The following is a 115,343-nucleotide window of genomic DNA, read 5'->3' on the forward strand; positions in this document are numbered from 1 at the left end:
TACTACAAAATGCCTTTTGGGATAGTCTCTTAGAATCTACTGAGCATAAAGATAATGATTTGTTTTAGTAATATTTTTATTTTGAATAAATTCAATATAACTATGTTTTATATTTAGACAAATAAAGTAACCTGCTTAATTATCTATTGGATGATTGCTTTTTTTGGAGGATATTGAACTTGATATTTCAATACTAATTGTTAATTCATAATGGGAAAAATCTTATAATTAACACGTTTAAATTCTCTTAATCGACTCTCTGAAGATAAAGCTGCATGAAGTTTTAATAATATATGAAATTCATTTTCATAATTTTCTCATATTAATTCAGTCTCAGTTTTCTGCGCTAAATCACTATAAAAACAAGTGGTTATCTCTTTTTTTTGTTTTGGGATCTAAAATCAATAAAACGGACTGGCTAGTTGTGAGTGAATGAAATCAATGAGCATGACATTTAGCTAAAAAAAATATTAGAATTGATTATTAATGAAATGGCGATAGTATATTGCCCACGTTCTTTGGGGCGTGATGTTTACTTGAAATAACGATTAATTTTTATTATGTTTTTCTATTTAAAAAATGCGAGATGATTATGATTGTCCCTTTTAAATATACAACGGGAATGTTTGAGTATTCTTTTAGCTAACGCTATAGATAGTGGTTATAAATTTGTTGTTTATATTTTCAAAGTGAATGATGAATATTATCTCAGCTATTGATTGAATTGAAAAATGTTTTGAAGGTTTTTTTGAAAAAGTTATTTAATCTCTTTGGAGATAAACCTTCATTGGGAATTAATAGTAAACAAAATATCTTGAAATTTATTTTTACGAAAAAAAGGTAAAATAATGAAACCAACAAAATTGGCTAAAATTGCTGTTATTGCATTAGGTATGGGAGTTTTTGGGGCGCAGGCTCAATCACCTGAAGGTGGTGCTAAATTAATAGATACCCGTAGTGACGGAAAAATAAATTTTACTGGTACTGTTGTTGAGGCACCTTGTAGTATTTCTCCTGAATCCATAGACCAGACAATTAATTTTGGTGTTTTAAGTAATGCCTTATTGAATAAAGGAGGGGAAACTTCTCGTCCTTTTAAAATTGTATTGACTGAGTGCGATACAGATACCGCTAAAAAAGCAACGATAACATTTTCCGGGGTTAACTATGGCGATACAGAGATAGCAATGAGTGGTGATGCTGAAAATATTGCAGTAAGGTTAGCGGGTTTGGATGGTAAAATCACCCTGGGTAAACCGAGTAAGGTATTTAATTTAAGCCAAAGCACAAATGAATTAAATTTCATGGCATTTGCGAAAAAATCAGAACTGGCAGGAAAGGAAGGAAAAAATGTTGTTCCGGGTAGATTTGAAGGGCTAACAACTTTTACTATGCAATATCAGTAAAAATTAAGCGTAATAGAAGTTTATTTTAAATAAAGTGATTATAGCGCATTGCCCTATGATTATATTGGGTAATGCGTTATTTTCAATAAAAAAAACAACTAGTTATATTGCTTTGTGAAATTTGCGAATGAAGTTTTTATTAAACAATAGCTTATGTATTTTCTTATGCTTTTTCTGTGCAATAGTGCACAGGCATGAGAACATTCTTTAAATCCTTTTATGGGAAGGATCAGTATTAGTGGAACCATCGTTTCTACGAGTTTCTCTATTGCATTAAGAGATATGTGGCAGTCTGTTAATATGGCATGGTTCCAGTGAAAAAGTTATATCAGCATGGGATCAAAAAACAAAAAGAAGTCATTATCCATTTGGAAAACTGTGATTGGGAAAAAGGAAAAACGCAGAGAAACGGGTGGCAATATATGTGGATTTTTATGGGGAGCGTGATAAAGAAACACATTTATTCCAATTGACAGGTGGTGTTAAGGGAGCCGCGTTATCTATTAATGATACGCAAGGGAATTTAATACAAGCTGGAAAACTCTATCCTGTTATTTCAGGTAGAAATAATCATTCAAGCATGAAATATATTTTAAATTTAGTACCAAATGGAGAACCTTTGGTGCAAGGAAGTTATTATGCTGTTTTGAGTTTTAAACAGGATTATGAATAAAATTAATGTCTTGCGCACAAAATATAACTAATGGTGATGGGTTTTATCACTCTTTTTAAATTGGTCTTTTTATTATTAGAAATAATATTAAGTTATTATAAATGGCCGCAGGGTATGATTCTTTTTAAGTGATTGATCAGTGAATTGTGGCGGTTTGCCATATTTTATCTGACAAGGTAATACCTGCCTGACGCGGGAGTCGTTATAAATGAATATAAAGCAGGAACTTTTATTTCCTTTGCACTTATTGAAGGGATTGATTTTGTTTTGTTCGGGTATTCATTTAGCAAACGCAATTGAATTTAATATTGATATGCTAGATGCCGAAGATAAAAAAAATATTGATTTATCACGTTTCTCGCAAGCGGGCTATGTCATGCCTGGGAAATACCAATTAACTTTACGTGTTAATGAGCAACTCGTTAACCGTGAAACAATGATTCCTGTTTATTCTCGGTATCAAGGGAAAGAAGCCCGCTCGGAAGCCTGCATTTCACCCGAATTGCGAAATAAAATAGGCTTGAAAGAGGAGTACCACGCACAGACAACATTATGGAATGACGGGCAATGTGTGGATTTTTCTGCTGTAAAGGGGGTGGTATTATCCGTCGATTTGGCTGAATCACAGCTTAATATGACGATTCCCCTGCTATATCTGGAATATTCCGATTTATCTTGGTTACCGCCTGCTCGTTGGGATGAGGGAATACCTGGCGTGTTGATCGATTATAACGTGAATACTTTTTTGTCTAAATCACGTGGGAATTCAAGCAACCAAAATATCTGGCTTAATGGCACAGTCGGCGCAAATTATGGAGCTTGGCGCTTGCGAGGTAATTATCAGGGAAACTACAGTTATACCGCAGGCCAGCAGAATAATAGTGATCCTTTGCTCAAATGGGATCAGTTTCATGCATATCGAGCCCTAACATCATGGCAGGCCAATTTAACATTAGGGGAATATTCTTTTGCATCAGATTTACTTGATGGCTGGAATTATACCGGCGTGTCATTGGCAAGTGATGAGCGGCAATTACCGCCCAAATTACGGGGATATGCCCCACAAATCAGAGGGTTTGCCGATACTAACGCTAGAGTCACTGTAACACAACAAAATAATATTCTGTATGACACAACGGTTCCCGCTGGGGAATTTGTTATCAAGGATATCAGTAGTTCTGTGCGTGGAACATTAGATGTAAAAATCACGGAGCAAGATGGTCGAGTGAAAACCTTTCAGGTCAGTACGGCCTCTGTTTCCTATCTGACTCGACCGGGCCAACTTCGTTATAAATTAGCCTCCGGACGTGCTCGATATGATTCCCATCGGACTGAAGGGCCTATTTTTGCTACCGGAGAGTGGTACTACGGTTTAACAAACAGTTGGACATTGTACGGCGGTGGGGTTGTTGCCGGTAATTATAATGCCCTTGCATTGGGAGCAGGTGTTGATCTGGGGGCTTTTGGCTCGTTGACAGCAGATGTCACGCAATCGATGGCCAGGTTACCAAAACGGGGGGAAGAAGATAGCAAAAAAACGCAACAGGGAAAATCTTGGCATCTGACTTATTCCAAACGTTTTGATGATATTAACACGGACCTGACATTGGCTGGTTACCGTTTTAGTGAACGTGATTACATGTCAATGCAACAATATTTGGATGCGCGTTATCGTGAGCGTTCAGGGGGGAGTAGCAAAGACAAATATACAATAATTCTGAATAAAAGCTTCCCTGAGCAGAAAGTATCGCTGGGTGTTTCCTACAATCACGAAACGTTCTGGAACGCCGGTGAGAACATTTATTACAACATCCGGATGAATAAATATTTTTCTGCTTTTGGTATCGACAATATGACTGTTGGTTTATTGGCCACCCGTTCTCGTTATCTTCATACAGGTAAAATGAATAATTCTTTGTCATTGAATTTTTCACTGCCTGTTGGCGAGCAAAGAATCAATTACAATCATTATTACAGTGAGAAGCAATTCAACCAGAATATGAACCTCAGCGGGCAAGTTGGGGAAAGAGACAACTATAACGTGACAGCAAGTATGAGCCATGGTCACAGGCAACAACGGAAAAGCCAATTTAGCGGCTATTACAGCCACAGAGGTAATATCGCTCATACGTCGTTCAATGTTTCAATGGCACAAGACGGGAATGTGGCGGCTGGTATGGCAGTCAATGGCGGGGCAACGCTCACTTTAAAAGGTGCAGCATTGCATCCCAGTGGTGTTAGTGGTGGCACCCGCTTAATTGTGGATACGAATGGCGTGGAGAACGTGCCGTTCGATAGCGGACATGTGAGAACGAATCATTGGGGAGTTGGCGTGGTAACGAGTGTCAGCAGTTACTACCGCAACACAACGATGGTGGATATCAATAAATTGGACAGTGATGTTGAAGCCCGCGATGCAGTGGCGGAATTGGTATTGACAGAAGGCGCGATTGGTTATCACAAATTTGATGTTTTAAAAGGCAACCGCTTGTTTGTTGTTTTGAAATTGGAAAATGGAAGTATTCTTCCCTTTGGCACCAGTATACGCAATAAAAAAAGTCGTGAGCTGGGAATTGTCAATGACGGAGGAGTGGCATGGATCAGTGGGGCTGAATTGGGGGAATCCCTGCAAGCTAATTGGGGTGAGCAACATTGTTCGTTCATATTGCCGCCTCAAATTGATTCTCTGTCACTGGTCACTTTGCCTTGCCAGAGAGGAAAGTAAAGAGGGATAGCGTAATAAAACGTGAATGACGTACCCTAAAAATGAATTGAAGAGAGTAAATGTAAGCATGAAGAAACAGATTTTGCAAAAATGGGTTGGTAACCTATTAGCGGTTAGTGTATTGATTTTTAGTACATTTTCATCTCTGGCCGCAGTTTCTCTGGATCGAACCAGAGCGGTGTTTGACGGAGAGAATAAATCAATTACATTGCATATCTCTAATGATAATAAGCAGTTGCCTTATTTAGCCCAAGCGTGGTTGGAAGATGAAAATCATCAGAAAATGACGACGGGGCCATTAGTATTAACTCCTCCTGTGCAGCGTCTGGAGCCGGGGAAACGTAGCTTGGTTCGGGTGGAAAAAACACAGACTGCAAATTTGTTGGCACTGGATAGGGAATCTTTGTTCTATTTCAATTTGCGCGAGATTCCACCCAAGAGCGAACAGTCAAACACGCTGCAAATTGCCCTGCAAACTAAAATAAAACTGTTTTATCGCCCTGCAACCCTTAAAGTCAAGACGGACCTAGTCTGGCAGGAACAGCTTGTTTTGCACAAGGTTGCAGGAGGTTATCGCATAGAAAACCCAACGCCGTATTATGTCACGATTATTGGTATGGGTAATAGTCAGTCACAATCAGAAGAAAGTGATTTTGATGGGATCATGATCGCGCCGTTTGGCAATGAAACTGTCAAGAATGGGCAATACAGCACACCCTATTTTACCTATATCAATGACTATGGTGGTCGGCCAACACTGGCATTTCGTTGTCATGGCGAACAATGCACCGTTATCAAAGACCAGAAGAAATAATAGCCGGAGCGGGATAAAATAAATAGATATGGTAGGTTATGGAGGCATTCAAACCCGAGTATGGAGAGGCTTGTTGGCAGTGCTTCTGATATTAGTGAGTCGCTGTGCTAATGCTAGTGAAGCGATGCAAAATGTTCTTGAGAACATGACTCAGCAGGAAAACTATATAGAAGTTTATGGCTCATTGATCAGCTCACCATGCTTTTTGCCTCCATCCTTACATGATGTACAAATACAAGACAGCTGGCTGCGACTTGATTTAATTGATTGCGCTGAAGGCATGGAAGCTATTGGCGTGCCCCCTTTCCGGTTAATATCATACTAAGTGCGCCTGGCTTTTTTTTTCATCGAGTGCAAAAATAAGGCTTCCGTTACCCCGTTAATTAATTCGCCAAGGCCGGCATCAGCTTAAAATGTCACTTGAGGACGAGTTCGTAGAAAAAACAAATTTGAGATTGGAAATAAATTATGAATAAGTGATTAACTATCTTATTTTTAGCATTAATAAATTAGCCCAATAATAACTTTATTATTGGGCTTTTATTTTTTATTCTGCACTAATTTTTTAATCATAAAATAATTTAAAAGTTACATTAGCATGGACACTACCGGGTGTTATTGTTGATCCTGTTTGAATATAGTTTGCCTGAAATGGAACACTATAATGGCCATTACCAAACGCGCCGAGCTGAAGTTTGCTGTTCGGCTGATATTTCACGGGATTTTGATTATGGTAAATTCGGATACCAACCCCTTCAGCGGTAGAATTTTTACTGAGTGTCAGAATATCACTGTGATTTGAGGGGAAGGTGACGTCTTCCAATGTCATTTTCGGGTGAGAAATTTTTTCTGGTGACCCGCTAGAACACTCTAAATCGATATTAAATTGTTTAGGTTGGGCTTCGGTTCCGATACCTTTAAAATCAGATTTAGATACGTCCCCCAACGGGACATCTATAGAGGGTGTCTTGAGAGTGCAGCTGGGATAAACTAATTTAACGTTGACACTACCAGCAATTTTTAGACTTAAATATTGGAAATTACTCTTTTCAAGTGCAATGCCTCTGGCTATTTCCCCTCCCATCTGGCCGCCAGACAGGATATCACCTATTTTGACCAATTCCATATGAAACATAGTTTGGTGATTAAAGAGAATTCCTTTGTATTCAGTGAGAGTTTCATAAGTAATATTGTCGTATACCTGATTACTAGTATATGGAAACCAAGAGCCAAAGGTATCGTGACCAAGTTGATCGCCAGTTTTGGTTAATCTATACCCTAGTCCAGGGATACTAGGGATAGGATAAATGGAATTTGTTGGTGTGCCAATTCCTTCATATCGATATAACCCTAGATGAGAGTCACACATTAATTGGCCTGTGGGGGATATTGCAGGTAGGATTTTTCTTAGCAGAACGCTTCCTACAGGTAAATTGGGATTAATTTCAAAATCCTCCCCAACAGATATTGTGTATTCTATAGGTGAAAAACTTGCATTGTTTGAATTAAGAGGGATCTCAACCCAACAATCATGCATAATACTCGAATGTCCTTTGCTTGATAATATTAATAAAGATGTGCCTAATAATACTTTTATTATTTTGCTATTTTTTACTTCATTATTTTTCATTGCATTATTCATTAAATCAATATCCACAAGAAAAACATCACCATTCTTAATGATATGGATTTCAATAATAAAGGGTGGTTATATGGATGGGGTTTTATTTGCACCCATTATCTCGTTGTTGTGGGCCTAAAATAAATAGGCATGTTCTGAAAAAATTCATGTTAACGAAACGGCGATTATTATTTAATATTGGAGTACATTTCGGTTTTAAATAAATGTGTTGATACCTGATATTCTATTTCAGTACTTTGTTATAATCAGGAACTCATTTTTGGAATTTATTCAAAATCACGTTCAATATTCCAGTAATACCCTGCGACCTGAACTTTTTTAATACCCTCTTTAGGGAGGGAGAAGATGTCAACTAGACGTCGAAATGTCAGTCAGTTAATCTGGTGGATATATTCGAATTTCCTGACTGAGAAAAATATGGGCAAAGAACGAGCGCTTACATTGGAATCCTTGCGGGTCATGGATGCGATAGACAGGCGAGGCAGTTTTGCGGCGGCTGCGGATGAATTGGGAAGGGTGCCTTCTGCATTGAGTTATACCATGCAAAAGCTGGAAGAAGAGCTGGACGTCGTGCTGTTTGATCGCTCAGGCCATCGTACGAAATTTACTAACGTTGGCCGCATGTTGCTGGAGCGGGGGCGTTTATTGCTTGAAGCTGCGGATAAGCTGACGGCTGATGCAGAAGCCCTTGCCCGTGGCTGGGAGACGAATTTGACGATTGTGTGTGAAGCATTATTTCCGGTCAAATCACTTTTCCCCCTTGTTGATAAATTGGCGAAAAAATCGAATACACAGCTTTCATTAGTGACAGAAGTATTGGCAGGTGCTTGGGAGCGGCTGGAAACAGGCGGTGCAGATATCGTCATTGCGCCAGATATGCATTTCAGGGCTTCTCCGGAGGTGAATTCACGTAAGCTGTATTCGATCAACAATGTCTATGTTGCAAGCGTTAACCACCCTATTCATGATGAACCGGAACCATTATCTGAGACTACCCGAATGAAATATCGAGGCATCGCTGTTGCTGATACGGCAAAGGAGCGCCCGACTCTGACGGTTAAATTATTGGATAAACAACCACGGCTGACGGTCAGCACATTGGAAGACAAACGCAGTGCGCTTTTGGCGGGGCTGGGGGTGGCAACCATGCCTTATTCGTTGGTTGAAAAGGATATTGCTGAAGGCAGGTTGCGTGTAGTGAGTCCTGAATATGGTCATGAAACCCACATTATCATGGCATGGCGTCGTGACAGCATGGGGGAAGCCAAGGCATGGTGTTTACGTGAAATTCCTAAATTGTTTATCAATTCATAAAATGAACCGAAAAATAGGCCACGCAGGGTAAAAAAGAACATTAAAAAAGCCCCAGACTATCGACGAACAGTTTGGGGCTTTTCAAATTCTTAATATAAAGAAGGACTACCAGTTTTTATTCAGCACCTTATCAATACTGAATTTTCCAGGCCCCATTATCGCCAGCAACAAATAGCCTGCGCCGATGGAGAAATTTTTCAGGAACATGGTCTGATTCATGTCATCAGTAAAATCGCCGTGGAACAAAATTGCTGTCAGGATACAAAAAATAAATGTAAATACAGCGGTAGTCCGGGTCAACAAACCGAACATAACGGCAAGGCCACCGCCCAGCTCCAGTAAAATAGTCAGAGGCAGCAGAATTCCGGGAACTTTCATGGCTTCCATAAATTCTTGTGTTCCGGCATAAGCACTGCCTAATTTCCCATATCCTGCGATGATAAAAAGAATAGAGATTAAAACGCGGGCGACCAATAAGCCACTATCTTCAAATTTTTTCATTATTTTTCCAAAAGCACTGCGGATAACGATAAAAGCTATCCGCATGGATGTGATTGATTAAAAGTGTAATTTGCTTGTTATTAGCTAGTGGACGGTATTCTAGGGAAAGTTGTTACTTTTTGATAGTAAGGAATATTAACCATTTAATGCAGTTTTTTTGAAAGAATATTGAGCGATGCAAAAAGATATTTGAATGAGAGACCGGTGACAGTCTGTTTTCGCCAATTGCTTTCGAATGGCATTCACCATTGGTCAATGGAAGCTAATCATGGTTCATTGGCTTTTACATGGTATATGTCGTCATTTAAGCGCATTTCGCACTATTTTCAGGATCTCTAGGACACTGAGCATACGACGAGACCAGTGATAAAGTTTTTTAGGGCGTCGCAGGCCATAAATCAAGGCGATGCCAGAGCCGATCGCAATGTACGGTTTAAAAGCAAGCAGGGTTTGCCAGCTTTTATCATAAGGTTGGGTGAGTTCCAACCATTGCTGGCTGCATTGGGAGAGTGATTTCCGCTGTTGCTGGATTTCTTGCAGCAGCCGCTGCTTTCTTGACGTGAGTTGATGATGCTGAAACTTACTCATGCGGATCACCCTCCAGCATGTTGCGATCAATATTCAATTGCTCACGGGTTGCATTGAGAAAAGTGAGTCTTTTGGCCTTCCGAATTGTCCATATGGCACCAAGCACGGCGAGGAACAACAATGTTCCGGCAGTGATAGCCATCGCCATGATCCGGTAAGCAGGATCGATAGCCCAAAATATCAGTACCAGAAAACACATCAAGCCAAATCCGGCAAACAGCAGAGTGAACCCAATCATCAGCAGCAATTGCACCAGTGTTGCTGCACCTTCTTCCAATTCAACTGCAATGAGCTGGATACGGGTTTCAGCCATGCCGATAACAATTGCCGCTACTCTCCGCAAAGTATCAAGGAAGCCTTTTCCTGGGCCTTTTTTTCCTGAGCCATTAATATGAGGGGATTGAGTCATTTCAGCGCCTTGACAGCAGAACACCCAATACGATGCCGACGGCTGCTCCGATGCCAACACCTGTCCACGGATTATCACGGACATAGCTATCTGCCTGACCTGCGATTTCTTTGGTTTGGCCTATGAGTTTATCGCCAGCTTCGTCGAGCGTGGCACGCGCACCTTTCAGGGTTTTTTCTGCCTTGTCGCGTAATTTTTCCAGTTCGGCTTTTGACTTATCCGCAGAACCATTAAGAACTTCTTCCAGAGTATCAGCCAGGGCCTGCAATTCATCACGCAATTCCTCAGAGTTTTTTTTCTGTGGCATGATTTATCTCCTTAAATATACGATGAATGAATTTCTACCATAGACGCTTTTAAGGGGAGTTTAAAGTATGGATAGATGAATAATTATCAAGATTTGTTAGGAATTAACCTGAAATACTGTTTGAAGTCATGGCCAAGAGCCACTTATGAGGGGGTTGGGAAAGTCTGGAAACAAGCTCCTGTGGCAAGTTTTTCGCTATACCACAGGAGAAAAAATTCAGGGCAAATTGGCGAATTACGAAAGCGTATTCTTGGTGCGCTTTTTGCGCCAAATAACGGTCAGAGTGCCAATTAAACCGATGAGTAACAGAGCTACGGGCAGCAATAATAAAAAATTCATCAAATATGCTTCATATTGGCGGAACAGCGGGCTTTTACCCAACATATAACCCAATGTTGTCAGGATAATGACCCACAGAAATCCGCTGAGCCAATTGAATATTTGAAAACGCCCATTTTTCAACCCGGCAAGGCCTGCCAGTGTTGGCAGCAATGTTCGGACAAATGCGAGGAATCGGCCTATTAGCAAGGCAGACAAGCCGTGGCGATGGAATAGGTTATGCGCGCGTTGGTGATAATGTTCAGGAAGGTGTGACAGCCAGCCTTGGATTAATTTTGTATTGCCAAGCCATCGGCCTTGAAGATATCCAATCCAGCAGCCAAGACTTGCCCCAGCGGTGAGAATGACCAATGTCGCGGAAAAATTCAGCGTATCTTTGGCAATTAATACGCCCACTAATATCAATAGACTGTCGCCGGGTAAAAATGCGGCAGGCAAGACCCCATTTTCAAGAAAAAGGACGATGAAGAGAAGAATGTAAATAGCCCATACCAATGATGGGTTCGTTAGTGTTTCGTAATCTTGGTGCCAAAGTGCATAAATAAGGTCTGTTACAATTTCCATCAAATGTTCCTAAAACGCGGGTTAAGGATTGCATCTTACTTTTATGGTGCATTTATGGTGAATTTCTATTGAATGCTTTACAAACTCAAAGCATTGCATTCCGATTGTCATAAAATGCTCTCGAAATCCATTCAAGACGGCATAAAGATTGACAAGGGTCACTTTAACAAAATCGGCGGTAGCGAGATAGAAAATTTTGGTGATCGTTTGAACATTTGTTCATACAGAAAAATAAACTCATCCATATATATCAACTGATTAATACTCAGATGAAGTTTGCCAAAATAACAGTGATATCCCATTTCTCCTGAGAATTGACTGAATTCATATTTTTTCCCAGTTGACCCTACCTCTTTTTCTGACTTAATGACGAAAAGTTATCTAGCTGCAAATTGCCATTGAATAAATGCCCTGTTGCCATTTCTAGACAAAACATTTTATTTAACATTCTGAATACAAAGGGAATAACCTATTTTTTCCATATCAATCATTGCGTTATGAAGCTATCGAAAAACAGAAAACTGATGTTTCGATCACACAAATGTAAGGTATTTGTTATCAAAAGTTGTGTTCTCTGTATATTGCAATTAATTATTCTTTGTAAGTTTCACAACTTCCTTATACTGGGAAAGCAAACACTAACATCAGGCTCATTGAGCTAAAAAATATCAAATGGATAGACTATGGAAAAACAACAAAAAGGCTTTGTGCAATTCATTGTACAGGGAAGCCTTGTAAAACAAATCTTAATCGGTTTAATTCTTGGAGTATTATTGGCATGGCTAGCGCCTGATTGGGCTAAATCAGTGGAGTTGCTGGGGGCACTTTTTGTCGGTGCATTGAAAGCTGTTGCTCCTGTTCTGGTATGGGTTTTAGTCATGTCTTCGATTGCAAATCACAAGACTGGCCAGAAAAGTAATATTCGCCCGATTATCTTCCTGTATATCATAGGAACATTCCTTGCGGCAGTCGTGGCTGTGATTGGAAGCATTCTGTTCCCATCAACACTGACACTGGTGACAAACAATGCACAAATGTCACCACCGGAAAATATTATTGAAGTACTGAAAGGGATATTGCTCAATGTGGTAGCCAACCCGATTGATGCCCTATTGAAAGGGAATTATGTTGGAATTTTGGCGTGGTCAATCGGTTTGGGCGTTGCTTTGCGTCATGCAAAAGAATCCACAAAATCAGTGCTTCGTGATCTTTCAGATTCCGTGACCAATATCGTGCGTGTTGTTATCCGCTTTGCTCCCATTGGTATTTTCGGGTTGGTTTCTTCCACGATTGCGACAACCGGCTTTTCAGTGTTGCTTGATTATGCCCACCTGCTCATCGTCCTGATCAGCTGCATGATCATTGTTGCATTGGTGGTTAATCCACTGATTGTTTACTGGAAAATTCGTCGCAACCCTTATCCGTTAGTTTTTGCATGCCTGCGTGAAAGTGGTGTAACGGCGTTCTTTACCCGCAGCTCGGCCGCGAATATTCCGGTGAATATGGAAATGTGCCGCCGCATGGAACTGGATGAAGATACCTATTCTGTCTCCATTCCGTTAGGCGCAACAATCAATATGGCGGGTGCTGCAATCACCATCACGGTATTGACTCTGGCGGCCGTAAATACGCTGGGTATCACAGTCGACATCATGACTGCGATATTACTGAGTGTGATTTCTGCCATTGCCGCATGTGGTTCATCTGGCGTTGCGGGTGGCTCTCTGCTGTTGATCCCACTGGCATGTACCCTGTTTGGTATTCCTAACGAAATTGCCATGCAGGTGATCGCAGTTGGGTTCATTATCGGTGTATTGCAGGATTCGGCTGAAACGGGTCTGAACTCTTCTACTGATGTATTGTTTACCGCAGCCGCATGTCAGGCGGAAGAAGCGCGCATTGCGTCGGAGCAACTGGCACAGCGTTAAATATTCATGTGAATGAATACGGTGATAATCAGCTTCCTGCTCATTATCACCGTTTTTTTATCTGCTTTTATCTTCTTATATCCATAAAATTTGTGTATCAGATCTTGAATGCCAAGCGGGTTCCTTGATCGATCGCCCGGCGTGCATCCAGCTCGGCTGCGACATCTGCACCGCCAATCACATACACATTTTTCCCCATTTCCTGTAACGGCTGGAACAGTGCTTTCAGTGGCTCTTGCCCTGCGCAAATAATAACGTTATCCACCTCAAGGCATTGTTGTTCATCACCCCGACGTATATGCAGCCCTTTATCATCAATTTTCAGATATTGGACACTGTTTAGCATGGTGACTCCGCGCATTGACAGGCTGGCTCTGTGTATCCAGCCGGTGGTTTTCCCCAGACCCTCACCAACTTTGGAATCTTTGCGTTGCAGCAGGTAAATTTTCCTCGGAGATCGTTCAACTTGTATCCCTTCCGGATGTAATCCACCACGGTGGGTGATAGTTTGATCAATCCCCCATTCATGGCTAAATGCATGGCTGCTCAAGCTGGTGCTTTGCCCGCTTTGGCTCAGGTATTCTGCAGTATCGAAGCCAATACCCCCGGCGCCAATAATGGCTATCCGTTGCCCAACCGGTCGCTTGTGTTTCAGGACATCAAGGTAGGTCAGTACTTTTTCATGATCAATGCCGTCAATATTGGGAGTACGTGGTGTAATGCCGGTTGCGATGATGATTTCATCGAATGAAGAAAGCTGTTCGGCCGTTGCAACATGATTAAGGCGCAGTTTGACACCATTTAACGCCAATTGGCGCTCAAAATAGCGCAAGGTTTCATGAAATTCCTCTTTGCCGGGAATTTGTTTGGCGATATTAAATTGCCCGCCAATCTTGTCATCTTTCTCGAATAGCGTGACGTGATGACCCCGGCTGGCGGCAGTCACAGCAAAAGACAGCCCCGCAGGCCCGGCACCAATGACGGCGATCGTTTTAGGCTCTTTTACGGGGTCAGCAATAAATTCAGTTTCATGACAGGCTCGTGGATTAACCAGACATGAAGTCAGTTTGCCGACGAATATTCTATCCAGACAAGCCTGATTGCAGCCGATACAAGTATTGATTTCGTCAGGCCGATTCTGTTCGGCTTTCAGGACAAACTCGGCGTCAGCCAAGAAAGGGCGCGCCATAGAGACCATATCGGCACAGCCTTCACTGAGGATTTGTTCGGCAACTTTCGGATCGTTGATACGGTTGGTGGTAATTAACGGAATGCTGACTTTTCCCATCAATTTTTGTGTTACCCAACTGAATCCGGCTCTGGGCACCATTGTGGCAATTGTCGGAATACGGGCTTCATGCCAGCCAATTCCGGTGTTGATGATAGATGCGCCTGCTTTTTCAATCTCCAGAGCCAGTTGCTCTATCTCTTGCCAGTCAGATCCGTCTTCCACCAAATCCAACATGGAAAGGCGATAAATAATGATAAAGCGTTCTCCGGCAATTGCCCTGACTGCTTTAACGATTTCCAGGGCAAAGCGCATGCGATTTTCGAAAGAACCACCCCATTGATCCTGACGATGATTAGTGCGGGAAACCAAAAACTGATTGATCAGATAACCTTCTGATCCCATGATTTCAACCCCATCATAGCCTGCTTGCTGTGCCAGTTGGGCACATCTGGCGAAGTCTTTGATCGTCTGCTGGATATCTTCTTCAGACATCTCACGGGGCATAAAAGGATTGATAGGCGCTTGGATAGCAGAAGGGGCAACAAGGGATTTTTGGTAGCTATAGCGCCCGGTATGCAGAATTTGCAGGGCAATTTTCCCACCGGCCTGATGTACAGCATCTGTAATAAATTTATGGTGTGGCAGGGCTTCTTCACTGTTCAGAACGCTTGCACCTGCGGCAACAACCCCCTGCGGGTTTGGGGCGATGCCGCCTGTCACAATCAATGCAACGCCACCCGCAGCCCGTTCTGCATAGAACTGGGCCAACCGTCGAGTACCGTCGGGATGTTCTTCAAGCCCGGTGTGCATTGAACCCATCAATACACGATTTTTTAGTGTGGTAAAACCCAAATCCAGCGGTGCAAGAAGGTGGGGGTAGTTGCTCATTGCATTCTCCATCAAATATTTGGTCGCGCAAAAATTTTATTTTTTCTGTGTGGCTTAAATTTTTCACTTGGCTATGGCTAAGTGGTCGGATGAGATAGTTATCAAATTTAGACAGTTCCGGCCTGATTGGAATCACTTTGTTAAGTGATTGTGACAAGTATCATGAAATCTATTCGTACAGAAAATCTTCTTATTCATATTGATCAATGCATATGATCATATAACTCATCAAGCTCGCTTAGGTTTGCCGTGAATATGTGGCTCGTCATGAACATATAGTTCTGAACTTTGCATATTGCCATTGGCTTCTTCAACGAGGGCAAAAATGGGTAAAAAAGGTGCCGATTGGATAACGTCAGTGGTTAGGTTATAAACTTGGCTGGAAGGTGAAATGGCAATGAGTGTAGGTGAATCCGTTGAATTGAAAATGCGGTTAGCCGTATTGGCAGGGGCAGGTCATTTGCGCCTATGGCACCCTTTCCAATAAGTGGCTCGCCATTAAGCGCATCTCGGATGGCTAATGGCGAAGCCGCATAAACTACTGTTGATGCCTTTCTTCTTGCACCAGTGATTGGGTCGTCAAGGATGCCTTGACGCCGTTTTCCAGCTCATCCAGCAATTGATAGCGGCGGCGATACTCGGCGCGTTTCTTGCTGGGGATATCATCCAATGTTTTTCTTTCTATGGTTGATGGCAAATGGAAATCTTTATTGTCCTTTCTGATCCCGCTCAACGATTCCCAGAAGGAGTTGTAATCGGCCACCATCTGGTTTTTCTTCTTGTGCCAATAACGAATACTGCGATAGATATGCGTCTCGTTACTTACTGCCAAAATTTGCTCACAGCCCACATGATCGGCAAAGCGGCAGATAGCTTCAATCAGTAAACGTTTAGGGAATAGCCCATAACATTCTTTGGTTGCATGGCGGATAACGTCCAGAGAGTTATCTCCTTTGGTTGGCCCTTGCAATACACCAATAAATAAAGTTTGTTTAGCATCCACCGTTAATAAAGTGAAGGCACACTTTGCGAGAATGACATTTTCAGCGGTGGTGATATATAAAGAGAGTTCACCTTCTTTATTCAGATTATCCAATGAATCAATGTAAATCATAAATGATTCATTTTTTCCCTGAATGGTTGCTAATAAATAAGCATTCTCATCAAAGATCCTATTGATAATAGCAGGCTCTAATTGATTGAATAATAATTGATAATGCTCATTCAATGCGTTGACAATCTGCTTGCGATTGAAGTTAATGCTTAAATAGGGACGATGCAATTTGCACGGCAAACTGGGTTGTTTTTTCAAGATATCTAAATATTGGGGTGTCTTGGCAAGACTGCCCAATAGCTTCAGGGTTGACACAGGTGTCAACATACTGCGCAATGCAAATTTAGTACGATTACTGGAAGAATGCCAGTGTTCTCCGGGGGTAATGCGCTTTCCGATAAGATCGGTAAAGAGCTTCATGCCAGAAGAAGCGGGTTGTTGTTGGTAATTCATTTATATTCTAACTCAATGACAGAAACGTTTATATCTGCGCGATTATATCATTGATTTATTAAATGCTCCCTAGATGTTTACAATCTATTCCGTTACTTTAATTTTATTTATTTAATTTTTTTGTAAATAAATAAATCTAGGCAATTCTATTTATGGGACTCATTCATAATTATGATCTATTTCGTGGGGTATCATTTTCAGAATGATTTTTAACTTTCTTTCGGTTTTATTTACTGAAAAATGGCTAACTCTCTCTGATATCACGGATATATTTGTTAATATTTTGTGATGTAAAAAAGGGGGTTACGATTCCCCCTTGGAAAAGATAATGAAGCTTTGCCAATTGTTTTTATGCCAGTTTCATGTGCAGCAATGGGAAGGGGTTTCCTTCTCCATCCAGTTCTGAACGGGAAAAAACCTGAAACCCCATATGCAGATAGAAGCCAACACCTTGTGTGTTTTGTTCATTCACATCGACTTCATTGGCCTGCAATTCATTAATGGCAAATTTCAACAATTTCTTGCCAACCCCAGTTCCCCGAGCCTGCGGTGATATAAACAGCATTTCCACGCGGTTCTGGGCTGTGCTGATAAAACCGATGATATTGTTTTGATCATCCATCGCCTTGTAGACAGTCAGGTTGGGCAGATAATTATTCAGGATCTGTGGGCGAAGAACATCAATCATTTCTTTAGGCAGAAAATCATGAGTCGCAAGTACAGAAGCTTCCCAGATCTGAATCAGTGTCGGAAAGTCAGTTTTAGCAGCGGGTTGTATTGTTAATGGCTGCATTGTAGATGATTGTATTGGCATTGAATCATTCCATATTTGGTGTCATTTTATTCGATTTTTGATTATAACCTAATAAGATGCAATATGCGGACTTGATAACCAAGCCGGTGGAGCAACCGCGAGAAAATGTTTCAGTTCGTCCAAAATAGTCTCGATCGGTAGACTGGTTGGCTGTGAACTGCCACGTCCAAAACGGGGCATGATGTATTGCACTCCGTCATAATACCAAGGGCAGCCGCTCGTTTCGGCTGACTCCAATGCCCGCATAAAAATCGATAGATCACGTCGTGGCCGTGGTGCCCCGGACTGCAATTCAACCCATCCTTCATAGCGCTGGTGGACAACAATGTCTTCTTGTGTGACAAGTGCAATTGTCGACAATGGCGTGCGATTATGGAAAGAAATGGGGGACAGACCGAAATAACGCCGTGGCTCAGACACGTATGGCACATCAGATTCAGGCAGACGGAATACCGCAAGATCTATCTCAGGGTATTGCTCAAGCATGACATTCGGATTATCGAGTAAAGCCTCTGTTGCCATATAATTTCGTTCAGAATCACGCCAAAGCTCCTCTTGGATCACCGGTGCATCCAGTAAATCACGCATTGCGGGCAACAATTTGGTGAAAACGGCCGCAATGTGCGCAGTGCTGTGTGGTGTTGATCCTTCAGGAGGTGGCGTTTGTGCTGCGATTGTATTCAGCGTGAATGCGAGCCGGCGTGCCTGCGGGTTATGGCCACGAGAAAAATCGTCGAACTGCCCGATGTCGATGAGCAGTTGCTTATGTTTCAGCGCATGCTCAGGTGCGAGCAATGAATAAACAGATGCTAGTCCGTCTAAGTCAAAATGGTCGCTTGTCACATGCCGCACATCTGCCGGATAGTCTGGTTTATCAGACATGAGAAATGCCATGACGCTCTCTGTCGACAGGTTAGCTTTATAGCGTTCGGGTGTCCGGTTAGCTGGCCAGTGCGATAGTGAAAGTTGTGTGCCTTTATTATGGATCGCATCGGCAGCGATATTCGGTAAATTGCGCGTTTCTTCGAATGGCAAAAACGCGAGGCGATCGCCGGGTGATAATCGTACTTCATGAATCAGTGAGGTTGCTGCGTTAGCTTTCGGTGCGAGTGCGGCAAAGCGGGCGTTGTCAGTTTTAGGCTCGCGTAATTCCAGTTCACTATGACGACCTAAATCATAATGTTGCACGGCCAGATTCTGGCGTCGTAGATCGTAGGGATTGCCATTTCGGGTAATAGCTCCTCTTCCCGCAATGATGTTTTGTAGGTCAAAGAATTGGTTGTTATAAAACGCAATAACGCGATTTGCCAGAAGTCGTAATTCAAGCCCATCGAGCTTGGCGGCAACATCACTGTCAACGAGTACTAAGTGATCACCATCATGAAGAGGAAGGGAATGTGTCATTGAATGTCTCCTATCAACTTGAATACCATTTGGGATAGAGCAACAAAAAATGCAATAACATAAATGAGTAAGCACAGGCATACTCGGTAAAATATCAATTTATAATCAGTTCATTTCCTCAACTTATCATTCCGGAAATAAGCAAAACAAGGACAATAAGTGCTAAGTAGAATAATGAAAACCATTATGTTAACTATGTCATAACTAATTGTATTTAAAGTTGTTTATTATATGTCGGCAATTAATCACACCAATAATGTTCTTATCAGGGCGAATATTTTTTTATAAGAAATCATTCTTCGAACGGGAAAGTGAATAGTGTTATTTGTTGAATGGGAGCAAAGGAATAAAGGAATAAAGAAAAGGAAAAAGAGGGAAGGCGTGAATAAAATAAAATGAGCTTTGATTGTCTAAAGTGATACGCCACACGTGGTGGCGTATCAGATTAATTTTTTCTAGTTTGCCAATACCTGGTCTTTACGGCGCAAACTCGCCAGCAACATATAAATGGCTGTCGCCAACAAGACAATAAAGAAGAAACTGATTAACCCATTATGTTGAACACTGAAATAGTGTTGCAGCATAAAATGCCCCGCAGCCAGCGGGCCAACCGCCGAACCAATGCTGTAACTCAGCAACATCACTTGGCTTGCCGCCACGATATAGGATGAATCCAGATTGTCACAGGCGAGGGTAATGGCGATTGGATATAGGGCAAAAGAAGACATGCCCAGCAGCGCCAGTGAAACGATCAGCACAAGATAATGATCAAAAAGATACGCCATACCTACCGCAAACACGCCCAGCAATGAAACCATTGCCAATAAAAACGTTTTACTCATGACAACAGACAGTTTGCTGATAATCGGCTGTATGATCATCCCGCCCAAAATAATGGCCGCCATTAATACACCCACCTGATCGGTACTGAAATGGCTCTGGTTTAATGATAAAGGCATCAGGCCATAAATCGTGCCCATGACAATCCCAGACACCATGCAACCTACGATAGCGGGCTTACTGAACTGAGTGATTTTTTTCAGTGACAGGCTCTGGTGATTAAGCGCCGGAGGCTGCCCGTGACGCACAAATAATGGCGGTAAAATTGCCAGCAGGAGCAAGGCTGAAATGATGATAAAAGGGATCATGCCTTGAGTGCCGATGGGGCCAATCAACAATTGCCCCAGCGTGGTTCCGCCATACAGTGATGTCATGTAAAAACCCAATCGCTTGGCCCGCTCTTTGGGATTGTCACCAATCAATAACCACGATTCGACGACGACAAAAACCCCGGCAACGGCGATACCTGCAATACAACGAATAAATAACCAGATTTCTTTATTTGGAAAAAAAGGCAATACAATTACGGTTGCAGTTAAAAGCAACAAAAAAACAATAAATGAAATACGGTGGCCGACTTTTGCAATAACAGGCTCAATCATCATGGAGCCTATTAATAAACCAAAGTAATAAGCACTGGCTAACCAACTGGCATAAACCGTATCGATGTTGAAACTTGCCATCGACAAAGGAATTAAACTCATCAGGTAACCAGAAGCAATTGCAAAAACAGTCAAGCCCGCGACAGGTACAAATGCACTGTCATTGTTCCGCAGCAGTTTCACTACTGTCGTCTCCACATAAAAAAATCAGCTAGAAATGCGCTGCTTCTCATCAAGATTTTGGCCGAATGGCGCCACGATATATGCCAAGGACTGGAATATATCTTGGTGATTAAAGCAGTAGGTAAGTCACTCAAATAGCTCGAGTGATGCGGACTATAGCTGTTTCTTATCAAGAGATACAACGAGAAAAACTGATACTCATGAATGAAAAGATTTATGAAGAATCCCCCACTTAATTTCCGTGTCACGGAGGGGAAAACTGAGAGGGGAAAACTGAGAGGGGAAAACTGAGAGGGGAAAAAACAGGCACCATTATAGTTCACCGACCATTCATAGCATGAACCAATGTTGTGCAACCCGCCTTCCAGCCACACTTTCCCTTACATAAATCTATTTTAAATCATCCAATTAACATGTTGGCATATGTCTTGCTGTATGAAGACATCTTGTATGTCAATTGGGAGTTTAACAGCATGACATCAATAATAGGCTATACATTAAAATTCTGGCAAAACAGGGGCCGGAAAGACACCACAGCAATTTTGACTTTACTGCAACAGCAACTGAATGATTTTTTACCTGACGATAATGCGTGGATTTATCTTGCCACACCGGAACAATTACAAGCTCAGATTGATAAAGTTTTAGCGGGTTATCAGCACAATCCCGACGCATATCCCCTGCTGGGTGTGCCCTTTGCCGTCAAGGATAATATCGATGTTGCCGGCTGGCCGACGACTGCCGCTTGCCCCGCCTTTGAATATATTGCGGATGAAGATGCTACAGCAGTAGCAAGGTTGAAAGCCGCTGGTGCAATCGTGGTAGGGAAAACCAACATGGATCAGTTTGCCACAGGATTGGTCGGAACACGCTCCCCTTTTGGTGCAGTCAAAAATAGCTTCAATGCCGACTATATCAGTGGAGGCTCCAGTTCCGGTTCCGCTTCTGTTGTCGCCAGAGGGCTGGTGCCGTTCGCCCTTGGGACGGATACCGCAGGATCTGGGCGCATTCCTGCGGGGTTCAATAATATTGTCGGCTTAAAGCCCACCAAAGGCTGGCTTTCACGCAAGGGGGTTGTTCCAGCTTGCCTGCTCAACGATACCGTGTCAGTCTTCGCCCTGACAGTGGAAGATGCATTAAAGATTGCCGAAATTGCCGGTGGTTTTGACGAAAATGATGCATATTCCCGCATCAATCCCGCAACGGCTCCCATCACTTTGCCAGAACATCCCTCATTCGCGATACCTGAGAACCCTGAATTTTACAATGACTCGCTTGCTGAAGCCGCGTGGCTCAATGCGTTGGATGAATTGCGTGAGCTTGGGGTTACTCTGAAGCCCATTGATTTTTCTATCTTTAACCAACTGGCAGAACAGCTTTATCAAGGGGCGTGGGTTGCGGAGCGTACGGCGATAGTCGGAAAGTTGTTGGACTATCCGGAAAAAATGGATCCGACAGTACACAAGATCATCGCTAATGGTAAAAATTACAGTGCCGTTGACGCCTTCAAGGCTGAATACCTACGCGCAGAGTTGGCGCGGAAAATCCAGCAGACACTGGCTAAATTTGATGCACTTGTCGTGCCAACGGCCCCGACCATTAGAACCATTGAAGAAATTAAACAAGAGCCTATCCGCTATAACACGGAGTTGGGCATCTATACCAACTTCACGAATCTTGCAGATCTTTCTGCCCTTGCTTTGCCAGCACCTTTCCGCACCGATGGATTGCCGGCAGGGATCACATTACTTGCACCTGCCTGGCATGATCGAGCATTGGCATCATTCGGCTTGCGTTGGAAGCAACACCTTGCACTGCCACTCGGGGCAACCGGAAAAATAGTTTATGGCCGAGAAGCAGCGTTTCCGGACTCTAAACAACACATCCGTTTAGCTGTGGTTGGCGCCCATCTCAAGGGCATGCCATTGAATTACCAACTAATTGATCGCAAGGCTGTATTTGTTGAGATAACACAAACAGCCCATTGCTATCGCCTTTATGCCCTTGCCGGCACTCATCCCCTCAAGCCCGGCTTGGTGAGAGACAATACAGGGGCGAGCATTTGCGTTGAACTTTGGGATATTCCCCTGTCTCGTTTTGGTGAATTTGTTGCTGAAATCCCCCCTCCCCTTGGTATTGGCTCCATGGAATTGGAGGACGGTCGTTGGGTAAAAGGTTTCATTTGTGAGCCTGCTGCACTGAAAAATGCCATCGATATTACTGAATTCGGCGGCTGGCGTAATTGGCTTATCAGTCAGGGGGCGGCTTATGTTTAAGAGCGTATTAATTGCTAACCGTGGCGAAATCGCCTGCCGGGCGATCCGTACGCTGAAGCGCCTCGGCATTGTCAGCGTTGCGGTATATTCAGATGCAGATAAAAATTCCCAGCATGTTAAAGAAGCCGATATTGCCTTGCCGCTGCATGGAGAAAAAGCCCATGATGGCTACTTATGTATCGACAAACTCATTGAATTGGCACAACAGAGTGGTGCTGAAGCTATCTGGCCGGGTTATGGTTTCTTGTCTGAAAGCCTGCCGTTTGCGGAAGCTTGTGAGAAAGCCGGAGTTGTATTTGTCGGCCCAACACCGCAGCAAATTGGTGAGTTTGGTTTAAAGCATCGTGCCCGTGAACTGGCTGCTGAAGCAGGGGTTCCCATGACACCGGGAACAGGTTTACTCAATTCATTGGATGAGGCACTGAGTGCCGCAGAGAACATTGGCTATCCCGTTATGTTGAAAAGTACCGCAGGCGGTGGTGGGATAGGCTTGAGTTGCTGTAATAACGCAGAAACACTTCGCCAGACATGGGAAAATGTGCGCCATCTTGGTGAGCAATTTTTCAGTGATGCCGGCGTGTTTCTGGAACGATGCATCGAACGGGCGCGTCATATTGAAGTGCAAATTTTCGGTGATGGCAAAGGCAATGTCGTGGCCTTGGGGGAGCGTGATTGCTCATTGCAGCGCCGCAATCAAAAGGTCGTGGAAGAAGCTCCGGCTCCCAACCTGTCCGCCAGCAACCGGGCAGCATTGCTGGAATCAGCAGTACAATTGGGGCAACTTGTAAATTACCGCAGTGTGGGAACGGTAGAATATATCTATGACGTTGATCGCGATGCCTTTTATTTTCTTGAGGTCAACACGCGGTTGCAAGTTGAACATCCTGTCACTGAATGTGTAACCGGTCTTGATTTAGTGGAATGTATGTTGCGAGTTGCGGCCGGGTTACCCATTGATTGGTCGCAACTGGTGCGTGAACCGGTGGGGGCTGCGATTGAGGTTCGCCTGTATGCAGAAAACCCCATCAAACATTTCCAGCCTAGCCCCGGCGTGCTGACGGAAGTTAAATTTCCTGATGGCGTTCGCATTGACAGTGGTGTCGTTACCGGCAGTGAAGTTTCTCCATTTTATGATCCGATGATTGCCAAAATGATCGTTTATGGAAAGAACCGTGATGAGGCACTCAGCAAACTGCGTGCAGCATTAGAGAGCTGCCAACTGCATGGCATTGCCACCAATCTGGCGTATTTGCGCCAAATTACCGCCTGTGAATCCTTCCAGAAAGGAGAAGCCTGGACTCGTATGCTCGATGGCTTTGTTCCCCATGCAAACGCAATTGAAGTTTTGCAAGCGGGAACGTGGAGCTCTATCCAGGATTATCCGGGACGATTGGGATATTGGGATATCGGCGTACCGCCATCCGGCCCGATGGATGATTTAGCTTTTCGGCTGGCTAACCGCATTGTCGGCAATCATGATTCTGCTGCCGGATTGGAATTCACACTGGAAGGCCCGACCTTACAATTCCACTGTGATGCCGTGATTGCCCTGACGGGAGCTGATTGCCCCGCATTGTTGGATGGCGAAGCTGTCGCTTATTGGCAGCCAGTGAGCATCAGGGCGGGTCAAGTACTGACGCTGGGCAGGGCACAATCAGGTTGCCGGACATACCTTGCGGTCAGAAATGGTATTGATGCCCCTTGTTATCTGGGCAGTCGCTCCACTTTTGCCCTCGGCCAATTCGGGGGGCTTGCTGGCCGTGTTTTAAAAATTGCCGACATGATACCGATAACGCAACTCGCATCGGACGTTGACACAGCACCAGTGACTATCCGTGATCCACAAGCTCTCGCGCCATCATTGATCCCTCTCTACGGAGAAATATGGCATATCGGCGTACTGCATGGGCCACATGGATCACCTGATTTCTTTACACCAGATTATCTTGAGGAGTTTTTCGCCAGCGAATGGCAAGTACATTTCAACTCAAATCGTTTAGGAGTGCGCTTGATCGGCCCTAAGCCCCGCTGGGCCCGCCCGGATGGCGGGGAAGCCGGCCTGCATCCTTCCAATATTCATGACTGCGAATATGCCATAGGCTCCATTAATTTCACGGGCGATTTTCCGGTGATCTTAACCCGTGACGGGCCTAGCCTTGGTGGTTTTGTTTGTCCGGTTACCATTGCCAAAGCCGAGTTATGGAAAGTGGGTCAAGTCAAGCCCGGTGATCGTATTCGTTTCTATCCAATCAGTATTGAAGAAGCTTTCGTTTTAGAAGAGCAGCAGGAGCATTTTGTCGCTACACTGGAAAATCATCCGCTTTTAAGTTCAGCATCAACGTTCAATGTGCCACCATCGGTATCTGTAAATGGTGTATTTGGGGATGGGGTTTCTGCTGCGGTGCTGGCAGCAGTAGCCGCCACAGACAGCACTCCAGCGGTCATTTATCGTCAGGCAGGTGATAACTATATTCTGATTGAATATGGCGATAATGTTTTAGATTTGACACTGCGCCTGCGGATCCATCTACTGATGGATAAATTGCATGAACTGTCCCTTCCGGGCATCAAAGAAATAGCGCCGGGCGTACGTTCCTTGCAAATTCGTTATGATAACCATCAACTTCCCCAGCGGGAACTCGTGGTGTTGTTGCTGTCTCTGGAAAGGCAGCTTGGAAATTTGGACACCATGAAAGTGCCATCACGTGTGATACACCTGCCAATGGCATTTGAAGACAGTGCAACGCTGGGCGCAGTCAGCCGTTATCAGGATACGGTTCGTGCCAACGCTCCTTGGTTGCCGAATAACGTTGATTTTATTCAACGCATCAATGGGCTGGCGCATCGTGATGACGTTCGCCGCATTATCTATGATGCGAGTTATCTGGTTCTTGGTTTGGGGGATGTATATCTTGGGGCTCCGTGCGCCGTTCCCATAGATCCTCGCCATCGCCTTCTCAGTTCCAAATATAACCCCGCGAGAACCTTTACCGCAGAAGGCACTGTCGGCATTGGCGGCATGTATATGTGCATATATGGCATGGATTCACCGGGTGGTTATCAATTGGTGGGGAGAACATTACCGATTTGGAACAAGTTCCTGAAAAACCCACAATTTGCTGCCGGGAAGCCTTGGCTATTGCGGTTTTTTGACCAAATACGCTTTTATCCTGTCAGTGAGCAGGAACTGGAGCAACAACGGGAAGAATTCCGGGAAGGGCGTGCTGCGATTCGCATTGAGGAAACTCAGTTTGATTTTGCACAGCACCTGCAATTTTTGCGTGAGCATGCGGAAGAAATCACCTCTTTTCAGCAACGGCAGGCGATGGCATTTGAAAACGAGGTGGCGCACTGGCAGCAGGAGGAGTCAAGCCCCATTCCGGAGATTGAAGAACCCCTCACAGAGCTTGATGTGGGGGAAAACGTTATTCAAGTCAGCTCTGATATGAACGGCAATATCTGGAAAGTATTGGTTGAATTGGGCGAAGAGGTCACAGAGGGGCAGCCTTTAATCATCGTCGAAGCGATGAAAATGGAACTGGCAATTTATGCACCGCAATCCGGGCGGATTACACGCATTAACTGCCAGCCGGGTCGCTTTGTCAGTCCCGGAGATTCACTACTTTGGATGGAGTAATTAAGGAGTTGTATCCATAATATTACATGGATAAATGACGTAAGATTGCGCCACATTAAGGGTAAAATACGCCAAAAGCTTAAACCTTTTGCAATAAAACCATGGGAACATAAGTAACATACGCGTATTGAAAGTTATTTGCTCTGTATGTGGCGCTAAATCGGATAGGTTGAGATAAAAGTATTCATCTGTGATTGGATGAAGTGGTAGAGTTATTAATAAAAATTCTAATTAAATCTTTATTTTTATTTTTTTCATTAACTATATGAATAACACTGAAATAACCTCCTAAATTTAGGCATAAAAATAAAATTCTAACAAAAAATTGATTTTCTTAACTTAAGGGCGTATTCTGATAAGGTTAATTTTAAGATGTCGCGCTTTGACCGAGTGGCTTATTAGCTGTTTAAGAGTAAAAAAACAAAAAAACCAACCCCACCAGTTGGTTTTTTTGTTTTCCTTCATGTTATGAACATTAATTCATTGAATCATGCCAAAATAAATCTATAATCACTTTTGTTAATTTAGACTCGTGTTCTGGCTTATATATTTTATACAAGTTTACTTAAGTCCTGGCTGAATACAGGTGGTGCTGATTCAGTGCCTCGGCCGGAGCGCGACATCTTAAAATTAACAAATACGATAAGAACTAGTCAAACAGGCAGTGTAAAGGCAATGGCTGGTTAAGTCGCGCTCCCTAACTAGGGAAAACGGGTGAAAGCAATCAAGGAGTTTATTGATACGGCTATCATCGTTCTTAAAGCGTTAATTGCGTTTTTAGAACTGATCCGTCGATTTCTGAAATAAGAAATAACGGAAACGTAATTAAGGCCATCGAGTTAACCATTCGATGGCCTTTAATAATTAGAGATTCTCTTTTTTATAGTTAATTGAATATGTAAAATAATTTTGAAATAGGCAATTACTCTATGCGATGGTGTTGGTTGAGCATTCCTTATTTAATAGATAAACTAATAATGTTAGTTGAAAGGGGTCGCGCTATAATCAAGGTAGCAGGCTTGTAAATAGCAAAAATAGACGATTTCCATCACAATAAAAACAAAAAAACCAACCTCACCAGTTGGTTTTTTTAGACGACTATCATCGTTCTTAAGGCGTTAATTGCGCTTTTAGAATTGATCCGTCGATTTCTAAAATAAGAAATAACGGAAACGTAAATAAGGCCATTTGGGTTAACCACCCAATGGCCTTTAATTCTTTATGAGCAGGAAGTGTTATTAGCAAAAATCGCCGTAAACCCTCTTTATCGTTGCGGGGTACTGCCTCCCTGTTGGATAGAAGCTCTGCGCGCGACAAATGTAGCAAGTACCGGAGCAATCGCAAAAATTGCGAACAGCCACATAGCCGAATTTTGTGCACCGGCTAAGCCTCCGGGATCAGAGAATCCTGCCAGATTAGCGACAATGCCAGCAAGCGCAGAACCAATGGCTGTAGCGTAGAGCTGTACGGTGGTGATCGATGTCGATGCAAGATCTTCCTGACCAGCAGGCGCATTTTTAAGTACCTGAGTAAGTAGATGAGGCCAGGTCGCACCAATGCCGATACCGACAGCAGTCAGCACTATGCATATCAGTGTAAGGCTAGCTACTGAGCCAAACAGGTGCTGTGGTGGAATGATGATCGCCAGCACGAGGAGCGCAAGCACAACAAGAACGGGGCCAAGTCGAACAAATTTTTGTGCTGTATGTGGACTGCGCCCTGAACTGAATAATGAGCCCACTGTCCAGCCAGCAGCCATTAATGCCGTAGCATACCCAGCGATTAATGGGCTATGGCCGTGGATGGTTTGTAGAAAATAGGGGACAAATATCTCGGTCGTTATGCCAATGACAAGTAAGCTCATGCAGGCATAAATCGCACCAAGGGGCATGCGTATATTGTAAGCACCCGTTGGCATAAGCTTAATTTTCGATTTATGGTCAAAGCGTGCAATCAACGTGGCTATAGCGAACCCAGCTACAACACCTACAATGTTTACAATAAGTTCCTTCGATAGGCTGGCAACGGAAATGATGAGTACCGATACGCCAAGTAGCAGGATCTTACCAAGCGCGACCTGCCCCGACTGAATACTGGATTTCTCATGAGATGGCAGTTGGGTCAGCACGATTATCGCAAGTACAGCGGCAACAGGAAAAAGCGCTATAAATGCGAACCGCCAAGAGTCTGAGTGTGCAAAGATGCCTCCGACGGCAGGGCCACAGAGTGTTGCAATACCCCACATTCCGGAAACTATTGCCATTGCGCGGGGCCATAAACGTTCATTAAATACAATACGGATGAGTGCATAGCTGAGTGCAAATAGAATTCCACCACCGAAGCCTTGGGCAAATCGCCCTGTCAGCATCCATAACATGTCTTTTGCACTAGAACATATGAGTGTGCCTATACAAAATATGATGAGAGCGATGATATAGGCTGTACGTGGCCCGAAACGGCTCAGTACGCTTTTGGATAATGGCGCACCGATAATAGATGCAACCATGAACAAAGTCGTATTCCATGCATAGTACTCAAGCCCACCAATATCTCGAACGACAGACGGCAGGATTGTTGTTGTGACATAGATATTGATTGCATGTAATGCAACACCTCCCGCGAGCGCGATTGAAAGCAAGCCGTTGCGTCCAGAAAGTAGTTCTCCCCAAGAAGGGGTATTATTAGAATTCATAGACTACCTTGATTATCAATAGATTTAGGAATGGCCTTTTGGCCGGCGAAAAGTGCTGAAAAATGAAATATGAATAACTCTCAATCATTTCTATTTCCGAAGAATAAGTCTTGATTGCTTGAGTAGCAGGATCTTGAAGTGGAACGTTATATGCTTTATTTGATCCTGAGGATAACCAAGAATTGGCGGATTGTCCGTTATGATAAAATAAGTTTTTATTTTTCATGGTATTGATGCAACCGCTTATCCTTGTTTGCCCTTTGTCTTGGTTACTATAGCTGTTATGAACAGCCCTCTGGTCGGCAAAAAATGCGGTAACATTTAGGAATAAATGCCATATCGACAGGTTCCTAAAATAAGAAATAACGGAAACGTAACTAAAGCTATCGAGTTAACCATTCGATGGCCTTTAATAATTAGATATTCTATTTTTTGTTGTTAATTGCATATGTGAAATAAAATAATTTTGAAATAGAAAATTACACTACCCGATGGTGTTGGTTGATAATTCCTGATTTAATGGATAGACTTGCTATGTTAGTTAGGAGACATCGTGCTCTGACCGAGGTACCAACCTTGTGAATAGTACAAATAGACGATTCTCATCAAGATAAAAATAAAAAAGCCAACCTCACCAGTTGGTTTTTTTGTTTTTATCGATTCTTATTACAGGGTTAACCAATTGAATTATTTGGTAATAAATTTATAATTCATAGTTGTTAGTTGGATATATGCGATGACTGCCACTAAAGATCATTTGATATGAAAAGGAGTTCAGTATTTCGCAAATGTTGCGGGACGCCACAAAGTCCTGACTGAGTAACAGATGGTGCTGACTTAGTGCCTCAGTCAGAGCACGATGTGTCCTAACTAACACTGACGGAAGCCAACCAGACAGGCAGTGTAAAGGCAATGGTTGGTTAAGTCGTGCTCCCTAACTAGGGAAAACGGGTGAAAGCAATCAAGGAGTTTATTGATACGGCTATCATTGTTCTTAAAGCGTTAATTGCGTTTTTAGAATTGATTCGTCGATTTCTAAAATAAGAAATAACGGAAACGTAATTAAGGCCATCGAGTTAACCATTCGATGGCCTTTAATTTTTTATGAGCAGGAATTGTTATTATTAATCATGTTAACACGCTATATCCAATGGATTTCAAGTTGCATCGCGGCGGCAAGAGAATTCATCCCCGGGAGCATAGATAACCGTAATTTTACAAAAACGGTGACCGGGGTGAATGAGCACAGCCAACAAAGAGGCAACTTGAAAGACGAAGGGTATAAATTAATTCCAGCGACGAATTACGATTGAAGTATTAATTCCACCAAAAGCAAAATTATTGCTTTGAATAAATTCGGTCTGAATTTTACGAGGCTGGTGCATAATATAATCCAATTCGCCACAAGCAGGATCAACTTCGTTGAGATTAATGGTCGGGGCGAACCAACCTTCGCGCATCATTTCAATGGACAGCCATGCTTCAAGTGCGCCACAAGCTCCCAGTGTGTGACCAAAATAGCTTTTCAGTGAAGAGATCGGCGTTTGGTTGCCGAAAATATTGGCAGTAGCCTGGCTTTCTGCGACATCCCCACGCTCAGTGGCTGTGCCGTGGGCACTGATATAACCAATATCTGCCGGCTGTAATCCCGCAGATTTTAGTGCCGTTTCAATGCATATCTGCATAGTTTCAGATTTTGGTTGGGTGATATGGGATGCGTCACAGTTAGTGGCAAATCCGATAATTTCACCATAAATCTTGGCACCGCGAGCTTTGGCATGTTCCAGTTCTTCAAGGATTAATGTTCCGGCACCTTCGCCAATCACCAAACCATCACGATTAATATCAAAGGGGGATGGGGTGGTTTTGGGGTGATCATTTTTCTGGCTGGTGGCAAACAGAGTATCAAATACTGCGGCTTCAGATGGACACAGTTCTTCGGCACCACCCGCCACCATCACAGTTTGATATCCATGACGGATAGCTTCCCACGCATAACCAATCGCTTGGCTGCCCGATGTACAAGCGCTTGAAGTTGGAATGACCCGACCACGCAACTCAAAGAACAGCCCAGTATTGACCGCTGTGGTGTGTGGCATCATTTGCACATAGGTTGTGCCCGTGATGTTATTGGTGTGCTTTTCTGTCAGCATGGTGGCAAATTCGCTGACGGGCTTTGTGCTGCCGGTTGAAGAACCATAGGCGATGCCCGTTTCTCCATTGGTGAGTATCGTATCACCAAGCAACCCCGCCATCTCTAAGGCCAGTTCTGTTGCGCGTGTCGACATCAGGGAAACACGCCCCATAGAGCGAATGCGTTTACGGGTATAATGTTCAGGCAACACAAAGTCAGTGACAGGTGCACCAAGATGGGTATTTAACCCGTCATATTCTGCCCATGCCGGCATCTGTTGAATAGTATTGGTGCCTGCTTTCAATCCGGCAGAAACAGTTTGCCAGTCATGCCCCAATGCTGTGATGCCACCCATTCCGGTGATAACGACCCTGCGGCTCATAGCATCCCTCCGTTGATTGAGATGACCTGACGGGTGACATAACCCGCAATATCCGACATCAGATAGCCGGCAAGCCCGGCGACTTCATCGGCTTGCCCCATGCGTTTCATTGGGATCATGTTCATGGCTTCTTTCAAGGCAGACTCTTCCATTTGGATCATTTCGGTGCCAATCAACCCCGGCGCAATGCAATTCACGGTGATTTTTCTTTTTGCCAATTCAATCGCCAATGCTTTTGTTGCCCCGATAATGCCCGCTTTAGCGGCACTGTAATTGACTTGCCCACGATTGCCCATCAGGCCGGAAACGGATGACAGGGTGATGATTCGCCCGCCTTGGCGCAGCCCTATCATCGGCATAATGCATGGGTGGATAACATTGTAAAAACCATCCAGATTAGTATGGATAACATCGTCCCAGTCATTGCCTTCCAGTGCGGGGAATGCGCCATCTTTGGCGATCCCTGCATTGCAGACGATGCCATAGTAAGCGCCGTGAGCGTCGATATCATTTTCCAGCACTTCACGGCAGGCAGTGCGATCCGAAACATCAAAACTCAGTACGCGGCCATTACCTCCGCTTGCCCGGATGTGTTCCAGTGTTTCTTCTGCGCCTTTAGCATCGCGGTGATAATGTACGATGACAGTAAAACCATCCGCTGCCAACCGATGAGCAATTGCCCTGCCGATCCCTTTGCTGGCACCGGTCACTAGAACTGAACGCATTATGCTACTCCATCCTGTTTATTAGTTGTGTAAGTTCTGTTTTGTTAGGTTGGTAGGTATTCAGGCGGCCTGTTACGAGCACAATACCGTTACAACTTATTTCACCTTCAAAACTGCCAAATTTTTCATCTTGCAATAGTAAATTCATTCGGATATCCAACACGCTGCCTTGTGTGAAAGCGGGAACTTGGCATCGAATCGCCCGGCCTCCCAATAACATCCCCAACGCAGAATCCTCTTCTTCATTTTTTTTGCGATGCCAGCCAGACCAGACACCAATGGTCTGAGCCATGATTTCAATGGAAAACCAACCCGGCAAATCGCCTTTTTCATTCAGAAAAGGGGACAGCACGCCATTGTTGCTGACGGTAACCTGACAATAGACGTGGCTGTCAGAAACATTGACAACGTTATCCAGTAACACCATCGGCGACTCATGCGGAAGATAGCGATCCACAGGTAAATAATCAGCCATCATGCAACTCCTAATATCAAGCTGGTATTGTTGCCGCCAAAAGCAAAAGAATTTGACATGATAATCGGTTTTTCCAAGCGTTTGGGGTGAGTTAACAGGCCACAATTCGGCAATGAACTATCTCTTTGTGAGCGTGAGAAATCCTGGGCAGGAAGAGGAAGATTGCGCGTGAGCATCAACCAGCATAGCCCGGCTTCGCATGCACCGGCTGCGCCCAGCGTATGGCCTGTCAGATGCTTGGTCGAACTGCTCGGTATGTTTTCACCAAAAATCTGATTAACGATAAGGGACTCCATTTGGTCATTCAATTTTGTGCCCGTTCCATGCAGGTTGATGTAACCGATTTCTGCCGGGGATAAGGCGGCATTGTTCAACGCCATATTGATAGCTTCAATGGCTCCTTTGCCTTCCGGATGAGGCGCGGACATATGCCAGGCATCACTGGATTCACCTGCACCCAGCAACGCAACAGGATGCGCTTCCCGCGTAAGCAGCAGTAACGTTGATGCTTCTCCGATAGTAATTCCCTGACGGTTTTCACAAAAAGGTTCGCACAGGGCAGGAGAAAGCGATTCCAAGCTATTGAATCCATTGATTGGCATACGGCTCAGTGTGTCTGCGCCGCCAACAATCGCGACATCCACTAACCCCATTTCAATAAGTCGCTGACCGCTGATAATCGCACGCGAGCTGGATGAACAAGCTGTGGAGATGGTAAATGCAGGCCCATCAATATCGAGGTAATTGGCCAAAAAACGGGAAGGGTCACCCAATTCTTGTTGATAATAGTGGTAATGATCATCGGGTTGTTGCCGGGAAGTTCGGCTGACATGCTGATCTCCCTCTTCGAGACCAGATGTGCTGGTTCCCATGATAACGGCAACGCGTTCCCTGCCATGACGGGCAATCGCTGCATCTACCTGTGGTTTTATTTGCAGCAGGGCAGCCAGCAGCAAGCGATTGTTACGGCTGTTATGCTTGGACAGATTATCAGGAATGATTGGCAATTCGCCGTCAACACCGCCAAGGCAGCAGATTTTATCGGGTTGCAACCAGCCAGAACGCTCATACATGCCGGGGGCGTGGCCGAGTACGAGATTTTGGGCGATATCATCCAGATTGTTACCCAAAGCATTGAGCATACCGACCGCAGAAATATAAATCATGTTTTATTCTTCCAAATGCTGAATGGCGATGTCATAACCAAAAATGAATTGCTGGACGCGGATCGGGTGCCGTTTGCCGTTTGGGGTTTCATAATGAATTTCGGTAATTAATTTCCCGCTCTTGTCATACAGTTGACGGAGAATCCCGCTGTCCTTGATTTCCCAGCCAGCAGGAAGCTGGGTTTGCCAGGCTGAAATCGGCCAATAACTGAGCATGATATCGGCCAATACTTGGTTGGCGGGGGGAAGTTCCGGCAGGACAATGGATTGCTCGGTATGGATACCGTTTTTGTCGTAATCCAATTTGAATAACCTGATCCCCAATGAAGATAAACCTACCAGTGATAGGTGCTGTTCGTTGGCGCTGAGGAGCACAATCAATGATTGCTGTTTGCCTTTCACTGTGGCTGTCAGCAATTGTTGTTCATTAATGGCAGGCGAAATGGTCGGCTCAGGCAAGGAAACACGCACTCCCGGCTTAAGCCAAGCGCTGGGCGTATTATCTTGCGGGAAGTTTGTGCATGCAGCCAACAGGCATGCCAAAGATAAGATCAGTAGCCGTATCATAATTTCTTTTTCCTTTTTTGGCGTTCCGGTATTGCCAGCGGCGACAGAAGAAATGCGGTAAAGATCCCGCTGCATAATACGATGCCAAAGCTGCTGATTGCCTGAGTGGTACTGAATATCAACATGCCCAGAGTGAGCAATGAAGTGCACATTGCAACGCTGATTGCCAATAAAGAGGTCAATGTTGTGCCACGGGGATTACTGAAAAACAGGGTGTAGTTGATGCCAATGCCGAGCACCAAGACCAAGGCCAAGATTGAAAACAGGTTAAGACTATGACCGCTGAATCCAAGAACTGCCAGCCCGCAGCCAATGGAGAGCAATGATGGCAATATGCTGATGGCACCACGGCGCAGCCCCAAACGTACAAGGTAGCTGATGGCAATGAGAATGATTGAACCCGCCAGCAACCAGCCAAGCATGGTTCGGTAAAATTGAAACATCTCATCAAAAGCCAGTTTGCGATCAACCCAACTGACCCCAGTCTGGTCTTCTGCCAACTGACGTAACAACACACTATTTTTCACCCCGTTGACCGGCAGCAGGACACCACTTTGCCCATTTGGCAATGTTATCCACATCAGGCGCCATCCTTCACTGACAACACTGTGTAGCCAATCACCCGGTGTGACCGTCATGGGATGCATGTCGGGCTGCTTGGTGATTAATCCCGCCTCAGTCAGCTTTTCCATGATATTGGGAGCGGCTGATTTTATCAGTTCAAAATCGCGTTGTTGCTGTGCCTGAGAAGAAAGGGGAAAGCGCTGGTAATGGCTGATATTGCCCTGCTGTTTTTCTGCATCCAGCTTGGGAATGAAAGATTCCAACCGTTGTAGTGTTTGCTCGGCTGTATCACCGTAAATAACGAACCATTTTTGGTCACTGCGTTGTCCGGTCAGCGCTGCGATGGTTTTTTCTTGTTGATGGATCTCCTGCGGCAGCGTTTGCAGTTGGGAAATGTCATCATTAATCTGTAAGCGGAAGATACCCAATATGGCAAAAATCGCTAATGCGCTGGGAAAACCGATATAAAACATCCGATTGCGCCGCCATAAGGCCAGCCAACGCATTAGCGTGATCATGGCAGGGATAGGGCGAACGGGCAGATTTCTAGCCAGCCGTGGATACCAGCAGACAACAGTCAGGCAGGATGCAGTCAATCCCGCCGCGGCAAATACCGCCAGTTGGCGCAGGCCCGGAAACGGAGCAAACATCATGACCAGATAGGCGATAACGGTTGTCGCCAATGCCATCAGTAATGCAGGCAAAACTTTCCGCATGCTTTGCCACGGCGTGGCTTCCTGACCGTGAACCATGCGTTCTGTCAGGTAATAAATGGCATAGTCAGCAGAAATGCCGATGATACTGATGCTCATCACCAGCGTCATAAAATGCAGTTCACCAAAGAGGCTTAAGGTAGCCACTGTACCTGCCAATGCGCCAATACTGATGGACAGCACGCACAAAAACAGTGGTTTCAGTGAACGAAACACACCATAAATCAACAAAAGTACGCCGAAAACAGTCGCGCTGCCCAAGGTCGAAATATCATGCTTCGCTTGTTGTGTGGCGTAATCGCTGTAGAAAAGCGTTCCCCGTGAAATGACATTGGCGTCAGGAAATTGTTTTTTTAGCGATTGCTGCAACTTGTTCAGTTCAGTAACGGCATAATGCCCTTGTTGCATGTCGAAGGAAGAACTCTTCAATTCTCCATGCAGCAGATACCAGTTCCTGCCAGCATTATCTTTGGCAATTAACCAGCCATTGTGAAGCCGCAACTGGCTGGATGTTTGCTGGAGGGCAAGTTGTGAACCCCTGACCAGCATTAAGGGATCGTTATTCAGCTCTTGCCCACTGACACCGGAAAAGGCGGAATAAACTTGGGACAAAATCCAGTTAGCTTGCTGATTGCCCCCATCTTTCAACCTGTCACGGGTAGCCGGATCAAGCATTGCATTGCGATGTCTGTAGTAAAAACGCCCCCATGCTTGTTGCTGATCTGCCGTCATGGGGCCTTTGATATTAGTCAGGAATGCCATTTTTTGCAGATGTTCCTGCCAATATTGGGCAGGTGCGCTATCTTCTGTTTTTCCGGGGCTGACCATCCAAACGACTTGGCTATCAAGACGGTGCATAAATTCATTTTGCAATGCCGGAGGCATGTCCCCGGCACTTTGCGCGGGCAGTAACGCCAGCACGCTGGTGGACAAACGGGATTGAGGCAGTAGGGCTAACAAGGCTATCAGTAAAACCGTACAGGTTAGCAGCCAGATTATTGCAAGCCAGTGTGGCTCAGAACTTGAAGTGTTCTTCTTCTTCATGGCTCAGCGTCTCTGGCTTCAATTGATGTTGAGTAAACGATAATTCAGTACGGTCACCTTGGCGATCGATCAGCAAGATCGCATCAAGGTTGGTTTGACCATTTAGTGTGATCGTCGTAAAGAGTTTATCCAAAGGCGAGGTTTTGGGTGTCAGTACCAAACGCCACTTTTCTTGCCCGAGAGCGCTGAATTCGAGTTTGAAATTCTCTTCCAAGACCGCACGATCGGCCTGAAACAAAGCTCTCATCAGATGATTGAACTGAAAAAGTTGTGGATTAGAATCCGCAGTAATGATTTGCGGCGCTTGCCCTGACATGACCTGTACCATCCTGCGGTCATCCAGGACTAATGTCAGCGGGAAGGGTTTTTGCTGGTGCCACCATAATCCCTTCTGCTGAGAAACCAGCATTTCTCCATTGGAGTGCAGGGGCTTGGGCATACCCTGAATTTGGCGCACTTGCGTAAAATGCGCCCTCACGACCGGTTGGTGCGCGAAACGTTGCTGCAATTTCTCGAGGGTAATTGCATTAAGGGTATTGGCATCAAGGGAAACAGCATGCGCCCCATTATTGATGACCAGAAAATTTGCGATCAGAGAGAGCAGCATCCACCGCCATTTTTTCATGGTTTTACTCCCATGCGTTCGAACAGAATATCCGGGCTGACAAAACTCATTTCTTGTGTTTCTTCAGAAACGGCAACCTGAATGGTGTAACCCATCGTTGTTTTTTTACCGCTTGCAGCATCAAAAACCTGATAAGCAATTTTCAGCCGATTTTCGAATTCTTCGATGGTGGCTCTGATCCGTATTTTTTGTTCAACGCGCACAGAAGCCCGGTATTTGATCCGTGCATCAACCACAGGCCAAACATAGCCAGATTCGCGCATTTCACTGTAGCCATAATTGAGTTGGCTCATCAGCGCTTCACGGGCGATTTCAAAATAGCGAAAGTAATTCCCATGCCAGACAACGCCCATAGGATCGGCATCATGGAAAGGCACAGTTAATTCAACTTCGGCAGTAAAACGGGGATGGGTTAACATGTCTTACTCCTCATTCTTTATTCGCTTTATTGGCAGGAAGTTGCCAAAAATCGAAAAAATTAAACCAATCAAGCGGTGATTGGAGGGCATAGTGCTCCAAGCGGGAAGCATAGTGATCGACAGTTTGCTGCAAGACCTGTTCCCTTTGCTGGCGCGGCAGTTTCAGAGGGTTGGCGAAGTGCTCACAATAGACTTTGAATTGATTATTTTGTCTGAGTGCGAACATCAACAGCACCGGGCAGCGCAATACCGATGCGAGGATAAAAGGGCCTTGCGGGAATGGAGCCGGATGACCAAGAAATGGGCTCCATACAACGTGCGGAGTGCCGGTGCGCGAGGGATTGACCGCGATCCGATCACCGACAATGGCAACCCATTCACCGGCATCAATTTTTTCTTTCAGCATAATGGCGGTATCCGCTCCGACATCTGTGACCGGCAGTAAATTGATCCCGGCTTGCGGGGAAACTTCTTCAATGATCTGTTTGAAGCGCTGCGCATGTTCAGTGAACACCAACGCATTGATTGTTTTTTGCCCGGCACGTTGGGCCAAAGCCCGGCAAACTTCGATATCGCCCAAATGTGAAACCAGCAGTAATTTACCGCCGGTATCTCCATCCGAGAGGATTTTTTCTGCATCAGCAGCAAACTGGATATCTTTGCCCCACTGTAGATCCCCACGCCAGCTGGCTATTTTATCCAGCATGGCTCCGCCGAAACGCAGATAATGGCGGTAGCTATTGAGTCCATTTGGAATCGAAATATTTTTGCGTTGCATTGTCTGTTGCAGGCGTTCAAGGTACTGACGGGATGCCTGACGCTGCTCCCCACCGGTTGCCCAGAAATAGCCCACGACAGGATAAAGTATCCATTCAAAAGGCTTGCGCCCGAACCAGCGGTAAACGGCGAGCATAAACTTCATGCCAAACAGCCCCTTACGCTCCTTGATGTCTGACCAATGGTGATGCTTGCGTAGCCATGCTTTTCGAAACAATTCCTTGCGTAACAATAGCGATGGGATGCGCGGTAACATGCCGAAAAACAGGCGGGTATGCATCCATGAGATACTGAGGTTATCCCTCAGCGCATCAAAATGGGACAGGCCATTTTCAGGATAAGTGACTTTTGTCGGTACAAATTCACTCTCTGTACCTTGCCAATAAAGCCGTACCATAATTTCGATATCGAAATCCATTCGGCGGCCAATGTCCTGTTTCGCCAACAATTGCAGCGTGGGAGCCAGTGGGTAGACCCGAAAACCACACATGCTGTCTTTGATGGAAAAAGAGAGCGTTTCGACCCAAACCCAAAAATGAGTGATATAGCGACCATAAAGGCGGGATTTTGGCACCGAAACATCGTACATCGGGTTGCCAGAAATCAATTTGTGGGGATATTGGCGGGATTTAGTCAGAAACAGGGGAATATCTTCCAGACAATGTTGCCCATCCGCATCAACCTGTAATGCGTGGCTATATCCTGAATCCGCGGCTGCCCGCATTCCAGCCATCACAGCCCCGCCTTTGCCCTGATTAGATTCAAGGCGGATAAGCGTTACATCGGGAACGGTTTTTGCCAGTTCTTCAAGGCGGTATTGAGTTTCGGCTTCGCTGCCATCATCCACAATAAAGCAGTGGAGCTGGTAGGACGATAACCGCTCCAACACCGCAGGCATGGTTGCGCCGTGGTTATAGCAAGGTATTACGATGCAGGGCATGACCGGACAAGGCGCAATGCTGTCTGAACTCAACGACATAGCTTTATCTTTCCTTGGCTTGCAGTTTGGTATTCGCCTCCGTTCGGAACCGCTACGCTGTAGTTAAAAATCAGGAGATGTTTTTCTTCTTCCCACTGGATTTTCAACAGCAATTTGTCATCCGGTTGCAGAGGAAGCTGGAATTTCACCATTTCAATGGAAGAAAAAGACCAGCCCGGTGCCAGCAGCGTTTGGGCATAGTGCATAACCCAGTCGATTTGGGCCACACCCGGCAAAAGAGGTTGAATGGGAAAATGCCCACGAAACCAATCTAAAGCGGGATCTAAATACAATTGTATGATGGCTTCATTTTGAGCGGGTTGCTCGCGCTGAATTTCAATGGGTTTCATTAAATAGTTCCTGTAACTCAGGCCATGAACGCTTGCTTTGGGCGTTCAACGGAATAGCTTTGACGACTCGCCAATAACGGGGCAAGGCGACGGATTCCAGCCAAGGCTTCAATTGATTGCGCCAATCTTGTGACAATTTACGCAGCCCTTGTTGTTGGTAACGTTGGTAGGCGCTGCTGTCTACAACCACTACTGCGCCAATATGATGACGTTTTCCCCGGCTAATGAGCAGGGTTGCCGCGTCAATGATTTCAGGGGTGTCACACAGACGTCGCTCAATCTCTGTCAGGGAAATGCGTTTTTCTTCAATTTTTACCAAGCGATCCCGGCGTCCCAACAAAATGAAGTTGCCTTGATCATCAAATTCAAACTGATCATCCAGAACCAAGCCCGCAGGCTCGGTAAGCAACGGGGAATAGACGCGCAGGTTTTTTTCTTTATCTTCCAGAAATGAGACGCCCTTAAATTTCATCCAGACAGCGTTCTCAGTTTTACGGCTGCGCCAAGCCATGACACCCGTTTCGGTACAGCCATAAATTTCGTTGGGGATGGTTCTGAGCCACTGCATGGCTTGTTCAGCATGGGTAAAATGCAAAGGCCCACCCGCTGACACAACAAACGAACAATCAGGGGCTGGGAGGCTGCAATCCAGCCGCTGCAAAAATGCAGGGCTGCTGATCAGCGCACAACGGGGGCTATTGTTCAGTTGTTCCGGAAATTCCACCCGCTTGCGGTCGAAAGGCAGCCCAAGTGACATTGGCAACCAGATGCGGAATGTCAAACCATACAAATGCTGATGGCTGACAGATGCCCGGATAACACAGGATTGGAGTTGTTCTCCCCAGAGAGAGGCCAGCCATTGGGACTCAAGATCCATGACAGCCACTGGTTTGATGACCTGCTGGGGAACTCCTGTTGAACCAGAGGTGAATATCACCAAAAAAGCATCGGGTGAGATGGCTGGCAGTTCGCTGTGAAGCGGATCTTGGGATGCCACTTCCGTTGCAAGGCTAGCTGGGGTTAACTGCCAGCAAGGGCAGGATAGTGCCAGAGGTAAATCGGTCAGAACGCCATCAAACAGGGATTGCTGTTCCTGCAATTGAGCTTCACGGCAATGCCCCGGGATTACCGGGATTTGGCCTGCATGCAGCGTTGCCAGCAATGCAACACAAAAGGAGTAACTATCGTCAAAGCACAGTGCCCAGCGGGAAGTGGTTTGCCCTTCATCTTGTCTGGGCTGGTTTTTCAAACGCAGATACAGCGCAATGACATCCTGCCGGAATGTTTTCAGGTTAATTAACTGACTTCCCCAGCAAATGATTCGATTGGGGCAATTATCCTCTGATAACCATTGGGATATCGGTTGTACTTTCATTTTTTCCTTACCCGCTGACGCACCAGCCATTCAATGGAGATAAGTAACCCAATTAGCAAGTAACTCACCATTCCGTTCCATACTGTCCACAGGTTCATATCGTTATACAGACAAGTGCCCAGCGCCACCGAACCATTAAAGATAAAGAACAGGCACCAGATGTAAGTGACCTTGCGTGTATAAGCAATTCCCTCCGGAGGCAAATCAGGTTCTTTGAGGCGTGCCATCCTTTCAATGATGGGAGGGCCATAACGCAATGATCCCGCAAAGAGCACCAGCAAAACGGCATTGACAACGACCGGGTAGTACATCAACAAGTGATGATTGCGCAGGAATAAACTGGCTAATCCCAGCGTGATTCCCGCGATGGATAATATCCAGCCGCTATTCCAGCCTGTGCTCTGCTGATTGCGGGCGTGATGCTTGTTTATCAGTAATCGCACAACGAAAAACACAATAATGACAGTTAATACGGCATGAAAGTGACCATAGGTAACCATCGCCCACACTAAGAAAGGCCAGGCGATTAACATGACGGTATTGATAATGCGGAGTAATAAAATCAATTAACTATCCAAGTATTTACGGCTTGTGTCTATTTTTGCTTTGCGGATTATTCGCCTGTTATTGTTTTTCGTTCGATAATTATTCTTCGTTCAATAATTGCTCGACAGCATCAACAACATCTTGAACGGTACGAACAGATTTGAACGCTTCTGGTTTGATCTTGCGGCCCGTTTTTTTCTGTAAATGAACGACCATATCAACAGCGTCAATACTGTCCAGTTCCAGATCTTCATAGAGTCGGGCTTCAGGCGTAATGTCTTCAGGAGCCAGCTCAAATAACTGAACTAATAATTGTGATACTTCCTGAAAAATGGCTTGTTTTTCCATGATGTCACCTTGTTCTTATGCTTGTTGCGACTGGATGTAATGTGCCAATGTGGCGATAGAAGAAAAATGCTGGCGCATTTCTTCGCTTTCGGAGGACAACACAATGCCATAGCGGTTTTTGACGGCCAAACCCAGCTCCAGAGCATCAATAGAATCCAGCCCTAAGCCGTCGCCAAACAGGGGAGCGTCAGTGTCAATATCAGCAGGTGTAAGCTCTTCCAGATTCAGGGTATCTATAATGAGTTGTTTTATTTCAGTATGTAATTCTTGCATCATCGTATCCGATAGTGATTATGATTAATTTGTTGGTGTTAGTAATTGAGTGAGCTGACGATTGAGTTGGCGGGCTGCAATGGCATGCCCATTTTCAGTGCTGACAGCAAAATTTTCGTTGGTGATCTGGTCACCAATTGTGATGGTATAAATCGGTTTTTTCGGCGGAATTTGATACCACTTGCTTTTCTTATCCAGCATTTTTTGGCTGCAAGTAATATGAATGATCCGTAGATCACACTCGCATCGCACGGCAATATTGGCCGCCCCGCGCTGAAGCGAAATAGGGTGACCGGGGGTTGTGCGCGTTCCTTCCGGGAAAATTAAGATATTGTGGCCGGAAGACAGGCGTTCTCGGCAGGCCGGAAGCAACGTTTCTGCTTCACTGTTGATGAGATAGCGGGCAGAACGGATCACGCCATTCACAAAAGGATTGCGCAGTAACGAGGATTTCACGATGCAATCGACGTCGGGCATCGTTGATGCCAGGATAACGTAATCCAGCAGCGTCGGGTGATTAGCAACGATCAGGCACCCTTTATCCACCCGAGTTTTCTCCAATCCTTTGAAATGGTAATCCAGCACACCTAATTTCCGGGTCAGAAAAAGGAACAAACGAAAACTGAAAGAAATACTGTGGCGTGCAATGCGGCAGCGTTTTTCTTCATCGCGTTGAAAAACCAGCAGTAAATTAAACCAGGTCAGGGAAAGCAGTAAACCGCCAATACCAAACAGGGCAAAACAGAGCCCTGTCATGAGTAAGCGCCAAAGCCAGTTAATTCGCTCAGCGATATTGATTGCAATGCTCTTCATTATCTTATCCTGCCCAGCACCACCGGCAATGCTCTCCGGAAACAACAAAATTTTGCTTACCTTGCAGCCAGCCATGAAGAAATTGGAGGCTTTGCGGAAGGTTGGGCTCGGTTTCCTGTGAAGCCTGCTTGGTGCAATTAAGGGATGTTCCTTGCGTCAATAGCAGAGCGACTGCGAAGGGATAGCTTGGCGTATTGGCATCAATGACATCATTGTAAAAATGAGGGATTTCCCCATCAAAATCGACAATCAGCACTTTTTTATGACCGGCATGGAACAGCGCCAATACTTCAAACAACCCTTGTTGAAAGCTGTCGACACCAGCTGAAACTGAAGAGGAAACAAGAGGGGCTTTAGCCACTATCGTAAGATTGCCGACAGAAGAGTTATGAACTGACATGGCAAAATTGGTTGGCGAAACACTCTCAGCCTGCGCCAGATTTTGCAATATTTGATAATTACGTTCCAACTCACCATGACGGCTGGTATAGACGATAGCGTCAACTTGCTGACGGCGCAGGATGCTTAACCCACAATCCACAGCAAGACGGCTGCCTGAGCTGAGGCGGCGGGCAGTCATCATGGGCAATTGGGTGCATTTTGCTAATGGGCGTGACTTATCAATTGTTGCAGGAGAAGTTGCAGACCACTCTGCCCATTCTTCAGGCGTGGAAATTCCCGGTGCAATTGCTTGCCAATCTATAATATCCAATGTCAATTTCATGAAATACCGTGTGTTACTGCTTTTTGCAGATCAGTAAAGTATGACCAAGACCTAACTGATCAATCTGGTTTTCTATTATCAACCCTGCTTTATTAAGGAATTGGGTAAAATCATTAATGCTATAAAAACGACTGTTACCATTTGCCATGCATGTAAAATAAAGCGAAGTCGCATTGAGGCTATAAGCCGCTGCTTCAAAAGGCTGGCAGTCCCAGAATAGCTCCATGATGCAGATCCGTGAATCTGGTTTCATCGCTGCTGAGATTTTGCGTAGAATGCCTACAATTTGTGTTTCGGAAAAACAATCCAGGAATTGGCTCATCCACCAAATATCAGCATTGGTGGGTAAATTTTTATCCGATAACATGTCAACGGGATAGCCGGAAATACGATCAGCCATGCCTTGGCTGCGTATATTTTCTTCAGCCAATTTTATTTGCTGGGGTAAATCCAAAATAGTGACGCTGACTTTACTGTCATATTGGCAACAGCGCAATGCCCATTTTCCTGTATTGCCACCAACATCATAAATCACTTTGGGATTCAGGGAGAAAATGGTTTTTAAGGCTGCACTGAAAGCTGAATCGGAATAAAAATGGTCAAATGAAAACCAGCTTGTTTTTGCAGGCTCGGGTAATTGGCTGAGGGCTGGATAAATTGTCGACCACTCGCCGAATACTTGCAACCCGGCGGGCTTATTTTTCATCAGGGATTCTTTTAGATGGAATAACCCTTGATAACAGACATCTTGGGTAAAATCCATATTGACGCGCGTCATTTTATCATGCAGCAAATAGTGGCCAATTTTGCTGAGGAAATAGCGTTCATCTTTTTTAATGATAATTCTGCCGCTCAATCCCATATCGAGCAGAATACCTACACCGTAATTATCTAATTCAGAATGACCACAAATTTCATCTCTCGTTGCTCCATTTTTATGGTTTTTATCCAGAAAGGATAAAATGCCACAATCACGCAGGCCAATGGCTGTTTGGAATAGCATGGGAGCAAAAGCAATGCGCTGAGCTTCAGTAATTGCCTCAAGTGCACTGATATCGTCCTTGTCATAATCGTAGGGTGTGGTCATATATTTAAATATCCGATATATCTATGGCCAGAAAAATAGCCTGAAAAAATATTAAGCATCAAAACCTATTCATCAGGCATTTTTTCCATTGGAATAGGTTTTGAATTTGATGATTACTGATTAGCCAGTAGGGCTAGATTTAACTGAATATCTTTATCCAAATTATTAACCCAGCGATTATAGCTGCGGTGAATTGTGCCGTTACGTTCTCTTAAGTTATGGCTGCCAGCATAACTAATAACGTAGTTTTTATTGGTATAGGTGATGCGGATCCGAGCCTCATGATCACGGCTTTTCTGTAATCCATCAATCACACCGGGAGCAACTTCCGTCATGATCCATTTGCGTTTTTTACCTGCTTCTAAAATCGCTTTTTTCACACTTGGCAGGGAGTTATGGCTCATGATCGTGGTTTGAGGAAACAGTATCGGCTTATTACGTGCACAGCCAGCGAGCGTGACAATACAAACCAGGCTGACTAATAGCTTATGGGAAGTTTTCATTATTGTTCTCTTGTTAGATAAGGAGGCATAGCTTGTGTAATAGTTTATTTACATTGATTAGTGTAAATAAATTCTGATTGTCCTGCTACATTTATTCTTCATCAAAAACAGCAAAGAAAGAAAATGATTGAGAGTCTTAAATGAAAATAAGAAACTTTATCTCTATATTTCTTTTGTTTTACAGTTCGATAAACTATATATGAATGGTGTTTATATTTATTTAATCTGCTGGGTTTAAACTGAATGAAGTGGGTTGATTTTCGGATTTTTCTGTTTATATATTCTTGGGCGTTTAATTATTAATATGTTTATTGATCTTATTTATACTAGATGATTTTCGAATAGTTTCTATAGTTATTTATTAGTCGATTGATTTGTTAAATTGCTTATTTTGATAATCCTTGCTCTTCAAAAACTGAAAGATTATCGCAACAACTCGCTGGTTAATACATGACCAGATTTTTAGGGGGATTCTGGCAAGTAAGTGAAATCAGATAAACTGGGGGAAAGTCAAAGCGGGAAGCGGAAAAAGCAGGCCGTTTTTATCCGGATTTTCGAATGTTAAACCACTGGTTAATGAATAATCGGTGAAGGGCTCACGTCACCGTGCGCGCTATCGTTGTACGGATGGCGAAGGGAGTCTTTTAATTTGAGCGTAAATATCGGGTTTGCCTGCCTGATGGTTAGATAAAAACAGGGATGACAGATAAGCAGGTTTTACCCAGTGACATCTCACGGATGAGAAAAAAGAACCTGAGTTTTCATATCCTAAAGGATTAATACTATGCCGACCTATGCCGTTCAGACAAAAATAGAATCCAACGTTCTGGTTGAAAAATTGTTTTATGATTTAACCAGTTATCGTCAGGATGCAAAAGACAGTTTCCATATATTGCTTGATGTTTTTCAGGAAAAATTACAGGGAAACAATAAAACCAAGCCGCTAAAAAGTGTGAAATTTCATCTTTATTTCACTAAGTTTTATCAATCATCAGACATATTTTATTAATTCCCCTCTTTTCATTTTATGTCATCCTGTCCTCAAAATATGCTACCTATCAAATATTAGCCAACTCGTACTCTCCAGTATTGATGAACCGATTTTATTGATGTTCATAGGCGGAGAAGTAACCCACCGCCTCATATTGCCAAAGATATGTTTAATTAAATCTCTTTGGCTTAATTAGCAATCTACGTTGTTAATAAATGAGGAAATAATATGAGCACTCACAATAATAAACACAAAATAAAAACATTAACCGAAGAAGAATTAGAATTAGAGCAAAAGGAACTTGCGATCGTTAATCTTGTATATCCAGTTGGTGTTGTAATGTTTTTTGCTGATAATGTGGACCCAAACGAGTTATTCCATGGTAAAACAGTGTGGCAATATATTGGTGAAAATAAAACTATCAGGTTGGCAGATGCAGATGGTTCAAACGTTTTAGCAACAGGAGGGCATGATGCTATTATTCTGAAAGGCACACAGCTTCCTCACCATAATCACTCATTTTCAGCTACAACAAGCTCATTTGATTATGGAGTAAAATCAACCAACACTGCGGGTGAGCATAAGCATGCTACGGCGTTATCATATGATCAAAGTCAGGAGCCTATCTGGGGAGGTTATATTCCGCACGGCGTGGTAATCCGTGGAGCTACTTATAAGTATAATGAAAAAGTTGCATATACAGATACTCAGGGTAGTCACACTCATTCTGTAAATATTGGTGCACATAACCACTCTGTTTCAGGAATAACATCAAATACTGGCAATGGAGAAATAATAGATATTATCAATGGTTATGTCATGTTGATGGGATGGTATAGATTAAAATAAGAATACTGATATAAATTGCACATCTAGCTTACGTAAGCAACTCTATTGGGGCGTTTTCTACGCCCTTTCTATTATTTCTATACCCAAATAACTCATCAGCCCTTTATTGGTATTAAGGACAAATCTATTTGTTCTTATTTCGAATGTAGTACTAATATTAATAAGCGAAGCTGAAAGATTGACAGAAAAGAAAAAAGCACTTTGCAGCAATATATAAAACAAGGGAAATTGCCAACGACTACAGTTTTAAATAAGGATGGTAAAATTATTGATGTATTTGAATTGATTAGGGCATTCGGAGCACTAAAAGTTACACATGATGACACCGTCACAAATGAAGTAAAAATACAGCTTTTAGAACAAGAGAATTCATACCTAAAAACAGAAAAATAGCTGTTATCGAAAAACCTTGACGAAATTGGACAGAATCCAGATTCGAAATAAGTCGATAACAGTGCCTACAGCTTGCTTAACGATGTCGACAGAATTCAAGAACTACCATGAGCATCGCCAGGTACCGTTATCGTGACTTAGGAGGGTTCACCGCACCCTGATATTGAGTTATAGCTTTACCCACGGTTCAGCAATCACCAACGTGATTAAATATCGCTCTTCGCGTGGGTGTCGGTCATCTCTGAAACGCCTCATAATCAACATGGCCTAGTACTGTTCTCCCGCTTGCCAATAGGTTGTCCCAGCTGAACCTTTCCTATTGCGAAGCTCGTTACGCAATTCGGGTGTGTTGGCCAAGGCCGGACGCTCTTTAGCTTTGGTAAGTACCCAGTTGGCTTTACGCCACTGATCTTGTAAATCCAATACAATCTTGATCGCATCGTCATAGAGTAACGGTTCAATTTGTGGAGACATACGCACGCTCTCGATCATTCCTTTATTATAGGAAACAGTAAAAAATCGTGCAGAAGGGATAATAAACCCATATTTCGGATCGGTAAAACGTAATCGTGCATCCGTTTTTGGGATTCTGAATCCGATGCCATTATCATATGGTGGGCTAATTTTAGCGCTGGAGCGTTGCCGCATATCTTAGTAAGATTCACCAATTACCAGTGCTATCTCTGGTTGAGCGGAATAAAAGGAATGGTAAAGATAGATGCCAGCCAGACAGAGAACGATTAATAACGCAAAAATTAAACCGCTACTCCGCCGACCTATTTGTTGCAACCGACTCATTCTACACCTCGCCCTGAAGCATTATCCTGATTAATGGGTGCGAGAAGAGAAGATAACATCCTCACACCCATCTGAGCTTGCGTTATGGCTTTACCCACGGTTTAGCAATCGCCAGTGTAATCAAATATCGCTCTTCATCAGGATGCCTGTCGTCTTTAAAACGCCCCAAATTTAGTTTGATCTGATACTGATTATCAGCTTGCCAATAGGTCGCTCCAGCGCCACCTTTCATACGGAGAAGGTTCTCATGCAATTCGGGTGTATTAGCTAAGGGGTGATACCCTTTAGTAAGTACCCAACCCGTTTTGCGCCACTGATCTTGTAAATCTAGCACAATCTTAATCGCATCTTCATAGAGTAGCGGTTCGATTTGTGGAGACATGCGTATGTTATTGATTATTCCATTTTTATAGGAAACAGTAAAAAAACGAGCTGGAGGGGTAATAAATCCATATTTCGAGTCGATAAAGTGTAAGCGCGCATTGGTTTTTGGAGTTCTGAACTCGATATTACTCGTACCTTGTGGGGCAATTTCCGCACTGGAGCGTTGTCGCATATTCTCATAAAGCTCACCAATCACCAACGCTATCTCAGGTTCTTTGGAATAAAAGGAATGGTAGAAGTAGACCGCAGCCAGGCTGAGAACGATTAATAATGAGAGGATTAAACCAGCACGTCGTTGACTTATTTGTTGCAATAAACTCATTCTACACCTCGCCCTGAAGCAATATTCTGAAAAGTGGTTGTGAAAGATAATATTTTCATAACCACTTTGGTTTGTGCTACTCCCTGTTTACCACGGCTTAGAAATCACCAACGTGATTAAATACCGTTCTTCATTAGGATGTCGGTCATCTTTGAAACGAGCCAAACTTAGCATGATCTGATACTGATCAGCGGCTCGTAGATAGGTCGTTCCAGCGCCACCTTTCATATTGCGAAGATTTTCATGCAATTCTGGTGTATTCACCAGAGGTAGGGATTCCTTAGTGTACTTAGGCATCCAACCCGCTTTACGCCACTGCTCTTGTAAATCTAGTACAACCCTGATTGCATCGTCATAGAGTAATGGTTCGATTTGTGGAGACATACGCACACTAGTAATAATGTCATCAGCGTAAAGAACAGCAAAGAATCGGGCTGGAGGGGTAACAAATCCATATTTAGGGTCGATAAATCGTAAACTAGCATCAGTTTTGGGAATACTATGCCAAATTTTACCCGGAAGGTGTGGGTCAATAGGGGCACTGGAACGCTGTCGCATATCCTCGTAAGGTTCACCAATTATCAGAGCTATCTCAGGTTCCTTGGAATAAAAGGAATGGTAGAAATAGACGGTTGTCAGACTCAGAATGATGGATAGCGCTAGGATTAAGTCACCGCACCGCCGACTTATTTGTTGTATTTGACTCATTTTACACCTAGCCCTGAAACACTGTCCTGAATAATGGGTGTGAGAAAATCATATCCTCGCACCCATCTGAGTTTGCGTTATTGGTTTACCCACGGCTTAGCAATTGCCAGTGTGATCAAATATCGTTCTTCCTTAGGGTGCCGATTATCTTTGAAGCGTGCCATATTCAGCATGATCTGATACTTAGCATCTGCTTGCCAAAAGGTTATTCCAGTACCTTTCATCTTACGGAGACTGTCATGTGCTTCTGGTGTATTAACCAAGGGATGGTATCCTCCCGTAAGCACCCAACCCGCTTTGCGCCACTGATCTTGTAAATCCAATACAATTTTGATTGCATCGTCGTAGAGTAATGGCTCAATTTGTGGAGATATACGTACACTCTCGATTATCCCATTATTATACTTAACAACAAAAAATCGGGCAGATGGTGTCATAAATCCATATTTTGGGTCTGTAAAACGTAAACGTGAGTCAGTTTTTGGAATATTATACCAAATTTTGCCTGGAAGGTCGGGAGCAATATCGGCACTGGATCGCTGCCGCATATTCTCGTAAGGCTCACCAATCACTAACGCTATCTCGGGTTTATTGGAATAAAAAGAGTGATAGAAGTAGACAGCAATCAGACTGAGAACGATTAATAATGAGAGGATTAAACCAGAGCGTCGTTGACTTATTTGTTGCAATAAACTCATTCTACACCTCGCCCTGAAGCAATATTCTGAAAAATGGGTGTAAGAAGATGGCATTTTCGCACCCACTTTGGTTTGTGCTATTCCCTGATTACCACGGTTTGGAAATCACTAGTGTGATCAAATACCGCTCTTCATCGGGATGCCTGTCGTCTTTAAAACGCCTCAAATTCAGTTTGATCTGATACTGATCACCAGCTTGCCAATAGGTCGTTCCTGCACCACCTTTCATACGACGAATATTTTCATGCAATTCCGGTGTATTTACTAAGGGTTTATACCCTTTGGCCATAACCCAACCCGTTTTACGCCACTGATCTTGTAAATCCAAGACAATCTTGATCGCATCATCGTAGGGTAATGGCTCGATTTGTGGAGACATGCGCACACTCGTGATAATGTCATTCGCATATAGAACTGCAAAGAATCGGGCTGGAGGGGTAACAAATCCATATTTTGGGTCGATAAAACGTAAGCGTGCATCCGTTTTGGGAATATTATGCCAAATTTTCCCCGGAAGGTGTGGATCAATAGCGGCACTGGAACGCAGCCGCATATCCTCATAAGGCTCACCAACCACTAGTGCTATCTCGGGTTTATCGGAATAAAAAGAATGGAAAAGATAAACGCTAGCCAAGCCTGAAACGATTAATAATGTGAAGATTAAAGCAGCGCGCTGCCGACCTATACGTTGTAACAAATTCATCCCATCTCTCTCATCCTGATGTACTGTCCTGAATAAGGGGTGTGAGAAGATAGTATTCTCACCCCTATTTGAGCTTGCGTTATTGATTTACCCACGGTTTGGCAAGTGCCAGCGTAATCAAATAACGCTCTTCATCAGGATGCCGGACATCTTCGAAAAGCGCCATACTCAACATAATCTGGTACTGATCATTGGCTTGCCAATATGTTGTTCCTGCACCTCCTTTCATATTGCGAAGGTTCTCATGCAATTCTGGAGTGTCTACTAAGGCTGGAACTTCCTTAGGTAGGGTAAGTACCCAACCCGCGTTACGCCACTGATCTTGTAACTCCAGCACAATTTTGATTGCATCGTTGTAGAGTAACGGCTCAATTTGTGGTGACATACGTACGCCATCAATTATTCCGTCATCAAACATAACAGTAAAAAATCGAGCTGGGGGAGTAACAAATCCATATTTAGGATCAATAAAGCGTAAACGCGCATCCGTTTTTGGAACGTTGTACCAAGCATGCCCCGGAAGGTGTGGAGCAATATCGGCACTGGAGCGTTGTCGCATATTCTCATAAGGCTCACCAATCATCAACGCTATCTCAGGTTTATTGGAATAAAAAGAGTGATAGAAGTAGACCGCAGTCAGACTGAGCACGATTAATAATGAGAAGATTAAACCAGCACGTCGTTGACTTATTTGTTGCAATAAACTCATTCTACACCTCGCCCTGCCGCAATATTTTTTAGAGATTTTTCGAGTAAACCTCGATTGCTGTTATGTAGCATCTCATCAAAACGTTCTGCTGCCTTAAGCACGAAAGGCATACGTTGATTAACATCAGCGAGATTGGCATATGGTTTCTTATCGCTAAAGCTAATAGTTCTACCATCATCGATACGTCGGCATTGACTCGCCAGCGTTAATTCGACAGGTTCTGTTACATCGGGGAGAAGATTTGTGACATAGGCGAAATGGTTGCTACGCAATAATCCAACTAAAATAGCATCGCTGTACATTGAGGGTTGTAAAATATTGACTTGTTCATGATAAGCTAGATATTCAACACTTTTAGCAATACTACCTGCTTCTATCGCTTCAAAGGTTTGCAGAATTTCTTTATAAAAGCGGCCAAATGGCAACCTCTTTTGGCCTATCGGCCACAATATTGGGAACTGTCTATTACCGTAGATTTTTTCGCGTAATCGCAGACAAGTTTTGAGGTCTTCTAACCCACGTTGCTTATAAAAAGCATGCAATGGATACACATCCAAAAATAATGTTGTGTTTCCTAACGCCATCATTTCATAAACATAATTAAATGAAGCCTGTGTTAAACCTGCATCAGGGATCGCCGTTGCCGCTGACAAGGGATTGTTTTCACTGGTTTGCCGATGCTTTTTCATCGATTCAGAAAGATTCGCACTTTCACTCTCAGTCATCAACTGTGGATAAACCGGCCAATTTGATTGCCATGATGTATCTACCTCGATTATGCGCTCAACCACACGTTTTTGAGCTTCTCTGTCAACTCTCACCTTTTCAGCCGTATCATAGGCATGTAACAACCCACATCCCACTTGCTTAGAAGCGAAAGCAGCAAGACCCGCCCACTGGAAACGGTTATCGTTCAGCCATAAACTAGCGTAAGCTGCATTAATGCGTTTGTTACGTTCTTTAGGGTCAGCAATCAGCACACCACCGGGGGCAACAATCTCTTCAGCCTCTTTCTGATACCTTCGCCAGACACACTCACAAGTGAGTATAGGAACATCAATGACTTTAATCTGTTTGCCATCTTTTTCTTCGAAATGACAATCACATGCGGCGACAGACTGGGTGCTTTGGTGTAACGCCATATCATCATATTTATGTTTTTTTAAAACTTCGATCATATCCGTCTTCCTGATAAAAATATTTTTACTATCATCCTGTTAATAGGATGTGTATCTTTTTTGCACATCTCATTGGCCTATTAAATAAGGTGCAAAAGTTACACTGACTTAGGCGGATCTATTGTGGCCGTGAAGGGGGTACTGGTTAAACCTTCTTCAAGCTTCATTCCTTGAGCATCACTCGTTCCTGAATGCTCTATTTCTTTATTTTTCAGTGTATAAGGCACATTAGGTATCGGTGTGTTCGTGCTATCTTCGACAAGTTTAATATATAAATCATCTTTAAGTATTGCCTGGCAGTCACGGCTATAAACCGGGTTCTGATTACTCATCGTTCTTTTTCCTCTTCCATCGCCAGCAGATAATCCTGACCGGATACTTTTTCAATGCGCTGCCCGGCTTCCAGCTTTTGCCGTAACCAATTTTCAATACGTTGTTCCAGACTGCCTTCGGGCTGATCCAGTTGCCTTGCCATTTTTCCGTGGTTTTCCCATAACTCATTGTAGAGGGAGCTGGTTAACATTTTCAGACCATAAGGAGAATGTAACCAGACAGCCAACAGGTGTTCACCCAGCGTAAACGGGATTTCACTGTTACCCTCTCCGCAGCCTTCAGGACGGGCAAACAGCATCGGTTGTGGGATATCGATCATCAGCTCAGTGACGGGTGTCAGCATCAGTGACCAGTCACTGGGCGTGAAGGCGGGCACCATCGCGCCAAAGACCCGGCTGTCCATGATACGGAACAGCACTTGTTCTCCATCCATCATCACCAGCTGCCGATGTTGCCAGTGGGTAAGCTGCTCCTGCCACGGAACATCGCTGCGGTAAGCCCAGCCCCAGCTATTGTCACTGAGGACATGGCGATCCAGCATCATGCCTATTTGAGGTAACTGGCGAGTTTTAACCTGTACCAGCCACGGGCTTTGTTTCAGCATCTTGCGCATCGGTGTACCGCTGTAGAGAGGAAATGCCTGTTCTACCCAGTCATTCAGGTAAAAGTGTTCGACCGGATTTGGTTTTGCCAGCGAATTGAGGATAAAAAATACTGGCGCATCATGGGATTCACTCAACCATGCCTGCCAGCTTATTGGCGTTTCGATAATCATCTCTTCTATCATGATCTCTATTCCTTTTTGGCTGGTTTAATCACCGGGCTGGCGTCCTGCTGTGCCAATACCGGGCAGTAGGGATGCGCCGGAAATTCCACCATCGGCAGCGGTGCCACACCCTCCGGTAATTGCAATGACAACCCGCGCCCACTGCCGCCTGAACCCTGCCCGACATTAATCGGTGAACAGAGAATGCCACCCGGGGTGACTTTCAGAAAACTGCCGCCCACTTTCAGCGTGATTTCTGATGCGGCTTCCAGTACCACCTTACCGCCGCTTTTCAGGTGGATTTCCTGCCCGCTGTCAATCACGGTCGCATCGCCGGCCTGAATATGCTGGCTACCCGTAATTCGGTGGGAAACATCTCCTTCGGTGGTGATTTTGCGCGAACCAGCCACCTGATGATGGTCATCAGCGAGTATCTCGTGATAACGGTTGTTATCGATACGCTGTTTCTGGTCGTGTTTGATATGCCAGAGGGCATCGTTTTCGATATGGGCGGTGAAATCTTTCTGACCGTGGAAATAAATTTCCTCACGGTCTTTGGCATCGTCAAAACGCAGTTCGTTAAAGCCCTTACCTTTATGGGTTTTGGTCTTAAACGTCGTGCGGGTTTTCTGGGCGGGTAAATCCAGCGGCGGGCGGTTCAGGCCGTTGTAAACACAACCGGTCACTATCGGGCGGTCAATATCCCCATTGAGGTAAGAGATAATCACTTCCTGCCCGATACGTGGGATGGCCATAAAGCCATAGCCATTGCCGTTCCAGCCCTGTGCGACGCGAACCCAGCAGGACGCGCCATCATCGGGTGGGTCATAGCGGTTCCAGTGAAAATGGACTTTAATCGCGCCGTCTTTATTGACAAAAATTTCTTCCCCTTCCGGCCCGACCACCATCGCGGTTTCATCGCCATCGGCCAGCGGTTTGTAGTGGAACGGCGGACGCCAGTCAGCAAGGCCATCGATAAAACTGAAATGATTACTGAGCGTGGTGCCTTCACCACCGTCGTGCCCCAATGCTTGTGGGCAGCGCCCGTGATGGCTGATACCGACTACCTGCCAGCGGGCATTCAGCGGCTTGTGCGGGTGATTTTTTATCTCAAAAATTTTGCCCGGCATCAGTTTTATGCAGTTACTGCTGCCGCTGCCGGTTTTTTTCTGGTTATCCAGTGCTTCATGGCGATATTTGAGAAACGGCTTAGCGGCCGCATCTTTCTGAAAACGCCCGTAACTTTCAAACACGGTATAGGGAGTTTTGCTGCCGAAGTCGCGGAAGCCTTCGCTGCTGTGCATATGGGAAAGGTGATAACGCGGGTTCTCCGGGTTGAAATCTTTATGAAAACTGCGTTGTGGACTCATGCCGACACTCAGCCGTACCTGATAAATCGTCTCTGTCCCGTGCGCGGTTTCCGGTTGCGGGCTGTAAGTCAGCGGCAGTCCGGCCGTCATCCCCAGATGGCTGTCACTGAAAAACAGTTTTTCATCTTCAAACCAGAAACTGATCCCTTCCTCTGCCGCCAGCCGGCTGAAAAACCCATAGTCAGATTCCCGTTTTTGGGTGACATATTCCCGGTCCTGATGGGGATCGTAGAGTTTCGAGTCAGCACGGACTTTATGTTTTTTCAACAGACTATTCAGGATAGCTGGGACATTTTGCTGATGGAAAATCCGGCTGTCCTGATTGAGCATCAGACGCCAGAGAGCAGGCCGAACTGTCACGGTATAAAGGGTTTTATTACCATCAGTACCTGCCCAGTCAGCATGGGAGACGATGCCGGTAATTTTGCGTTGTAGAGTCGCACCGCTAAACACCTGCAACACCGCTTCCTGCATCAGCAGCGCGGTTAAATCGATTTCCGGTTTTGGCCGAAAGGGATTATCAGGCAGGGACTGAACTAATGTCAGGTTGAGGGTAAACAGTTCTGATAACCCTTCCTGAAGGGAAAACTCGCCCACAGCAAAGGTGGATTCAGGCAGGCCGGCCAGCTGAAAAGTAAAGCGTAACCCGCTTTTGGTCGCCGTCAGCCCGTTCATGATATTCATCCTATTTTGCTCCTTGTCATGATTGTTTAACAGTTACATCCCCATGCGTGACCCATAGACTTCTTTGAATTCCCAGAGAATTTTTTGATTTGGGGTAGAGACATCCAGCTTGACGAAAGTGGACTGGCTGACAAAACAGGCCATCGCTTCATGGATTAACCGACAGAAACGGTACATCTCTCCCGGATTGGCGTAACCATCGGGGTTCAGGGTCAGTGACAATAAATGCCCCCGGATCGGGTTGCCCAGCTTCATTCGGTCAATCAGGCGCTCTTCCACCTGCATAATGCCGTCAATATGCCACTGGAAATGACGGCTCAGGGGGCGGTTAAATTTGGCATAATGATTAAACAGGCGGAGAAAATGCTGCATCCCTTCTGTGGTAAACAACAAAATGGGCGGACTGGCGAGGCAGGAAAGCAGCGGCCAGCCGGAATTATCCTGCAACATCGGCGGGTAATCGGTGGTCACTGGCGTAATATTATGCACGCTGAGATGTGAAGGGGAACTTTCCTGCATCACGCTGATGGAGCCTTGTCCCAGTGCCATTGCGGGTTCATGGTAGCCGGTGAAATCGCAGGCGACCGCGAGTTCAGGCAAGTTGCGAGCCGGTTTGCCCGTCAAATCAAAAAAGTGCAACCGGTGTTGAATGCGATCCAGCAAATCACGTTCAGTGCGAAGCTGATAGTAGAAATAATCCGGCGCTTCCCCGGCCAGCAGTTCCGCGGCGGGTGTAAATTGCTCTATCGGCAGATAGCGGTAAGGCGTACCCCGTTGGGCGTCATCATCGGGTTGTTGAACCACTTGAACATCATGCAACCGGAATAATTTCATCGAATCGCCCAGCGGCAAGGGGTAACAGTGGTTTTCGGCACTCAACAGGACAGGCGGGCTGATCCGTTTTTCCAGATGAATAGCCGGCACACAGCCCAACATAAAGGCATCACCGATATCATCCAGCGGCAGTTCGCCGTCAAAACGAAAAATCAGTTCAAAAGTACCATCCGCATTCAGTGGAACTTCCGTGCAACTACGGCTGATATCCAGCGTGACAAAGTTATACAAATGGGGAAGTGCATAATACTCAACCAACGTTTGCAGGCCGGCATAGGCACTTTTTTTCATCGGCAGAATGGGAGAATTCAACACATTATGCCAGCCATAGGGAAAACAGCGCAATTTTCGTTGTTCACCCTGTGCGCTCAGGCGCACTTCGCAAATAGACTGATCCAACCACAGGCTGAGTTGCGCCGCTTGTTCGGTATCGGAGCCAAGGAAAAAAGAGAGCGAACCACTTTGCCAGACGGGTGACGTACTTCCCGTCTGGCAAAGTGTCAGGATAATTTCACTGTGGGTGCCGGTTTTTTTCACCCTGCGATCTCGCACAATTAATGGCTCAATATGCAGCAGACGGCAGGTTTTGAAACTGAGCAGTTCTCCGTCCATAGGTGCAGAAACTGAAGTGCTTTTAGGTATATCAACAGCGCCTTGATGTTCGCCATCGGCTGGGAGAAATTGCATGATCGTAGTGGGCGGGATAGGGCACAGTACTAGCGGCCAGATACGGGACAATATACCGTGGGTGATTTCGGGGAAATCATCCTCCAATTTATCCCGTAAGCGGGCAATCAGCAGAGCAAACGCCTCGAAAAGACGTTGAATATCGGGATCATGAACCGTTGCCAGAAAATCGGTTAAATGGGGGACTCTTTTGCCACGCGCTGTGCCAATTCCCGCAGGTAAGCGCGTTCTTGTAGGTACAGAGATTCCTTATTGTTTATCATTCTTTTTACTTTTTTATGTTAGATTTTTTTATCCGGCAGGTTAATTTATTGTACACATTAATTGGTAAAATTAATTAACTAATTAGATGGAATTTTCACCTGATTTTGGCGGAATATGAGGAAATGAGTGGAATAGGCACAGAAATCTAGGCAAAAATAAGGCTGATACGAGCTGGTGACAAAACGCTGGGGGCTGTAGAGCTGATATTCAAGCAAGCAGAAGCCATCTCGAACAGCAGGGCAGTTTGGTGATTGTCTTAATGTGAGCAATCGGATGTCTTAAACATCAGCTAAATAGCTATTTGTTTAGTCGATGCTTAGAACAATTTACCTGGTGACAGAAGGCGAACATTTTTAGATATGCATGATGGCCTTCTTAATCATAATGAATTTAAATAATAAATTAAGAAAGTGATCATTACTGTGCTGTGTGTCGTTTGAAGTATTTTGTTCATGATCATATCCAGTTTTTGATAAAACATGGAGAGAAGAGGCCTTGAGGAAAGGCAAAAAGATATTGTCTGGTTGTGGTTTCACTTAGGTCATAATGACGTGCATAGGTGCTTACAGTTAAACATGTAGGCCAAAAATTAGCATAGTAACTTTCATAATATTCAGAAATTCTAACCAAACGCTTTAATATCTGGTGTCAGGGAGAAATCTCGTGGATGGGCGAAGGCACATGGAAAGCCTGCCAGACTGATTATGATGAAAATGAACCTTAAAGGACTGGAGTGCTACGCTGAACTGGATTTATTTTCAACAGGCGATATCACCAGTATTTGTTACATGTTCCCCGTGGATAACGAGCTGTTATTACTGACCGTCATTACTTACCCGAAGCGCAATTGCAGAACCCCGCCAATAAGAATCGGGCGATTTATCGACAATGGGCGCAGACAGGCTGGATACGTACCACACAAGGTGACTGTATTGATTATGACCGTATTCGCGATGATATTCGCGACAGCCAGCAGTTTGATATCAAGCTCGTCGGCTTTGATACATGGAACGCCACGCATCTACGAACACAATTGCAGGATGCAGGGTTAGATGTTGAACCATTCCCGCAAACCTATATGCGCTTTAGTCCGGTGGCGAAATCTGCCGAAGTGTTCGTGAATCGTAAAATTATTCGTCACAACGGCGATCCGGCGCTCGCGTGGGCAATGTCCAATGTGGTGATGGAAACCGACGCGGACGCCAATATCAAACCGAATAAAAAGAAATCCGCGAATAAAATCGACCCCACAATCGCGTTCCTGATGAGTTTTGGCACATGGCAAATTGAGCATGAAGCATTTGCTTTCAATCTCAGTGATGAGCAACAGCAGAGATTGGCTAGTTTTGATGGAATTTAGGTAGTTTGTTGATTTGAAATTACTTAATTACGTCAAAGAACTAGAGATGAATGAAATAAAATGATTAGAATATTGGTGTATTATGCGTAATACGCCACTATAAAGCGGCTATGTAAATTTACTGGTGTACCTACAGAATATATTGAAAAATAAAGGTTTCGTTCAGTGAAAAAAGGATAAAAAGCATGTATGGCAGGAACGGCACTGAGGATCATCAAGATTTAATAAAAAAGTTATCTCTTATAGATAACCTTGAAAATTGGCCTTCTCATACACTGAGATTAGAGAAAGAAGATAAAAAGCATGTCTACGAGTTTGCTAAACGCTTGTGGATAAAACGTAAAATCGCTGATGGTAGTTTACTCTTACATCCGGATGTAAGAGAGGAATTAATTCTGCGGGAATATAACCCACTATCCATTCATAAAAAAATGATCTGGGCTAGTTTATTGGCTTCTTATGATGGTGCTGATAGCCAAGAATATTTCCAAAGAATAAAAGGAAAAATAATTAAGAAATATGGAAGCAAATGGTGGCTTGATGTTTATAACAGAATAAAGCCTACCTACGCAGCCAGACAGCATATATTAAAATACATTGATGGTGCTGGGGATGCTGTAAAATATGCGGCTTCACAGAGTATGTTTCTTGGGGATGTTTACAGAGAGTCACGTAATGATGCACTAAGAATGATTCCAAAAGAATAGTCGAAATATTTCCATTTCATTGAGTACAGCAATGTGCAATGTTGGCAGAACCTTAGTTATTTAACGAAATTTAACGCAAAAAGTTAAGCGTTTATACGAGTTCGCTTATTGGGTCAGATAAACCAATCAGTTAAAGTAGCCCCGCCATTGGCAAAATCCGATGGTCAAGGATTATCACCCTTGTTAAGAGCTATCCACTGGTAGGACATTTCTACAAGTGTGCCTGCTACCGCCCTTTCAATGGTGGTTCAGGCGGGGAGGTTTCGGCCTCGCTGGAAGATAGCTCCCAGTTGTGAGAACCCTGTCTGGATCGCCACCATCAATGTTCAATTAATGGAAGGAAGCCGATATTATTGCTGCATTACGTAAGCGCGGCATAACCTTAGCAGCAATTTCCCGTGAGGCAGGACTCAGTTCATCAACATTAGCGAATACACTTTCTCGCCCGTGGCCTAAAGGCGAATGGATTATCGCTAGCTATCTCGAAATACATCCCTCTGAAATCTGGCCTAGCCGCTACTTTGATTCGTATGGTCAACCCATTGAGCGTAAAGCGCGCGACAAGCCACTGGAATAATCACCCATCTGTTTGTTATTTATTTAAGCGTCTTAATGTTCAGGGGATGTGATAAGTGTTGCGGAGGGAAATACGAGAGCGCTTCATTACCGTAGCGGTGTTAATCGGTTATACCTCATGCTACTGCCAAAAGGTATTCTATGGGTATCCTAGAAAAAACTAAGGGGTCGCACTTTTTTATGCAACCCCTTGATAATTCTGGTGGCCCCTGCTGGACTTGAACCAGCGACCAAGCGATTATGAGTCGCCTGCTCTAACCACTGAGCTAAGGGGCCAGTGATGTGGGAAGATTATACGGTACAGTTTGCTATTAGGTCTAGCCCCGAAAAATCCGTATGCGTATTTTATATACAATAATCACGCTCTTTTAACACACTTTCTTCAATTGCCCGTGTTTTTAGTGATGTCGGCTACTTTTCTGATAAATATTTCTGATTATTTATTGTGCTTATCACATACTCTGGTCGGCAAACGTGTTGATATTATTTTATTTCTTCATTGATTGTTAATCATTCGAATAACTTTTAATGAAAATACCTTTGTGAGTGAATATGAATAAACATCACTTGTCAGCGGCAGTTTTGTCTCATCATCAAATAGAAGATTATTTTTACTCATCTATTAGTCTTATGCATCAGCATATCAGTGAAGATGTCCGTGCCTACGCAACCGGTGTCGAAGTGCATGTATTGAACTTTTTGCTGGTCACTGAAAATCACTCTCAAATTGCAAAAAATGTGCAAAAAGGCATCCGGTTACTGGACGAACACTTTGATATTCCGTTTGCGGTTTATGCCGTGAAGCCAAACCTGCAAACACTGGAAGTACTCCGGTATGCCGGGTTTGTTCCCGATGTGGATGGCATAACTACGGCTATGCAGCTCGATTTATTGAATTGGTCGGTAATAAATGATGTGTCAGCTGGCTATGATATTCGCTGTGTTGAGCATGATTTGAGGGATTGGCTAATCCCAGTGGAGAGTGCGTTTGAAACTTGCAATCTGCTTTCCGCGCAGTACCAAAAACGTCATCAGGCAGCAATCGATGCAGGAAAATCTCTGCAACATTATGCGCTGTATGTCGATGGGCAGCCGGTTTGTGCATTAACGCTATCAAGGCTGGGAGATATTGTTCGCTTTGATGATATTGGCACGGTGACGGGGATGCAAAGGAAGGGGTATGCGTCTGCCTTGGTCAATCATGTGCTGGCGGAGGCAAAGCAGCAAGGTGCTACCGCGTGTTATTTGGATGCTTCACCTGATGGAAATGGTTTGTATCTCCGCACTGGCTTCCTGCCATTGTTTGAATATCAGGGATTTATCCGCGCAGAATAAAAAAAGCGTCTGCCAGAGCAGACGCTTTTTCAGGTAATCAGCAATGTTGATTAGTCATCAAGGAAGCTGCGAAGAACTTCAGAGCGGCTTGGATGACGCAATTTGCGCAAGGCTTTCGCTTCAATCTGACGAATACGTTCGCGGGTAACATCAAACTGTTTGCCCACTTCTTCCAATGTATGGTCAGTATTCATATCGATACCAAAGCGCATACGCAGAACTTTCGCTTCACGTGCAGTTAAGCCAGCCAGAACATCGTGGGTTGCAGAACGCAGGCTTTCTGACGTTGCGGAATCCAGCGGCAGTTCGAGCGTTGTATCCTCGATAAAATCACCCAGATGCGAATCATCATCGTCACCTACCGGTGTTTCCATTGAGATTGGCTCTTTGGCGATTTTCAGCACCTTGCGGATCTTATCTTCAGGCATCAACATACGTTCTGCCAGCTCTTCCGGTGAAGGCTCACGACCCATTTCCTGCAACATCTGGCGAGAAATACGATTGAGTTTATTGATAGTCTCAATCATGTGCACCGGAATACGGATGGTGCGCGCCTGATCTGCGATAGAACGGGTAATGGCCTGACGGATCCACCAAGTGGCGTAAGTTGAGAATTTGTAACCACGACGGTATTCAAATTTATCAACCGCTTTCATCAGGCCGATATTGCCTTCCTGAATTAAATCAAGGAATTGCAAGCCACGGTTGGTGTATTTCTTCGCAATCGAAATAACCAGACGTAAGTTAGCTTCAACCATTTCTTTCTTCGCACGGCGGGCTTTCGCTTCACCGATTGACATGCGACGGTTGATATCCTTGACCTGTTCAATTGTCAGGCCAGTTTCTTCTTCGATCTGGCGTAACTTCTGCAAGCTACGCATAACTTCTTCTTCAATTTCCAGTAGCTTTTCAGACCAAGGCTTGTTCATTGCTTTTGCCGCAGTGAACCATGTATCACTGGTTTCATTGCCAGAGAAGAGGGTAATGAAATTCTTCTTCGGCATTTTGCACTGTTCAACACACATTTTCATGATCTGGCGTTCTTGGAAACGTACGCGATCCATCATGGAACGCATATTGTTAACCAGATAATCAAACTGCTTTGGTACTAAACGGAACTGTTTGAATACATCAGACAGGATCAAAATTTCTGCTGCGGTATTTGGATGATTGCGCCCGTTCTTCTTGATTGTTTGACGAGTAACTTCGTATTGCTCACGCAATTCCTGAAATTTCTGGCGAGCTAATTCTGGGTCGATGCTGTTATCATCTTCGCTGTCGTCATCATCTTCGTCGTCGTCATCATCTTCGTCATCATCCAGCTCTTCCTGAGGAAGCTCAGATCCAACGTGAGTGGCTGTTGGTGCGAGATCTTCTTCTGCGTTAGGGTCAACGAAACCCGTAATAAGATCGGATAAGCGGCTCTCGCCAGCTTCGACGAGGTCGTACTGTTCTAGCAGGTAAGTAATTGCTTCTGGGTATTCTGCAACGGAACACTGCACTTGGTTGATGCCATCTTCAATGCGCTTTGCAATGTCAATCTCACCTTCGCGAGTCAGTAGTTCCACTGTACCCATTTCACGCATGTACATGCGCACTGGGTCAGTAGTACGGCCGATTTCTGACTCGACACTAGATAACACCTGTGCAGCCGCTTCCGCCGCGTCTTCATCGGTGTCGTTTGTGTTTTCTGCCAACATGAGATCATCAGCATCAGGTGCTTCTTCCATTACCTGGATGCCCATGTCATTGATCATTTGGATGATATCTTCTATCTGATCAGAATCGACGATATCTTCCGGCAGATGGTCATTGACCTCAGCATAGGTCAGATAGCCTTGCTCCTTACCTTTGGTGACAAGTAGCTTTAGCTGTGACTGCGGGTTTTGCTCCATAAGACGGTATCCACACTTCAGAGTATTGGTTGGTGTCGGTCGGCGAAACAAATATGCCAACAATAACATTTAGGGGCGTTTTCGTGTATTGCCGCTGCCCTCAATAGCGACAATCGTAGGGCTGTCTCCCTACCTAATGCGGCACTTAAGCCGTGAATTTTGTATCAGAAATCTTAATATTTTGGTTGAAAACCTGTTTTACCAAGCTATATTTACATCAAACTATATTCATCAAAATTATTTTTTTTAAAACTATTTATCCTTAATAGTATATTTTTGGACGCTATTTTTCCTAAAACAAAGTTAAAAATCAATTGGTTAGCGTATGGGCTGAAAATTATTACGCGAACCAGCGTATTGATTAAGCAACTTTAGATAATATAGTTTCGTTAAAGCATGGCTTCGTTAAAAATATCGCTTTGTTGATATTCAGTTTGGTTAAAATATAGTCTTGATGAAACAGATTCTTATTTTCTTGCACCAGATTCCGTGATTAATCGCACCTCTTCACGCTCTTCTGGTGTCAGGCCTTCTGTTCTGTCTTTGGCCATCAGAAAATTAAAACGTTCATCAAGAGCTGATGCGAAAAGATGACCCAGTGCATCACTGAATGTCTTTTCAGCAATCTCTTCTACTTGTATATCGTTCCATGCAGCGAGTTTTTCAAGCTGTTTGGCGTATTTATTATCACGATATTGCTCTAAAAGCTGACCAGTTGTTAAACCTGGTTGAGCAAGGCATGTATCGACAAGCTCTACAAATAACGGCAAACCCGCTATTGGAGCCGAAAACATTCCCTGTAAAGAAGGAACTAATGTCGCTAAATGCGGATTCTGTACCAGCAATGCGATAAGAATGCGCATTGTCGTCGGTTTCAGTTTTAGCGCCTGATATGTACTTGTATCTTTTTTGACAAGCTTTGCCAAAGATCGTTCCAATTGTGTTGTATCAGGTATGCCAAGTAGTTTTCCGATTTCCTGTAGCAAATAAATCCGCAATGCTTCCCCAGGAATTTGACTAATCAGTGGCATAGCAAGTGAACTGAGTTTAGTCGCCCCTTCTGGAGTACTCAAATCTACTTGTGGCAATAAAGACTCGAACAGAAATTCAGAGAGTGTTAATGCTTTCTCCATTCTCTGCTCAAAAGCCTCCTGTCCTTCTTTGCGAACCAGTGAATCTGGATCTTCGCCATCAGGCAAGAACATAAAACGCAACTGTCTACCATCATTTAGATAAGGCAGCGCTGTTTCCAGTGCGCGCCACGCAGCATCACGGCCGGCGCGGTCGCCATCGTAACAACAAACTACACTGTCTGTTGTCCGAAAAAGCAACTGAATATGTTCGGCGGTTGTCGATGTTCCCAGCGAAGCCACGGCATAATCAATGCCAAATTGGGCTAGCGCGACAACATCCATATAACCTTCAACGACTAATAGCCTTGAAAGCGTATCGTGATTCTGTTGGGCTTCATAGAGACCATATAACTGGCGGCCTTTATGGAAAATTTCTGTTTCCGGTGAGTTCAGGTATTTGGGAAGTGCATCTCCCAGTACACGCCCACCGAATGCAATTACACGACCCCGGCGATCGCGGATAGGAAACATCACACGTTCGCGAAAGCGGTCATAAGTCCGGCCATTATCGTTTGTGACCAGCATTCCTGCGTCGTTTAATTGCTTGCGATCTTCAACGTTATGGGCAAAACGTTTTAGAACGTTATCCCATCCTGCCGGCGCAAAACCAATGGCAAAACGCTGGATGATCTCTTCACTGAGCCCACGTTGGGACAAATATTGCCGGGCTGCTTGCGCGTTCGGTATATTCAGTGAATTCTGATAGAAGCTGTTGAGCTTATCCATCAACTGGTAAAGATTTTGCCTCTGGTGGCGCTCTATTTGGCTACTGCCGGAGCCTGCTTCGTAGGGAACTTCCAGCCCGTGCATTGTTGCCAGTTCTTCGATGGATTCGACAAACTCTAGCCTGTCGTAATTCATCAAAAAATCAATGGCATTGCCATGCGCTCCGCAACCGAAGCAATGGTAAAACTGTTTATCGCCATTAACGGTGAATGAAGGAGTTTTTTCGTTATGAAAAGGACAGCACGCTTGATGATTTTTACCTTTCTTTTTGAGAGGTACTCTGACATCGATCAAATCAATGATATCAGTTCTTGCCAGTAAATCATTGATGAATGCGCGTGGAATTCGTCCAGCCATAAGCCCTTTTTACGCCTGTTGATGAACGAGAATAAGCCGCGCTTCCTCTTGGAAAGCACGGCCTTTAACTGCAGTAGTTTGTTAATACAAACACTATGCGGATTGACCGCAAGAATTAGTACAAACGAGTGCGGCGTGCGTTTTCGCGAGCCAGCTTCTTAGCATGACGCTTAACTGCAGAAGCTTTAGCGCGTTTACGCTCAGTCGTTGGTTTTTCATAGAATTCACGACGACGAACTTCTGCTAATACGCCTGCTTTTTCGCAAGAACGCTTAAAGCGACGCAGTGCTACGTCAAATGGCTCGTTTTCACGTACTTTAATTACTGGCATGTGCCTCTCACCTCAATAGAAATCGGGTTTGTCGCTGGCGGGATAGTGCCAGCCGTCTTTAAAATGGTGCGGAATTTTACTTCAATGAACACGGCTTTGTAAAGTGCCGAGGAAAATTGAAACGTACAACGCTACAGGCTATAGTCTGTTTTTTTGTATGCAAAATAGACAGACTGAAGTTGGCGTTATTTACATTAACCACACAGGATATTCAAGTAGGGTACTGATTATAGACTAAACAGAGAAAATAGCCAGCATGTAAATCGCCCCTATGCTCTCTGAAACTATTGAATGACGGGATAATAGGAAAGGGAATATGGATGTGAATAGTGGTTATAAACGGATAGTGTTACACTTGTGCCCGATTTAAGGGATTACGTCATATAAAGGCATATGATTGAGAAGTATGCACTAAGAGATATGAACACTAAGCAATATGAACACTAAGCAATATGAACACTGAGCGATATGAATAGCTTGGCGACGATATAGTGACGAGACGAAAAGTACAATGCGAGTTTTAGGTATAGAAACGTCCTGCGATGAAACCGGAATCGCAATTTATGATGACAAATCCGGTCTGCTAGCCAATCAACTGTACAGTCAGGTAAAACTACATGCTGATTATGGCGGTGTTGTGCCTGAACTGGCGTCCCGTGACCACATTCGCAAAACAGTTCCCTTGATTCAGGCCGCGTTACAAGAAGCGGGCCTGACGAATAAAGATATTGATGCGGTTGCCTATACGGCGGGGCCGGGTTTGGTCGGCGCGTTGCTGGTTGGGGCAACGATTGGGCGCTCTCTGGCATTTGCATGGAATGTACCCGCGATCCCAGTACATCATATGGAAGGCCATTTGCTGGCACCGATGCTGGAAGAAAATAGCCCTGAATTTCCTTTTGTCGCCCTATTGGTTTCTGGTGGTCATACCCAGCTGATTAGTGTGACGGGAATTGGTGAATACAAACTGCTGGGCGAATCCATTGACGATGCGGCGGGAGAGGCTTTCGATAAGACCGCAAAACTGTTAGGTCTGGATTATCCCGGCGGCCCGGTACTTTCCCGCATGGCACAGCAAGGTACAGCAGGTCGTTTTGTGTTCCCACGTCCAATGACAGATCGGCCTGGGTTGGATTTCAGCTTTTCTGGCTTGAAGACATTCGCAGCCAATACCATTCGAAATAACATTCATGGGCAAGATACTGCCGAAGATGAACAAACCAAAGCAGACATCGCTCGTGCTTTTGAAGATGCAGTCGTCGATACACTGGCGATTAAGTGTAAACGAGCATTGGAACAGACTGGCTTCAAACGCTTGGTCATGGCGGGTGGAGTGAGTGCAAATCGAACATTGCGCACTAAGATGCAGGAATTGATGGAAAAGTTAGGAGGCGAAGCCTTCTATGCCCGTCCTGAATTTTGCACTGACAATGGAGCTATGATCGCACTGGCTGGCATGATCCGTCTACAAGGTGGAACGTCAGGAGAATTGGGCGTGACGGTCAAAGCTCGTTGGCCATTGGCAGATCTGCCTGCCCTGCAAAAATAATAAAAGAACGACTATCTATAATGGGCTGAGTACCGTCTGGTGCTCGGCCTTTTTAAGGATAAATTTTGCGCGGAAGTATTAATAAGACTGTTTTCTTTAATTCAGATATATAGGAAAAGTAGAAATATTAACCTGATGGTTTTATTGGATATAGGGTGATTTTAGTCATTTTTATCTCGAATTCATTTTTAAATTAAAATTTAATATTAGATTTTAATTAATTTATATAAAACTCGGATATACGCTCACTTATAAATATACTGTAATGCCTATCGCGGATATCAAAATACCTCATATTTAACGTAACTAAATAATACTCATTGTCGCATCTGATCATGGCAAATTGATTCAGGTGGATTTCTCATGTTTATTAACTATGATTCATTAAAAGGTCGAAATGTTTACTATGCCTGCCATTGACTTGCTTGGCACCGGAATTCATAGGAGAAAGTGATGAAAAGAAACACAATAGTAGGGGTTGTGGTAGGTTGTGCTTTGGCCTCGCCAGTACTGGCCGAAGATAGCATTCATCCGGAAACGGGAAACGTTAAAATAAGTACAGGGTTGGGCTGGCTGGGGGGGGAGTCTAAGGAGTATGTATACAACCCAAATAATGGGCAAAAAATGAGTGAGCTGGACTGGAAGATAAAAAATATCCCCATTATTAAAGGAGACATATCCTGGGATGCTTTAAACTGGCTGACAGTGAACGCCAGAGGCTGGGTAACTTTGTCATCAAGCGGTTCAGGCGGAATGGATGACTATGACTGGGTGACTCCCGGGCAGGAACACTGGTCACACTGGTCAACTCATCCCAATACCCGACTGAACCATGCCAATGAGTTTGATGTTAATATCAGAGGATGGCTTTTAAATAAATCCGCATACCGGTTCGGTGCCATACTGGGTTATCAGCAAACTCGCTTCAGCTGGACAGCGTTTGGGGGAAGCTATATCTATGATAATGGGGGAAATATTGGCACATTTCCCCGTGATGAGCGTGGCATTGGTTATAAGCAGCAGTTTAGCCTGCCTTATTTGGGGATTGTGGGGGCATATCGTTATCAAAATTTTGAGTTTAATGGCTTGTTAAAGTTCAGCCCTTGGGTTAAGGCGAAAGACAATGACGAGCATTATGCGCGTGATACTACGTTTCGCGTGCAGGCTGATAATTTACGATATTATTCTGCCACGGTTGATGCCGGTTATTACGTTACTCCTAAGGCTAAAGTCTATACTGAATTCAGCGCCAGCAAGTATGAAGAAGGTCAAGGAGGAATGCAGAGTATTAATACAATCACCGGAAAAAGTGATTACCTTGGCGGTAATGCCGCCGGTATTGAAAACGTACATTATTCTGTTACTGTCGGTTTAAAATACAGATTCTAGTTCCGGACAATAGAGCCATAGTTACCTGTCAGATTTATTTATCAGATAATTGTATCGGCTCAAAAAATAAAGTATGCGAATCCAACACTGTAAATAGTTGACGAACTATTTTTTGATTAAAAGTGAGCGATTAAATGCTCACCTTTAATCAAAAAGCAAATAAACAGCATTAATCACACGACCATAATATTCCGCAAGTCTCTCCTACCCCTGCAACGTTTTGGGATATATTATTGGTCAATTTCTGATAATTCCCTGAACAATAAAAGAGCCAATAATAATGTCGAATCGGGAAAATAGTGTGAATTTGCGATTATCGGGCCGTAATGCTTTATTTATCGTGAGTGCAAGATTTGTCTCTGATTGTGGCGCATTCCTGAATATGGTGGCGTTATCCACATACGTTTACTTGCTCAGTAACAGTGTCATGCATGTCAGTATTTTTCTGGCTTGCCGCGTGGCTGGTGGATTGATTGCCAGTTTAGTGGGAACACCGTTTTTCCGGCGATTTACAGGGCGGTGGCCGTTTGTTTGTTTTAACTTAATGCGGGTCATGCTGCTGTCCTTGCTATTGGTTATTCCTGTTTCACAACAATTGTTGGTCTTACCCGTTATTGCTTTTGGCATCGGTTTGGGTAACTCAATGTTTGCTATCGGCTTAAACAGCCAGCTTCCACATTGGGTACATATCTCACAGCGTATATCAACCAATTCCTGGCTGACTTCCGTTGCTGCTACGGGGGCTGTGCTTGGCAGCCTTGTCTCGGGTTTACTTATTGCCAGCAGCGGCTATGAGATGGTTTTTAAGGTGAATATCGTTACCTATTTGCTGGCTGCGATATTGATTATTCCGCTGCGTTTCCTCACCGTACCTGAGCAGAAGGTGTCACGGGCATTGGGTAATGAATGGCGCGAATTGCGGCTCGGATTACGTGGATCCCCGATTCTGGCAGGTATGTTACTTGTCAGTATGGCAGATACGCTGGGGAGCTCCGCCCATAATGTCGGTTTTCCCATTCTTTCCAAACTGCTCAATCCCGATAATGCCAGTACTGTCATGGGCATGCTATGGGCAACATGGGCGGTAGGGAAATTCAGTGGCGCCCGTCTGGCGAGCTACCTGTTACGTAGCCGCGAAATAGCTAAAATGGAAAAACTGTTCTTTCTCGGAGTTGCGCTGATGTCAACGGGGTTTATCCTGACTTTCCAGCAAACCGATCAATTCTGGTTACTGCTATTTGCAGTGTGGGCAGGAATTGGGGATGGGATCGCCGAAGTCAGTCTGATATCCCGGGCGCAAAGTGAACCCGAAAGTTTGCGGTTGCCTATATTCAGTTTTCTGACTTTATTGCAAATGACAGGCTTCGGAATAGGTATGCTGCTGGTTGCCCCTTTTTACGTTTGGCTGTCGCCTTCCATTGTTATCATTCTATTTCACGGCTTGCCGCTTACCGTATTGACTCTCGTTCTGTTATGGAGCCGGCGTTTGGCTTCCAGCAGGGCATAGCCTTCATATAGCTAAAGCCCTTCATGTTGTGCACTGCACCCCAAAAGTCAGAGGCTAACTGATTGGGGGCAGTTCAACGTGTCGGGAGCTTGCTAGATTATTTGAACCATTTGCTGGATTGCCTTTCCCGAGCTCGGCCTTCGCTTTCCAGCAACGCCTTTCCACCGGATGATAAATTACGATTAACATCCGCTTCAGATTGGATCACGTCAGTTTTTGCCGCTTGCGTTTTCAGCTCTTGGTCAATGAAATCGTTTTCACGTTTCACTCTGGCTGAACGTTTCTCCAGTTCGAGTTTTTTCATCTCAATGTCGAGTTTGCGCAGCTCATCTTCATAATCTTGATCGCGTTTTTTATCCGCTTTTGCTTCAGCGAGCACTCTTTGTTTTTCAGTTGCTTTAATCGCTTCTTGCTTTCTGGCTTTTTCCGCTCTGGCAGCCGCTTCACGCTGTCTTTTTTCTCTTTCTGCTTTGGCTGCCCGCTCTAATTTGGCTTGTTGAGCTTCGTGTTGTCTTTGTTCTTCAGCTTTACCTTCATTTTCAGCTTGGGCAATTTGTGCCAGTTGGTCTTGAAGAGATGAAGCCAAAACCGGCGCAGACAGCGTGACCAGCAAAAATGAAATCAGGGTTTCCTTAACCATGTCGTTATCTCTTGTTGCTTGTTATTGCTTTATTTATGGAGTTATTTACTAGGGCAAGTTGCATTGGGTTGAATGCGAGTTTCATTTTGCTTGGTCGTGATAACGAGCGCTACACCCGGGGTGAACTGGCATGCGCGGCCAACCTGAGTTGATGTATAAATCTTCGTTTTTTCTTTATAAGTCAGGGAAACGCCTTCAACGATGACTTTATCCTTCACCATTGAACCGGCTGCTGCTCCAAGGGCTCCGCCGCCCACTGCACCTGCTGCTGTACCAGCGCGAGAACCTGCACCACCTGCGTTATAGCCTACGACACCACCTGCTACAGCACCAAGGATGGCACCAAAAGTTTGGGCTGCTTCTTTGTTTGATTTGTTTTCTACAGCGACCTTGGCAGGAAGAACAGAAATAAGATTGACGGTTTTTGTTTCTTGTTTTGCGTTTAATTGCGTTGTGTCATAAACATCTGCGGCATACGAGTCAGCATTGGATTGGCATCCGCTGATGATAACTGAACAGGTTGCGATTGCTGTGATGCACAATGATTTAATTTTCATTTTATATTTACCTACTAAATTGAAAAAGGAGGTAATAGTGCATCTCTTTATAATAAATAACAATATGTTACCCGTAAGATATTAAATTAATTTTGGATTGGTTGTTATTTGGTACTAAAAAAGGAGGGAGAGAGGGGATAATCATGGTATGAGCGATTCTTTTGGTGGGAAGGAGTGTTGAAATTTCTCCTTCCTCGTTATTTTTTGACCTGTTTTTACAACGTTACTTTACCCTCTTATTCAGCCGTCAAAACAATTTTTAAGGCTTTTTCCTGAGAAGCGTTGCCAAAAACTTCATAAGCAGTTTCAATTTCACTCAGTGGATAGCGGTGTGTCACGAGTTTTTCAGGTGAAATTTTGCCGGATTGAACGCTTTTCAGCAGCATGGGTGTACTGCTTGTGTTCACTAATCCGGTAGTAATGGTAATGTTTTTGATCCAAAGCTCTTCCAGATGCAATTCAACAGATTTCCCGTGAACACCCACGTTGGCGATATATCCGCCAGCGGTGATGATATCCTGACAAATTTTGAATGTGGCGGGGATACCAACACATTCGATTGCGACATCCACGCCAATGCCATCAGTAAGTTTCTGGATGGTTTCCACGACATTTTCGCGTGCAGGGTTGATGATTGTGTTAGCCCCGAACTGCCGGGCAACGTGAAGGCGGTTATCATCGGTATCAATCATGATGATATGTGCCGGAGAATAGAATTGTGATGCCAGAAGTGCAGAAAGACCAACGGGGCCGGCACCAATCAGGGCAATGGTTTGTCCGGGTTGGACTTTGCCATTGATAACGCCGATTTCAAGCCCTGTGGGTAAGATATCACTGAGCATCAATGCGGCTTCTTCATTTATCCCTTCAGGTAAGCGGTGCAAGCTGTTATCAGCATGAGGAATGCGTACTTGTTCAGCCTGAGTACCGTCAATTTTATGCCCGAGGATCCAGCCTCCATCATCGCAGTGTGAATAAAGCTGACGTTTGCAGTAACTGCAACTGCCACAAACTGTGATACAGGAGATAATGACTTTATCCCCCACCGTGATGTTGCGGACCGATGTGCCAATACTTTCAACAATCCCGATACCTTCATGGCCTAAAATCCGGCCTTTCTCTACTGCGGGAACATCTCCCTTAAGAATATGTAAATCTGTTCCGCAGATGGTGGTTTTAATAATACGAACAACTGCATCGGTTGACTCAATAATTTGAGGAAGGGCTTTTTCTTCCCAATGCTTTTGGCCTATACCGTGATAAACAAGTGCTTTCATAAAACCTCCGTTACAGATAGTTCTCTTTTCGCATTGTAAAACTAACGTATTATTCAGGTGGAAAATAATGAGTAGTTCAAGAAATACAGTAATGATCACGAAAGAATGAAAGGTGATATCAATGAGCGTATGTGGCTTTGGGGATTATCAATCTGAATTTTATGGAATAATCCGAATTTCATGAAGAAGGCCCCTTACTGGGGCTTTCCGGTTTAATCGTCTTGTTGCTCTTTTGTTGCCTGAATTTTTTCTTTATCTGTCATTTCCTGTTTCTTTTTCAATTTCTGCCAGATACGGCTTTCTTGACCGCGCCAGAGACGCTGGATGTTATCGTGATGACGTACTAATACTAAACATGACAACATCGCAACAGGAAAGGTAAATTCGGGTTTGAACCACCAGACATAGAAAGGTGCGATTAATGCGCTGATGATGGCTCCCAATGACGAATAGCCACTTAATAGCACTGTCATCAGCCACGTACCTGCCACTAATCCCGTGAGATCCCAACCAATGGCTGCAATGGAACCGAAGGCTGTCGCTACCCCTTTTCCGCCCTTGAAATGGAAGAAGACCGGATAAATATGCCCCAAACAAGCGGCAATGGCGATAATGCCTAAATAGAATGGGGGAATGCTAAGCTTGTATGCCAGCCAAACAGGGATCATTCCTTTTAATACATCACAAACCAGCACTGCCAAGGCAGCCCATTTACCTCCGATGCGCAGTACATTTGTTGCCCCAGGGTTGCCCGAGCCATGTTGGCGGGGATCGGGAAGCCTTGCCAATCGGCATATCAATATCGCGCTGGATATAGAGCCACATAAGTACGCGAAGATGATCATGCCAAGCGCGGTTGCACTCATAAGATATCTCCAATGAATAAGGGTCGTTTTCTTAAGTCTAACAATGGATAATACGCACATTTCGCCGGAAGTGGTATCTGGCGAACCGAAAAACGGGGAAAAGGTCGTGATGGATATCGTATTTATTGAAGAATTGACCGTGGTGACAACGATTGGTGTTTATGATTGGGAACAGACAATCAAACAGAAATTAGTGTTCGATATCGAAATGGGCTGGGATAACAAACGCGCATCTTCCAGTGATAATGTCGAGCATTGTCTGGATTATTCCAAAGTCAGTGAAGCAGTGATTGAGCATGTGGAAAACCAGCGCTTCGCTTTGGTTGAGCGAGTGGCGGAAGAAGTGGCGAATATCTTGTTGGAACGGTTTCATTCACCTTGGGTCAAAATCAAAGTCAGTAAACCGGGCGCAGTCGCGCAAGCGAAAAGTGTTGGTGTGGTGATTGAACGGAAAGCGGGTTAATTGTTGCGTTGCTTTGTCGAAGGCTGCAAAAAGGCGTCCCAATTTTATGGATGATTTGGGATGCCTGTGCTTTGTTGCCAAAATTCAATTCACTGAACTTTTTTCCAGTTCTCGATGGCAATATGCCGTTGACGTTCTAACTCTGTGCGAATTTCAGCGCCCTGAAACCCACGGGCAATGACTTCCTGAACGCTGACTTGGCTGGCAATCGCAAATACGTCGCGTAAATAATTCCCTTGTGGGTAATTTAATTGCGGCTGGCTTGCTGGATCAGTGTAGCCGCGGCTGTCTGCTTCACTGCACTTTATTAATTGCTCAATGCGTTGTGGCTTGCGCCAGGCGTCCACGGCATTAAACAAGGTCAGTAATGCTTCCGGAAGAAGTTGTTCTACTTTATGCACCCAAGTGTGGTATTGAGTCACAATCATGATTAAATCACGGATTGCATTGGGAATGCGTAGGCGTTCGCACATTTGTTTTGCCGGGATGGCACCGATATGGGCACAAAACGAGGCGAAGCGGATGTCTGCCTCTTCATTCAATCGGGTGGAGATTTTCAACACGTGCATTGAGTGCAGGCCGATATCAAGTTCAAGCGGTAACTTTTCCAGTGCCCTTTCCCGTAGAGGCATGCCAAACAAATTATCGATTTCAGGGAAAAGCACTGCCAAGGCCCCACAATCCCGTAGAACCTGAAAATAAATTTGTGGTGATTGTGATGTGAGTGCTTTTTCTGTTTCTCGCCAAACTCGCTCCGGTGTCAAAGAAGACAATTCACCGCTTGCCACCATTTCCGTGATGAGTGATTGCGTTTCCGGTGCGATTGAAAACCCCAAATGGGCAAAGCGCGCGGCAAAACGAGCCAGGCGCAGAACCCGCAGTGGATCTTCTGAAAATGCGGCTGAAACGTGGCGCAGTGTCCGATTTTCGAGATCATTGACACCGTGGTAGGGATCAATGAGTTCTCCATCGGCGGTCTGGGCTATGGCGTTAATGGTCAAATCACGCCGCAGCAGATCCTCTTCCAATGTGACATCGGGAGCGGCATAGCAGGTAAAACCCGTGTATCCCTGTCCCGATTTCCTTTCTGTTCGAGCTAGGGCGTACTCTTCTTGGGTTTTGGGATGCAAAAAAACAGGAAAATCTTTCCCAACTTGTTGATACCCTTTTGAAAGAAGTTCTTCTGGATTGCCACCGACGACAACCCAATCCCTTTCGGTGACGGGAAGACCCAATAATTGATCGCGAACTGCACCGCCAACCAAATAGACTTTCACTCTGATTTCCTTAAATTAGCTCATCCAACGATCTTTCTTTTTACGGCGCGGAATAATATGCGGCAATATAAGACCTAAAAGCAGGCCAATACCCGCAACGCCACCGCCGTACATAAACCACTGTAAGATGATTTCTCTTTGTTTATCATCTAATTGTAAGTTGGCAGCATCCACTTTTTTCTCGGCTACAGTCAACTTGCTCCGGAGTTTGGCATTTTCTTTTTCCAGATCGCTGATGAGCTTATCGCTGTCTGCAACTTTGTTTTGCAATTCCGCAGTGCGTTGATTCCATTTGTCGTCAATGTTTGCCAGATTGTCAGTCAGGGTTTTAATCTTCTCTTCCATGGCCGGAAGACGTTCACGTAAACTTGGGGTATTGCGGAGTTCACTTGAAAGTACCCAGCTTGTGCGCCCTTTATGATCTTTGATTTGCAGGAAACCATTTTCTGGCTTTGAGCTGATCAGCGTGACTTCTTCACCGGCATTCAACGAGCCAACGATACGGTGTCCGACGCTTGGGCCGCTGCGAATGTATGCGGACAGTTCATCAGAAATATAACGCTTTTCTTCAGCGTGCACGGATAATGGGAGTGTAAAACCCAGTAACAGGATAAATAATCGATGTAGTTTTTTCATTCTGTATTCAACTGTTTTGTTTATGGACCAATTGTGATTCAAACTACTCAACTGATAGTAAAGAGTTAAGTTTGTGGGTGCAATCAGTAAACCAGAATGTTTGCACTCTCAACGGCTCGAATACAGGCATTGTTAGGGTTTTTTTTAGTGAAGTAAGTATGATGCTTGTGGAGATAACACCCTATTGTGGTTTATTTTTTTCTTTCTATGCAACAAAGTGTAGGCAGAATAAAAAGAAAAATTCGCTATATGAATTGAGGAATAAAAATATGAGTTCTATAGAGATAGAGTTGAAACTGTCAGTGAAGCCGGATGCGATATCGGCAATTCGCCAGCAGTTATTTGAGTTTCCTCATGACTACACTTCACCACAGCATCTGACAAATATTTATTATGAAACGCCGGATAATCAATTGCGGCGTTGGGATATGGGGCTGCGTATTCGTGGGTTTGATGGGCACTATGAGATGACCATTAAAACCGCAGGTAAAGTTGTGGGTGGTTTGCATCAGCGCCCTGAATTCAATGTACCTTTGCATCGCCCCGAGTTGGATTTGGCTCAATTTCCCTCCCATATCTGGCCTGAAAATATTTCTCTTTCATATCTGCAAGAGCAATTGCGTGCATTATTCAGTACGGATTTCAGCCGCGAAAAATGGCTTGTATCTTATGGACAGAGTGAAATTGAAGTCGTGCTGGATCAGGGCATGATTTCTGCCGGGAATAGCCATGCTGAAAAGCAGTCCACGCCAATTTGCGAGTTTGAGCTGGAATTGATAAACGGCAATGTCACCGATGTTTTGTCGCTGGCAAATAAATTGGCTTCACAAAGTGGCCTGCGTCTGGCGAATAAAAGCAAAGCCGCACGGGGATATGCGCTTGTGCAAGCATTGTCACAGGCATCTCCACAAATATCAGCACAGACGGCATTACCCAACGTTGTTGAGGCGCTGGATTGGCAGCAACCATTGCTCGTTCTGTTGTCCGACATTCTGGCCCAATGGCAGACACAGGAAGAAGGCTGGCTGGCCGGGCTGGCGGCAGGTAAAACGGGATTAATGCAAGTTCTTCTGTGGGGGGAAGAACTGGTTGAAAAGCAAGCTGAACTTCTACCGGAGGCATTGGAACGGCTGCCTGATTTACTGTCCGAATTAAGGAGTAAATTATCAGCAACCACTGTTAATGAGGAAGCACAAGCCAAAACAGAAGCTGAAGAATTGTGTTACAGCACTTCGTGGCTGCAATGTAAGCTGGCATTGACCCAATGGTTGATAGTTCAGTCCCGATAAACCTGGCTCGATAAAACCAGCTCAATAATTTTACGCTCCCGATAATGCTCCTAATGACTTTAATCGTTATCAGGGGCAATCAGCGGTAATACACGGTATCAAGGGAAACCCAGTTATGTTGCCACTTTCATCGCCTTTAGCCCAACAAGTACAGCGTATCATTGCAAATTTCCATCCATTCGGGGAGGCCGCTACATCCTTTGCTCCCCATGAGCAGGCCGTTCTGTCATTAAGTGATTTTGTCGCTGAACACTTGCAGTCACATCCCGCTTGGTTGGAGGAAATCCGCCAGACTCCTCCGCAACCGGAGGAGTGGCAGCATTACGCCCAATGGCTGGAAGAGGCATTGGCTACGGCAAACGATGAAAATAATTTGATGCGGGTATTGCGTTTGTTCCGCCACCGGATGCTGGTCAGGATTGCATGGTTGCAGGCATTGAAAATAAGTGCGACAGAGCAAACCTTGCAGCAGTTGAGCATGTTGGCAGAAACATTGATTGTGGCCGCCCGTGACTGGCTTTATCTGCGTTGTTGCCAAGACTGGGGAACTCCCACCAATAGTGAAGGAGTTGCACAGCCATTATTAATTTTGGGGATGGGAAAACTAGGCGGGGGAGAACTCAATTTTTCCTCAGATATCGATCTTATCTTTGCCTATCCGGAAAATGGCGTGACGCAGGGCGGGCGCCGTGAGATGGATAACTCTCAGTTTTTCACCCGGCTGGGGCAGAAGCTGATTAAGGTGTTGGATCAACAAACAGTAGACGGATTTGTTTATCGTGTTGATATGAGATTGCGCCCATTTGGCGATAGTGGGCCACTGGTATTCAGCTTTTCGGCTCTGGAAGATTATTATCAGGAGCAGGGGCGGGATTGGGAACGTTACGCGTTGGTGAAAGCACGTATTTTAGGGCACGACGGGCTGGCATATTGTCAGGAATTGCGCCTGATGCTGCGCCCGTTTGTTTTCCGTCGTTATATCGATTTCAGTGTGATTCAATCCTTGCGCAATATGAAAGGCATGATTGAACGGGAAGTCCGCCGTCGCGGGTTAAAGGAAAATATTAAGCTGGGGGCTGGGGGAATTCGGGAAATCGAATTTATTACACAAGTCTTTCAGCTTATCCGGGGAGGAAGGGAACCGATCCTGCAATCCCGTTCCTTATTGCCAACATTAAAGGCCATTGAAGAGTTATCCCTCTTGTCACCAGAACAGGTCAATCGGCTGGAAGAAAGCTACCTGTTCTTGCGTCGGCTTGAAAATTTACTGCAATCCATTCGCGATCAACAAACACAGACTTTACCGGATAATGAGCTGGATCGGGCCCGTCTTTCTTGGGGAATGGGATTTGTCGATTGGGCGGGTTTGATAGTTGAAACCGAACGCAAGATGAATGCAGTACGGGATATTTTCCAGCAATTGATTGGCGACGAAACCGAAGAAAGCGGTGAAGAAGCAAACTATGTGCCATTTAAGAGCTTGTGGCTTGAGACAATAAATCAGGACGAACTCACTCCATTGGTGCCTCATCTTTCTGGTGCTGAAGCGCAGAAAATGCTTGATGTGATAGCGCTTTTCCGTCAGGACATCAGCAAGCGAACTATCGGCCCACGGGGGCGGGATGTGCTTGATCAATTGATGCCGCGCTTATTGGTAAAAATTGGGGAACGGAAAGACGTCAATACTGTACTGGAGCGGATTATTCCCTTATTGATGAGTATTGTCAGCCGCACGACTTATCTGGAACTGATGCTGGAATCTGAGCAGGTAATGATCCATGTTATCCGCCTGTGTGCTGCCTCCCCGATGATTGCCTGCCAGCTTACCCGTCATCCATTGCTATTGGATGAATTGATCGACCCAAAATCGCTGTACCAGCCGTTGCCAATGGAAGCCTATCGCGACGAGCTTTACCAATATCTGCTGCGTATTCCCGAAGGTGATGATGAGCAATTGCTGGAGGCATTGCGCCAGTTCAAGCAAGCTCAGTTACTGCGGATTGCGGCAGAAGACATTGCAGGTGTCCTGCCTGTAATGAAAGTCAGCGATCATCTGACTTATCTGGCAGAAGCCATTATTGAGGCCGTCGTGCAGCAGGCGTGGCATCAGATGGTAAAACGTTATGGCGCTCCAGCTCATTTATCTCAGCGGCAGGGGATGGGATTTGCCATTATTGGTTATGGCAAATTGGGAGGGTGGGAACTGGGCTATGGCTCTGATCTGGATCTGGTATTTTTGCTGGATTGTCCGATGGGCGTGATGACGGATGGCTCCCGCTCCATTGATGCAAGGCAGTTTTATTTGCGTCTCGCCCAGCGGATTATTCACTTGTTCAGTACCCGAACTGCATCGGGGATATTATATGATGTTGATGCGCGTTTACGCCCCTCCGGTGAATCCGGGATGCTGGTCAGCACACTTGAAGCCTTTGACGATTACCAGAAAAACGATGCGTGGACTTGGGAGCATCAAGCTTTGGTTCGCGCCCGCATGATTTTTGGTGATGAGCAAATGCGTAATGATTTTGAACGCATTCGTCGTGAAACGTTATGCCGTTCCCGCGAACCGGCTCTTTTGCGCCAACAGGTGCGTGAAATGAGAGAAAAGATGCACCAGCATCTGGGTAGTTCTCAACCGGATCAATTTGATATCAAGGCGGATCCGGGCGGGATCACTGATATTGAATTTATCGCTCAGTATCAGGTTCTGCGTTATGCCCCAGAAAATGCCAAGTTGACCCGTTGGTCGGATAATGTGCGAATTTTCGAACTCATGGCAAACTATAATATTATGGATGAGCAAGAAGCAATGGCTCTAACGCAGGCCTACATTACCATGCGTGATGAACTGCATCACTTGGCTTTGCAGGCGTTGTCCAGCCGGGTTTCAACCGATCATTTCAGCCAGCAGAAAGCGTTGGTGCTCAGTAGCTGGCAGAAATGGCTCGGCGAGTAATCAGTGCCTCAATTACCGCTTTTCGTGATGGAACTTGCTGGCATTCAGTCTGATTATGATAATATCCGCAACAGTTTATTTTGATATTTGGAGTATGGGATGAAAGTAGCACTCCCTGATTTTCACCGTGCAGGTGTTTTGGTTGTTGGCGATGTTATGTTAGACCGCTATTGGTATGGCCCGACTAGCCGTATTTCACCGGAAGCACCGGTTCCCGTCGTGAAAGTCGAAAACATTGAAGAACGCCCGGGCGGGGCGGCCAACGTTGCGATGAATATTGCATCATTGGGTGCTAATTCGCATTTGGTGGGCTTAACCGGTATTGATGATGCAGCACGGGCCTTGAGTGAAAAACTGGGCAGTGTAAAAGTCCAATGCGATTTTGTTGCTGTTCCAACCCATCCAACTATCACAAAATTGCGAGTACTATCGCGCAATCAGCAATTGCTTCGTTTGGATTTTGAAGAAGGTTTCCAAAATGTGGATGCCCAGCCGATGCTGGAGAAGATCCAACAAGCCTTGCCACATATTGGGGCGCTGGTGCTGTCGGATTATGCCAAGGGAGCGTTGAATCAAGTTCAGGCTATGATCAAATTGGCTAATGAAGCCAATGTCCCGGTGCTTATCGATCCAAAAGGCAGTGATTTTGAGCGTTATCGCGGTGCTACACTGCTTACGCCAAACATGTCAGAATTTGAGGCCGTTGTCGGGCACTGCAAAGATGATGATGAGCTGGTACAAAAGGGAACGGATCTGGCTCGGGCCTTGGAATTGAAGGCTCTGTTGATTACTCGCTCTGAACGTGGCATGAGTTTACTGAGAGTAGGGCTGCCTCCTTTGCATTTACCGACTCAGGCACAAGAAGTTTTTGATGTCACCGGCGCGGGAGATACCGTGATTGGTGTGTTGGCAACGGCAATTGCTGCTGGCAAGCCACTGAACGAGGCTTGTTATCTGGCCAATGCTGCCGCGGGAGTGGTTGTCGGTAAGCTGGGAACTTCGACGGTTTCACCTATTGAACTGGAAAACGCAGTGCGTGGCCGTGCAGAAACCGGATTTGGTGTGATGAATGAAAGCCGGTTGAAAGAGGTGGTTGCGCAAGCCCGCCAGCGCGGCGAACGCATCGTTATGACGAATGGCTGTTTTGATATTCTGCATGCCGGGCATGTTTCCTATCTATCCAATGCGCGCAAATTGGGCGATCGCTTGATTGTTGCCGTCAATAGCGATGCTTCCACCAAGCGGCTGAAAGGGGAAACCCGGCCTGTCAACCCATTGGAACAACGCATGATCGTATTATCGGCACTGGAATCTGTCGATTGGGTGGTGGAATTTGAAGAAGATACTCCGCAACGCTTAATTGCCGGTATTCTGCCGGATATTCTGGTTAAAGGTGGCGATTACAAACCGGAAGAGATCGCTGGCAGTGAAGAAGTTTGGGCGGCGGGCGGCGAAGTTAAGGTATTGAATTTTGAAGATGGGATCTCTACGACCAATATCATCAAAACGATTAAGCGCCAGTAAGAAGTAAAAAAATTAAAGAATAAAAAGCGGTGCCAGTGGCACCGCTGCAATCTGTACAGAACCGATTATTTTTTGTCTGCAATAATGCGAGAACGAATGTGTTGAGCACGTTCTTCTGAAGGTGGGTGTGAATCAAACATGCTGGATTGACCATTGCCCAGTTTAGCCAGTTTCTCGAAACCGGTGACTAAGCCTTCAGTTTTAATCCCGCGTTGTTTCAGACGATCATAAGAGAAGTCATCAGCCTGACTTTCCTGATGTTGTGAGAATTGGGAATTAATGAGTTTGTCACCCAGCTCTGCAAGCTGAGAGTTACTTAGTTGTGCGGCTACACCACCGGCTGAAGCCGCTGCGGTGCGTGCAGCAAGAGCCGCATAAGCAACCTGCATGGCCTTACGGGAATGGCCCAGTGCAACGTGACCCATCTCATGGCCCAGAACGCCTTCAACTTCGTTATCGTTCATCATATCCATCAAGCCGCTGTATACACGCACACAGCCGTTAGCCATTGCCCATGCGTTCACATCTTTGGTCAGATAAACTTTATAGTTAACAGGAGTACCGTTAACCTCATTGCCTAATGCTTTGGCAATTTTGTTCAGACGCTTAGTGTACTGACTGGATGCTGGTGCAATTTTATTCTTTGCATCCATTTGGTGACACGCTTGATCCGTGTGCTTCTTAACATCCTCATCACTTAAGGTTGCCGCTTGGAATAATTGCATTCCGGATTGAGCCAGCATTCCTTGGTTCAAATTGCTGCAACCAGCCAGAATCGTGGTGGAAACAGCTATTGCAACAAGAGCTTTCATTTTCATAGTGTTGTGTTTTCCTTAGCAATACACGTGAAATACGCACAACTATAATATAGTTAAGAATATTAATTAAGCTTATAAATTTTTTTAAAAATTATAATGGGGATAAATATGATTATACTTGCCGTCTTTCAAGTTTCTGCTTTGTTGGCAGTATTCCCGGAGATGGCTGAGAGGCTCCTACTTCTGGCTTTTGGCTTGCTTCCTTGACGCCGTGCTACACCTTGAAATGGAATGGGTATTTAGTGTTTAAACTTCAAGTTGCAGAAAACATTCGATTAGCTCCCCGCACCTTGAAGTCTGATGGGCATACATAAGATGGTTAGTTTAGGTATGAAAACTCACATTTTATTGTGTTTTTTGTTGTATTTTTTATTAATGTATTCCATAACTGCCGCCACGGATTTATGTGTAAAAACATGTGATTCATCATTGAAAATACCATCCAGACCCGAAAGGTTGGGATCGTTGTAAATATCATAGTTCTGTTTAAGATATCCATCTTTATAATAATAAGCATGCACTTCATAGGATTCGCCATTAATCTTAAGTGCATTATGATTGTGTTTCCACGAAACAATCACTATGGCATTTCTCATTCCTGCGATCTTCATGAAAAAGAACCCTTTTATTTCAGGTTCTCCTCCATTAACACCATATGAATCAACCTTTTCCTCATTTGTTCCGTCATTGAAAATCAAGTTTAATGGAGAGCTTTCATTCTTTGTTTTCGTTAAATATGTGCTATCACCATACTCATTCAATATAATTGGTTTATTGACGATATGGCCATAAGACGTGGCGGGGTAATCTAATGTTAAAGAGGAGACTGAGACAATTTTCCATTGAGATAATTCTTTTTCTAATTCGATAGAAAGTTCATAAGGTTTTTCCTGCAATCCCGCAATATAAGCTTTCATTGTCGCCCGACTATCACCTTCATGGATAGTTTTGATGTCGGTATATTTCCAATCATCAAAATAATCTTGCCCTTGAATAAAATAGCTTTTTCTCATCAAATCATCTTTATCTTCTGTTTTATCTAACTGATTGATGAGCTTTAGGGATACATATTTCCTTATCATATCCTGATAATCAGATGAATCTGGGTTTTTGTTGGCATATAACTCTTTCATATACCAAGTATAAAAAGCTTCAGCAACTTGTCTTGCAGATTGAGATTGATATCTGGACACCAAGATTATTTTCCATTGCCCTGATTGCTTTTCCAAAAAAACAGGCAGCCGAATTTCATATTCTGTTCCACGTCCTAAAACCACGACCAATTCAGCAAAGTGATCCGTTTTATTGACTGTTTCAACCGTTACATCAGCCCATTCATCAGGGGCATCCTGCGATTTTATAAAGTAATCAGAGGTCGCATGAACACCTTCTACAGCACATTCCCCGATTTCTCCCTCTGAATTGCAGTCGTCAACCACCTTGAGCCGCCCAACTAATTCCTCTGATACATATTTTCTTAATTCATTCAGTTCATCTGAGGTACTTAGATGTTCCATGGAAAGATATTGCTGCATATACCATGTATAAAAATCATTCGTAATTTTCTCTGGTGACGGATATTCTGTTTTAGCAAATGCATTTATTGATGCACACATAAATATAAAAGCCATAAAGTAAAGAAAAAAACTGAGCAATGATAATGGCCTCATTTATTTATCCTTCTTGTTATAATAAATCCAAAATTAGCTAATTTTCTGTAGCCAGAAATATAACAAATGCCATTTCCTTTAGATAGAGAGGAATAGATTCTTTTGGCAGCCCAGTTCTTGGAGGCCAAAAGGGCCGCTTTGATGCGATTGCGAATTCGTTAGTTACAGATAGTACCATGTATCAATTATTACTTATGAATAGAAAATGATAATTGGTTGAATTGTGCATGATGTAGCCAACTACGCTAGCCATTTGGCTATGATTATTTATTATTCATGTTGATACAAATATGAATAATTCGCTAAAGTGAAATAATTATTATGATGGAAATATGTTTGTTATTTATTTTTGAGCGAATAATGAAAATAGTGAAGATTATTATTTTATCGATATTTTTATTTCCGGTTTATGCCTCAGCAAAAGTGTCCGCTTTAACCCCAGAGGAGTGCCAAAAAATGGCATTTTCGGGGGTGGTAACAGAAAATAATCCAGTACCTTGCAATAGGTTAAATATCGTTAATTTCAATTACATTGATTTTTCAGGGAATGAAAGTACCGGGGAAGTCATCGTTCTCGATGTATTTGCGTTGCAGGTGGAGAATATTTTCCATGAATTGTTATTGGCGGGATTCCCGATACATAAGGCATTGGCGATAGAGCATTATAACGGGGATGATAAAGATTCGATGCGTGATAATAACACATCTGCATTTAATGGAAGGAAGATAACGGGCGCAGCATCATGGTCAAAGCATGCGTATGGTGCAGCTATCGATATCAATCCATTACAGAATCCGTTTTTGGGTTTTAATCCAGATGGCGTGCCTTATGTTTTACCTGAAAACAGTGCAGAACAATACTTAAATAGAATAGCAAAAAGGCCCGGTAAAAAGGCAAGGGAAGGCATGTCGGAAAAAGTCGTTGATATATTTTTATCAAATGGATTTATGCGATGGGGAGGCTATTGGGATACGCCGATCGATTACCAACATTTTGAAGTAGGCAGCATAGAATTTATTGAGAGTTTATTGAAAAAGCCATTATCCAAAGCAAGAATGGAATTCAAAGAATATGGCGATAATTATCAATCATGCATGAAAAATGCGCAGCCGAATAACATCGAATCCACAAGGGCTGTATGCGTGGAAAAAAATATACGCTGATTGCCCTAAGAGCCTAATGAGTTAGGCTCTAAATGTCTCTTGAGGAAAATGTGGCTAACTTCCTCCAATACAATTATTCCGCCTGTTCAGTTTTTGGATCTGTCCCTTCTTTTTGGTCTGCCCCTTCAAGGCGGGCTTCCAGCTCATTCAGGCGTTGTTCCATCGCGACCAATTTTTCACGGGTACGTAACAGAACTTGGGTCTGGACATCAAACTCTTCCCGACTAACAAGATCCAGTTTGCTTAACTGAGATTGTAAAACCGTGCGCAATTTTTTTTCGACATCATCTCCAAACTCTTTGACGCCTTTTGGCATGGCGCTGTGAATTTGGCGGGCAATTTGTTCAATTTTCTTTGGGTCGAGCATGATGATCATCCTTTTGCTAAATAAAACTAAATAAAAAAGTAGTTGCGAGCATTTTAATACCTAATGCTGAAAGCATAAATGATTGAGAGCCAGGTTTCATATTTGATTTTGTTGATTGCCCCTGTCGATTATAAACGCTATAGTGCGAACGTTTATCTCAGGGCAGGGTGAAAGTCCCTACCGGCGGTAACGTGAAATTAACAGATGGTATTTCATGAAGCCCGCGAGCGCTCTGTTTGTTGTTATCCCTAAAAGGACATAAACAGAGGTCAGCAGATCCAGTGTGATTCTGGAGCCGACGGTGATAGTCCGGATGGGAGAGAATAACAGCATCAATCGAGTGCTTGCGCTCGTCTGTTGTTTTTGTTGCCGTATTTTTGTGCAGCATGAACTCCTCAAAATTGCCCTGATTCTGGTAATCCATACATTTAAAGAGGTTTCTTTACCATGAATCAGACGCTACTTTCCTCATATGGGACGCCATTTGAACGTGTTGAACGTGCGCTTGCTGCTTTGCGTGCGGGTCAGGGTGTAATGGTATTGGATGATGAAAATCGTGAAAATGAAGGTGACATGATTTTCGCCGCCGAAACAATGACGGTAGAACAAATGGCACTAACCATCCGCCACGGCAGCGGCATTGTTTGCCTTTGCCTGACAGAAGAGCGCCGTCAGCAGCTTAAATTACCGATGATGGTAGAAAGCAATTCCAGCCAGTTCCAAACTGCGTTCACAGTGACCATTGAGGCCGCACAAGGTGTAACAACCGGGGTTTCTGCCGCAGATCGCATTACCACTATCCAAGCTGCTATTGCTGATGATGCGCAACCAAACGATTTAAATCGGCCCGGGCATGTGTTCCCTCTGCGCGCGCAATCCGGCGGAGTCTTAACTCGTCGAGGTCATACTGAAGCAACCATCGATTTGGTTAAAATGGCAGGCTTTAAACCGGCCGGAGTGCTGTGTGAATTAACCAATGATGATGGCTCAATGGCGCGTGCCCCTGAAGTGATTGAATTCGCAAAACAGTATGATATGCCTGTTGTGACCATTGAAGATTTAGTCAGTTATCGCCTTAAAACCGCAAAGGTAGCTAGTTGATATCGGCTTGGGCTGTTTATCTTCATTTAACCCGCTAAAGAGCCCAAAATTGTTGTTAAAAAATGATATTGTTTTCTTAAAGTTGGATAGAGAAAACATATCGGGATAGAATATATCGGTTTATACTCACTCACTTTCAAATCGCAGAGTTGTCAAAGTACTGTTGTTTGGGAAGTGGGGATAGATATCGCATGCACGCTTGTAAGGCCACAGTCCCACACCCTGTGGCCTTTCAGTATTTTTGAAAGACCCCATCATTTTTGATTAGCATTATTCAAGGAAGAAAAGTCTTAATCTTGTCATAATTCTTTAATCATCCACAATTCATATTCGAAATGTTTAATTTGCTGTATAAGGGGCGAGAATGAGTCTCCTAAGAATGCCTGCTTTATTCGTTGGTCATGGTAGTCCGATGAATGCCATTGAAGATAACTACTACTCCCGTACCTGGTTTGAATTGGGAAATAAACTGCTCAAACCTAGGGCGATACTTGTGATTTCTGCACACTGGTATACGAATGGTACAGCAGTGACTGCGATGGCTCAGCCCAGAACTATCCACGATTTTGGTAATTTTCCACGGGAGTTGCACGAAAAACAGTACCCGGCTAAAGGGTACCCTGAGCTGGCGGTATTGGTGCAAGATATTCTTGAGCCGATTGAGGTCGAAACGGATTTTGAGCATTGGGGATTGGATCATGGCACTTGGGGAATATTGGCGAAAATGTATCCCGATGCAGATATTCCGGTCATTCAACTGAGCATGGATCGCAATCAGCCGGCGTCTTTCCATTATGAAGTCGGCAAGAAACTCGCATTGTTGCGGGATGAGGGGGTTTTGATTATCGGCAGCGGCAATGTTGTGCATAACCTGCCGGCGGAAGTGCTGGGGGCAGAGCCTTTTCCTTGGGCACTCTCTTTTGAACAGTTTGTGCGTGATAGCTTAACCAGCCTTGAAGAACCTCATCCTCTGATTCATGCCTTGGAAAGGGAAGACGGTAAACTGTCGAACCCGACACCTGAGCACTTTTTACCATTGCTGTATGTGATGGGTACATGGGATAAAAAAGAGCCGATTTCAACACCCGTTGAGGGGATCGAAGACGGCTCCTTGAGTATGTTATCGATTCAGCTCGGCTAATTGTATTCACCGGCCACATAGGTAGGTAACTGTGTGGCCGGCTCAATCCAACGCTATATCAATCTAAAATTATGTGAGGGTAAAAACGCGACAAATCTTGCGTAATCAAGCCCTGATCTTCACGAATACAAATGCCTGCAGATTGGTCATCCACCAGCCAACTGCCAATCAACGTATAATTATCACCAAATTTTGGCAACGCATGGAATTGCTGAACAATCATGCCTTCTTCCCCATAAGGGCCATCAGCATTGGCAATCTCCCGACCATTTTCAATGATCTGGATATTGGCCCCTTCACGGGAGAATAGCGGTTTAACAACATAGCTATCCATGTCGGAAGGGCGTTCGTCTGCAAAATATGCTGGCAGCAGGTTTGGATGATCCGGAAACATTTTCCACAACATCGGCAGCAGGGCTTTATTGGAGATAATGCTCTTCCATGCCGGCTCCAGCCAGCGGACACCTGCGTCAGCAAGTTTGGTAGAGAACATTTCACGCAGCATAAACTCCCACGGATACAGCTTGAACAGGTTGCCGATCACTTGATCCTGCAAATCCGTAAACTGCCCTTTCTCGCCTAGCCCGATATCTTCGATAAACAGGAATTCTGTCGGGATCCCTGCTTCTGCCGCACAATCCTGCAAATATTGGATAGTGCCGCGATCTTCTTCAGTATCCTGACAGCAAGCCATATGCAGCAGGCCAAATCCGTGCTTTTCGCGCAATTGGGTAAAGCGATCAATCAGTTTTTCTTGCAGGCTGTTGAACTGATCGGCATTTGACGGCAGATTGCCCGCGTTGATCTGATCTTCCAGCCAAATCCACTGGAAAAAGGCCGATTCGTACAGCGAAGTTGGCGTATCGGCGTTGTTTTCCAGCAATTTGGGTGGATTTTTGCCATCATAGGCCAGATCTAAACGGGAATAGAGTGAAGGCTGGCTCGTTACCCATGAAGAACGGACAAATTCCCAGCAGTGTTTTGGGATTTGGAATTTAGTCAGCAGTTCTTCGCTGTTGACCACTTTTTCCACGACCTGCAAACACATTTGGTGCAACTCTGCCGTTGCATCTTCAATCTCTTCAATCTGAGCCAGCGTAAATTGGTAATAAGCCTCTTCACTCCAATAAGGCTGGTCGTACATGGTGTGAAAATTGAAGCCGTATTCTGCCGCTTTTTCGCGCCAATCCGGGCGCTCGGTAATTCCAATGCGTTTCATCGTTGATTAACCACCCATAGAGCGGGAAGATTTAGAACTTGAGCTGGCAGATGAACGCTGCATAGACGATTGCTTCGCCACAGATTCACCGAACCCGCCGCGAGTAATTGTAGACGTCGTCGCAGGTTTTGGTGCCATTGCAGTTTTTGGCACAGTCATGCTGCGGCCGCCGGCAGTGGCAGGGCCATAGCTTTTACCCGTAGCATCAACAAACTTGCCATTAGCCGGGCTGGAAGCAGATTTTGATGTAAACAGCGGTTGCGATGGTGCAGCACTGCCTCCCATCAAACGGCCCATCATATAACCTGCCATTAACGGCATCCAGAAACTGCCGCTGCTGTTTTGAGCCTGAGCCTGACCGACTCCCGCCTGAGCAGGTGCCTGTGTACATTGCTGTTCACCAAACTCAGCGACACATTCTTCACGTGAGGCATATTTTGGTGCGGTTTTCTCCGCTTCTTTCAGGGCATTGTTGTAAGCGGTTTTGCATTGCTCGCTTTGAGAAGGATTCGCCTGAGAGCACTCATCGGCATTGGTATAGAGTGACACCGTTTCATCGTTCTGTTCACAGGCTGATAGCAGGAAAGCCGCACTGATAGCAAGTGCTACAGGTGCCAGACGATAGCTGCGCCACGTTTTGCGGAAAGAATCGCGGTTTATCTCTTTTGTCCGTTTCATTGTCATAGGTGCATCCATCTTGAAGGTATCTGATTAGGATTAAGAGCGTATCCCATTCATATTACCTAATGGGAGCAGCGCTCAGGAAGCGTTAAAAAACAGCCCACACATTGGCGGGCTGCTCTTTAGTATAGCTTCTTTAATATAACGTTTTTTAATGAAAAACGATAGCTCATTAATTCAGCGAACTGATGGCGTTTTCATCTCTTTGATGAGATCACTGGCAGAGGTTGAGATTTGTGCGCCCAGCATTTTATTCAAGGCTACCAAATCGTTTTCATTTAACGTACCACGGGCTTGTTCATTCGTTAATTGTGAAATCAGATAATTATAACGTGCTTTAGATAAGTTCTGCTTAGCCTGATACAATTCGGATGTTGACTTCAGCACATCAACAATAGTACGGGTGCCTACCTGATAGCCCGCTTCCGTTGCATCCAGTGAGCTTTGGGCAGAAAGAACGGCCTGTTTGTAGGCTTCAATACTACTGATGGCACCAGAAATATTGTTGGAAGAAGAACGCACAGCTTGTATCACATTGCGGTACTTCTCTTCCAAGGCTTGGCTGGCGCTGACAAAATTATATTTTGCTTGTTCCACGTGGGAATAGGTGTTTCCGCCGTTAAATAGAGGCAGAGATAAGGATAATCCAACGGAATTACTCCCACCATAAGCATTGCTATAATTAGCACCACGGCTGTGACTATTATTGACACCCGTTTTTGCCGATAACTCCAGGGTTGGCATATAGCCAGTCTGCGACTCTTTGATTTGTTCGCGGCTTAAGTCTTGCTTTAAACGTGCTGACAGCAGGCTAAGATTGCGGGTTTCTGCTTCCTTCAGGGTATTATTGGCGGGTTCTGGTTGTTTGGTTTTGAACTGTTCAATATTCAATCCGGCCAACTGTGGATAATGCACACCGGTAATCATTCGCAGCTTTTCTAACGAATTTTCTAACTCGTTACGATCAGAGACTTCTTGCGCCAGAATAGTGTCATATGCTGAACGGGCATTTTGAACATCAGTAATAGCAGCCAGCCCCACGTTGAAGCGTTGTGTGGTTTGATCTAATTGGCGATATAACGATGCTTTATTGGCTTCGGTAAATGTCAATGCATCAATTTTTTCGAGAACGTCAAAGTAAGCTTTAGCCGTGCCCAGTATTAATTCTTGCTGGGCTGTCTGATAAGTGATATCGGCGATAGCTGCGTTTTTCTCTGCTTGGTTCAGCTTAGACCATTTTGACATATCAAAGATGGTCTGGGTTAGAGATAGGCCGGCATTTGTACTGTGGGACTCCGAATTTTCGGGAGAGCGGAAGCCTTTCTTATAATCAACACCTGCACTCAAACTCAATTGAGGCAATAAACTACTGCGCGCTATATTAATACCTTCAACAATTGAATTGCGCTTAGCTTGTGCATTAAGCAATTCAGGGTTTGTTTCTTTTGCTTGCTGATAAATCTGCAACAGATCGGCTGCGTGGCTTGAAGCACTAAAACCTACCAGATTCATAGCGATAAAAAGAGAGAGCAATTTCTTCATTTGCGTTCCTTGTTGTGCAGCTATTTTGCTTAAGTTGCCTCTGCATAAAAACGATTACAGTAGATTCTAGCAGAGAATGCCAGCAGGGTAGGGTGGCTGTTTGTGCCATATTGCCTCATTTTTCAGCTTGTTTGTACTATGACATGAATTTATTTAGATCAAAATGACAAAATACATTTTAATAATAGGAAATATTTAAAATAATCAGAGGGTTTTATGGGTAAAGAACAGGTCTCACCATTCAGTGCCACAGAACAGACGTTCACCGAGCAAACTTTTACAAAACAAGATGTTGAAATCACTTCCCGCAAGACACTCTACCGTGGTTTTTTCACCATGACGGAATATCAGTTCAAACATCGGCTGTTCCGGGGCGGATGGAGTGAAACCGTAAGCCGTGAGGTTTTTGAGCGAGGCCATGCGGGAGTTTTACTGCCTTATGATCCTGTGCGTGACGAAGTTGTTTTAATTGAACAAATTCGTATTCCAGCAATTGAAACCAGCCAAACGCCTTGGTTACTGGAAGTCATTGCCGGCATGATTGAAGAAGGTGAAGAAGCGGAACAGGTCGTTCGTCGCGAAGCGATGGAAGAAGCAGGCATCGAAATTAAGCGCTGTCAGCCGGCACTGAGTTACCTTTCCAGCCCGGGCGGCACGACAGAGCGCATGAATGTGTTTGTCGGTGAAGTGGACACTTCCACTGCTTCAGGCATTCACGGTCTGGAAGGGGAGCATGAAGATATTCGCGTCCTCGTTGTTAGCCGCGAGCAGGCATATCAGTGGGTAGAAGAGGGTGTGATTGACAATGCGGCTTCGGTTATTGCAATACAGTGGCTGGCACTGCACCATAAAAAACTTAAGAAAGAATGGTTAGGGGACAATTCCTAATTTACGCTGGAAAACGGGAAGTGTGCCCCAGTCAGCAGATCTTTTGTATGAAGACACGTTAAAATAATCCTTATGATCGACAGGAAAAGGAAACCTTTTGGAAAGCCGGCTTGAAATACCTGTGGCAGAAGGTGCCACAGCCAGAATACTGCAAATTACCGATACGCACCTTTTCGCCAATGAAAGAGATTCGTTGCTGGGAGTTAACACTTATCGCAGCTATCACGCTGTTCTGGACATGATCCTTGAACAAAATCTCGACATTGATTTAGTTGTTGCGACCGGTGATTTGGTTCAGGATCAAAGCATCAATGCCTACCAGCTTTTTGCTGAAGGAATTGCTCGCTTGCCTGCGCCTTGTGTTTGGTTACCCGGTAATCATGATTATCAGCCTGCGATGGTTGATACTTTGGCGGCTGCAGGCATTTCACCTTCCAAGCAAATATTTATCGGGCAGCATTGGCAATTGATTATGCTGGACAGCCAAGTGCAGGGTGTTCCTCATGGTGAGTTAACAGAATACCAGTTGGAGTGGATGGAAAAATGTTTGGATGAACATAGTGAACGCCATGCAATTGTCATGCTTCACCATCATCCTTTACCTTCCGGATGTACTTGGCTTGATCAACACAGTTTACGTAATGCCCCTGAATTATCAGAATATTTGAAAGGCAAAACACAGGTGAAAGGTATACTGTGTGGGCATATCCATCAGGAAGTTGACAAAATGTGGAATGATATCCGTGTGCTGGCAACGCCATCAACCTGTGTGCAATTTAAGCCGCATTGTACTAATTTTATGCTTGATACAGTGGCTCCGGGATGGCGTTACCTCGAACTGTCTGTGGCTGGCAACCAAGAAGCAGTACTGAAAACCCAAGTTCACAGGCTTAAGAGTAACGAGTTTTGCCCGGATTTAGATTCGGACGGGTATTAATGTCAACGTTACTTTATTTACATGGTTTCAACAGTTCGCCACAATCAGCAAAAGCGAATGCGCTGAAAACGTGGCTGCACCAGCAACATCCTGAAATTGATATGTTGGTGCCACAATTGCCGCCTTATCCTGAAGATACCGCTATCTTACTGGAAGAGTTGGTGATGGAACGTGCCGGTGAACACATCGGGCTGGTGGGTTCTTCCCTTGGCGGTTATCTGGCCATCTGGCTTTCCCAGTGCTTTAGTTTACCTGCCGTGGTTGTTAATCCTGCGGTACGTCCATTCGACTTGCTTCAGAATTATATTGGGGAAAACGTGAATCCCTACACCGAAGAGCGCTATACTCTCGAACAATGCCATATGCATGATCTTAAAGTGATGCACATTGACCCGCTGGAATCACCCGATCTTATCTGGTTATTGCAGCAATCAGGGGATGAAGTGCTCGATTATCGCCAAGCCGTTGCTTACCTGATGCAGTGTCGGCAAACGGTCGAATCTGGCGGGAATCATGCTTTTATCGGTTTCGAATACTATTTCCCTCAAATCATTGACTTCTTAGGGCTAACCAGTGGCAATAGTAAAAAAATTGCCAAAAATGGGTAAGTGACTGGTATTATCAACAGTATATCAATACTGATTGGCCCCTTAATAATGAAGCAACCGACAGAATTACAACATGACTCAATCTAGTTACAACGCAGAGGCCATTGAAGTCCTCAGTGGCCTAGAGCCAGTTCGTCGCCGTCCCGGTATGTATACCGATACAACCCGTCCGAACCATCTGGCACAGGAAGTGATCGATAACAGTGTGGACGAAGCTCTGGCTGGTCACGCGAAGCATATTGAAGTAATCCTTCACAGCGATCAGTCTCTGGAAGTGATAGATGATGGCCGTGGTATGCCGGTTGATATCCATCCTGAAGAAAAAGTTTCTGCTGTCGAACTGATCCTGACCCGCTTGCACGCGGGTGGAAAATTCTCGAATAAAAATTACCAGTTTTCTGGTGGCTTGCATGGTGTGGGGATCTCTGTAGTCAACGCCCTGTCCAAGCGTGTGGAAGTGACTGTCCGTCGTGACAGCCAAGTTCACCAAATTGCGTTTGAAAATGGCGAGAAAGTACAAGAACTGGATGTTATCGGCAGCTGTGGCAAACGCAACACCGGAACCAGCGTCCATTTTTGGCCGGATGAAAGCTATTTCGATATTCCCCGCTTTTCTATTACCCGTTTGACGCATTTGCTGAAAGCCAAGGCAGTACTGTGTCCGGGGGTTGAAATTGTCTTTAAGGACAAACTGAATGGCACTGAGCAGAAATGGTGCTATGCCGATGGACTGACAGATTATCTGCTGGAAGCGGTGAACGGGTTGGTCACATTGCCTCAATCGCCTTTTGTCGGCACGTTTAGCGGAGAAACTGAGGCAGTTGACTGGGCTGTGCTTTGGCTGCCTGAAGGGGGAGAACTCCTGACGGAAAGCTACGTGAACCTGATCCCGACCGTGCAGGGCGGAACTCATGTCAACGGTCTGCGTCAGGGGTTACTGGATGCGATGCGTGAATTCTGTGAATTCCGCAACCTGTTGCCACGTGGCGTCAAACTCTCTGCCGACGATATCTGGGATCGCTGTGCTTACGTGTTATCCCTTAAAATGCAGGATCCACAATTTGCCGGGCAGACCAAAGAGCGTCTGTCATCGCGCCAATCTGCGGCCTTTGTTTCCGGTGTGGTAAAAGATGCATTCAGTCTGTGGCTGAATCAACACACTCAGGATGCGGAACAGCTTGCTGAAATGGCAATTGCCAGCGCCCAGCGCAGAATGCGTGCGGCAAAAAAAGTGGTACGTAAAAAGCTGACCAATGGGCCAGCGCTGCCGGGCAAATTAGCAGACTGTACAGCACAAGATCTGAATATTACTGAACTGTTTTTGGTGGAAGGGGATTCTGCGGGCGGTTCAGCGAAGCAGGCCCGCGACCGTGAATTCCAGGCGATCATGCCGCTGCGCGGGAAAATTTTGAATACGTGGGAAGTCTCTTCGGATGAAGTGCTGGCTTCGCAGGAAGTGCACGATATTTCCGTTGCGATTGGCATCGATCCTGACAGTGAAGACCTCAGCCAGCTTCGTTACGGTAAAGTTTGCATACTGGCGGATGCGGATTCCGATGGCTTGCATATTGCAACGTTGCTGTGCGCCCTGTTTGTCCGTCACTTCCCGACACTGGTGAAACGCGGGCATGTCTATATGGCGATGCCGCCGCTGTATCGCATTGATCTCGGCAAAGAAGTGCATTATGCGCTGGATGAAGGGGAAAAGAGCGCCATACTGGATCGTTTAAGCCGCAAGCGTGGCAAACCTAATGTCCAACGCTTTAAAGGATTGGGTGAAATGAATCCCATGCAGTTGCGTGAAACCACATTAGACCCCAATACGCGCCGTCTGGTGCAATTGACTATCGATGATGAAAATTATCAAGAAACGTTTGCTGTCATGGATATGCTTCTGGCGAAGAAACGCTCAGAAGATCGCCGGAATTGGCTGCAAGAAAAAGGTGATTCGATTGATATTGAAGTTTAGCGGAAACGCCGTAAATTCCCGCCCGGCAGGGTGGGAGTAATCACCGTACGGTAGTCAAAACAGGATCCTGAGGAAATAAATACATGAGTGAGATAACTCACGATGGTGTGGAGCGCCAGTCGCTTCACACGTTCACTGAAAACGCCTATTTGAATTACTCCATGTACGTCATCATGGACAGGGCGCTGCCTTTTATCGGTGATGGTTTAAAACCCGTTCAGCGCCGCATTGTCTATGCGATGTCAGAGCTGGGGCTGAATAACAGCGCCAAATTTAAAAAATCTGCCCGTACAGTGGGTGACGTGCTCGGTAAATACCATCCGCATGGCGATGGCGCTTGTTATGAAGCGATGGTTTTAATGGCACAGCCTTTCTCATACCGCTATCCGCTGGTGGATGGTCAGGGTAACTGGGGTGCCCCGGATGATCCGAAATCCTTCGCCGCGATGCGTTATACCGAATCCCGCCTGTCCAAATATGCAGAGTTGCTGCTGAGTGAATTGGGGCAAGGTACAGTGGATTGGGTGCCAAACTTTGATGGCACTTTGCAGGAGCCGAAAATGCTGCCTGCTCGCTTGCCCAATATTTTACTCAATGGCACCACCGGCATCGCCGTGGGGATGGCAACTGACATTCCGCCGCATAACTCCCGTGAAGTGGCGAATGCATTGATTGCGATGCTGGATAAACCGGAACTGTCGCTTGATGAGGCGATGGAATATATCAAAGGGCCGGATTACCCAACAGAAGCTGAGATAATCACGCCAAAGGAAGATATCCGCAAAATCTACAAAAGCGGCCGTGGCTCAGTGCGCATGCGGGCAGTGTGGTCGAAAGAAGAGGGCAACGTCATTATTACTGCCCTGCCACATCAAGTCTCCGGCGCGAAAATCTTGGAGCAAATCGCCAGCCAAATGCGGGCGAAAAAATTGCCAATGGTTGAGGATCTGCGTGATGAGTCCGATCACGAAAATCCGACACGTTTGGTGATTGTTCCACGCACCAATCGTGTGGATGTTGAACAAGTGATGAATCACCTGTTTGCGACCACCGATCTGGAAAAAAGCTATCGCATTAACCTTAATATGATCGGCTTGGATAATCGCCCGGCAGTTAAAGGCCTGGTTGAAATCCTTAGCGAGTGGCTGGTTTACCGTCGTGAAACCGTGCGTAAGCGATTGAATCACCGTCTGGAAAAAGTGCTTAAGCGCTTGCACATTCTGGAAGGTTTGCTGGTGGCGTATCTCAACATTGACGAAGTGATCCATATTATTCGCAATGAAGATGAACCCAAGGCCGTATTGATGTCGCGTTTCGGATTAACAGAAACGCAGGCCGAAGCCATTCTGGAATTGAAATTACGTCACTTGGCGAAGCTGGAAGAAGTTAAAATCCGTGGCGAGCAGGACGAGCTGGCAAAAGAGCGCGACAAGCTACAGTCAATCTTGGGTTCAGAACGAAAATTAAATACGCTGCTGAAAAAAGAAATTATTGCGGATGCCGAAAGCTATGGTGATGAACGTCGCTCCCCACTGAAAGAGCGCACGGAAGCAAAAGCCATGAGCGATCATGATATTTTGCCATCAGAACCAATTACGGTTGTGATGTCAGAAATGGGGTGGATACGCAGCGCGAAAGGGCATGAAATCGATCCGGCTGGTTTGAATTACAAGTCCGGAGATAACTACCGCAGTGCGGCACGTGGCAAAAGTAACCAGCCTGTGGTCTTTATTGATTCGACCGGGCGCAGTTACTCGGTAGACCCACTGGATTTGCCATCAGCCAGAGGGCAGGGCGAACCGCTGACGGGTAAATTGGCATTGCCGGCCGGGGCATCGGTTGAACACCTTTTGATGGCAAAAGAAGATCAAAAATTCTTGATGGCATCTGATGCGGGTTATGGCTTTATTTGTACTTTCAGTGATCTCATTGCCAAAAACCGTGCAGGTAAGGCATTGATTACTTTGCCTGAAAATGCCAAAGTCATGCAGCCGCTGGAGATCAACAATGAACAGGATGACATGCTATTGGCGATCACCAAAGCCGGTCGCTTGTTGATGTTCCCGGTAGCTGATCTGCCACAGCTTTCAAAAGGCAAAGGTAATAAAATTGTCTCCATTACTGCAGCCCAGGCAGCGTCAGGGGAGGATATGCTGAGCTGGTTGCTGATCCTGCCTCCACAGTCTTCGATCACGCTTTACTTCGGCAAGCGTAAGTTACTGCTTCGCCCAGAAGACTTGCAGAAATTCAGGGCGGAACGCGGCAGGAAAGGAACTTCTCTGCCACGTGGTCTACAGCGTGTTGAACGCGTCGAAGTGGATACACCCAAACCATAAAATAAATTGAGGCAACCGCTATACCCATCGAGTTTCAAAATGCAGCACAATCAACAAGGCTGTCACTTGAGAACTCATGGAATTAAATTATAACTCGGGCCAGCTTGATACTGGCCTGCTTTGCAAGAGGCAACCATGCTCGCGATCATTCGTGGAATTATTGTTATTCTTTTTACTATTCTGGTCTTTCTCTTCGGTGGTATTTACTGCTTATTCAGCCCACGCAATCCACGCCATGTGATGACTTTTGGGCACGCGTTTGGCAAATTGCACAAAATATTCGGCATTAAGCTGGTGGAACGCATTCCTGCCGATGCCCGTCAGTACGGCCCCAGTATTTATATCGGCAATCACCAAAATAATTTCGACATGATTACTATGTCGAATGCGGTGCAGCCGCGTACCGTGACCGTTGGCAAAAAAAGCTTGGTATTTATTCCCTTTTTTGGCCAGCTTTATTGGGTGACAGGCAATATTCTGATTGATAGAAATAACCGGACAAAAGCACACGGTACAATTGCACAGGTTGTTGAACAGATCAAAAAACACCAGATTTCAGTCTGGATGTTCCCTGAAGGAACTCGCAGCCGGGGCCGTGGTTTGCTGCCATTCAAAACCGGTGCTTTCCATGCGGCGATTACGGCAGGTGTGCCAATCGTACCTGTTTGTGTTTCTACCACACACGGCAATATAAAACTTAACCGCTGGAATAACGGCACGGTGATTGTTGAAATGCTGCCACCGATTGATACGACAAAGTACTCCAAAGAGCAGGTTCGTGAACTGGCAGAACATTGCCGGCAACTGATGCAGAACAAGATCGAAGAGTTAGATAAAGAAGTTATCGAACTGAATAAGCAAAAATAATTAAACTGTAGGATTACTGTATAGAATCATGATAATTGTGCAAGCCAGCATCAAACTGGCCTGCTTTACAAGAGGCAACTATGCTCGCGATCACTCGTGGAATTATTGTTATTTTGTTTACGATTCTGGTCTTTATCATCGGCGGTATTTACTGCCTATTCAGCCCACGCAACCCACGTCATGTGATGACTTTTGGCCGCACATTTGGCAAATTGCGCAAGTTATTCGGCATTAAGGTATTGGAACGCATTCCTGCCGACGCCTGTCAGTACGGCCCCAGCATTTATATCGGCAACCACCAAAATAATTTCGACATGATTATAATGTCAAATGCAGTGCAACCGCGTACCGTGACCGTTGGCAAAAAAAGCTTGGTATTTATTCCCTTTTTTGGCCAGCTTTATTGGGTGACAGGTAATATTCTGATTGATAGAAATAACCGGACAAAAGCGCACGGTACAATTGCACAGGTTGTTGAACAGATCAAAAAACACCGGGTTTCAGTCTGGATGTTCCCCGAAGGAAACCGCAGCCGGGGCCGTGGCTTGCTGCCGTTCAAAACCGGGGCTTTCCATGCGGCGATTACAGCAGGCGTGCCTATTGTGCCTGTTTGTGCTTCTTCAACGCACGGCAATATAAAACTTAACCGCTGGAATAACGGCACGGTGATTGTTGAAATGCTGCCGCCGATTGATACGACAAAGTACACCAAAGCGCAGGTTCGTGAATTGGCAGAGCATTGCCGGCAACTGATGCAGAATAAAATAGAAGAATTGGATAAAGAAGTTAGCGAACTGAATAAGCAAAAATAATTGAATGGCGCCCAAGTGACGAAAATCGTCAGACATTTTCAGCTAAGTTAAAGCAAAAACGAAAAGACCTGAATCCGGTAAGAATACCGGATTCAGGCCAGTTAACAATGATAGCGGTTTATGGCCTTTACTGATTTAGCCGGCCTCGTGTCAATCAAGGACGAACAGCAGTCACTTCAATCTCAACACGCCATGCCGGATTAGCCAGTTTTGCTACCTGAACAGTCGTGCGGGCCGGAAGTTTGTCGGTGTTCTTTTCATTGAAAAACTTGGAATAACCAGCCATAAAACCTTTGAAATCCATATTGCCGTTGGTTTCATTGCCGCCGACTAAAAACACCTGCATTTTGACGACATTTTTCATTTCCAGCCCGATTTTACCCAGATGACTTTGGATCTGCGTTAGCACGTTAACGGTTTGTGTCTCGGTATCACCATACGAAGCCAAAACACCTTCAGGCGCATCTTTCGCGATTTTCGTCGGGACTTTCCCGCTGAGGAAAATAATGGATTTGTTACTGCTGACCTCCACAGACTCAGCGATCGGCATCCCTTCCAGCTTGTGGTAACGAATACCTTCAGCGTTGGCAACACCCCAGACAAATGGAATTACTAACAACATGTTTTTTAAGCGCATAATCATCCTCTATTTACGAATTGAAACGCGAGAGACTGAATGGCGTCGGGTCAATAATTGGCTTTTTGCCCATGACGATATCCGCTGTCATTTCTGAAGCTGCGGGCCCTTCCGTCATACCCCAAATCGATGCAGTGTTAATGACAAGCCCCGGGTATTCCTTCACTTCCGAAATGATTGGATCCTCGTCCGGAGCCGGGCTGACTATCGCCCCCCAGCGCTCGACAACTTTAGAATTTTCGAACACGGGAAATTCAGCTTTCATCAGATCAAATACCGTATCCAAGTGCACATTGCTTTGCGTTGCCGTCACAGTACGATAAGTTTCAAATGGCGAGATTTCATCCAATTTCCAGTGAGTAGGCATTTTGAAAGAATTGGGTAGATCTTTACCTAGCGAGAAATAGAGTGGCAGCTCGTCACCACTCAGCAAATGAGCGAACTTAGACCCCAGCAGGAAACTGTCTTTCACGATGGAACTGGTGAAGATTCTCGGCGCAACGGCATAGGTGCCGTCTGCTTGTTCGCGGAAATGAATACCGGTCGGCAGATGAACGTTGCCACGAGGTGCGCCGGGTACGCCGGAAACACGTTGTTGTGACAGGTAGACATCCAGTGTTGGAATATCTACGCCAAGGTTGCCCATGAAGAGCCTCGACCAAATACCCGTTGCCAGCACAACGGAGGATGTTTTGACGCTCCCCCTTTCAGTTACAACGTCAGACACTTTCCCACCAGATGTTTCGATACCACGCACGGCGCAGTGGGTGAAAATTTTGACGCCGATCTCCATGGCATACTTCGCCAAAACAGGCACGCCGGTTTCGGGATCTACGCTGCCGGCATCCTCTTCAAAACCGGCAATTTTCCACGGCGTTTTCGCGTCGACCAGACGTTTAGCCAGCTCATTGCCTTCAATAAATCGGGTTTCTAAAGGCGTGCCGAAATCATCATAATGTTGGGCGGCTTTGACCCACGCGATAGCATTCGCCAGATCTTCTTCACTCGACGGGACTTCAACGCGCCCCTGCGTTCGGTAGCTGGTATCAGCGCCGATCTTTTCATTCATTCCACGCCACAGTATTTTGCCATAGTGGTGCATCGGGAAGACTTCAGGCGATGTTTTGTAGCTGATGATTTGGCTATAAGCACGACCAGACTGCTCTCCTGCAATGTCACCCTTTTCAAACAGAGTAACGCTCATACCTCTTTCTGCGAGATTAATCGCTGTCAGAACACCTTGGATACCACCGCCAACAATGACGACATCAGATTCTTTAGGCAGTTCTCCAACTGTACCATTCACTGGTAATGCTCTGGATTTGCTAACAATAAACGTACCCTCACGACGAATCATCGGAACTAAAACCGAAGCCCCACCTGCTAATACGCCAGCAGCACCAAGCCCTAACAGCAATTTTCTCCGAGAGATCTGCATATTCACCTCTACTCCCCTTGAATCGGGGGTTAGTCATATATGGAACCACTCTTATTACTTTAGAGAGGCTAAAGTGTTATTTATTGAGTAGTGTGTACTAAATTTTGATACTCACTACTGCTCAAGGCATATTTGGCATTTTTTGCTACTTTTTCCCATAAACAACAAACAGTTATTTATCGCCAAGATAACCTGCATTTTGACTTAGTGGATTCGACGGGGAGGCAGGGAGAACGATAGTAAGTTAAGGAAAGTAACTAACTAACCCGATTATCGGAGAGGTCACAAAAAAGGAGAGGAAAAAGTGTTCCTGTCACTTTGGTCACATTATCCGTTTTGTTAAGTAACCTTCAGTTATTGTCAGAATATTACAGTAGAAGAACGCTCCCCATTTGCAGGGCATTCGTTGGGAGAGTTTGGCGTTGAATATGTCCTATACTCGTCGTACTTCAAGATGTATTTATGTTCTCCCCGAGGCGCAGGGAAAACATAAGCGGCCTCCTGCAATTTGAAGCTAATTGCGTATATGACTTAAAGTCAGGAATATAATGTGTACGGGATAAATTATAAATTTAAGATAGTTTTAGAATTTATCTCACATTCGAGATATGATTGCGCCTAATAAATTACCGTTTTTATTAAACGCAATCGATAGAATATTAAACCCCGATAGCCACTATCGAGGGTTCCATCCCAGTAATTATTTGAATTATGCAGTCATTGTGTAGTGTTTGCGTCTAGACTGGCAATCATTGGTGTTGCTGTTTTTGTCTTTTGTCGTGAATATTATCCCTGCTGTGGAGAATGTATGTCACTGAGTCGGCGCCAGTTTATTCAGGCATCTGGTTTGGCAATGTGTTTAGGGGCAATTCCTTTTGCGGTTCGGGCTAATAAAAGCCAACAAACCAAGTTACCCGTTCCTCCCTTATTGGAATCCCGAGGTGGGCGACCACTGTTTTTATCTATACAAAAAGCCCATTGGTCATTCAATGGCCAAAATAAAGCCCGGGTTTGGGGCATCAATGGACATTATCTGGGGCCAACTATTCGGGTTCGCCGGGGAGATGATGTCAAACTGATATATAACAATCGCCTGTCTGAAGATGTTGCCATGACAGTGGGTGGTTTACTGGTGCCCGGAACCTTGATGGGCGGATCATCACGCCTAATGTCGCCGGGAGAAAACTGGTCACCTGTTATCCCAATCGATCAACCCGCAACAACTTGCTGGTATCACGCCAATACGCCAAATCGCATGGCACAGCATGTTTATGCGGGGCTGGCAGGTATGTGGCTGGTGGAAGATGAAAACAGCCGCAGCTTGCCTTTGCCGAAAAATTATGGGGTCGATGATTTTCCTGTCATTTTGCAGGACAAGCGATTGGATAATTTTGGCGTACCGGAATATAACCCTCCTGCCAATCAAGGTTTTTTGGGGAACACGTTGGTTGTGAATGGCGTTGAAAACCCTTTTGTTGAAGTCGCCAGAGGTTGGGTTCGATTGCGTTTACTCAATGCTTCCAATGCTCGTCGCTATCAGTTGCAACTCAGTGACGGGCGGCCATTTTATATGGTCGGGACTGACCAAGGCTTACTGCCTGCGCCGGTGGCTGTACAGCAATTGCCGCTGGCACCGGGAGAGCGCCGTGAGGTTTTGGTTGATATGTCCAAAGTGGAAAGTGTTACGATTACGGCGGGAGAATCAGCCAGTGTCATGGATCGCCTGAAAGGGTTGTTTGAGCCCTCGACCAAATTATTGTCAGCAACGGTTCTGACGTTGAAGGCTTCTGGTTTACTGCCTTTAGTAACGGATCAATTACCGGCTCAGTTGGTGGCTGATAATCCACAAATCAGCTCTTCTATTCGGAGTCGTCAGCTTTCACTGGGGGATGCTTCGCAAGGTATCAATGGCACATTGCTGAATGACAATCGGATAGACATCACCAGCCAGCAAGGGGCGTGGGAGCGCTGGATCATCACAACATCAGTTCCTCAGCCTTTCCATATTGAAGGGGTAAGATTCAAGGTGATTAGCCTGAATGGAAATCGCCCGGAACCTCAGGATTATGGCTGGAAAGATACCATCTGGATCGAAGAGCGGGCTGAATTATTAGTGAATATGATGCAACCATCTTATGATCATTTCCCTTTCATGTACTACAGTCAGATATTAGAGATGGCAGATCGTGGCGTTGCCGGGCAGTTACTTATCAACCCAGCAGGCCTTTATGATACTCAGCAAATAAGATAAAGCTGTTGTTCAGAATATTGTAAGTTGAATAACGAATTGATAAACAATGGATTGTTTAACAATTCATGCACAAATTAATTATTTGTTCTGAATAAATGACTAATCTTATCGACTGAGAGTTGCCCTTTCCGTATAGTGTCAAATTTTCATACTACTTGCCCGTAAGGTGATTTAATGAATATCAGCTTGATTGCTGCGATGGCTATGGATCGAGTTATTGGTATGGAAAACGCCATGCCGTGGACTCTGCCAGGTGATTTAGCCTGGTTTAAACGTAATACACTCGGAAAGCCAGTTATCATGGGGCGAGTTACTTATGAGTCAATTGGCCGACCTTTGCCGGGGCGACTGAATATCGTAATCAGTAGTCAACCAGCAGGTGATGAACAGGTCACTTGGGTCAACACCATTGAAGCGGCTCTGGCGGCAGCCGGGGACGTTGAAGAAATTATGGTGATGGGAGGGGGAAAAATTTATGAACAGTTTATTCCTCTGGCCAACCGGATGTATCTGACTCACATTGATGCAGAAGTTATTGGTGATACCCATTTCCCTGATTATGAGCCTGATGAGTGGAATTCTGTTTTTACTGAATATCATGATGCCGATGAAAACAATTCACACGGCTACTGTTTTGAGATCTTAGAACGTCGGGAGTGATTCGGATACTACGATTCGGATACGACATCACTACGGAGTGTTATAATTCACTCCGTAGTTATTGAGCAGGCGTTATTACACAAAGGCTGTTGATCAAAAGCCATTGCTCAGGATTTCTTGAGCAGTGATGGCTGACGAAAATACTGCTTATCTTCCCACCGCAGCATTGTTAATTCATTTCCCCAGCAGCAACCCGTGTCTAAAGCATAAATGCCAGTGGGTGTTCCCTGACCTTCCAGAGCAGCCCAGTGACCAAACGCGATGGCGTAATCTTCGGGGATCTTGCGTGGCAAGTCGAACCAGGGTTTCAGAGGGGCGGGGGCTTTTTCGGGTTTTGACTTACAGATCATATCCAACTGACCATTTGGGAAACAATAACGCATGCGGGTCAGAGCATTGGTACTGTAACGCAAACGCGCGAGCCCGCTTAATTCGGGTGACCAATTATTCGGCATATCCCCATACATTTCATCGAGAAACAGGGGGTAACTGTCACTGGAAAGGATGTTTTCCACTTCGTGGGCACACATTCTGGCTGTTTCCAAATCCCATTGTGGTGTCAGCCCTGCATGCGCCATGACCAGTTTCAAATCGTCATCTATCTGCAACATCGGCTGTTTTCTCAGCCAATTTATCAATTCATCAATATCGGGTGCTGCGAGTAATTCATCTAATAAGTCTTTTGGCTTATTACGGCTGATTTTTGCGTAAACCGCCAGCAGATGTAAATCATGGTTTCCCAGTACCAGTTTAACTGCGGAACCAAGTTGTTTGACGTGGCGAAGCACAGCCAGTGAATCAGGGCCACGGGCAACCAGATCACCCGTTAACCACAATGTATCTTCGTCAGGATGAAAATCGACTTGCTCTAATAAGGCGAGAAATTCACGATAACAGCCGTGAATATCGCCGATAAGATAAGTAGCCATAAGTTAGTTTATCAGTGTTGGAATAGCGAGCCGGAATACGGGAATGGCAACACGAAACGGGCGGCCATCATGATCAATCATTTCATAGTGGCCTTCCATTGTACCTAAAGGCGTTTCCAAAATTGCCCCACTGCTATAGCGGTATTCTGATCCGGGCGGGATCAAAGGTTGCTTTCCCACAACCCCTTCCCCCTGAACCTCTGTTTGATGACCATCACTGTTGGTTATGCGCCAGTAACGGCTAATGAGCTGTACGGGAGAATGCCCAAGATTACGAATTGATATAGTATAAGCAAACACAAAACGTTGTTGTTCCGGCTGTGATTGGTTTTCTACATAAGTACTTTGTACTTGAATATTAATTCTTGGTTCGTTGAGCATGGTAGCCTCCTGTTGCTGTTACGGCGTTTATTGGTTTCCGGCAACGTTAGGTTGTGATGATAGCCAATTTGCCATTTTACAGTATTGCTCGACAGAGATATTTTCAGCCCGAGTGCTTGGTTCAATGCCCAATTCCAATAACTGTTCAACGGAAAAAATATTCCCGAGACTATTGCGGATAGTTTTCCGGCGTTGGTTAAATGCCTGGGTTGTAATGCGGGCTAACACACGAATGTCATGAACCGGGTTAGGTATCACTTTGTGTGGGATCAGGCGCACAATGGCCGAATCCACTTTTGGCGCTGGTGTAAATGCTGTCGGTGGCACTTCCAGAATCGGAATGACATGACAATAGTACTGCGCCATTACGGTCAAGCGCCCGTATGCTTTGCTGCCCGGCCCCGCGACAAGACGATTAACGACTTCTTTTTGCAGCATAAAGTTCATGTCTGCGATAGCATCAGTATAGCTGAAAAGATGGAACATCAGCGGGGTAGAGATGTTATAAGGTAAATTACCAAATACCCGCAGCGGTTGCCCGAGCTCTTTGGCAATCTGGCCAAAATCAACCGTCATTGCATCTTGCTGAATAATTGTCAGCTTATCTTTCAGTTTTGGATGGACATGCAGACGAGCCGCTAAATCACGGTCAAGTTCTACGACCGTCATTTTATCCATGCGCTCACCAACAGGTTCAGTCAGTGCACCCAGACCCGGGCCGATTTCCACAACGGCTTGACCCGCTTGTGGGTTCATCGCATCGACAATGCTATCAATAATAAATTGATCGGTTAAAAAGTTTTGCCCGAAGCGTTTACGGGCGTGGTGCCCTTGATGGACTTTATTATTCATTACTGTTTTGTATCATTTTAATTGCTAGATTTAATGCGGTAATAAAACTACCCACATCAGCTTGACCTGTCCCCGCCAGCTCTAATGCTGTGCCATGATCGACAGAAGTTCGGATAAATGGCAGGCCGAGAGTGATATTCACCGCTCTGCCAAAACCCTGGTATTTTAGCACGGGTAGCCCTTGATCGTGATACATTGAAAGCACCGCATCAGCATTATCCAAATATTTGGGCTGGAACAGTGTATCCGCAGGCAATGGCCCTTCCAGCCACATACCTTCTGCTCTCAGGCTATCCAAGACAGGGATGATCACATCAATTTCTTCATGCCCCATATGCCCGCCTTCTCCGGCATGGGGATTCAGGCCACAGACATAAATATGGGGGCGGGGAATACCAAACTTGGTTTTTAAATCATGATTGAGGATCGTGACAACTTCCCGCAAAGAATCAAACGTGATTGCTTTGGGAACATCCAAGATAGGCAGATGTGTTGTTGCCAGTGCGACCCGCAACTCTTCTGTTGCCAGCATCATGACGACTTTTGAGCTCTGGCTGTGATCAGCAAAAAACTCAGTGTGCCCGGTAAAAGGAATGCCAGCCTCATTGATGATCCCTTTATGTACAGGGCCTGTGACCAGAGCGGAAAACTCCCCATTCAAGCAACCATCGCAAGCTTTAGTCAGCGTTTCCGTGACATAAATACCATTTTCTCGGTTCAATTCACCTGCAATGGTGGGAGATTGGAGATAGACAGGCAGAATGGTCAGCGTTCCGGCAGCCTGAGAGGATGAAATATGCTCAGGGGAATAAAGTTGTAGTTGTAAGGGTAAGTTCAGTTGTTTGGCTCGCGAAAGCATCAAATCGGGATCAGCACAAACAACCAGTTGGATAGGCCACTCTTTTTGGGCGAGGGCAATAACTAAATCAGGGCCAACCCCGGCTGGTTCGCCGGGGGTGATAACGATAGGTTTATTGTTTTGCATTGCTGCCATCTAAAATTTTCACATACGCGGAGGCGCGTAATTCCTGCATCCAGTTTTGTGCTTCTTCATTGAATTTGCGGTTGAATAGCAGACGGTAAGCACGATCTTTTTCTGCCTCATTAGTTCTATCAACTTTGCGCGTATCAATAAGTTGAATTAAATGCCAGCCAAAAGAAGAGTGAACTGGCTGACTAATCTCACCTTTTTTCAACTTCATCAGCGCATCACGGAAAGCCGGGTCATAAGCGCTTGGCAAATTCCAGCCCAATTCTCCGCCACGCATGGCTGAGCCGGGATCGTCAGAATACTCTTTTGCCGCTTTTTCAAATGTGGTTTTGCCGCTTAAGATCTCTTCTCTGAGTTGCATCAGCTCATTGCGGGCCAACTCATCGTCCATAACGGGAGTGGTTTTCAGCAGGATATGACGGGCATCCACTTCGGTAACCGAAGTCGAAGCACGGCCGCCACGGATATCGTTGACTTTGAGGATGTGGAAACCGACACCGGAACGGATTGGGCCAATAATCTGCCCCTTGTGGGCGGATTGAAGCTGTTCAGCAAACAGAGATGGCATTTCCTGTAGCTTGTTCCAGCCCATGTTGCCCCCTTTCAGGGCTTGGGTATCACCAGAATAAGCGATAGCCAGTTTACCGAAGTCTGCACCATTTTTAAGTTCAGACAAAATCTTCTTCACCGTCGCCTCAGATTTTTCAACCTGCTCTTGGCTTGGGTTTTCTGGCAGAGGTATCAAGATATGGCTGATATTGAAATCCGTATCCATATTGCTCTGGCTACTAATCTGCTTGGCCAGTGAATCAACTTCCTGCGGCAGAATAGAAATGCGGCGGCGGACTTCATTATTGCGTACTTCCGCAATCATCATTTCTTTGCGAATTTGATTGCGGTAGCTATCAAAACTAATGCCATCTGTAGCTAGATTCTGTTTCAACTGAGCAATAGACATTTGGTTTTGAGCTGCAATATCCGTAATCGCAGATTCTACGGCTTGATCCGGAATAGTAATCTGCATTTGTTTTGCCATTTGCAGGATTATGTCATCTGTAATCAGGCGCTCAAGGATCTGGTGACGTAACGTTGCCTCATCCGGCATTTGCTGCCCTGCATGTTTTGCATTGAGTTTAACGGATTGTAAGAGGCTTCTGACGTCGCTTTCCAGTATGACATCATTGTTCACAACAGCTGCGACCTTGTTGAGTTCTTGTGGTGCTGCCGTGGCAACAGAACTTACTGAAAACATCAATCCGAGAATGAGCGATCTCCAGTTCTTCATACATTTCCCATCATTATTAATCCCGCTTTGGCGGAGTTAGTGTGTTTATCCCCTTCGTCTTTCAAGCTGCCTCGTTGTTGGCTGTGCTCATTCACCCCAGTCACATAGTTATCTATGCTCCCGGGGATTATGGAAGGCTCTTGCCTCTCGCCAGGGGCCAGCCTTTGGCTGTTCAAATTCGTTCCCGACGAATTTGTCATGCCCTTGCTGCCGCGACGCAACTTGAAATCCATTGGGTATACATTGTGTTTGTCGATATCAGAATGCACGTTGGTATGGAAGAATACCTTGCTGCAACATTTTCTGGCTACCCAAACTATGATTGTTACTTAAGCCACGAAGTTCAACATTGAATGACCATTTATTGTCATATTGGCTGGTGCCAAATCTCCAGTTGTCTATCTTACGCTCATAGCCCACATTGACCGCCCAGCAGCAGGTATTGTATTGCACCCCGACCATTTGGTTTGCCGGTTGCTTCTCCTTGGTATCGTAGTAATACGCGCCGACGAACGCCCAGCGATCCGATAAAGGCCAGCTGGCAACCATACCGATTTGAGAAATACCTTGTTGATAAGCGGGCAGCGTCCCGAGTGTGGACTGAATATAATCACGGTCAACAAAACGGTAATTTAATTGCACCAAGTGATCAGCATCACGACGGTATTCCAATATTGCATTGCCCATTGTTACGCTGTTCAGACGGTTATTATATTGTAACCCGCCCTTAAGCCCCCAGGGGCCATTGATTCTCCAATATGCATCCCCGGCCCAAGTGGTGGGGCCTGTGCCTTTTTTGTTGCGGATCAGATCCCTGCCAGCTGGATTGGGGCCATTTTCTCCGACACGCGGTGGCTCAAAGTAGTAGATTTGACCTATGGAAAGGTTAAAACGTTCAACTAATTCTTCATCATAAATTCGGGTTGTTATGCCTGAAGTAAATTGGTTGGCAGAAGAAATACGATCCAATCCACTATAGAAGCGATCACGGAACAACCCGGTATAGTTTGTCTGCAGCAACGATGAATCAAAGTTATTAATGTTATCTTGATTCTTATAGGGAACATAAAGATATTGAACGCGAGGTTCCAGCGTCTGGGTATAATCTTTATTCAGGTACATGGCACGTTCAAACACCATGGTTGCGTCTGATTTGAATACAGGGAGAACACGGTTGACGGATTTCTCCAGCGCTGAATCTTTCCTTTTTACCTCAGCAGAAACATCCTGCTCATAATGGGTCGCCATCAATTTAAGTTCATTATTGATGCTGGCCCAACCATTGGAGAGAGGCAGGTTAACGGAAGGCTCCAGATGCCAGCGGGTTGCATCTGGATACTTGTTACTTACACTGGTGAATTTGGCTATCTGGGCATAAGTATGGAAATCAAATGGCCCCAAATCATTTTTATAGTAGTTGAGATCCAACTGAGGTGTCGCCCGGTATGCTTTCTTGGTGTCGCTTGCTGTAAAAATCTGGAACTGCTTGGTAGATAACGTCGCATCCCAGTTTTGTTGCGCATAGCCGAGGCTGAATTTTTGGCTGGCGTAGCCATCAGTACTGGAACCATACTGTGAAGTAAAATCATTGAAATAATACGGATCACTGACTTTGGTATAGTCAATGCTGAAACGCCAGACCTGATCCATCACACCGCTGTGGTTCCAATTGAATAACCAGCGGTTATCACTATCCCGTTCTGAACCGATATTAAGTTTTTTGCCATCGGCATACAGGCGGTCATGACCAATCCAGTCCAGCGCAATGGTGCCCGCACCTGCCTTGGTTAAATAACGGAATTCATTATCCAGTTTCAAACCGCGCTTGGTAATCAGGTGCGGCGTAATCGTGGCATCATAGTTCGGCGCGATATTCCAGTAATAAGGCAACTGGAATTGGAAGCCATCTTTATTGGAGAAGCTGGCATTGGGGAGCAAGAAACCAGAACGGCGTTTATCGCCAATGGGCAACTGCAAGTATGGGCTATAAAATACGGGCACATTGGCAATCCGGAAACGGGCGTTCCAGATTTCCGCCACTTCTTCTTTACGGTCGAGGATGACTTCGGAACCCACAACACTCCAGCTATCATTACCCGGCAAACAAGACGTGAAGATCCCATTATTCAAAATGGTATAGCGGTTCTCATCGCGCAGCATCATTTTATCTGCGCTGCCGCGTCCTTGGCGGCCAACCATCTGATAGTTGCCTTTTTCCACATCCGCGTCTTTATTATTCAGATTAGCCCAGGCACGTGGCCCTTTTAAAATAATTTGGGGATCATCATAACTGACATTACCTGTTGCGGTAACGGTACGAATGGGTTCTTTATCTTCTGATTGTTCGAGCCGTACTTTATCGGCGGTCAGCGTTTTATTGCCCTGCTGGATATCAACATTGCCAACGAACTCAACCGCGCTGGGATATTCCCCGTGAGTATCATCGGATTTAATGTTAATGGGCATATTGTTGGGATCACCTGTGATAATGGGCTTATCGTAAACAGGGATACCTAGCATACATTGTGCAGAAAGGTCAGCATGTGCCTGCTGACTGTAAAGTGCTGCCCATACCATTGTGGCCAGCAGAGTGGGATAACATTTATTCATAGATGTTTATGTGGTTCCGTCATCAGTGGCATCGTGCCGGCAAACGCTCAGAGACTAACGTAATTGAGATATAGGTACCAGCGTAAAGTTTAACTTTGCTAATCTTGCTGTTAGGCACAGAGCTTAATGAATAGTATGATAATGCAAAATTGCGCTCAGGGCATTGGGGAATTGAAGACTATATGCAGTATTGGGGAAAATTATTTGGATTAATATTTGGTATTGCATCCGGAGCTGGGTTCTGGGGGATTGTGATTGGCGTGTTGCTTGGCCATTTACTTGACAAAGTCAGGGCGCGAAATCAACGTGTTGACGAGAAAACGAAAGGCCCAACCCGGCAGGCACTTTTTTTTCGCAGTACTTTTCAAGTATTGGGGCATTTGACCAAAGCAAAAGGCCGGGTAACAGAAACGGACATTCAGCTTGCCTCGCAGTTGATGGACAGAATGCAACTGCATGGTGAAGCCCGTTTATCTGCCCAACGGGCATTTCGTGAAGGCAAACAACCAGAGTTTCCCCTGCGCGAAACATTACGGAAATTAAGGCGTGCCTGCTTCGGCCGTTTTGATCTTATCCGCATGTTTCTGGAAATCCAGTTACAGGCCGCCTTCGCAGATGGTGAACTCCATCCCAATGAAAGAACAGTTCTCTTTGTCATTGCCGAAGAACTGGGGATTTCCCGCGTCCAATTCGAACAATTTCTTGCCATGATGGAAGGCGGCCGTCATTTTGACGGGCATCAATCCGGCGGGCATTACCAACAGCGCGGAAGCTACCAAGGTTATGGGCAGCCGCGTGCAACATTGGCAGATGCCTGCAAGGTTCTGGGAGTCAGGGAACAGGACGATGCCACAACCATCAAGCGGGCTTATCGGAAATTGATGAGTGAGCACCATCCGGACAAACTGGTGGCAAAAGGTTTACCACCAGAAATGATGGAACTTGCCAAACAAAAGGCGCAATCCATCCAAGCCGCTTATGATTTAATTAAAAAAGAGAAAGGCTTCAAATAGCGGCTGCTAAAAATCGGCCTTGCATTCAAAATGCATCGGTGTGCCATAAGCGGGATGCGTAATGAACAGCTCTTGGGCGTGTAATTGCAGGCGAGGTGCTAATTCCCTTGCCTGTGTATGGGCATAGAACCGATCCCCCAAAATGGGGTAGCCAATTGCCAGCATATGAACACGCAACTGATGCGAACGACCGGTGATTGGTGCCAGTCTGACTCGTGTTGCCTGCTCTTCATATTCCAGTACTTGGTATTCAGTCTGCGCTGATTTTCCGGTTTCAAAACACACTTTCTGTTTCGGGCGATTTGGCCAGTCACAGATCAAGGGCAAATCCACCAAGCCTTCTTCCTGTTCCATCTTTCCCCAGACACGCGCGATATAGACTTTTTTCGGCTCACGTTCACGGAACTGCCGTTTCAGCTCCCGCTCGGCCGCTTTAGTCAAGGCAACAACCATAATGCCGCTGGTAGCCATATCCAAACGGTGAACGGATTCAGCGGTCGGAAATTCAGCCTGTACCCGAGTCATGATACTGTCCTTGTGCTCTTCAGCCTTGCCCGGCACGGAAAGCAGCCCGCTAGGTTTATTGACAACCATAATGTGCTCATCTTGATACAGCACATATAACCAAGGATCTGTCGGGGGATTATAAGACTCCAGCATGAGTGGCTCCAATTGGGTCTGCAAATAAATCGGGTCGGAAAAAATAAATCAGGTCAGAAAAATGACGGGGCGCATTCTATCAGTATATGACTGAGGGTGTGAGAATAAATCAGGGGCATCTTGCAGAAAGTGCCCCTGATTTTAATTGGTCGGGCTGTTTACCGACGAGAATTTATGGCACGCAGTCTATTGATGGGAAACCACCACCAATCGGATTGCATCCAAACGCCAGTTAGCCTGATCAAGATTGAGCAAAATGTTTTTATGCTCGGATTGAAGGGCTTCCAGCTCATCATCACGGATATTCGGGTTAACCGCTCTCAGGGCTTCCAGACGCGACAACTCGGCTGACAGGGCTTCATCGGCTTCTTTCTTCGCTTTTTCAATCAATTCACGCGATTGTTTTTCAATCAAAGGTTCAGATTGTTGTAAAACGGTGTGAACTTCTTGCTGTACCGCATTGACCAGCTTGCTGGCATTGTGGCGATTGATTGCATTCAACTGGCGGTTAAAGCCTTCAAACTCCACTTGCGGTGCCAAATCAGTGCCTTTCAGATCCATCAAAAGACGTACTGGCGTTGGCGGCAGGAAGCGGGTTAATTGCAGATGCTTGGGCGCTTGT

The 115,343-nt window shown here is 45.0% G+C and carries 102 protein-coding genes, 1 tRNA gene, 3 pseudogenes and 1 riboswitch (1 of these 107 running past the window's edge); of the genes and pseudogenes, 38 read left to right on the forward strand and 68 right to left on the reverse strand.

The genetic code is table 11. The features are described from left to right. The first annotated feature begins 848 nt into the window (after positions 1–848). From FE392_RS06560 to FE392_RS06575, 4 genes are all read left to right on the forward strand, one after another. Complete coding sequence (locus FE392_RS06560; protein ID WP_319929429.1) at positions 849–1,406, forward strand: fimbrial protein; 558 nt, start codon at positions 849–851, stop codon at positions 1,404–1,406. A gap of 382 nt (positions 1,407–1,788) precedes the next feature. Next, on the forward strand, positions 1,789–2,079 hold the full coding sequence (locus FE392_RS06565; RefSeq protein WP_319929430.1) for a hypothetical protein: 291 nt from the start codon (positions 1,789–1,791) through the stop codon (positions 2,077–2,079). A 208-nt stretch (positions 2,080–2,287) separates the two neighbouring features. After that, on the forward strand, positions 2,288–4,804 hold the full coding sequence (locus FE392_RS06570; RefSeq protein ID WP_319929431.1) for a fimbria/pilus outer membrane usher protein: 2,517 nt from the start codon (positions 2,288–2,290) through the stop codon (positions 4,802–4,804). Between the two features lie 67 nt (positions 4,805–4,871). Then, complete coding sequence (locus tag FE392_RS06575) at positions 4,872–5,618, forward strand: fimbrial biogenesis chaperone (protein ID WP_319929432.1); 747 nt, start codon at positions 4,872–4,874, stop codon at positions 5,616–5,618. Between the two features lie 565 nt (positions 5,619–6,183). Here FE392_RS06575 and FE392_RS06580 read toward each other — a convergent pair. Beyond that, positions 6,184–7,275: a fimbrial protein gene (locus tag FE392_RS06580; protein WP_319929433.1), complete on the reverse strand. Its 1,092-nt coding sequence runs from the start codon at positions 7,273–7,275 to the stop codon at positions 6,184–6,186. Between the two features lie 402 nt (positions 7,276–7,677). On the opposite strand from FE392_RS06580, the gene FE392_RS06585 reads away from it, so the two are divergent. After that, positions 7,678–8,574, forward strand: coding sequence for a LysR family transcriptional regulator (locus FE392_RS06585; protein ID WP_319929540.1), 897 nt, complete (start codon positions 7,678–7,680; stop codon positions 8,572–8,574). 105 nt (positions 8,575–8,679) lie between these two features. Here FE392_RS06585 and FE392_RS06590 read toward each other — a convergent pair whose 3' ends face one another. The 5 genes from FE392_RS06590 to FE392_RS06610 all read right to left on the reverse strand — a co-directional run bounded on the left by FE392_RS06590 (position 8,680) and on the right by FE392_RS06610 (position 11,282). Next, positions 8,680–9,075, reverse strand: a complete 396-nt coding sequence (locus FE392_RS06590) for a DoxX family protein (protein ID WP_319929434.1) — start codon at positions 9,073–9,075, stop codon at positions 8,680–8,682. A 300-nt stretch (positions 9,076–9,375) separates the two neighbouring features. After that, a complete protein-coding gene (locus FE392_RS06595; protein ID WP_319929435.1) occupies positions 9,376–9,663 on the reverse strand; it encodes a YqjK-like family protein in 288 nt (95 codons plus the stop codon). Next, positions 9,656–10,072, reverse strand: coding sequence for a phage holin family protein (locus FE392_RS06600; RefSeq protein WP_319929436.1), 417 nt, complete (start codon positions 10,070–10,072; stop codon positions 9,656–9,658). Before FE392_RS06600 ends, FE392_RS06595 begins: the two co-directional genes overlap by 8 nt. Before the next feature lies 1 nt (position 10,073). Next, positions 10,074–10,379 carry an ElaB/YgaM/YqjD family protein gene (locus FE392_RS06605; protein ID WP_319929437.1) on the reverse strand — a complete coding sequence of 102 codons (306 nt, stop codon included), beginning with the start codon at positions 10,377–10,379 and terminating at the stop codon, positions 10,074–10,076. Positions 10,380–10,613: 234 nt separating this feature from the next. After that, the gene (locus tag FE392_RS06610; RefSeq protein ID WP_319929438.1) at positions 10,614–11,282 is read right to left on the reverse strand and encodes a DedA family protein; all 669 of its coding nucleotides are present in this window, start codon (positions 11,280–11,282) and stop codon (positions 10,614–10,616) included. Positions 11,283–11,965: 683 nt separating this feature from the next. Between FE392_RS06610 and sstT the strand changes: the two genes are divergently transcribed. Further along, on the forward strand, positions 11,966–13,210 hold the full coding sequence (sstT, locus tag FE392_RS06615; protein WP_319929439.1) for a serine/threonine transporter SstT: 1,245 nt from the start codon (positions 11,966–11,968) through the stop codon (positions 13,208–13,210). 97 nt (positions 13,211–13,307) lie between these two features. Here sstT and FE392_RS06620 read toward each other — a convergent pair whose 3' ends face one another. The 5 genes from FE392_RS06620 to FE392_RS06640 all read right to left on the reverse strand — a co-directional run bounded on the left by FE392_RS06620 (position 13,308) and on the right by FE392_RS06640 (position 20,679). Next, positions 13,308–15,329, reverse strand: a complete 2,022-nt coding sequence (locus FE392_RS06620) for an oxidoreductase (RefSeq protein WP_319929440.1) — start codon at positions 15,327–15,329, stop codon at positions 13,308–13,310. A 538-nt stretch (positions 15,330–15,867) separates the two neighbouring features. After that, positions 15,868–16,836: a VirK/YbjX family protein gene (locus tag FE392_RS06625; protein ID WP_319929441.1), complete on the reverse strand. Its 969-nt coding sequence runs from the start codon at positions 16,834–16,836 to the stop codon at positions 15,868–15,870. A gap of 349 nt (positions 16,837–17,185) precedes the next feature. Then, complete coding sequence (locus tag FE392_RS06630; RefSeq protein WP_319929442.1) at positions 17,186–17,650, reverse strand: GNAT family N-acetyltransferase; 465 nt, start codon at positions 17,648–17,650, stop codon at positions 17,186–17,188. A 48-nt stretch (positions 17,651–17,698) separates the two neighbouring features. Then, positions 17,699–19,054 carry a DUF6687 family protein gene (locus FE392_RS06635; protein WP_319929443.1) on the reverse strand — a complete coding sequence of 452 codons (1,356 nt, stop codon included), beginning with the start codon at positions 19,052–19,054 and terminating at the stop codon, positions 17,699–17,701. Positions 19,055–19,509: 455 nt separating this feature from the next. Then, positions 19,510–20,679: an MFS transporter gene (locus FE392_RS06640; protein ID WP_319929444.1), complete on the reverse strand. Its 1,170-nt coding sequence runs from the start codon at positions 20,677–20,679 to the stop codon at positions 19,510–19,512. Between the two features lie 473 nt (positions 20,680–21,152). Between FE392_RS06640 and atzF the strand changes: the two genes are divergently transcribed. The 4 genes and pseudogenes from atzF to dinQ (FE392_RS21260) all read left to right on the forward strand — a co-directional run. After that, positions 21,153–22,955 (forward strand): allophanate hydrolase, encoded by a 1,803-nt coding sequence (atzF, locus tag FE392_RS06645; RefSeq protein ID WP_319929445.1) that lies wholly within the window; start codon positions 21,153–21,155, stop codon positions 22,953–22,955. Further along, positions 22,948–26,592: an urea carboxylase gene (gene uca / locus FE392_RS06650; RefSeq protein ID WP_319929446.1), complete on the forward strand. Its 3,645-nt coding sequence runs from the start codon at positions 22,948–22,950 to the stop codon at positions 26,590–26,592. The genes atzF and uca overlap by 8 nt, the downstream gene beginning before the upstream one ends. Before the next feature lie 735 nt (positions 26,593–27,327). Next, on the forward strand, positions 27,328–27,399 hold the full coding sequence (gene dinQ, locus FE392_RS21255) for a damage-inducible type I toxin DinQ (protein ID WP_439153467.1): 72 nt from the start codon (positions 27,328–27,330) through the stop codon (positions 27,397–27,399). 290 nt (positions 27,400–27,689) lie between these two features. Further along, positions 27,690–27,752: pseudogene (dinQ, locus tag FE392_RS21260) on the forward strand (damage-inducible type I toxin DinQ); the annotation flags it as partial. A 104-nt stretch (positions 27,753–27,856) separates the two neighbouring features. Here dinQ (FE392_RS21260) and FE392_RS06655 read toward each other — a convergent pair. Beyond that, a complete protein-coding gene (locus tag FE392_RS06655; protein WP_319929447.1) occupies positions 27,857–29,284 on the reverse strand; it encodes an MFS transporter in 1,428 nt (475 codons plus the stop codon). 972 nt (positions 29,285–30,256) lie between these two features. Here FE392_RS06655 and dinQ (FE392_RS21265) point away from each other — a divergent pair. Next, positions 30,257–30,328, forward strand: coding sequence for a damage-inducible type I toxin DinQ (gene dinQ, locus FE392_RS21265; RefSeq protein ID WP_439153467.1), 72 nt, complete (start codon positions 30,257–30,259; stop codon positions 30,326–30,328). Positions 30,329–30,570: 242 nt separating this feature from the next. Here the strand turns inward: dinQ (FE392_RS21265) and FE392_RS06660 are convergent, their stop codons facing one another. From FE392_RS06660 to FE392_RS06745, 18 genes are all read right to left on the reverse strand, one after another. After that, a complete protein-coding gene (locus tag FE392_RS06660) occupies positions 30,571–31,800 on the reverse strand; it encodes a beta-ketoacyl-ACP synthase (RefSeq protein ID WP_319929448.1) in 1,230 nt (409 codons plus the stop codon). After that, entirely contained in the window at positions 31,797–32,528 is a 732-nt protein-coding gene (locus FE392_RS06665; RefSeq protein WP_319929541.1) for a 3-ketoacyl-ACP reductase FabG2, read from the reverse strand. Before FE392_RS06665 ends, FE392_RS06660 begins: the two co-directional genes overlap by 4 nt. Position 32,529: 1 nt before the next feature. Beyond that, positions 32,530–33,003 (reverse strand): hotdog family protein, encoded by a 474-nt coding sequence (locus FE392_RS06670; protein ID WP_319929449.1) that lies wholly within the window; start codon positions 33,001–33,003, stop codon positions 32,530–32,532. Beyond that, a complete protein-coding gene (locus FE392_RS06675; RefSeq protein ID WP_319929450.1) occupies positions 33,000–34,166 on the reverse strand; it encodes a beta-ketoacyl-[acyl-carrier-protein] synthase family protein in 1,167 nt (388 codons plus the stop codon). Before FE392_RS06675 ends, FE392_RS06670 begins: the two co-directional genes overlap by 4 nt. A gap of 3 nt (positions 34,167–34,169) precedes the next feature. Then, positions 34,170–34,733, reverse strand: coding sequence for a DUF3261 domain-containing protein (locus FE392_RS06680; RefSeq protein ID WP_319929451.1), 564 nt, complete (start codon positions 34,731–34,733; stop codon positions 34,170–34,172). After that, the gene (locus tag FE392_RS06685; RefSeq protein ID WP_319929452.1) at positions 34,730–37,054 is read right to left on the reverse strand and encodes an MMPL family transporter; all 2,325 of its coding nucleotides are present in this window, start codon (positions 37,052–37,054) and stop codon (positions 34,730–34,732) included. Before FE392_RS06685 ends, FE392_RS06680 begins: the two co-directional genes overlap by 4 nt. Next, on the reverse strand, positions 37,026–37,661 hold the full coding sequence (locus FE392_RS06690) for a LolA family protein (protein ID WP_439153468.1): 636 nt from the start codon (positions 37,659–37,661) through the stop codon (positions 37,026–37,028). Before FE392_RS06690 ends, FE392_RS06685 begins: the two co-directional genes overlap by 29 nt. A gap of 14 nt (positions 37,662–37,675) precedes the next feature. Next, positions 37,676–38,098 (reverse strand): acyl-CoA thioesterase, encoded by a 423-nt coding sequence (locus FE392_RS06695; RefSeq protein ID WP_319929454.1) that lies wholly within the window; start codon positions 38,096–38,098, stop codon positions 37,676–37,678. A gap of 10 nt (positions 38,099–38,108) precedes the next feature. Next, positions 38,109–39,854 carry a glycosyltransferase family 2 protein gene (locus tag FE392_RS06700; protein WP_319929455.1) on the reverse strand — a complete coding sequence of 582 codons (1,746 nt, stop codon included), beginning with the start codon at positions 39,852–39,854 and terminating at the stop codon, positions 38,109–38,111. Continuing rightward, entirely contained in the window at positions 39,845–40,204 is a 360-nt protein-coding gene (locus tag FE392_RS06705) for an ApeI family dehydratase (RefSeq protein ID WP_319929456.1), read from the reverse strand. The genes FE392_RS06700 and FE392_RS06705 overlap by 10 nt, the downstream gene beginning before the upstream one ends. Then, the gene (locus FE392_RS06710) at positions 40,191–41,579 is read right to left on the reverse strand and encodes an AMP-binding protein (protein WP_319929457.1); all 1,389 of its coding nucleotides are present in this window, start codon (positions 41,577–41,579) and stop codon (positions 40,191–40,193) included. The genes FE392_RS06705 and FE392_RS06710 overlap by 14 nt, the downstream gene beginning before the upstream one ends. Then, on the reverse strand, positions 41,576–42,145 hold the full coding sequence (locus FE392_RS06715) for a COG4648 family protein (protein WP_319929458.1): 570 nt from the start codon (positions 42,143–42,145) through the stop codon (positions 41,576–41,578). The genes FE392_RS06710 and FE392_RS06715 overlap by 4 nt, the downstream gene beginning before the upstream one ends. A 79-nt stretch (positions 42,146–42,224) precedes the next feature. Further along, on the reverse strand, positions 42,225–42,476 hold the full coding sequence (locus FE392_RS06720) for an acyl carrier protein (RefSeq protein WP_319929542.1): 252 nt from the start codon (positions 42,474–42,476) through the stop codon (positions 42,225–42,227). 12 nt (positions 42,477–42,488) lie between these two features. Then, entirely contained in the window at positions 42,489–42,746 is a 258-nt protein-coding gene (locus tag FE392_RS06725) for a phosphopantetheine-binding protein (protein WP_319929543.1), read from the reverse strand. 24 nt (positions 42,747–42,770) lie between these two features. Then, positions 42,771–43,559: a lysophospholipid acyltransferase family protein gene (locus FE392_RS06730; protein ID WP_319929459.1), complete on the reverse strand. Its 789-nt coding sequence runs from the start codon at positions 43,557–43,559 to the stop codon at positions 42,771–42,773. 4 nt (positions 43,560–43,563) lie between these two features. Then, positions 43,564–44,283, reverse strand: a complete 720-nt coding sequence (locus FE392_RS06735; protein ID WP_319929460.1) for a beta-ketoacyl synthase chain length factor — start codon at positions 44,281–44,283, stop codon at positions 43,564–43,566. Between the two features lie 13 nt (positions 44,284–44,296). After that, a complete protein-coding gene (locus FE392_RS06740; RefSeq protein WP_319929461.1) occupies positions 44,297–45,370 on the reverse strand; it encodes a methyltransferase in 1,074 nt (357 codons plus the stop codon). Positions 45,371–45,483: 113 nt separating this feature from the next. Next, positions 45,484–45,873 carry a hypothetical protein gene (locus tag FE392_RS06745; RefSeq protein ID WP_319929462.1) on the reverse strand — a complete coding sequence of 130 codons (390 nt, stop codon included), beginning with the start codon at positions 45,871–45,873 and terminating at the stop codon, positions 45,484–45,486. A 784-nt stretch (positions 45,874–46,657) separates the two neighbouring features. Between FE392_RS06745 and FE392_RS06750 the strand changes: the two genes are divergently transcribed. From FE392_RS06750 to FE392_RS06760, 3 genes are all read left to right on the forward strand, one after another. Further along, entirely contained in the window at positions 46,658–46,882 is a 225-nt protein-coding gene (locus FE392_RS06750) for a hypothetical protein (protein ID WP_319929463.1), read from the forward strand. Between the two features lie 210 nt (positions 46,883–47,092). Next, positions 47,093–47,713 carry a phage baseplate protein gene (locus tag FE392_RS06755; RefSeq protein ID WP_319929464.1) on the forward strand — a complete coding sequence of 207 codons (621 nt, stop codon included), beginning with the start codon at positions 47,093–47,095 and terminating at the stop codon, positions 47,711–47,713. Positions 47,714–47,914: 201 nt separating this feature from the next. After that, the gene (locus FE392_RS06760) at positions 47,915–48,106 is read left to right on the forward strand and encodes a hypothetical protein (protein ID WP_319929465.1); all 192 of its coding nucleotides are present in this window, start codon (positions 47,915–47,917) and stop codon (positions 48,104–48,106) included. Positions 48,107–48,373: 267 nt separating this feature from the next. Here the strand turns inward: FE392_RS06760 and FE392_RS06765 are convergent, their stop codons facing one another. The 11 genes from FE392_RS06765 to FE392_RS06815 all read right to left on the reverse strand — a co-directional run bounded on the left by FE392_RS06765 (position 48,374) and on the right by FE392_RS06815 (position 58,490). Further along, positions 48,374–48,586, reverse strand: a complete 213-nt coding sequence (locus FE392_RS06765) for a hypothetical protein (RefSeq protein WP_319929466.1) — start codon at positions 48,584–48,586, stop codon at positions 48,374–48,376. A gap of 400 nt (positions 48,587–48,986) precedes the next feature. Next, the gene (locus FE392_RS06770) at positions 48,987–49,610 is read right to left on the reverse strand and encodes a hypothetical protein (RefSeq protein ID WP_319929467.1); all 624 of its coding nucleotides are present in this window, start codon (positions 49,608–49,610) and stop codon (positions 48,987–48,989) included. An 87-nt stretch (positions 49,611–49,697) separates the two neighbouring features. Further along, positions 49,698–50,168 carry a hypothetical protein gene (locus tag FE392_RS06775; RefSeq protein ID WP_319929468.1) on the reverse strand — a complete coding sequence of 157 codons (471 nt, stop codon included), beginning with the start codon at positions 50,166–50,168 and terminating at the stop codon, positions 49,698–49,700. Positions 50,169–50,395: 227 nt separating this feature from the next. Further along, positions 50,396–51,016, reverse strand: a complete 621-nt coding sequence (locus FE392_RS06780; RefSeq protein ID WP_319929469.1) for a hypothetical protein — start codon at positions 51,014–51,016, stop codon at positions 50,396–50,398. 88 nt (positions 51,017–51,104) lie between these two features. Next, positions 51,105–51,719 carry a hypothetical protein gene (locus FE392_RS06785; RefSeq protein WP_319929470.1) on the reverse strand — a complete coding sequence of 205 codons (615 nt, stop codon included), beginning with the start codon at positions 51,717–51,719 and terminating at the stop codon, positions 51,105–51,107. Between the two features lie 79 nt (positions 51,720–51,798). Beyond that, a complete protein-coding gene (locus tag FE392_RS06790) occupies positions 51,799–52,428 on the reverse strand; it encodes a hypothetical protein (protein ID WP_319929471.1) in 630 nt (209 codons plus the stop codon). Then, entirely contained in the window at positions 52,425–53,606 is a 1,182-nt protein-coding gene (locus tag FE392_RS06795; protein WP_319929472.1) for a DUF2515 family protein, read from the reverse strand. The genes FE392_RS06790 and FE392_RS06795 overlap by 4 nt, the downstream gene beginning before the upstream one ends. Positions 53,607–53,704: 98 nt before the next feature. Continuing rightward, positions 53,705–53,938, reverse strand: a complete 234-nt coding sequence (locus FE392_RS06800; RefSeq protein ID WP_319929473.1) for a hypothetical protein — start codon at positions 53,936–53,938, stop codon at positions 53,705–53,707. Then, the gene (locus FE392_RS06805; RefSeq protein WP_319929474.1) at positions 53,935–54,726 is read right to left on the reverse strand and encodes a DUF4123 domain-containing protein; all 792 of its coding nucleotides are present in this window, start codon (positions 54,724–54,726) and stop codon (positions 53,935–53,937) included. Before FE392_RS06805 ends, FE392_RS06800 begins: the two co-directional genes overlap by 4 nt. A gap of 5 nt (positions 54,727–54,731) precedes the next feature. Beyond that, positions 54,732–56,759, reverse strand: coding sequence for a type VI secretion system Vgr family protein (locus FE392_RS06810; protein ID WP_319929475.1), 2,028 nt, complete (start codon positions 56,757–56,759; stop codon positions 54,732–54,734). 33 nt (positions 56,760–56,792) lie between these two features. Further along, positions 56,793–58,490, reverse strand: a complete 1,698-nt coding sequence (locus tag FE392_RS06815; RefSeq protein ID WP_319929544.1) for a type VI secretion system baseplate subunit TssF — start codon at positions 58,488–58,490, stop codon at positions 56,793–56,795. 670 nt (positions 58,491–59,160) lie between these two features. On the opposite strand from FE392_RS06815, the pseudogene FE392_RS06820 reads away from it, so the two are divergent. The 3 genes and pseudogenes from FE392_RS06820 to FE392_RS06830 form a co-directional block, all read left to right on the forward strand. Next, positions 59,161–59,904, forward strand: a pseudogene (locus FE392_RS06820) (terminase TerL endonuclease subunit); the annotation flags it as partial. Between the two features lie 185 nt (positions 59,905–60,089). Continuing rightward, positions 60,090–60,611 (forward strand): hypothetical protein, encoded by a 522-nt coding sequence (locus tag FE392_RS06825; RefSeq protein ID WP_319929476.1) that lies wholly within the window; start codon positions 60,090–60,092, stop codon positions 60,609–60,611. Between the two features lie 334 nt (positions 60,612–60,945). Next, positions 60,946–61,188: pseudogene (locus FE392_RS06830) on the forward strand (helix-turn-helix domain-containing protein); the annotation flags it as partial. A 199-nt stretch (positions 61,189–61,387) separates the two neighbouring features. On the opposite strand, the gene FE392_RS06835 reads toward FE392_RS06830, so the two are convergent. Continuing rightward, a tRNA-Ile gene (locus FE392_RS06835) sits at positions 61,388–61,463 on the reverse strand. A 276-nt stretch (positions 61,464–61,739) separates the two neighbouring features. Between FE392_RS06835 and FE392_RS06840 the strand changes: the two genes are divergently transcribed. After that, positions 61,740–62,522 (forward strand): GNAT family N-acetyltransferase, encoded by a 783-nt coding sequence (locus FE392_RS06840; protein ID WP_319929477.1) that lies wholly within the window; start codon positions 61,740–61,742, stop codon positions 62,520–62,522. 50 nt (positions 62,523–62,572) lie between these two features. On the opposite strand, the gene rpoD is transcribed toward FE392_RS06840, so the two are convergent. The 3 genes from rpoD to rpsU form a co-directional block, all read right to left on the reverse strand. Continuing rightward, complete coding sequence (gene rpoD, locus FE392_RS06845) at positions 62,573–64,417, reverse strand: RNA polymerase sigma factor RpoD (protein WP_319929478.1); 1,845 nt, start codon at positions 64,415–64,417, stop codon at positions 62,573–62,575. Between the two features lie 467 nt (positions 64,418–64,884). After that, complete coding sequence (gene dnaG, locus FE392_RS06850; protein WP_319929479.1) at positions 64,885–66,633, reverse strand: DNA primase; 1,749 nt, start codon at positions 66,631–66,633, stop codon at positions 64,885–64,887. A 115-nt stretch (positions 66,634–66,748) separates the two neighbouring features. Next, entirely contained in the window at positions 66,749–66,964 is a 216-nt protein-coding gene (rpsU, locus tag FE392_RS06855; protein ID WP_001144069.1) for a 30S ribosomal protein S21, read from the reverse strand. Between the two features lie 511 nt (positions 66,965–67,475). Here rpsU and tsaD point away from each other — a divergent pair. From tsaD to FE392_RS06870, 3 genes are all read left to right on the forward strand, one after another. Then, positions 67,476–68,513 (forward strand): tRNA (adenosine(37)-N6)-threonylcarbamoyltransferase complex transferase subunit TsaD, encoded by a 1,038-nt coding sequence (gene tsaD / locus FE392_RS06860; RefSeq protein WP_319929480.1) that lies wholly within the window; start codon positions 67,476–67,478, stop codon positions 68,511–68,513. 453 nt (positions 68,514–68,966) lie between these two features. Then, the gene (locus tag FE392_RS06865) at positions 68,967–69,902 is read left to right on the forward strand and encodes an omptin family outer membrane protease (protein ID WP_319929481.1); all 936 of its coding nucleotides are present in this window, start codon (positions 68,967–68,969) and stop codon (positions 69,900–69,902) included. Between the two features lie 280 nt (positions 69,903–70,182). Next, a complete protein-coding gene (locus FE392_RS06870) occupies positions 70,183–71,409 on the forward strand; it encodes an MFS transporter (RefSeq protein ID WP_319929482.1) in 1,227 nt (408 codons plus the stop codon). Positions 71,410–71,506: 97 nt separating this feature from the next. Here the strand turns inward: FE392_RS06870 and FE392_RS06875 are convergent, their stop codons facing one another. The 4 genes from FE392_RS06875 to plsY all read right to left on the reverse strand — a co-directional run bounded on the left by FE392_RS06875 (position 71,507) and on the right by plsY (position 74,749). Further along, a complete protein-coding gene (locus FE392_RS06875; protein WP_319929483.1) occupies positions 71,507–72,049 on the reverse strand; it encodes a DUF5384 family protein in 543 nt (180 codons plus the stop codon). A 41-nt stretch (positions 72,050–72,090) separates the two neighbouring features. After that, positions 72,091–72,606: a hypothetical protein gene (locus tag FE392_RS06880; protein WP_319929484.1), complete on the reverse strand. Its 516-nt coding sequence runs from the start codon at positions 72,604–72,606 to the stop codon at positions 72,091–72,093. Between the two features lie 236 nt (positions 72,607–72,842). Continuing rightward, complete coding sequence (locus tag FE392_RS06885; RefSeq protein ID WP_319929485.1) at positions 72,843–73,883, reverse strand: zinc-dependent alcohol dehydrogenase family protein; 1,041 nt, start codon at positions 73,881–73,883, stop codon at positions 72,843–72,845. 212 nt (positions 73,884–74,095) lie between these two features. Further along, positions 74,096–74,749 carry a glycerol-3-phosphate 1-O-acyltransferase PlsY gene (plsY, locus tag FE392_RS06890; RefSeq protein WP_319929486.1) on the reverse strand — a complete coding sequence of 218 codons (654 nt, stop codon included), beginning with the start codon at positions 74,747–74,749 and terminating at the stop codon, positions 74,096–74,098. A 109-nt stretch (positions 74,750–74,858) separates the two neighbouring features. Here plsY and folB point away from each other — a divergent pair, with 109 nt between their 5' ends. Beyond that, the gene (folB, locus tag FE392_RS06895; RefSeq protein ID WP_319929545.1) at positions 74,859–75,212 is read left to right on the forward strand and encodes a bifunctional dihydroneopterin aldolase/7,8-dihydroneopterin epimerase; all 354 of its coding nucleotides are present in this window, start codon (positions 74,859–74,861) and stop codon (positions 75,210–75,212) included. An 89-nt stretch (positions 75,213–75,301) separates the two neighbouring features. Here the strand turns inward: folB and FE392_RS06900 are convergent, their stop codons facing one another. Both FE392_RS06900 and FE392_RS06905 read right to left on the reverse strand, forming a co-directional pair. Continuing rightward, the gene (locus FE392_RS06900; RefSeq protein ID WP_319929487.1) at positions 75,302–76,489 is read right to left on the reverse strand and encodes a multifunctional CCA addition/repair protein; all 1,188 of its coding nucleotides are present in this window, start codon (positions 76,487–76,489) and stop codon (positions 75,302–75,304) included. Positions 76,490–76,504: 15 nt separating this feature from the next. Continuing rightward, complete coding sequence (locus tag FE392_RS06905) at positions 76,505–77,125, reverse strand: TIGR04211 family SH3 domain-containing protein (protein ID WP_319929488.1); 621 nt, start codon at positions 77,123–77,125, stop codon at positions 76,505–76,507. Positions 77,126–77,394: 269 nt separating this feature from the next. On the opposite strand from FE392_RS06905, the gene FE392_RS06910 reads away from it, so the two are divergent. The 3 genes from FE392_RS06910 to hldE all read left to right on the forward strand — a co-directional run bounded on the left by FE392_RS06910 (position 77,395) and on the right by hldE (position 82,894). Next, a complete protein-coding gene (locus FE392_RS06910; RefSeq protein WP_319929489.1) occupies positions 77,395–78,414 on the forward strand; it encodes a CYTH domain-containing protein in 1,020 nt (339 codons plus the stop codon). 115 nt (positions 78,415–78,529) lie between these two features. Further along, positions 78,530–81,370: a bifunctional [glutamate--ammonia ligase]-adenylyl-L-tyrosine phosphorylase/[glutamate--ammonia-ligase] adenylyltransferase gene (gene glnE, locus FE392_RS06915; protein WP_319929490.1), complete on the forward strand. Its 2,841-nt coding sequence runs from the start codon at positions 78,530–78,532 to the stop codon at positions 81,368–81,370. Between the two features lie 99 nt (positions 81,371–81,469). Further along, positions 81,470–82,894: a bifunctional D-glycero-beta-D-manno-heptose-7-phosphate kinase/D-glycero-beta-D-manno-heptose 1-phosphate adenylyltransferase HldE gene (gene hldE, locus FE392_RS06920; RefSeq protein WP_319929491.1), complete on the forward strand. Its 1,425-nt coding sequence runs from the start codon at positions 81,470–81,472 to the stop codon at positions 82,892–82,894. Positions 82,895–82,959: 65 nt separating this feature from the next. Here the strand turns inward: hldE and loiP are convergent, their stop codons facing one another. Continuing rightward, on the reverse strand, positions 82,960–83,712 hold the full coding sequence (gene loiP / locus FE392_RS06925) for a metalloprotease LoiP (RefSeq protein WP_319929492.1): 753 nt from the start codon (positions 83,710–83,712) through the stop codon (positions 82,960–82,962). 338 nt (positions 83,713–84,050) lie between these two features. Beyond that, positions 84,051–85,382: a DUF3828 domain-containing protein gene (locus FE392_RS06930; RefSeq protein WP_319929493.1), complete on the reverse strand. Its 1,332-nt coding sequence runs from the start codon at positions 85,380–85,382 to the stop codon at positions 84,051–84,053. 336 nt (positions 85,383–85,718) lie between these two features. Here FE392_RS06930 and FE392_RS06935 point away from each other — a divergent pair, with 336 nt between their 5' ends. Beyond that, positions 85,719–86,546, forward strand: a complete 828-nt coding sequence (locus tag FE392_RS06935; protein ID WP_319929494.1) for a M15 family metallopeptidase — start codon at positions 85,719–85,721, stop codon at positions 86,544–86,546. A gap of 73 nt (positions 86,547–86,619) precedes the next feature. Here FE392_RS06935 and ubiK read toward each other — a convergent pair whose 3' ends face one another. Continuing rightward, positions 86,620–86,913, reverse strand: a complete 294-nt coding sequence (gene ubiK, locus FE392_RS06940) for a ubiquinone biosynthesis accessory factor UbiK (RefSeq protein ID WP_319929495.1) — start codon at positions 86,911–86,913, stop codon at positions 86,620–86,622. A 149-nt stretch (positions 86,914–87,062) separates the two neighbouring features. After that, positions 87,063–87,242: riboswitch (FMN riboswitch) on the forward strand. A 118-nt stretch (positions 87,243–87,360) separates the two neighbouring features. On the opposite strand from ubiK, the gene ribB reads away from it, so the two are divergent. Together ribB and ygiD are read left to right on the forward strand one after the other, a co-directional pair. Further along, positions 87,361–88,014 carry a 3,4-dihydroxy-2-butanone-4-phosphate synthase gene (gene ribB, locus FE392_RS06945; protein ID WP_319929496.1) on the forward strand — a complete coding sequence of 218 codons (654 nt, stop codon included), beginning with the start codon at positions 87,361–87,363 and terminating at the stop codon, positions 88,012–88,014. 364 nt (positions 88,015–88,378) lie between these two features. Further along, entirely contained in the window at positions 88,379–89,155 is a 777-nt protein-coding gene (gene ygiD / locus FE392_RS06950; protein ID WP_319929497.1) for a 4,5-DOPA-extradiol-dioxygenase, read from the forward strand. 58 nt (positions 89,156–89,213) lie between these two features. On the opposite strand, the gene FE392_RS06955 is transcribed toward ygiD, so the two are convergent. The 3 genes from FE392_RS06955 to tolC all read right to left on the reverse strand — a co-directional run bounded on the left by FE392_RS06955 (position 89,214) and on the right by tolC (position 92,597). Beyond that, positions 89,214–90,374 (reverse strand): glutathionylspermidine synthase family protein, encoded by a 1,161-nt coding sequence (locus FE392_RS06955; RefSeq protein ID WP_319929498.1) that lies wholly within the window; start codon positions 90,372–90,374, stop codon positions 89,214–89,216. 6 nt (positions 90,375–90,380) lie between these two features. Further along, positions 90,381–91,052 (reverse strand): DUF1190 family protein, encoded by a 672-nt coding sequence (locus FE392_RS06960; protein WP_319929547.1) that lies wholly within the window; start codon positions 91,050–91,052, stop codon positions 90,381–90,383. A gap of 180 nt (positions 91,053–91,232) precedes the next feature. After that, positions 91,233–92,597, reverse strand: coding sequence for an outer membrane channel protein TolC (tolC, locus tag FE392_RS06965; RefSeq protein ID WP_319929499.1), 1,365 nt, complete (start codon positions 92,595–92,597; stop codon positions 91,233–91,235). A 216-nt stretch (positions 92,598–92,813) separates the two neighbouring features. Between tolC and nudF the strand changes: the two genes are divergently transcribed. The 7 genes from nudF (at position 92,814) to FE392_RS07000 (ending at position 101,014) form a co-directional block, all read left to right on the forward strand. Further along, on the forward strand, positions 92,814–93,485 hold the full coding sequence (nudF, locus tag FE392_RS06970) for an ADP-ribose diphosphatase (RefSeq protein ID WP_319929500.1): 672 nt from the start codon (positions 92,814–92,816) through the stop codon (positions 93,483–93,485). Positions 93,486–93,582: 97 nt separating this feature from the next. Beyond that, complete coding sequence (gene cpdA, locus FE392_RS06975; RefSeq protein WP_319929501.1) at positions 93,583–94,422, forward strand: 3',5'-cyclic-AMP phosphodiesterase; 840 nt, start codon at positions 93,583–93,585, stop codon at positions 94,420–94,422. Further along, complete coding sequence (gene yqiA / locus FE392_RS06980) at positions 94,422–95,030, forward strand: esterase YqiA (protein WP_319929502.1); 609 nt, start codon at positions 94,422–94,424, stop codon at positions 95,028–95,030. Before cpdA ends, yqiA begins: the two co-directional genes overlap by 1 nt. Before the next feature lie 73 nt (positions 95,031–95,103). Next, positions 95,104–96,999, forward strand: coding sequence for a DNA topoisomerase IV subunit B (gene parE, locus FE392_RS06985; protein ID WP_319929503.1), 1,896 nt, complete (start codon positions 95,104–95,106; stop codon positions 96,997–96,999). A gap of 83 nt (positions 97,000–97,082) precedes the next feature. Continuing rightward, positions 97,083–99,335, forward strand: coding sequence for a DNA topoisomerase IV subunit A (parC, locus tag FE392_RS06990; RefSeq protein ID WP_319929504.1), 2,253 nt, complete (start codon positions 97,083–97,085; stop codon positions 99,333–99,335). A 135-nt stretch (positions 99,336–99,470) separates the two neighbouring features. Then, entirely contained in the window at positions 99,471–100,202 is a 732-nt protein-coding gene (locus FE392_RS06995) for a 1-acylglycerol-3-phosphate O-acyltransferase (RefSeq protein WP_319929505.1), read from the forward strand. Positions 100,203–100,282: 80 nt separating this feature from the next. Next, positions 100,283–101,014, forward strand: coding sequence for a 1-acylglycerol-3-phosphate O-acyltransferase (locus FE392_RS07000; protein WP_319929506.1), 732 nt, complete (start codon positions 100,283–100,285; stop codon positions 101,012–101,014). A gap of 154 nt (positions 101,015–101,168) precedes the next feature. On the opposite strand, the gene FE392_RS07005 is transcribed toward FE392_RS07000, so the two are convergent. Both FE392_RS07005 and FE392_RS07010 read right to left on the reverse strand, forming a co-directional pair. Next, entirely contained in the window at positions 101,169–101,651 is a 483-nt protein-coding gene (locus FE392_RS07005; RefSeq protein ID WP_319929507.1) for a RidA family protein, read from the reverse strand. A 13-nt stretch (positions 101,652–101,664) separates the two neighbouring features. Further along, entirely contained in the window at positions 101,665–103,089 is a 1,425-nt protein-coding gene (locus tag FE392_RS07010) for an NAD(P)/FAD-dependent oxidoreductase (RefSeq protein ID WP_319929508.1), read from the reverse strand. Between the two features lie 808 nt (positions 103,090–103,897). Here FE392_RS07010 and ftsP point away from each other — a divergent pair. Together ftsP and folA are read left to right on the forward strand one after the other, a co-directional pair. After that, positions 103,898–105,340, forward strand: a complete 1,443-nt coding sequence (gene ftsP / locus FE392_RS07015) for a cell division protein FtsP (protein ID WP_319929509.1) — start codon at positions 103,898–103,900, stop codon at positions 105,338–105,340. A 174-nt stretch (positions 105,341–105,514) separates the two neighbouring features. Next, entirely contained in the window at positions 105,515–106,000 is a 486-nt protein-coding gene (folA, locus tag FE392_RS07020; protein WP_319929510.1) for a type 3 dihydrofolate reductase, read from the forward strand. A 107-nt stretch (positions 106,001–106,107) separates the two neighbouring features. Here the strand turns inward: folA and apaH are convergent, their stop codons facing one another. The 7 genes from apaH to lptD are packed head-to-tail and all read right to left on the reverse strand — an operon-like array spanning position 106,108 to position 113,048. After that, positions 106,108–106,929, reverse strand: a complete 822-nt coding sequence (gene apaH, locus FE392_RS07025) for a bis(5'-nucleosyl)-tetraphosphatase (symmetrical) ApaH (protein WP_319929511.1) — start codon at positions 106,927–106,929, stop codon at positions 106,108–106,110. Between the two features lie 3 nt (positions 106,930–106,932). Further along, positions 106,933–107,310, reverse strand: a complete 378-nt coding sequence (gene apaG / locus FE392_RS07030) for a Co2+/Mg2+ efflux facilitator ApaG/CorD (RefSeq protein WP_319929512.1) — start codon at positions 107,308–107,310, stop codon at positions 106,933–106,935. 27 nt (positions 107,311–107,337) lie between these two features. Continuing rightward, positions 107,338–108,162 (reverse strand): 16S rRNA (adenine(1518)-N(6)/adenine(1519)-N(6))-dimethyltransferase RsmA, encoded by an 825-nt coding sequence (gene rsmA, locus FE392_RS07035; protein ID WP_319929513.1) that lies wholly within the window; start codon positions 108,160–108,162, stop codon positions 107,338–107,340. After that, a complete protein-coding gene (pdxA, locus tag FE392_RS07040) occupies positions 108,155–109,156 on the reverse strand; it encodes a 4-hydroxythreonine-4-phosphate dehydrogenase PdxA (RefSeq protein ID WP_319929514.1) in 1,002 nt (333 codons plus the stop codon). The genes rsmA and pdxA overlap by 8 nt, the downstream gene beginning before the upstream one ends. Continuing rightward, positions 109,134–110,438, reverse strand: coding sequence for a peptidylprolyl isomerase SurA (gene surA, locus FE392_RS07045; RefSeq protein ID WP_319929515.1), 1,305 nt, complete (start codon positions 110,436–110,438; stop codon positions 109,134–109,136). Before surA ends, pdxA begins: the two co-directional genes overlap by 23 nt. Further along, positions 110,435–110,671, reverse strand: a complete 237-nt coding sequence (locus FE392_RS07050) for a hypothetical protein (protein WP_319929516.1) — start codon at positions 110,669–110,671, stop codon at positions 110,435–110,437. The genes surA and FE392_RS07050 overlap by 4 nt, the downstream gene beginning before the upstream one ends. 25 nt (positions 110,672–110,696) lie before the next feature. Beyond that, the gene (lptD, locus tag FE392_RS07055; RefSeq protein ID WP_319929517.1) at positions 110,697–113,048 is read right to left on the reverse strand and encodes an LPS assembly protein LptD; all 2,352 of its coding nucleotides are present in this window, start codon (positions 113,046–113,048) and stop codon (positions 110,697–110,699) included. A 182-nt stretch (positions 113,049–113,230) separates the two neighbouring features. Here lptD and djlA point away from each other — a divergent pair, with 182 nt between their 5' ends. Then, the gene (gene djlA, locus FE392_RS07060; RefSeq protein WP_319929518.1) at positions 113,231–114,061 is read left to right on the forward strand and encodes a co-chaperone DjlA; all 831 of its coding nucleotides are present in this window, start codon (positions 113,231–113,233) and stop codon (positions 114,059–114,061) included. 6 nt (positions 114,062–114,067) lie between these two features. Here the strand turns inward: djlA and rluA are convergent, their stop codons facing one another. Further along, entirely contained in the window at positions 114,068–114,721 is a 654-nt protein-coding gene (rluA, locus tag FE392_RS07065; RefSeq protein ID WP_319929520.1) for a bifunctional tRNA pseudouridine(32) synthase/23S rRNA pseudouridine(746) synthase RluA, read from the reverse strand. Between the two features lie 186 nt (positions 114,722–114,907). After that, positions 114,908–115,343: the 3' portion of an RNA polymerase-associated protein RapA gene (gene rapA / locus FE392_RS07070; protein WP_319929521.1), read on the reverse strand. Its footprint extends 2,474 nt past the window's final position; the window shows 436 of its 2,910 coding nt (coding positions 2,475–2,910); the start codon falls outside the window, past its right edge; its stop codon occupies positions 114,908–114,910.

The organism is Xenorhabdus santafensis (assembly GCF_033949405.1).
Classification (GTDB): Bacteria; Pseudomonadota; Gammaproteobacteria; order Enterobacterales; family Enterobacteriaceae; genus Xenorhabdus; species Xenorhabdus santafensis.

Coding starts and splice junctions, on each gene's coding strand:
- FE392_RS06560 (WP_319929429.1), top strand. CDS start 849: ATGAAACCAACAAAATTGGCTAAAATTGCTGTTATTGCATTAGGTATG.
- FE392_RS06570 (WP_319929431.1), top strand. CDS start 2,288: ATGAATATAAAGCAGGAACTTTTATTTCCTTTGCACTTATTGAAGGGA.
- FE392_RS06575 (WP_319929432.1), top strand. CDS start 4,872: ATGAAGAAACAGATTTTGCAAAAATGGGTTGGTAACCTATTAGCGGTT.
- FE392_RS06585 (WP_319929540.1), top strand. CDS start 7,678: ATGGGCAAAGAACGAGCGCTTACATTGGAATCCTTGCGGGTCATGGAT.
- FE392_RS06590 (WP_319929434.1), bottom strand. CDS start 9,075: ATGAAAAAATTTGAAGATAGTGGCTTATTGGTCGCCCGCGTTTTAATC.
- FE392_RS06595 (WP_319929435.1), bottom strand. CDS start 9,663: ATGAGTAAGTTTCAGCATCATCAACTCACGTCAAGAAAGCAGCGGCTG.
- FE392_RS06600 (WP_319929436.1), bottom strand. CDS start 10,072: ATGACTCAATCCCCTCATATTAATGGCTCAGGAAAAAAAGGCCCAGGA.
- FE392_RS06605 (WP_319929437.1), bottom strand. CDS start 10,379: ATGCCACAGAAAAAAAACTCTGAGGAATTGCGTGATGAATTGCAGGCC.
- FE392_RS06610 (WP_319929438.1), bottom strand. CDS start 11,282: ATGGAAATTGTAACAGACCTTATTTATGCACTTTGGCACCAAGATTAC.
- sstT (WP_319929439.1), top strand. CDS start 11,966: ATGGAAAAACAACAAAAAGGCTTTGTGCAATTCATTGTACAGGGAAGC.
- FE392_RS06620 (WP_319929440.1), bottom strand. CDS start 15,329: ATGAGCAACTACCCCCACCTTCTTGCACCGCTGGATTTGGGTTTTACC.
- FE392_RS06625 (WP_319929441.1), bottom strand. CDS start 16,836: ATGAATTACCAACAACAACCCGCTTCTTCTGGCATGAAGCTCTTTACC.
- FE392_RS06630 (WP_319929442.1), bottom strand. CDS start 17,650: ATGCCAATACAATCATCTACAATGCAGCCATTAACAATACAACCCGCT.
- FE392_RS06635 (WP_319929443.1), bottom strand. CDS start 19,054: ATGACACATTCCCTTCCTCTTCATGATGGTGATCACTTAGTACTCGTT.
- atzF (WP_319929445.1), top strand. CDS start 21,153: ATGACATCAATAATAGGCTATACATTAAAATTCTGGCAAAACAGGGGC.
- uca (WP_319929446.1), top strand. CDS start 22,948: ATGTTTAAGAGCGTATTAATTGCTAACCGTGGCGAAATCGCCTGCCGG.
- FE392_RS06655 (WP_319929447.1), bottom strand. CDS start 29,284: ATGAATTCTAATAATACCCCTTCTTGGGGAGAACTACTTTCTGGACGC.
- FE392_RS06660 (WP_319929448.1), bottom strand. CDS start 31,800: ATGAGCCGCAGGGTCGTTATCACCGGAATGGGTGGCATCACAGCATTG.
- FE392_RS06670 (WP_319929449.1), bottom strand. CDS start 33,003: ATGATGGCTGATTATTTACCTGTGGATCGCTATCTTCCGCATGAGTCG.
- FE392_RS06675 (WP_319929450.1), bottom strand. CDS start 34,166: ATGATTTATATTTCTGCGGTCGGTATGCTCAATGCTTTGGGTAACAAT.
- FE392_RS06680 (WP_319929451.1), bottom strand. CDS start 34,733: ATGATACGGCTACTGATCTTATCTTTGGCATGCCTGTTGGCTGCATGC.
- FE392_RS06685 (WP_319929452.1), bottom strand. CDS start 37,054: ATGAAGAAGAAGAACACTTCAAGTTCTGAGCCACACTGGCTTGCAATA.
- FE392_RS06690 (WP_439153468.1), bottom strand. CDS start 37,661: ATGCTGCTCTCTCTGATCGCAAATTTTCTGGTCATCAATAATGGGGCG.
- FE392_RS06695 (WP_319929454.1), bottom strand. CDS start 38,098: ATGTTAACCCATCCCCGTTTTACTGCCGAAGTTGAATTAACTGTGCCT.
- FE392_RS06700 (WP_319929455.1), bottom strand. CDS start 39,854: ATGTCGTTGAGTTCAGACAGCATTGCGCCTTGTCCGGTCATGCCCTGC.
- FE392_RS06705 (WP_319929456.1), bottom strand. CDS start 40,204: ATGAAACCCATTGAAATTCAGCGCGAGCAACCCGCTCAAAATGAAGCC.
- FE392_RS06710 (WP_319929457.1), bottom strand. CDS start 41,579: ATGAAAGTACAACCGATATCCCAATGGTTATCAGAGGATAATTGCCCC.
- FE392_RS06725 (WP_319929543.1), bottom strand. CDS start 42,746: ATGCAAGAATTACATACTGAAATAAAACAACTCATTATAGATACCCTG.
- FE392_RS06730 (WP_319929459.1), bottom strand. CDS start 43,559: ATGAAGAGCATTGCAATCAATATCGCTGAGCGAATTAACTGGCTTTGG.
- FE392_RS06735 (WP_319929460.1), bottom strand. CDS start 44,283: ATGAAATTGACATTGGATATTATAGATTGGCAAGCAATTGCACCGGGA.
- FE392_RS06740 (WP_319929461.1), bottom strand. CDS start 45,370: ATGACCACACCCTACGATTATGACAAGGACGATATCAGTGCACTTGAG.
- FE392_RS06745 (WP_319929462.1), bottom strand. CDS start 45,873: ATGAAAACTTCCCATAAGCTATTAGTCAGCCTGGTTTGTATTGTCACG.
- FE392_RS06750 (WP_319929463.1), top strand. CDS start 46,658: ATGCCGACCTATGCCGTTCAGACAAAAATAGAATCCAACGTTCTGGTT.
- FE392_RS06755 (WP_319929464.1), top strand. CDS start 47,093: ATGAGCACTCACAATAATAAACACAAAATAAAAACATTAACCGAAGAA.
- FE392_RS06770 (WP_319929467.1), bottom strand. CDS start 49,610: ATGAGTTTATTGCAACAAATAAGTCAACGACGTGCTGGTTTAATCCTC.
- FE392_RS06775 (WP_319929468.1), bottom strand. CDS start 50,168: ATGCGACAGCGTTCCAGTGCCCCTATTGACCCACACCTTCCGGGTAAA.
- FE392_RS06780 (WP_319929469.1), bottom strand. CDS start 51,016: ATGAGTTTATTGCAACAAATAAGTCAACGACGCTCTGGTTTAATCCTC.
- FE392_RS06785 (WP_319929470.1), bottom strand. CDS start 51,719: ATGAATTTGTTACAACGTATAGGTCGGCAGCGCGCTGCTTTAATCTTC.
- FE392_RS06790 (WP_319929471.1), bottom strand. CDS start 52,428: ATGAGTTTATTGCAACAAATAAGTCAACGACGTGCTGGTTTAATCTTC.
- FE392_RS06795 (WP_319929472.1), bottom strand. CDS start 53,606: ATGATCGAAGTTTTAAAAAAACATAAATATGATGATATGGCGTTACAC.
- FE392_RS06800 (WP_319929473.1), bottom strand. CDS start 53,938: ATGAGTAATCAGAACCCGGTTTATAGCCGTGACTGCCAGGCAATACTT.
- FE392_RS06805 (WP_319929474.1), bottom strand. CDS start 54,726: ATGATAGAAGAGATGATTATCGAAACGCCAATAAGCTGGCAGGCATGG.
- FE392_RS06810 (WP_319929475.1), bottom strand. CDS start 56,759: ATGAATATCATGAACGGGCTGACGGCGACCAAAAGCGGGTTACGCTTT.
- FE392_RS06825 (WP_319929476.1), top strand. CDS start 60,090: ATGTATGGCAGGAACGGCACTGAGGATCATCAAGATTTAATAAAAAAG.
- FE392_RS06840 (WP_319929477.1), top strand. CDS start 61,740: ATGAATAAACATCACTTGTCAGCGGCAGTTTTGTCTCATCATCAAATA.
- rpoD (WP_319929478.1), bottom strand. CDS start 64,417: ATGGAGCAAAACCCGCAGTCACAGCTAAAGCTACTTGTCACCAAAGGT.
- dnaG (WP_319929479.1), bottom strand. CDS start 66,633: ATGGCTGGACGAATTCCACGCGCATTCATCAATGATTTACTGGCAAGA.
- rpsU (WP_001144069.1), bottom strand. CDS start 66,964: ATGCCAGTAATTAAAGTACGTGAAAACGAGCCATTTGACGTAGCACTG.
- tsaD (WP_319929480.1), top strand. CDS start 67,476: ATGCGAGTTTTAGGTATAGAAACGTCCTGCGATGAAACCGGAATCGCA.
- FE392_RS06865 (WP_319929481.1), top strand. CDS start 68,967: ATGAAAAGAAACACAATAGTAGGGGTTGTGGTAGGTTGTGCTTTGGCC.
- FE392_RS06870 (WP_319929482.1), top strand. CDS start 70,183: ATGTCGAATCGGGAAAATAGTGTGAATTTGCGATTATCGGGCCGTAAT.
- FE392_RS06875 (WP_319929483.1), bottom strand. CDS start 72,049: ATGGTTAAGGAAACCCTGATTTCATTTTTGCTGGTCACGCTGTCTGCG.
- FE392_RS06880 (WP_319929484.1), bottom strand. CDS start 72,606: ATGAAAATTAAATCATTGTGCATCACAGCAATCGCAACCTGTTCAGTT.
- FE392_RS06885 (WP_319929485.1), bottom strand. CDS start 73,883: ATGAAAGCACTTGTTTATCACGGTATAGGCCAAAAGCATTGGGAAGAA.
- plsY (WP_319929486.1), bottom strand. CDS start 74,749: ATGAGTGCAACCGCGCTTGGCATGATCATCTTCGCGTACTTATGTGGC.
- folB (WP_319929545.1), top strand. CDS start 74,859: ATGGATATCGTATTTATTGAAGAATTGACCGTGGTGACAACGATTGGT.
- FE392_RS06905 (WP_319929488.1), bottom strand. CDS start 77,125: ATGAAAAAACTACATCGATTATTTATCCTGTTACTGGGTTTTACACTC.
- FE392_RS06910 (WP_319929489.1), top strand. CDS start 77,395: ATGAGTTCTATAGAGATAGAGTTGAAACTGTCAGTGAAGCCGGATGCG.
- glnE (WP_319929490.1), top strand. CDS start 78,530: ATGTTGCCACTTTCATCGCCTTTAGCCCAACAAGTACAGCGTATCATT.
- hldE (WP_319929491.1), top strand. CDS start 81,470: ATGAAAGTAGCACTCCCTGATTTTCACCGTGCAGGTGTTTTGGTTGTT.
- loiP (WP_319929492.1), bottom strand. CDS start 83,712: ATGAAAATGAAAGCTCTTGTTGCAATAGCTGTTTCCACCACGATTCTG.
- FE392_RS06930 (WP_319929493.1), bottom strand. CDS start 85,382: ATGAGGCCATTATCATTGCTCAGTTTTTTTCTTTACTTTATGGCTTTT.
- ubiK (WP_319929495.1), bottom strand. CDS start 86,913: ATGCTCGACCCAAAGAAAATTGAACAAATTGCCCGCCAAATTCACAGC.
- ribB (WP_319929496.1), top strand. CDS start 87,361: ATGAATCAGACGCTACTTTCCTCATATGGGACGCCATTTGAACGTGTT.
- ygiD (WP_319929497.1), top strand. CDS start 88,379: ATGAGTCTCCTAAGAATGCCTGCTTTATTCGTTGGTCATGGTAGTCCG.
- FE392_RS06955 (WP_319929498.1), bottom strand. CDS start 90,374: ATGAAACGCATTGGAATTACCGAGCGCCCGGATTGGCGCGAAAAAGCG.
- FE392_RS06960 (WP_319929547.1), bottom strand. CDS start 91,052: ATGAAACGGACAAAAGAGATAAACCGCGATTCTTTCCGCAAAACGTGG.
- tolC (WP_319929499.1), bottom strand. CDS start 92,597: ATGAAGAAATTGCTCTCTCTTTTTATCGCTATGAATCTGGTAGGTTTT.
- nudF (WP_319929500.1), top strand. CDS start 92,814: ATGGGTAAAGAACAGGTCTCACCATTCAGTGCCACAGAACAGACGTTC.
- yqiA (WP_319929502.1), top strand. CDS start 94,422: ATGTCAACGTTACTTTATTTACATGGTTTCAACAGTTCGCCACAATCA.
- parE (WP_319929503.1), top strand. CDS start 95,104: ATGACTCAATCTAGTTACAACGCAGAGGCCATTGAAGTCCTCAGTGGC.
- parC (WP_319929504.1), top strand. CDS start 97,083: ATGAGTGAGATAACTCACGATGGTGTGGAGCGCCAGTCGCTTCACACG.
- FE392_RS06995 (WP_319929505.1), top strand. CDS start 99,471: ATGCTCGCGATCATTCGTGGAATTATTGTTATTCTTTTTACTATTCTG.
- FE392_RS07000 (WP_319929506.1), top strand. CDS start 100,283: ATGCTCGCGATCACTCGTGGAATTATTGTTATTTTGTTTACGATTCTG.
- FE392_RS07005 (WP_319929507.1), bottom strand. CDS start 101,651: ATGCGCTTAAAAAACATGTTGTTAGTAATTCCATTTGTCTGGGGTGTT.
- FE392_RS07010 (WP_319929508.1), bottom strand. CDS start 103,089: ATGCAGATCTCTCGGAGAAAATTGCTGTTAGGGCTTGGTGCTGCTGGC.
- ftsP (WP_319929509.1), top strand. CDS start 103,898: ATGTCACTGAGTCGGCGCCAGTTTATTCAGGCATCTGGTTTGGCAATG.
- folA (WP_319929510.1), top strand. CDS start 105,515: ATGAATATCAGCTTGATTGCTGCGATGGCTATGGATCGAGTTATTGGT.
- apaH (WP_319929511.1), bottom strand. CDS start 106,929: ATGGCTACTTATCTTATCGGCGATATTCACGGCTGTTATCGTGAATTT.
- apaG (WP_319929512.1), bottom strand. CDS start 107,310: ATGCTCAACGAACCAAGAATTAATATTCAAGTACAAAGTACTTATGTA.
- rsmA (WP_319929513.1), bottom strand. CDS start 108,162: ATGAATAATAAAGTCCATCAAGGGCACCACGCCCGTAAACGCTTCGGG.
- pdxA (WP_319929514.1), bottom strand. CDS start 109,156: ATGGCAGCAATGCAAAACAATAAACCTATCGTTATCACCCCCGGCGAA.
- surA (WP_319929515.1), bottom strand. CDS start 110,438: ATGAAGAACTGGAGATCGCTCATTCTCGGATTGATGTTTTCAGTAAGT.
- FE392_RS07050 (WP_319929516.1), bottom strand. CDS start 110,671: ATGGATTTCAAGTTGCGTCGCGGCAGCAAGGGCATGACAAATTCGTCG.
- lptD (WP_319929517.1), bottom strand. CDS start 113,048: ATGAATAAATGTTATCCCACTCTGCTGGCCACAATGGTATGGGCAGCA.
- djlA (WP_319929518.1), top strand. CDS start 113,231: ATGCAGTATTGGGGAAAATTATTTGGATTAATATTTGGTATTGCATCC.
- rluA (WP_319929520.1), bottom strand. CDS start 114,721: ATGCTGGAGTCTTATAATCCCCCGACAGATCCTTGGTTATATGTGCTG.